General features: G+C 38.9%; 96 protein-coding genes and 2 pseudogenes (1 of these 98 only partly in view). 40 read left to right on the forward strand and 58 right to left on the reverse strand.

Annotated elements, in window-relative coordinates:
• From BM415_RS20225 to BM415_RS20320, 20 genes are all read left to right on the forward strand, one after another.
• Window positions 1-4,153, forward strand: partial view of a fibronectin type III domain-containing protein gene (locus BM415_RS20225; RefSeq protein ID WP_091160979.1) — the 3' portion only. 1,943 nt of this gene lie to the left of the window's left edge; 4,153 of the gene's 6,096 nt are visible here — the last part of the coding sequence; its start codon lies beyond the left edge, outside the window; its stop codon occupies window positions 4,151-4,153.
• Between the two features lie 222 nt (window positions 4,154-4,375).
• Window positions 4,376-5,896, forward strand: coding sequence for a DUF4365 domain-containing protein (locus BM415_RS20230; RefSeq protein WP_090727670.1), 1,521 nt, complete (start codon window positions 4,376-4,378; stop codon window positions 5,894-5,896).
• Between the two features lie 179 nt (window positions 5,897-6,075).
• Window positions 6,076-7,164, forward strand: a complete 1,089-nt coding sequence (locus BM415_RS20235; RefSeq protein WP_090727672.1) for a hypothetical protein — start codon at window positions 6,076-6,078, stop codon at window positions 7,162-7,164.
• A gap of 200 nt (window positions 7,165-7,364) precedes the next feature.
• Complete coding sequence (locus BM415_RS20240) at window positions 7,365-8,291, forward strand: DUF4238 domain-containing protein (protein WP_090727673.1); 927 nt, start codon at window positions 7,365-7,367, stop codon at window positions 8,289-8,291.
• 816 nt (window positions 8,292-9,107) lie between these two features.
• The gene (locus BM415_RS20245) at window positions 9,108-9,560 is read left to right on the forward strand and encodes a hypothetical protein (protein ID WP_090727675.1); all 453 of its coding nucleotides are present in this window, start codon (window positions 9,108-9,110) and stop codon (window positions 9,558-9,560) included.
• A gap of 76 nt (window positions 9,561-9,636) precedes the next feature.
• Window positions 9,637-10,239, forward strand: coding sequence for a helix-turn-helix transcriptional regulator (locus BM415_RS20250; protein WP_090727676.1), 603 nt, complete (start codon window positions 9,637-9,639; stop codon window positions 10,237-10,239).
• A 65-nt stretch (window positions 10,240-10,304) separates the two neighbouring features.
• The gene (locus BM415_RS20255) at window positions 10,305-11,231 is read left to right on the forward strand and encodes a tyrosine-type recombinase/integrase (protein WP_244533615.1); all 927 of its coding nucleotides are present in this window, start codon (window positions 10,305-10,307) and stop codon (window positions 11,229-11,231) included.
• 307 nt (window positions 11,232-11,538) lie between these two features.
• A complete protein-coding gene (locus tag BM415_RS20260; protein WP_139237039.1) occupies window positions 11,539-12,618 on the forward strand; it encodes a WxL protein peptidoglycan domain-containing protein in 1,080 nt (359 codons plus the stop codon).
• A gap of 14 nt (window positions 12,619-12,632) precedes the next feature.
• Window positions 12,633-13,283 (forward strand): hypothetical protein, encoded by a 651-nt coding sequence (locus tag BM415_RS20265; protein ID WP_090727679.1) that lies wholly within the window; start codon window positions 12,633-12,635, stop codon window positions 13,281-13,283.
• 595 nt (window positions 13,284-13,878) lie between these two features.
• The gene (locus BM415_RS20275) at window positions 13,879-15,294 is read left to right on the forward strand and encodes a fused MFS/spermidine synthase (protein WP_090727682.1); all 1,416 of its coding nucleotides are present in this window, start codon (window positions 13,879-13,881) and stop codon (window positions 15,292-15,294) included.
• Window positions 15,295-15,742: 448 nt separating this feature from the next.
• Window positions 15,743-15,988, forward strand: coding sequence for a hypothetical protein (locus tag BM415_RS20280; RefSeq protein WP_090727684.1), 246 nt, complete (start codon window positions 15,743-15,745; stop codon window positions 15,986-15,988).
• Between the two features lie 31 nt (window positions 15,989-16,019).
• Window positions 16,020-16,601, forward strand: a complete 582-nt coding sequence (locus tag BM415_RS20285; RefSeq protein WP_090727685.1) for a hypothetical protein — start codon at window positions 16,020-16,022, stop codon at window positions 16,599-16,601.
• A 170-nt stretch (window positions 16,602-16,771) separates the two neighbouring features.
• Window positions 16,772-17,224, forward strand: coding sequence for a hypothetical protein (locus BM415_RS20290; protein WP_090727687.1), 453 nt, complete (start codon window positions 16,772-16,774; stop codon window positions 17,222-17,224).
• 56 nt (window positions 17,225-17,280) lie between these two features.
• Window positions 17,281-17,745 (forward strand): GNAT family N-acetyltransferase, encoded by a 465-nt coding sequence (locus BM415_RS20295; protein ID WP_090727689.1) that lies wholly within the window; start codon window positions 17,281-17,283, stop codon window positions 17,743-17,745.
• A gap of 241 nt (window positions 17,746-17,986) precedes the next feature.
• Window positions 17,987-19,015, forward strand: a complete 1,029-nt coding sequence (locus BM415_RS20300) for a G5 domain-containing protein (protein ID WP_090727690.1) — start codon at window positions 17,987-17,989, stop codon at window positions 19,013-19,015.
• A gap of 308 nt (window positions 19,016-19,323) precedes the next feature.
• Window positions 19,324-19,527, forward strand: coding sequence for a hypothetical protein (locus BM415_RS20305; RefSeq protein WP_090727692.1), 204 nt, complete (start codon window positions 19,324-19,326; stop codon window positions 19,525-19,527).
• A gap of 39 nt (window positions 19,528-19,566) precedes the next feature.
• Window positions 19,567-20,100, forward strand: coding sequence for a hypothetical protein (locus BM415_RS20310; protein ID WP_090727693.1), 534 nt, complete (start codon window positions 19,567-19,569; stop codon window positions 20,098-20,100).
• On the forward strand, window positions 20,100-20,270 hold the full coding sequence (locus BM415_RS25240) for a hypothetical protein (protein ID WP_170862572.1): 171 nt from the start codon (window positions 20,100-20,102) through the stop codon (window positions 20,268-20,270). The genes BM415_RS20310 and BM415_RS25240 overlap by 1 nt, the downstream gene beginning before the upstream one ends.
• 204 nt (window positions 20,271-20,474) lie before the next feature.
• On the forward strand, window positions 20,475-20,699 hold the full coding sequence (locus BM415_RS20315; protein ID WP_090727695.1) for a hypothetical protein: 225 nt from the start codon (window positions 20,475-20,477) through the stop codon (window positions 20,697-20,699).
• Window positions 20,700-20,880: 181 nt separating this feature from the next.
• On the forward strand, window positions 20,881-21,102 hold the full coding sequence (locus BM415_RS20320) for a hypothetical protein (protein ID WP_090727696.1): 222 nt from the start codon (window positions 20,881-20,883) through the stop codon (window positions 21,100-21,102).
• Between the two features lie 139 nt (window positions 21,103-21,241).
• Here BM415_RS20320 and BM415_RS20325 read toward each other — a convergent pair whose 3' ends face one another.
• Window positions 21,242-21,439 carry a hypothetical protein gene (locus BM415_RS20325; protein ID WP_244533617.1) on the reverse strand — a complete coding sequence of 66 codons (198 nt, stop codon included), beginning with the start codon at window positions 21,437-21,439 and terminating at the stop codon, window positions 21,242-21,244.
• Window positions 21,440-21,916: 477 nt separating this feature from the next.
• Window positions 21,917-22,804, reverse strand: coding sequence for an ATP-dependent DNA ligase (locus tag BM415_RS20330; protein ID WP_090727698.1), 888 nt, complete (start codon window positions 22,802-22,804; stop codon window positions 21,917-21,919).
• A 248-nt stretch (window positions 22,805-23,052) separates the two neighbouring features.
• Here BM415_RS20330 and BM415_RS20335 point away from each other — a divergent pair, with 248 nt between their 5' ends.
• Both BM415_RS20335 and BM415_RS25245 read left to right on the forward strand, forming a co-directional pair.
• Window positions 23,053-23,394, forward strand: coding sequence for a YolD-like family protein (locus BM415_RS20335; protein ID WP_090727699.1), 342 nt, complete (start codon window positions 23,053-23,055; stop codon window positions 23,392-23,394).
• A 176-nt stretch (window positions 23,395-23,570) separates the two neighbouring features.
• A complete protein-coding gene (locus BM415_RS25245) occupies window positions 23,571-23,720 on the forward strand; it encodes a hypothetical protein (protein ID WP_170862573.1) in 150 nt (49 codons plus the stop codon).
• A 653-nt stretch (window positions 23,721-24,373) separates the two neighbouring features.
• Here the strand turns inward: BM415_RS25245 and BM415_RS20345 are convergent.
• Window positions 24,374-24,802, reverse strand: a complete 429-nt coding sequence (locus tag BM415_RS20345) for a hypothetical protein (RefSeq protein ID WP_090727703.1) — start codon at window positions 24,800-24,802, stop codon at window positions 24,374-24,376.
• A gap of 333 nt (window positions 24,803-25,135) precedes the next feature.
• On the opposite strand from BM415_RS20345, the gene BM415_RS20355 reads away from it, so the two are divergent.
• Both BM415_RS20355 and BM415_RS20360 read left to right on the forward strand, forming a co-directional pair.
• Window positions 25,136-25,789 carry a flagellar brake protein gene (locus BM415_RS20355; protein ID WP_090727706.1) on the forward strand — a complete coding sequence of 218 codons (654 nt, stop codon included), beginning with the start codon at window positions 25,136-25,138 and terminating at the stop codon, window positions 25,787-25,789.
• Between the two features lie 139 nt (window positions 25,790-25,928).
• Entirely contained in the window at window positions 25,929-26,114 is a 186-nt protein-coding gene (locus BM415_RS20360) for a hypothetical protein (protein ID WP_090727708.1), read from the forward strand.
• 321 nt (window positions 26,115-26,435) lie between these two features.
• Here the strand turns inward: BM415_RS20360 and BM415_RS20365 are convergent, their stop codons facing one another.
• On the reverse strand, window positions 26,436-27,701 hold the full coding sequence (locus BM415_RS20365; protein ID WP_090728282.1) for an IS110 family RNA-guided transposase: 1,266 nt from the start codon (window positions 27,699-27,701) through the stop codon (window positions 26,436-26,438).
• Between the two features lie 175 nt (window positions 27,702-27,876).
• On the opposite strand from BM415_RS20365, the pseudogene BM415_RS24830 reads away from it, so the two are divergent.
• From BM415_RS24830 to BM415_RS20380, 4 genes and pseudogenes are all read left to right on the forward strand, one after another.
• Window positions 27,877-27,999: pseudogene (locus BM415_RS24830) on the forward strand (6-phosphogluconate dehydrogenase (decarboxylating)); the annotation flags it as partial.
• A gap of 85 nt (window positions 28,000-28,084) precedes the next feature.
• Window positions 28,085-28,576 carry a hypothetical protein gene (locus tag BM415_RS20370; RefSeq protein WP_090727733.1) on the forward strand — a complete coding sequence of 164 codons (492 nt, stop codon included), beginning with the start codon at window positions 28,085-28,087 and terminating at the stop codon, window positions 28,574-28,576.
• 152 nt (window positions 28,577-28,728) lie between these two features.
• Window positions 28,729-29,893, forward strand: a pseudogene (locus tag BM415_RS20375) (iron-containing alcohol dehydrogenase).
• 868 nt (window positions 29,894-30,761) lie between these two features.
• On the forward strand, window positions 30,762-31,199 hold the full coding sequence (locus BM415_RS20380; protein WP_072526550.1) for an ATP-dependent DNA ligase: 438 nt from the start codon (window positions 30,762-30,764) through the stop codon (window positions 31,197-31,199).
• 138 nt (window positions 31,200-31,337) lie between these two features.
• Here the strand turns inward: BM415_RS20380 and BM415_RS20385 are convergent, their stop codons facing one another.
• The 5 genes from BM415_RS20385 to BM415_RS20405 all read right to left on the reverse strand — a co-directional run bounded on the left by BM415_RS20385 (window position 31,338) and on the right by BM415_RS20405 (window position 37,419).
• Window positions 31,338-32,675 carry a glucose-6-phosphate isomerase gene (locus BM415_RS20385; protein WP_031538331.1) on the reverse strand — a complete coding sequence of 446 codons (1,338 nt, stop codon included), beginning with the start codon at window positions 32,673-32,675 and terminating at the stop codon, window positions 31,338-31,340.
• Between the two features lie 240 nt (window positions 32,676-32,915).
• On the reverse strand, window positions 32,916-33,407 hold the full coding sequence (locus tag BM415_RS20390; RefSeq protein ID WP_031538332.1) for a hypothetical protein: 492 nt from the start codon (window positions 33,405-33,407) through the stop codon (window positions 32,916-32,918).
• Window positions 33,408-33,753: 346 nt separating this feature from the next.
• Entirely contained in the window at window positions 33,754-34,647 is an 894-nt protein-coding gene (gnd, locus tag BM415_RS20395; protein WP_031538333.1) for a phosphogluconate dehydrogenase (NAD(+)-dependent, decarboxylating), read from the reverse strand.
• Between the two features lie 198 nt (window positions 34,648-34,845).
• Window positions 34,846-36,318, reverse strand: coding sequence for a glucose-6-phosphate dehydrogenase (zwf, locus tag BM415_RS20400; protein WP_072526551.1), 1,473 nt, complete (start codon window positions 36,316-36,318; stop codon window positions 34,846-34,848).
• 735 nt (window positions 36,319-37,053) lie between these two features.
• Window positions 37,054-37,419: a winged helix-turn-helix transcriptional regulator gene (locus BM415_RS20405; protein ID WP_091160983.1), complete on the reverse strand. Its 366-nt coding sequence runs from the start codon at window positions 37,417-37,419 to the stop codon at window positions 37,054-37,056.
• Window positions 37,420-37,622: 203 nt separating this feature from the next.
• Between BM415_RS20405 and hxlA the strand changes: the two genes are divergently transcribed.
• The 4 genes from hxlA (at window position 37,623) to BM415_RS20430 (ending at window position 41,449) form a co-directional block, all read left to right on the forward strand.
• The gene (gene hxlA / locus BM415_RS20410) at window positions 37,623-38,255 is read left to right on the forward strand and encodes a 3-hexulose-6-phosphate synthase (RefSeq protein ID WP_031538336.1); all 633 of its coding nucleotides are present in this window, start codon (window positions 37,623-37,625) and stop codon (window positions 38,253-38,255) included.
• 8 nt (window positions 38,256-38,263) lie between these two features.
• Entirely contained in the window at window positions 38,264-38,821 is a 558-nt protein-coding gene (gene hxlB / locus BM415_RS20415; protein WP_031538337.1) for a 6-phospho-3-hexuloisomerase, read from the forward strand.
• A 358-nt stretch (window positions 38,822-39,179) separates the two neighbouring features.
• Window positions 39,180-40,166, forward strand: a complete 987-nt coding sequence (locus tag BM415_RS20420) for a Gfo/Idh/MocA family protein (RefSeq protein WP_072526549.1) — start codon at window positions 39,180-39,182, stop codon at window positions 40,164-40,166.
• Between the two features lie 506 nt (window positions 40,167-40,672).
• Window positions 40,673-41,449 carry a LytR/AlgR family response regulator transcription factor gene (locus tag BM415_RS20430; protein WP_079180142.1) on the forward strand — a complete coding sequence of 259 codons (777 nt, stop codon included), beginning with the start codon at window positions 40,673-40,675 and terminating at the stop codon, window positions 41,447-41,449.
• On the opposite strand, the gene BM415_RS20435 is transcribed toward BM415_RS20430, so the two are convergent.
• Together BM415_RS20435 and BM415_RS20440 are read right to left on the reverse strand one after the other, a co-directional pair.
• Complete coding sequence (locus BM415_RS20435) at window positions 41,446-41,856, reverse strand: hypothetical protein (protein ID WP_090727736.1); 411 nt, start codon at window positions 41,854-41,856, stop codon at window positions 41,446-41,448. The genes BM415_RS20430 and BM415_RS20435 overlap by 4 nt on opposite strands.
• Before the next feature lie 916 nt (window positions 41,857-42,772).
• Window positions 42,773-43,111, reverse strand: a complete 339-nt coding sequence (locus BM415_RS20440; RefSeq protein WP_090727739.1) for a hypothetical protein — start codon at window positions 43,109-43,111, stop codon at window positions 42,773-42,775.
• 545 nt (window positions 43,112-43,656) lie between these two features.
• Here BM415_RS20440 and BM415_RS20445 point away from each other — a divergent pair.
• The gene (locus BM415_RS20445; protein ID WP_170862574.1) at window positions 43,657-44,667 is read left to right on the forward strand and encodes an HD-GYP domain-containing protein; all 1,011 of its coding nucleotides are present in this window, start codon (window positions 43,657-43,659) and stop codon (window positions 44,665-44,667) included.
• A 21-nt stretch (window positions 44,668-44,688) separates the two neighbouring features.
• On the opposite strand, the gene BM415_RS25700 is transcribed toward BM415_RS20445, so the two are convergent.
• From BM415_RS25700 to BM415_RS20520, 16 genes are all read right to left on the reverse strand, one after another.
• The gene (locus BM415_RS25700) at window positions 44,689-45,372 is read right to left on the reverse strand and encodes a restriction endonuclease (RefSeq protein WP_244533619.1); all 684 of its coding nucleotides are present in this window, start codon (window positions 45,370-45,372) and stop codon (window positions 44,689-44,691) included.
• A 13-nt stretch (window positions 45,373-45,385) separates the two neighbouring features.
• Window positions 45,386-45,721, reverse strand: a complete 336-nt coding sequence (locus tag BM415_RS20455) for a hypothetical protein (RefSeq protein ID WP_090727743.1) — start codon at window positions 45,719-45,721, stop codon at window positions 45,386-45,388.
• 102 nt (window positions 45,722-45,823) lie between these two features.
• Window positions 45,824-49,732 carry a DNA topoisomerase 3 gene (locus BM415_RS20460; RefSeq protein WP_090727744.1) on the reverse strand — a complete coding sequence of 1,303 codons (3,909 nt, stop codon included), beginning with the start codon at window positions 49,730-49,732 and terminating at the stop codon, window positions 45,824-45,826.
• A 137-nt stretch (window positions 49,733-49,869) separates the two neighbouring features.
• Window positions 49,870-50,199 (reverse strand): hypothetical protein, encoded by a 330-nt coding sequence (locus BM415_RS20465; RefSeq protein WP_090727746.1) that lies wholly within the window; start codon window positions 50,197-50,199, stop codon window positions 49,870-49,872.
• Window positions 50,200-50,423: 224 nt separating this feature from the next.
• Window positions 50,424-51,026, reverse strand: a complete 603-nt coding sequence (locus BM415_RS20470) for a hypothetical protein (protein WP_090727748.1) — start codon at window positions 51,024-51,026, stop codon at window positions 50,424-50,426.
• Window positions 51,027-51,052: 26 nt separating this feature from the next.
• The gene (locus BM415_RS20475) at window positions 51,053-51,850 is read right to left on the reverse strand and encodes a helix-turn-helix transcriptional regulator (RefSeq protein ID WP_090727749.1); all 798 of its coding nucleotides are present in this window, start codon (window positions 51,848-51,850) and stop codon (window positions 51,053-51,055) included.
• 16 nt (window positions 51,851-51,866) lie between these two features.
• A complete protein-coding gene (locus tag BM415_RS20480) occupies window positions 51,867-52,322 on the reverse strand; it encodes a hypothetical protein (RefSeq protein WP_090727751.1) in 456 nt (151 codons plus the stop codon).
• Window positions 52,323-52,561: 239 nt separating this feature from the next.
• Complete coding sequence (locus BM415_RS25250; RefSeq protein WP_170862575.1) at window positions 52,562-52,735, reverse strand: hypothetical protein; 174 nt, start codon at window positions 52,733-52,735, stop codon at window positions 52,562-52,564.
• A gap of 353 nt (window positions 52,736-53,088) precedes the next feature.
• Window positions 53,089-54,168, reverse strand: coding sequence for a transcription termination factor NusA (nusA, locus tag BM415_RS20485; RefSeq protein ID WP_090727753.1), 1,080 nt, complete (start codon window positions 54,166-54,168; stop codon window positions 53,089-53,091).
• A 70-nt stretch (window positions 54,169-54,238) separates the two neighbouring features.
• Window positions 54,239-54,499, reverse strand: coding sequence for a hypothetical protein (locus BM415_RS20490; RefSeq protein WP_139237041.1), 261 nt, complete (start codon window positions 54,497-54,499; stop codon window positions 54,239-54,241).
• A gap of 1,615 nt (window positions 54,500-56,114) precedes the next feature.
• Entirely contained in the window at window positions 56,115-57,044 is a 930-nt protein-coding gene (locus BM415_RS20495; protein ID WP_090727757.1) for a hypothetical protein, read from the reverse strand.
• Window positions 57,037-58,905 carry an AAA family ATPase gene (locus BM415_RS20500; RefSeq protein ID WP_090727759.1) on the reverse strand — a complete coding sequence of 623 codons (1,869 nt, stop codon included), beginning with the start codon at window positions 58,903-58,905 and terminating at the stop codon, window positions 57,037-57,039. The genes BM415_RS20495 and BM415_RS20500 overlap by 8 nt, the downstream gene beginning before the upstream one ends.
• A gap of 866 nt (window positions 58,906-59,771) precedes the next feature.
• Window positions 59,772-60,116, reverse strand: coding sequence for a hypothetical protein (locus BM415_RS20505; protein WP_090727761.1), 345 nt, complete (start codon window positions 60,114-60,116; stop codon window positions 59,772-59,774).
• Window positions 60,117-60,335: 219 nt separating this feature from the next.
• Window positions 60,336-60,746, reverse strand: a complete 411-nt coding sequence (locus BM415_RS20510; RefSeq protein WP_090727763.1) for a hypothetical protein — start codon at window positions 60,744-60,746, stop codon at window positions 60,336-60,338.
• A 40-nt stretch (window positions 60,747-60,786) separates the two neighbouring features.
• Window positions 60,787-61,044 (reverse strand): hypothetical protein, encoded by a 258-nt coding sequence (locus BM415_RS20515; RefSeq protein ID WP_090727765.1) that lies wholly within the window; start codon window positions 61,042-61,044, stop codon window positions 60,787-60,789.
• Between the two features lie 191 nt (window positions 61,045-61,235).
• On the reverse strand, window positions 61,236-61,733 hold the full coding sequence (locus BM415_RS20520; RefSeq protein WP_090727766.1) for a hypothetical protein: 498 nt from the start codon (window positions 61,731-61,733) through the stop codon (window positions 61,236-61,238).
• A 483-nt stretch (window positions 61,734-62,216) separates the two neighbouring features.
• On the opposite strand from BM415_RS20520, the gene BM415_RS20525 reads away from it, so the two are divergent.
• Entirely contained in the window at window positions 62,217-62,819 is a 603-nt protein-coding gene (locus tag BM415_RS20525; protein WP_090727768.1) for a hypothetical protein, read from the forward strand.
• Between the two features lie 588 nt (window positions 62,820-63,407).
• Here BM415_RS20525 and BM415_RS20530 read toward each other — a convergent pair.
• Window positions 63,408-64,538, reverse strand: coding sequence for a replication initiator protein A (locus BM415_RS20530; RefSeq protein WP_090727770.1), 1,131 nt, complete (start codon window positions 64,536-64,538; stop codon window positions 63,408-63,410).
• Window positions 64,539-65,447: 909 nt separating this feature from the next.
• On the opposite strand from BM415_RS20530, the gene BM415_RS20535 reads away from it, so the two are divergent.
• On the forward strand, window positions 65,448-66,284 hold the full coding sequence (locus BM415_RS20535; protein ID WP_090727771.1) for a helix-turn-helix domain-containing protein: 837 nt from the start codon (window positions 65,448-65,450) through the stop codon (window positions 66,282-66,284).
• 598 nt (window positions 66,285-66,882) lie between these two features.
• Here BM415_RS20535 and BM415_RS20540 read toward each other — a convergent pair.
• From BM415_RS20540 to BM415_RS20590, 9 genes are all read right to left on the reverse strand, one after another.
• Complete coding sequence (locus BM415_RS20540; RefSeq protein WP_090727773.1) at window positions 66,883-67,080, reverse strand: hypothetical protein; 198 nt, start codon at window positions 67,078-67,080, stop codon at window positions 66,883-66,885.
• 356 nt (window positions 67,081-67,436) lie between these two features.
• Window positions 67,437-68,582 carry a GGDEF domain-containing protein gene (locus tag BM415_RS20545; protein WP_090727774.1) on the reverse strand — a complete coding sequence of 382 codons (1,146 nt, stop codon included), beginning with the start codon at window positions 68,580-68,582 and terminating at the stop codon, window positions 67,437-67,439.
• Window positions 68,583-69,295: 713 nt separating this feature from the next.
• A complete protein-coding gene (locus BM415_RS20555) occupies window positions 69,296-70,912 on the reverse strand; it encodes a stalk domain-containing protein (RefSeq protein WP_090727777.1) in 1,617 nt (538 codons plus the stop codon).
• 126 nt (window positions 70,913-71,038) lie between these two features.
• Entirely contained in the window at window positions 71,039-71,623 is a 585-nt protein-coding gene (locus BM415_RS20560) for a hypothetical protein (RefSeq protein WP_090727778.1), read from the reverse strand.
• Between the two features lie 253 nt (window positions 71,624-71,876).
• Window positions 71,877-72,470, reverse strand: a complete 594-nt coding sequence (locus tag BM415_RS20565; protein WP_090727780.1) for an NYN domain-containing protein — start codon at window positions 72,468-72,470, stop codon at window positions 71,877-71,879.
• Window positions 72,467-72,721, reverse strand: a complete 255-nt coding sequence (locus BM415_RS20570; protein ID WP_090727781.1) for a helix-turn-helix domain-containing protein — start codon at window positions 72,719-72,721, stop codon at window positions 72,467-72,469. Before BM415_RS20570 ends, BM415_RS20565 begins: the two co-directional genes overlap by 4 nt.
• Window positions 72,722-72,734: 13 nt before the next feature.
• Complete coding sequence (locus BM415_RS20575; protein WP_090727783.1) at window positions 72,735-73,931, reverse strand: hypothetical protein; 1,197 nt, start codon at window positions 73,929-73,931, stop codon at window positions 72,735-72,737.
• A 543-nt stretch (window positions 73,932-74,474) separates the two neighbouring features.
• Entirely contained in the window at window positions 74,475-74,735 is a 261-nt protein-coding gene (locus tag BM415_RS20585) for a hypothetical protein (RefSeq protein ID WP_090727786.1), read from the reverse strand.
• Window positions 74,736-74,835: 100 nt separating this feature from the next.
• Window positions 74,836-75,135 carry a hypothetical protein gene (locus BM415_RS20590; RefSeq protein WP_090727787.1) on the reverse strand — a complete coding sequence of 100 codons (300 nt, stop codon included), beginning with the start codon at window positions 75,133-75,135 and terminating at the stop codon, window positions 74,836-74,838.
• 423 nt (window positions 75,136-75,558) lie between these two features.
• Here BM415_RS20590 and BM415_RS20595 point away from each other — a divergent pair, with 423 nt between their 5' ends.
• Both BM415_RS20595 and BM415_RS20600 read left to right on the forward strand, forming a co-directional pair.
• The gene (locus BM415_RS20595) at window positions 75,559-76,674 is read left to right on the forward strand and encodes a hypothetical protein (protein ID WP_090727789.1); all 1,116 of its coding nucleotides are present in this window, start codon (window positions 75,559-75,561) and stop codon (window positions 76,672-76,674) included.
• 314 nt (window positions 76,675-76,988) lie between these two features.
• The gene (locus BM415_RS20600) at window positions 76,989-78,068 is read left to right on the forward strand and encodes a YHYH domain-containing protein (protein ID WP_090727790.1); all 1,080 of its coding nucleotides are present in this window, start codon (window positions 76,989-76,991) and stop codon (window positions 78,066-78,068) included.
• 349 nt (window positions 78,069-78,417) lie between these two features.
• On the opposite strand, the gene BM415_RS20605 is transcribed toward BM415_RS20600, so the two are convergent.
• The 19 genes from BM415_RS20605 to ltrA all read right to left on the reverse strand — a co-directional run bounded on the left by BM415_RS20605 (window position 78,418) and on the right by ltrA (window position 100,136).
• Window positions 78,418-78,672, reverse strand: a complete 255-nt coding sequence (locus BM415_RS20605; RefSeq protein ID WP_090727792.1) for a hypothetical protein — start codon at window positions 78,670-78,672, stop codon at window positions 78,418-78,420.
• Between the two features lie 584 nt (window positions 78,673-79,256).
• The gene (locus BM415_RS20615) at window positions 79,257-79,610 is read right to left on the reverse strand and encodes a DUF4257 domain-containing protein (protein WP_090727795.1); all 354 of its coding nucleotides are present in this window, start codon (window positions 79,608-79,610) and stop codon (window positions 79,257-79,259) included.
• A gap of 321 nt (window positions 79,611-79,931) precedes the next feature.
• Window positions 79,932-80,279 carry a hypothetical protein gene (locus BM415_RS20620; RefSeq protein ID WP_139237043.1) on the reverse strand — a complete coding sequence of 116 codons (348 nt, stop codon included), beginning with the start codon at window positions 80,277-80,279 and terminating at the stop codon, window positions 79,932-79,934.
• Between the two features lie 635 nt (window positions 80,280-80,914).
• Entirely contained in the window at window positions 80,915-81,358 is a 444-nt protein-coding gene (locus BM415_RS20630) for a hypothetical protein (protein WP_090727799.1), read from the reverse strand.
• A gap of 189 nt (window positions 81,359-81,547) precedes the next feature.
• Window positions 81,548-82,591 (reverse strand): hypothetical protein, encoded by a 1,044-nt coding sequence (locus BM415_RS20635; protein WP_090727801.1) that lies wholly within the window; start codon window positions 82,589-82,591, stop codon window positions 81,548-81,550.
• 196 nt (window positions 82,592-82,787) lie between these two features.
• Window positions 82,788-86,174, reverse strand: coding sequence for a DUF5704 domain-containing protein (locus BM415_RS20640; protein WP_244533621.1), 3,387 nt, complete (start codon window positions 86,172-86,174; stop codon window positions 82,788-82,790).
• Between the two features lie 20 nt (window positions 86,175-86,194).
• The gene (locus BM415_RS20645; protein ID WP_090727803.1) at window positions 86,195-87,460 is read right to left on the reverse strand and encodes an S-layer homology domain-containing protein; all 1,266 of its coding nucleotides are present in this window, start codon (window positions 87,458-87,460) and stop codon (window positions 86,195-86,197) included.
• A gap of 322 nt (window positions 87,461-87,782) precedes the next feature.
• Window positions 87,783-88,772, reverse strand: coding sequence for a hypothetical protein (locus BM415_RS20650; RefSeq protein ID WP_090727804.1), 990 nt, complete (start codon window positions 88,770-88,772; stop codon window positions 87,783-87,785).
• A complete protein-coding gene (locus BM415_RS20655; protein ID WP_244533623.1) occupies window positions 88,759-89,307 on the reverse strand; it encodes a hypothetical protein in 549 nt (182 codons plus the stop codon). The genes BM415_RS20650 and BM415_RS20655 overlap by 14 nt, the downstream gene beginning before the upstream one ends.
• A 16-nt stretch (window positions 89,308-89,323) precedes the next feature.
• The gene (locus BM415_RS20660) at window positions 89,324-89,710 is read right to left on the reverse strand and encodes a hypothetical protein (protein ID WP_090727806.1); all 387 of its coding nucleotides are present in this window, start codon (window positions 89,708-89,710) and stop codon (window positions 89,324-89,326) included.
• A 62-nt stretch (window positions 89,711-89,772) separates the two neighbouring features.
• Window positions 89,773-90,255 carry an ABC transporter permease gene (locus tag BM415_RS20665; protein WP_090727807.1) on the reverse strand — a complete coding sequence of 161 codons (483 nt, stop codon included), beginning with the start codon at window positions 90,253-90,255 and terminating at the stop codon, window positions 89,773-89,775.
• An 18-nt stretch (window positions 90,256-90,273) separates the two neighbouring features.
• Window positions 90,274-92,361, reverse strand: a complete 2,088-nt coding sequence (locus BM415_RS20670; RefSeq protein ID WP_090727809.1) for a hypothetical protein — start codon at window positions 92,359-92,361, stop codon at window positions 90,274-90,276.
• Window positions 92,343-94,274, reverse strand: a complete 1,932-nt coding sequence (locus BM415_RS20675; RefSeq protein ID WP_090727811.1) for an ATPase, T2SS/T4P/T4SS family — start codon at window positions 94,272-94,274, stop codon at window positions 92,343-92,345. The genes BM415_RS20670 and BM415_RS20675 overlap by 19 nt, the downstream gene beginning before the upstream one ends.
• Window positions 94,275-94,277: 3 nt before the next feature.
• Window positions 94,278-95,102 (reverse strand): hypothetical protein, encoded by an 825-nt coding sequence (locus BM415_RS20680; RefSeq protein WP_090727812.1) that lies wholly within the window; start codon window positions 95,100-95,102, stop codon window positions 94,278-94,280.
• Window positions 95,090-95,806, reverse strand: a complete 717-nt coding sequence (locus tag BM415_RS20685) for a hypothetical protein (protein ID WP_090727814.1) — start codon at window positions 95,804-95,806, stop codon at window positions 95,090-95,092. Before BM415_RS20685 ends, BM415_RS20680 begins: the two co-directional genes overlap by 13 nt.
• A gap of 14 nt (window positions 95,807-95,820) precedes the next feature.
• A complete protein-coding gene (locus tag BM415_RS20690; protein ID WP_090727816.1) occupies window positions 95,821-96,924 on the reverse strand; it encodes an SAF domain-containing protein in 1,104 nt (367 codons plus the stop codon).
• A gap of 17 nt (window positions 96,925-96,941) precedes the next feature.
• Window positions 96,942-98,414 carry a P-loop NTPase family protein gene (locus BM415_RS20695; protein ID WP_090727817.1) on the reverse strand — a complete coding sequence of 491 codons (1,473 nt, stop codon included), beginning with the start codon at window positions 98,412-98,414 and terminating at the stop codon, window positions 96,942-96,944.
• Window positions 98,404-98,622 carry a helix-turn-helix transcriptional regulator gene (locus tag BM415_RS20700; RefSeq protein WP_090727819.1) on the reverse strand — a complete coding sequence of 73 codons (219 nt, stop codon included), beginning with the start codon at window positions 98,620-98,622 and terminating at the stop codon, window positions 98,404-98,406. Before BM415_RS20700 ends, BM415_RS20695 begins: the two co-directional genes overlap by 11 nt.
• A gap of 113 nt (window positions 98,623-98,735) precedes the next feature.
• Window positions 98,736-100,136, reverse strand: a complete 1,401-nt coding sequence (gene ltrA, locus BM415_RS20705; RefSeq protein ID WP_047911907.1) for a group II intron reverse transcriptase/maturase — start codon at window positions 100,134-100,136, stop codon at window positions 98,736-98,738.
• 757 nt (window positions 100,137-100,893) lie between these two features.
• Here ltrA and BM415_RS20710 point away from each other — a divergent pair.
• Window positions 100,894-101,670 (forward strand): ParA family protein, encoded by a 777-nt coding sequence (locus tag BM415_RS20710; RefSeq protein WP_090727510.1) that lies wholly within the window; start codon window positions 100,894-100,896, stop codon window positions 101,668-101,670.
• Window positions 101,648-102,262 (forward strand): hypothetical protein, encoded by a 615-nt coding sequence (locus BM415_RS20715; protein ID WP_090727512.1) that lies wholly within the window; start codon window positions 101,648-101,650, stop codon window positions 102,260-102,262. Before BM415_RS20710 ends, BM415_RS20715 begins: the two co-directional genes overlap by 23 nt.
• 64 nt (window positions 102,263-102,326) lie before the next feature.
• On the opposite strand, the gene BM415_RS20720 is transcribed toward BM415_RS20715, so the two are convergent.
• Window positions 102,327-103,781, reverse strand: coding sequence for a hypothetical protein (locus BM415_RS20720; protein WP_090727513.1), 1,455 nt, complete (start codon window positions 103,779-103,781; stop codon window positions 102,327-102,329).
• Window positions 103,765-104,079 (reverse strand): hypothetical protein, encoded by a 315-nt coding sequence (locus BM415_RS20725; RefSeq protein ID WP_090727515.1) that lies wholly within the window; start codon window positions 104,077-104,079, stop codon window positions 103,765-103,767. Before BM415_RS20725 ends, BM415_RS20720 begins: the two co-directional genes overlap by 17 nt.
• Window positions 104,080-104,741: 662 nt before the next feature.
• On the opposite strand from BM415_RS20725, the gene BM415_RS20730 reads away from it, so the two are divergent.
• Complete coding sequence (locus tag BM415_RS20730; protein WP_090727516.1) at window positions 104,742-106,166, forward strand: replication-relaxation family protein; 1,425 nt, start codon at window positions 104,742-104,744, stop codon at window positions 106,164-106,166.
• Window positions 106,167-107,897 lie beyond the last annotated feature (1,731 nt).

Genomic DNA, 107,897 nt, shown 5'->3' on the forward strand with positions numbered 1-107,897 from the left:
AACGACCGAACGACTTCAGCTGCAGGAACAACCCGCAGCTCCTGACCTGCAGGCTTATGGCATTGGTGAAAACAGTGCCACATTGGAATGGGCTGTACCTGCCGCATCAACGTATACAGACGGGTATCGATATACGGTTCAGAACTTATCGACAGGCCAAAGTTGGGAAGTCGAGCATCCAGCCAACTCCTTCGTCGATTCGTCCTTAAGTGGCGGGAACACCTATCAATACCAAGTAGTTGTAACGAACCATGTCGGTCAAAGCGTAAGTAATCCTATTGAAATCACAACCTTGCCAGAAAAACCATCGAGTGTGCAGGTAAGCAAGGATGGACGAGCTGCAGATCGGGCCTTGGTGAATATATCTCCTGTCGATTCAGCATCCAGCTACCGGATTGTCGCCACAGAAACAGCGACACAGCAGGAAGCATTCAACCAGACCGTTACCGACACAGTATATCAGCCTATCAATAACTTGAGACCAGGAAGCACTTATGATATCGCCGTTTCCGCGATTAATGCGACGGGCGAAGGCGAAGCCACACATGTCGGATTCCTCACACTTCCCGATACGCCAGCGGGATTTAGCGGATTGGAGATTACAGAGCATACGATCTCCCTGCTATGGAATAGTGTGAACACCGCGACCTATTATGCTCTTGAAAGAGATGAGCAGCTGATCTATGGAGGGACAGAGCCATCTTACCTCGATACAGGTCTAGAGTCAGGTACATCTTACGATTACCGAGTCGCTGCGGAGAATGAAACCGGCTATGGGGAGTACGCCACAATAGACGATGTCATCACCTTGCCGGCAAGGGTAGAAGGCATCCGCAGCCTTGCTTCTACCACCTCAGACATTTCTTTCGAATGGGATGCAGTTCGAGGAGCAAACGGGTATCTCCTTACCATCAATGGAGGAGAGGAGATCCAATTACCTGCAGAGACCCAGCAGTTTACAGCTTCCGGTCTGGAATCTGGCAGCACCTATGAAATCCAAGTGACAGCGAGTAACCGAAGCGGATCCGGACAATCCAACTCTATTGTTCTCTCCACGCTGCCTGACGCGCCAGCAGAAGTGCTTGTCCAAGAAATAGGAGAACAAGAAGCGACAGTGTGGATACCAGAAGTGCAGGGAGCCACGAAGTATCTCCTGTCTGTCAACGGAAGAACCTATGAAACGTCAAGCGGCGAGATGGTCATCACGGGGCTTAGCGGCGGACAGAATTATCCCTTTACGGTAGCAGCCGGGAATATGGCCGGTTATGGGGCCGCAACAAGCGGAGAGTTCCTAACGCTGCCTTACATGCCGAATAACGTACAGGCTGAGTCTACCGATCATTCAATCGAGATGTCTTGGGATGCAGTGCCATCGGCTACATCATATGTAGTTTATGACAGCCATGGCCAAGAGATCGAAGAGACTCACCAAACAAGCATTACCATGAACGGTCTTTCGCCAGGTAGACCGTATGATTTCCAGATTGCTGCAGTAAATGGAAGCGGAACAGGTAAGAAGGCTGCTTATACTTACTGGACCATCCCTGGATCCGCTGAGGACATCAAGATTGAGGGCATCACCGAACAGGGAGCTGATATCTCTTTTGAGGCAGTGGAGGGAGCTACCTACTACAAAGTGAGCGTGAATGGAAAAGAATACATCAGGGAGACACCCGGTTTAGCCCTAATTGATTTAAAACCAGGAACGACTTATGAATGGGCAGTACAAGCCGGTAACACGGCGGGTGAAGGAAGAAGTACAACGGGATCCTTCTTAACCCTTCCTGGGAAAGTAGATAATCTGTCAGCAAGTGCTACGGAAGACGCCATTTCGATGAGATGGGATCCTGTGAAATCGGCAACGAGCTATAAGATTTATGATGCCGAGATGAATTTAATCGAAGAAGTAGAGAGTGTAGATTACACTCTAAACGAGCTTCAGCCGGGAACGGATTATACTTTCATCCTCGAGGCAATCAATGCATCGGGAACGGGCCAAATGAACAGTATCTCTTATGTGACGGTCCCATCGCAACCAGCTGGTGCTGCTGTTACAAACATCACAGAGGATGCTGCAGAGATACGCATTCCGACTGTAAGCGGCGCTGTTTTTTATGAAGTAGATTTCGAGGGTGAGCTGTATACCCTTCAGGAAGACATGCTTCAGCTTACTGCATTGGAGCCCGGTGTCACCTATCAATACAGCGTAGCAGCCGGTAATCAGGCAGGGAAGAGCAAGAGCTATGTCGGAGAATTCACCACGCTTCCGGATACCGTATTGAACTTGTCAGCGCAGCCGCTAGACAGCAAGCGAGTTCGTCTGGAGTGGAGTCCCGTGAAGTCTGCAGATTACTACCAGGTGTATAATGCGGAGGGTCGAGTAATCGAGACGGCAAGCGATCCAGCAATCATCATCGAGCAGCTGAATCCGGGAACTTCCTATGAGTTTAGTGTCGGTGCCGTGAATGGATCCGGCGAAGGGAAGAAGTCCACGGTCAGCTCACTGACCATTCCGGATAAAATCGCTGATCTTACCATCGGCGAGGTCACGGAGAGCGAGGCGTCTCTTTCCTTTGAATCCGTGACCGGGGCCACATACTATACTTTGAATGTAAATAACATCGAGTCTAGAATCGCTTCTGATCAGCAGGAAATTGAATTGAAACATTTGACTCCGGGAACGAAGTATAGCGTAGGCCTTGCTGCAGGTAACGAGTCAGGGCAAGGGGAGAAGAACGAAATCACCTTCTTCACCCTTCCAGAAAAGCCGGCAGGCGTCAGAATGGGAGCGGTAGCAGCCGAACAAGCAACGGTGATCTGGGATGAAGTTGAGTCCGCCACTCGATATCAAGTTGTAGATGGAAATGGAGATACCCTTACGGAAACGAAGGAAACCAGAGCAACATTGTCCGAACTGGAGCCAGGCCAACAATATGACCTGTTTGTACGAGCAGAGAATGCTTCCGGATATAGCCAGTTGACACCGATCTCATTCCGAACACAACCAGCGAAGGTGGATGTTGAGATTAACGTGGATGAAGTCACCACCAGCGGCGCGAAAATATCTTGGGATCCTGTACCTGGAGTAGACGGATACAAAGTCTATCTGGACGGAGAGTTGGTGGAGGAAACGAGTGAGCCTGCGTATGAGTTTACGGATGTTATGAGTGCTGCCAAAATCACTGGTTGGTCAATCGTCCCTTACAACGAGGTTGCAGAAGTCGGGACAGTGCTCGTACCTGATGTATATACGCTGCCTTCGGATGCATATGAAATCAAGGTGAATGCTTCAAAAGCACGTGAATTGACCTTCGACATTGAAACGGAGCTGAAGAACGAGATCTTTGTTCTCTCTTATCGAGGAAACGAAGTCTACCGAGGGCAAGAAACTCATGTTGTACTTGACGATTTAATGCACCAGACAACCTATTCATTTGAAGCTTGGTCGGAAAATGAAGCGGGAGATCAATCCGATGTTAAAACGGTCGTAGGAACCACTTTGGATCGTCCAGAGGCACCTGTCTCTCCGCCAAGTGTGAACCCGCCTCAAATTTTACCAGAGGAGAACGGCAGCGAAGAAGAGGAACCCATATCGCCACCTATGCTAGAATCTCCATTTGAGGATATCGACAACTCTTGGGCGAAGGACCAGATCCTTAAGCTGTATGAATTAGGTATTGTGAAAGGAACAGGAACCCAATTCGAGCCGGCTCGATTAATTACCCGGATTGAATTTGTATCGCTACTTGTAAGAGCGCTGCAGCTGGAGACCGATGAGACCATTGAATTGACGTTTCACGATACGAATGAGACCGAGTGGTATGCTGAGGAATTGAAAATTGCACTCGCTAATCAAGTGGTCAAAGGATTTAGTGAAACCGAGTTTAGACCGAAAGAGATGATCACGAGAGAACAAGCATCTAAAATGCTGGCCAATGCACTGTACGGACCGATGATACCGGAAGGGAAAGTTGAATTCACGGATGTAGAAGAAGTATCCAGTTGGGCAAGATCAGAGGTCATTGGTTTAGGCGTCAATCAATTAGTTCAGGGATACCCGGACGGTACCTTTAAACCAAAGGGGAAGTTAACGAGAGCTGAGAGTGCAGCAATGATTTATCGGATGTACGATACAGTGTTTGGTATTCGTTAGATAATAGAGTTATTGTTTATCTTGAAGCAAGGGTTCTACACACCCTTGCTTTTTTTAAGATATCCCCCGATGGACTCCTAGTGAAAGGCTCATTATTTCAAGTTATAACTTCTATAAAAGCTTGGAAAGTAAGTTGGAATTTTGATAGGTTATACGTTTTCTCATCTTTATTTCCGAAAAAAGTATATACTCTAAATAAATTAATAAATCTTGGAGGAACAAATGGCGAAGTATAGAAATAACAGCCAAAAAATCGGTGAATTAGGAGAAGACTTATTTAGAATTTATGCCCAGCGATCACTTAATTTAATACCAAATAAACTTGAACGTGACTATGGTATAGATTTCTCATGCCAGATTGGAAGTGAATCAACCAGTCATAAACAATCAATGCATGCTGAGTTTCTTCTGGTGAATGTGAAAAGTTCTGCTAACGACATTCCAAGTAGTAATCTTAATAAAGCAGATATGGAATTCACACTTAAATCTACACAGCCTCTTGTGTTTATTTTGGTTGATACTCTTAAAAATGAAATTTATCACCGTTTTTTTGATGAAAAGTTACTCCTTGAATTTCATGAACGTTTGTCAAAGAAAAAAAACTCTTTCCGATTGGATCCTTCGAAAATGAGCAATGATGTAGACCATTTCATTGAACAATTGTCTATTATAAAGAAAAGGTCATACCAGAATAAGCTTGATTTATTGAAGGTTCAATTAGAACTCCAAAAATTAATTGGAGATATGAAACTGAGCATTAGTCAGTCGGAAGAAGGTAGTGTTGCCATAGTTGAGGTGAACCAAGTAGAGGATCTGTTTGACAAAACTCATAAACTTTTTCCACGTGTACGAACTTCTTTTTTATCTGAAGATCTTAATAAGTTGTCTTTGCCACAAAGCACTTTCAAAAATATATTTCAACACACTGACGATATCGCTGACTCTTTATCTGTTATCGCTCCTTTAGTTTATGATGTGTGTCGTGTTACTTTAATGCGAAAAGGGAAAGAGATTGCTACTTGTCAGTTTGAAATAAGGGGGTTTGGAGATGAGACGGCTTACTATCATCCTAGCGGTTTAAGCTTATCTGTATCAAGAAGAAGAAAAGCTGAAGACAACCAGTTCCGTCACTATACAGAGGTTATTATTACTGAAAAAAATGCTGATAGTATGTTTAATTACCCTGAATTAATTAACTTCTTAGGGAAAATTCGGCCTGGAGATACTATAAATCAACTTTCGGTTTCTGAATCCTGGCCAATACTACTTTATCTCGGTGAAGTTGTTCGACATTTACCTAAAATCTATGACGCTCTTGCAGTAGAACCCTGTGTTCAACTGAATGCACTTGAAAATAAAGAAACATGGTTCTCGTATATGTTTGTTGCGAAACTGTTGTTTGATAAAAAATCCACGCTTCATTATAATCCTGAAACAGATAATTCAACGTTAAAAGTAATAAAAAACAAGATACATTGTCCCTTTATAATTTGTTTGCCTGAGGGACAATTTGTGCTAATAATGGAGTTTGATAGTGAATTATATAGAGAGGAGTCTGGTAGAATAGTTGGTATTAAATCAACACGTAATCCAATTGCTAAGTCATGTATAGCCATCGAAAGCATCGGTATATCTAACCCTATATTTCTACTAACAGAAGAAGTAGCGTTTATGTTTTCTGCAGATAAGCAGCAAGCTGAAATTATAGATAATCCTCTAGGTATACGAAGTATTGTATTGTAAGATTCAGCTACAATTAAGTGAACTTAAAGTTGGATGCTGCGAAACTAATCCAACATCTCTGATGCTAGTAATTACACGAGGGCTCCAGTAGAATAATGCAAGTTTTAGATGCAGAGATATAGGAGTAACCAGTAAATGGACAAGCTTGACTGATCTGAACGGGAAACGGAGCTGAAATTTTGGAAAACCAAATTAAATTAGAGTTCGTCACAGCTATTAATTATTTAGGGTTAGATGAGGATGATTGCCATGTTGTAATTGATGAAATAGAATACGGAACTTGGGAAGAATTCAATCAAGCTATATATGAATTTGAAAAGCCTCACTTTAAAAATGTTCGAGAAAAGCTTGGACTTGTTTTAGAACTGATTCAAAGCAGTGAACAGGTTCAGTATACATATCCTCCGAGAACAAAACACGAAATGAATGGCGGGATCAAGATAGCGACTCGTCGAGGAGCTCGACTTCATGAAATTGAATTATTTAATCTCTATTTTCGTTTTCGCTCTCATTTAGCAGGTGATGGAATTGCTCTCATGTATAAGTCACCTTCTTCTCAAAAGGAACGGATTATTCTTTTACCTGACAACACTGAACAAAGATATGAAACAGAGAAAAGATATTATTTGGATGAAGCTAGGGATCTGGTTTTTAAAGGGCACATGAAATCAGATGACCAAAATAATCTGATTGAAAATCTAAGGATGTTAAATCTCCATGAGCGTTGCGCCCAATCTCTAGAACACGAGTTTGGCCATGTTCTTAACGTTCGTGAGTTTGAATCATTGAATTTTAGACCTAATGATGAAGCACAAATTTACAAATGGTTTCTTGAGTCAGGATATATGTTTAATATTGATAAAAGGATTCCATTATTCGATAAAGATTCAGCAGCCGTAAAACTCCATATTTTAAAAGAGGCTCTCGTGGAGGATTACCGGATATCATTGAATATGTCTTCGGAACGTGGTAAATTTATATTACCAAATAAATTCTGTTTTTCGGGTGATTTTCAAAATCCAGACTTATTAGAAGAGGGAGTGGATCTTATGAAACGCATGTTGAATAATCAAATAACTTCTCAAACGCGTCGGCCCGCGTCCTCGTCGGATTTTGACTCAATCATTGCATATAAACAAGTCGTTGCACGGCGTAAAAAGCAGGATTGGGTGGCCGGATCCCAATCTTTGACAGAGGACATCATTCGGCGAGACTTGGAGGAACTTGAACAGTCAGCTATAAAACAGGCAGCAGTATCAAGAATATAGAAGTAAAAGCCATCCACAAGGATGGTTTTTTTGTTTTTGGATTCGACATACCTCATGAATATGAGTTGATGATGTTTTTTGATGACTATTATCTCAACAAAATGAAGTTGTAAGCTGGGATCATGGATATAAAGTTTTTGACTTGCTACCGGGAGCATTAAGCGATCGAGCAGAATATATACTTTGAAAAGGGTGGTCAAATGGGAGGGAAAAAAAGACGGCAGCATTATGTTTGGAGGCATTATTTGACTGCCTGGGAGAATGAAAATGGTAGACTTTATTGTTTACGGGACAATAAGATTTTCCCTGCCAGCGCTAGAGATGTTGCAAATATCCGCGATTTTTATCGCTTAAATGAACTTACTACATTCGATATTGAGTTAATAACGACTGTTTTCATAGAACATTTGGGGCCTCCTGAAGTTCAAAAAGTTAATAAAGATTGGATTATCTATTTCAATCGGATCTTCGAAATTAAAAGGACTTTAGAGCAGAAGAGGAAATCTTCCGAAGAAGTGAAGGCTCTATTTGACTTGGAGATCAATAATATTGAAGAAGAACTTCACAATAGAATTGAAGATACGGGAAAGCCGTATTTAGAGTCTCTCAGAAAAGGTGATGCATCGTTTTATCAAGACGAGCAGGGGAAGGCAGAGTTTAATGAATTCATCTGCACTCAATATTTTCGGACAAATGTGATAAAAGAATCATTCCTTAGAAGCATGAAATTTATTCCTGGGAACTGGTCTGATTTCGATCCGGAAAGGATTTGGAACGTTTTAAAATATGTATTCTCTACGAATTTAGGTCATCAGATGTCGCTCCCTAATAATAATTTTGTCTGCATAATTCTAAAAAATAACACACCTACTCCATTTATAACCGGAGATCAACCCGTGATCAATACAAAGGCGGATTACAATAATCTAGAACAGACTAACGAGTTGGAACTATATTATCCAGTATCAGCAAAAATAGCTCTGCTTTTATTGCAGAGCTCTAAGAAATGGGATGACTCAATCGATATTGAGGAAGGTGAAGTTCAAAGATATAACGATCTCATCTTTAAAGGTTCTAAAAAGCAGGTATATGCTAACGAAGTGGCAGTATTAAATTGCTTCAATTGAGCAGAAACCTAACAGTAACAGCTTTGTCTTAGACCATGAGGGAAATGGAACAAAGAGCAGAGAAAAATTTGAAACTTAACGTTTACAAACAGATTGAGAAAGAATGGCTTTGAGCAAGTTCCAGCTTGGATATATGTTTATCGTCCACCGCCTGAGTCCCTGCGACGTTAAAAGTAGCAGGGACAACAAGCCGTGAAGCTCTGGAGCAATCAACTCGACTTCGCCTAAACATTTTTATATCAAATTCTCCCTCCCTCATTTTAATTTAAACACATATATTTTTGTTCATAAAAATGAATATACAAATAAATATGAATATATTAAGTAAATTAATAAGTATAATAAACAATTATATGATCATTTTAATATTCATTAAACTATTCAGTTTTGATGAATCTAAATTTCTTACGGTCAACAGAAGAGTTAACATAATAAATTACTAGTAAACTCAAAAGTGAACTGTTTACAAAAAAGGAGACTAGGAGGGGGATTGGGGGGAATAAACACAGTTATAAGATTTATCAACGAAGAGAAAATTCAATAGATAAGATATAATTCTGAAGAAACATCTACTTTTATAAGAACATATGTGCTAAAATAAGTACGCCAAACCCAGATTTTGCGCACTTTCAAACTAAAACGATTTTTAGTTAGGAAGAAAGGTAGTTTCACATAAAAGAAAGTCGTTTTATTCCAGTATTTTTAAGATTAATAGAATAAATTAATAGACAAGAATAAGGTGTTCGAATTTTTCGAGATTACACGATAAAATTTAATGGCCGATAAATAAGGATGGATGCATTTGGAGGTAGAGTGATGGTTTTTGTGAAAAAGGTAATTGATGAAGCGTTAGATGACGACATTCATTTGATCGACCCGAATCTTGGAAAGTATAGGTTAGAACTTCAACCTATCTTAGAGACATCATTTACAAAGAAATGCTGTATTGTTTTGCTGGATAAAAAGATTTACTATAAATCGTTTCCTATACCGTTTACAGGCAGTAGGAAGGCTATTATTATCGAGGATGATGAACAAAAGCTTAGACAATTGATTCGTGATGAGTTTCCTGATCATGATTATGAGATAGAGTTTAGTAAACCAAGATATAAGGTATACCCAGAGTGTTTAGTTCATAGTATAGACGTCTTATCTGCAAATGAAATTAAATTTATGACTGAAAAACAGCTCGATCTTTGGCAACCTGTTATAGAAATAGCTGTATCAAAGTTCCGAGATTCCCTTAAGGGTAAGAAGAGAAAGAAATAGACTTGTATATTAAGAAGATTACATATTAGTCCTTTAAAGAGGGAATAAATTCTTAAAGAGGTGAATTTAGATTTTGATGGATAATAGTAAGGTATACGACAAGCAACATAGGTATCTTGGGAAAGGTATAAAGAAGCCCCGATTTCGTACTCCTACCAAAAATACTGTTAAAAATCGTATTCTCATGGCACTGCTCTATGGTACAAATACTAAAATTTCGGAGCTTGCTGAGGCAATAGGTGTTTCGAAGCGTACTGCACATTCTTGGGTGTATGAAAGAAATCCTGGCGAAGCCAATAGAAAGAAAATATCTGAATTTTTTGGTTTACCAGAAGATGTTTTGTTCTTTGAACACTGCGAGGAAATGCAGATTAAAATACCTTTTGAGACCAAACTACATCAAGGTTTCTTAGGTGATAAAATATTGAATGTAATACTGGCAGGTTTAATGGTAGTCCATAATATCAACCACCGAGATTTAGCTGAGTATTTAGGGTACAGTAGACCTCTTTTCCGTACTCACATTCATGAAGGAAGGATTCCACCAATCGAGATCATAGATAAGGTTTGTAAGTTTTTTAAGCTTCCGCCGCATATTATATACAATCCAGATTTGTTCTTGGAAACGAGATTTACGGCTAAGGAATTCCGTCCTTACTACTCTAAATCTAAACAATAAGATATAAGAATTTACTAACCGTAGCATGTAATAATTTCGAAAGGAAAATAGGGGGAGGTGAGGCGTTGGACTCGTCACGTAAATATGAATTGGAAGATGTATATGATGAACAAATTCGTGCTTTTTCTATATGGATGAAGCAATCGGGTTATACAGACGCGACACAGCGTGAATATATGAGGGAAGTTTATTCTTACTTTGATTCATTAAATGGAACTATCCTCGAAAAAGCAGGTAAGATCGATATAATAAACTTTCTTGTGAGTAAGCAAGAGTCTACAAGCGACCGAACCCGAAATCGATCACTTTCGGCAATTAGATCGTTCTACGTAGCGATGATAGACTTTGAGATGGCTTCTAGGAATCCTGCAATGGAAGTAAAAAAATCAAAGACTGAAAGGAACAAGAAGCCAGTTTACTTAGAGGAAGAAGAGTTAGTCGAAAGTCTTCAGTTTATAAAAGGCAGGTATCGCAATCGAAACATAGCCATATTCCTTCTCATGGGATACTGCGGCCTTCGCGTGGGAGAAGTTCATCGATTAAACCTTAAGGACTTTAAGCGTTCGAAGGCGACAATTGAGGTCTTTGGTAAGGGCCGTAAATGGAATGAGATACCTGTGCCTGAACTGCTAGTTGAATATCTAAGTAAGGTTGAGGAAGAACGGATTACACCATACAGCAAGAAGGAAGAAGCCTTTTTTGTCTCACAAAAGGGAAGGCGGTTATCGATCCGTCAGATTCAGAAGATCGCAAACCTAATGTTTACAGAATTTAAGAGCCAAAACCCAAAATTATCGGACATGAAGTTATCCTGCCATAAACTTCGGCACTCTTTCGCGACAATGCTCCTCAAAAACGGAGTAGATATTCGCGTCGTAAAGGAACTACTTGGACACTCCTCGATAGAAACGACAATGATCTATACACATGTAAACGATGAACAAAAGAAAAAGGCAATGGCTACTGTGAGCATTCCGCTTCATTCCCTATGAAATGTACTGTAACGAGGCGCTGCTGATAAATGTATAGCGAAGTTTAGATTATTTGATCATGGATGCATGATCAATAGTGTATCATGCATCAATATAAAAATTCCGATTAGGTATATTGACTTAGGATAAAAGTAGGTATATGATCATTTTAATTGAATATTCTATCGAGGAAGTACCTCGCGCTTACATTGGTAAGTGTGGGGTACTTTTTTGTTTTCTGATAAGGAAATATAAGCATGGCCCAACAATTTTAATGATTTCTTGAGCAAAATTTGGAAAGTCTATCAAAACAAATGAGGAGATCAGAATGATGAAGTTAAAGACTATTCGTATTCAAGTTCTATGTATGCTGTTATTCACTTTATTTGCTAATACTGCTTCTGCTACAGACTTTAAAGTATCAATGATAATAGCTGACAAGAATACAGAAACCTTAGCTGGTGGTTTTCACACAAAAATCACTCCAGGTTCGAAGCATACTTATACAGTCACAGTCACAAATCATAGCAAGGAAAATGAATCAGTATTTTATTTGTATCCTGCTGATGTTGTTCCAAAACTAAATGGTGGTAAAAATTTTAGAGATTATGGAGAGACAGTATCGGGTCCAGCTAAATGGATTAAGACAAAGCCAGAAAAGATAATTCTTCAGCCATTAGAAGCTAAGAATTTCTCATTCAACATTGAGTATCCTAAAGATTTGAGTTACGGCCAATATATTTCTTACATAGCATTACAAGAATATAAAGAACCTGAAGTAGTAAAAAGTAAATCTCAAGAAGTAACCTTCCAAACTGATGCTTTAACTAAAATCGGAATTCAGATTATTGGCGATTATAACTCAGATCAAGCGAATTCAAAATTCTCGTTCTCTGATTTTGAATATGAGTATTTAAGCAATGGTTTGTTAAGTGTATCACCACATGTTGAAAATGGTGGAAACATTCTTGGAAAGCCAGATATTGAAATGAAGTTAATTGATCTCGATACGAATCAAAATATTTATGAGAGTTCATTAAGTATGGATTCCGTATATGCTAACACGGAGGCAAAAACTGATTTTATCTTAAAAGACACTTTCCTTGAGCAAGGGAATTATAAAGCTGTATTAGTAGGAGAATGGGAAGATCAAAGGTTCTCAAGGGAATTTGAATTCACCTTAAACCAAGAAGAGGTCACCACATCTCAAAGAACACTTGCGGACAATAATATTATTAAGATAGTCACACAGAAAAATGATACTCAGGTAATATTATTGACTGCAATTTTAGGTTTTATTGTTATGTTACTTCTTATCATTCTTCTATTTAAGAAGTCAAAAAGAAAATCTGAGAGGGGTGATGAGTATGTAACTTCTAAAGAGACTCTAGAGGCGACTAAAAACTAAAGGAGAGAATGAAAATGTCAAAAACAAAGAAGTTTGGAGCATCATTACTCGGTCTGGCACTATTAGTGTCTGTTCCTTTATCTGCAGCAGCAGAGGAAGTTGGTCAATCGACTGAAAGCCAATTTAGCTTAGTAGGGGGACAACTCACATTTTCAGCGGATCCAATCATTTTCGCACCTAAGGTAATCAACAGTAATGAATGGAAAGGTGCAACGGTATCAAGTAAAATTTATCTTACTGATGACACGGGTCGAGGAGACGGATGGACACTTACGTTATCTGCAGAAGATTTTTACAGTCAGCCACTTACCGACCCTTCTTCAGGGGGCAATGGTACATATGTCTTGTCCTATCCAGCGTCTAGTGTTGAAGTAAGATCTGGAGAAGTCCTTGTGAGTATTGGGCAGGAAGTGGATCCTACACACGGACCGTTGTCTAGTTCCTTCCATTTGTCATCGACTCCACAAACTATTTTCAGTGCTCACCCTGGATTTGGTATGGGTGATTATGAAGTGATTCCAACATTTTGGATAAATACTCCGAAGACTGTAACCGTTAGTCAGCTTAACGGTGAAGGATCCTCTTACCAAGTTGGGGATACAATTGGTGCTGTGGCAACTACATACACTAGCAAGTTAACTTATACTCTGGCGAATGGAATTTAATTAATGTTAGCTGGTAGCCTGATTTTTATTATAGCGTGCCTTATAGCCGTTGTTCTAAGCAAATTTTCCGCCTATTTCAAAGATGACGGCTTTGTTGTCTTGTCTCAGATGACGATAATGGCTGGACTGGTTGCTAGTCTAATGATAATCTCCTAAACTATTAGCAAAAGATGCCTATTTCAGTGAGGCATCTTTTTTTATCTCTTTCCGATCGTATGCCTGAAAGCTCAGTCACAGGACCATTGTTCAAGAGCAGTAAGTGGAATAAGTATTGACCTATAGTGCTAGTATATATATACTAAACAATAATTAAATACTTTTGTAGGGAAGCACCCTTTTGGCGATAAAGCCATATTGGGTGCTTCCCTTTTTCTGTTTAACAGGGATTTTAAGGAGGCAAAGTTTTGAATCTATTCCGGAAGCAACGGTTAGGAATTCAAGTCGGATTACTGAATCATCAACACTTATCTATATTTGAGAAATTATGGTCTAAGTTATGGCATTTCCAAATGAACACTTTTTTGAATGAAGAACATCGATGTAGCAATTACAAGCAGACGGATTCAAATTGCTGTCTTAGAGAGGGGGAGCGGAGATGATTTTATATTATACACTCGCATTTGTGACCAGTTTTATTTACATGGGATTTGAGATCGCAGCTGTAAGAGTTCTTACTCCTTATTTTGGGAGTACTATGTTTACTTGGGGGGCCATTATTAGCACATTTCTTACCGGATCTACAATAGGGTACTGGTTTGGAGGAAAACATGCTGATAGATCTAATTCTCAGGTTATGGTCATTCTGTACCTTTCAATCGCGATGATTACTGTCGCAGCTGTTCCTATGGTGTCTCCAGTATTGAACTCACTTAATGAATTGCCTAATAATATTGGAGTGCTACTAGGTTGTTTGCTCCTTTTTCTTGTACCGAACGTTGCTTTGAGTGCTATCGTCCCTGCGATTACAAAGGAAGGGCTTAGCCTTTCGTTCAGTGGGGCTCAGATTGGTAAGTTCCATACGATATCCGCAGTAGGGAGTATCGCAGGTACTATACTCGTAACATTCTGGCTGTTGCCTGCGGCCTCGTTGGAGGTCATATTTGCCTCATTTACTGGTGGGCTTGTTATAGCTTTAATCCTTTATATAGGTTTGAAATTCAGAAGAAAAATGGTGTTTGTGTTACCTAGCTTTGCGTTTTGTCTTCTTCCCTTTCTTCAATTCGCAGAGAGTCATATTAATGCACCAGGTACACGATTAATCGCTGAAGAATCGAGTGCGTACCATAATGTATATATTGTTGAAAGCGAAGAAAGGAATGGTATTCCTGGGGAGTACCGCTACATGCAATTTGGTCCGAAGGGCTATCAAGGGGGCATTAATCTAGATAATCCAGATGAGGTATTATTCAAATATGCTCGTCACTTCCAAGAGGTTGGAGACAATTTAATTACAGATATGGAGCGAGTTTTTATCGTTGGTCACGGTGTAGGGACGACGGCTCGCCATTACGAGAAACTTGGCAAGGATGTGATTACAGCAGAGATCGACCCTGTTGTTGTTGATATGAGTAAGAAATACTTCTTGTACGAAGGAGATTCTGTTGAAGTTGGAGATGGTAGAAAGCTCCTGTCCAAACAGCTCGATCACTCCATTGATTATCTCGTGCTTGATGCATACAGCAACGATGTCGTGCCTTTCCATCTAACTACTAGGGAATTCTTTGACATCACAAGGCAAAAACTCAGTCATAATGGAGTGCTGGCTATGAATGTGATTGGGAAATTACGTGGAGATGAAGTCCTTGAAGCAATTCATTCCACGATCGCAAACCAATTTCCTTTCGTACGTGTGTACGCAAGCGCTGAAGATCAGGACAAGTTGCAAAACATCACAATACTCGCCAGCCATTCACTCATTGAACAGAAAGAATACAGCGAATATTTTGAGGTGAAACTAAATCCTGGAGAAATTATAACGGATTCAAGCACGAAGTTTAGCAGGTTGAATTAATTATTGTCAGCTGTATAGTCAAGAAATAGAATTCTGTTAAGCTGCCGGCGAGTACAAAACGATGTGAAATACTTTTTTGGTTACCTTAAATGGGTGGGGTCGAGCAAGAACGTGTCGATGATTAATCCTGCTTCTTTATTAAAGTAGACTTTCACTATCTATGCGAAGGATCGAAAGTCTGCTATAATTGATGTATACCTTTACTTTACTGTTGACCTTTTTTATAGTGGTGGCACGCGCCATACCACTTATTCTTATGAATTCAAATGCGCCCATGGGTGATTACTATGTCTAATGACATTTTATCCTTTGGTGCGCTTTTTAATGTCTAAATTACGCTTGACCAAAGCTGCTGATTCTAAAATCGCCAATGCGAGAATCAGAGGTTTTTGTCAGGCGTTATTTTTTTGCCTGAACAACCCAAATTTTTTATCAGGAGGAAAGTGTGATGATCATTGAAATGGAAAAAGAAATTACTGTGGAGTATGGTGGTATCACTAAATTCGACATGGAGGACTGTCATGCTCATTACTTCATCAATGAAGGGGAAGATGGGCAAAAGTCTGAGTTCAAAGTAGTTAAGGAAACTGGCATTGTAGAGAAGAGACCGCTCGGATCCGAGGATTGGGGTCTAACTTTCTTAGAATTTTATGACTTTAAGGCCGACCGCGAATCGTCCACAGAGTGGGTTTAATCAACGATAAACAACGAATGGAGAAATGCTTGTGAAAATCATTGAAATTGGTTACTTTTATAATTACTCAAATCCTATTGGAGACAGATGGGAAATTCGCCAAATAACTGAGGACCGACTTGCCTCTATTCAGAAGCTTGCTGCTGAAGGCAAGAATTACAAAGGTCTTCAAATCATAAAGGATTATGGTGAACAAGATACAACTTGGCTAGAAACGTGGGAAAAGATAGGTTCGCGTAATCGTTACATTCGGGCAGCAAGAGACCCGTTTTTCGATAAGAGGATGCTCACGGAATGTAAAACGTTGGATTATCTGATCCAAATGTTAGAGCATGGGAACTTCTGTGTCGGGCAAGGGTTTTACTATAAAGATCTTTGCTTCATCAACTGCGTAGGCGGAGGAGACGAGTGGAGAGCTATTCGTCGCGACAAGGCGTTTGAAACCATTTCATGCGGCGCGATTATTAGAAGGTACGGCAGAGAATATTTTAAGCGGAAGGTGACTACGTACTTGTCTGCACCAGATGAACTTGGTAATATGGAGTTTTTGGAGAGTAATATCAGTAATCAGTTATTTAGCATGGGAGAATTTGTAGAAGAACAAGTAACATGATTTCAATTACTATATACTTCTGAAATGCTTTATTTTGAAGGATTGAAAATATCAAACTGCTTATTCTTATGTGAATTAATAATTTGAATTTAGTAACGGAAATACCGGTCAAGAGATGAACTCAGTAAGAGTTCATCTCTTTTATTTAAATTACTAGGAGGTAAAAATTCATGACATTTGGTAATAACAAAGTGAAAATATCAGCCGTCACGTTGGAGTCTTACAAGGATGCCCTCAACGATTTAAATCCAGATACGGACTACCTATTCGTCGATACGATCCCTGAAGGGATAGAAGGAAAGAAATTCATTTATCGGCAGCAAATATTCACTGTTACTGGAGTGGACCTAGAGAGCAACGAAGAACCGTTGCTAGCTGCGATGTTACAGGGATTCGAAGATTATGAGAAAGATGTGGAATGTGGAAAACTGGAAAAAGGATATTACACATCAGATGGAACTCCGATAGACAATTTCCCAACAAATTTTATTAACCATACAGGTTGGAAATTCAACGCTTGTGAACGCTATGCGAAAAACGTTCCGGGTCTTGAAGAAGGTGCATTGATCGGTTTTTATTGGATTCCGCTCTCCGGTATCATGGATGAGCTCTATTCTCCTTAAAAGTCCCGCACTATAACCCCAGATAGTATATAGATCATAGGAGGGGCAGGAAGATAGTGAAGTATGAGTTTATACCTCTAAATGAGTTGAGGGAAATTGCAGGGGGATTGAATGAAGGAAAGAATTCAAACGGTAGTAGAGTTTACGAGGGCTTTCATTTTTTCTCTCCTATAGACTTTAACATGGCATCGATAATGGAATATTACTGTGTAATAGCCGTTGAAGGGATAGATGTCAGGGGAGTAATGCTGCTTTATCAAGATCCCCAACATCCTTTATCGTACAGTATATCGTATGTCGACGTTAGAAAAGACCACCAAAGGCAAGGTATCGCTAAGGGTCTTTATTTAACATTAAACGGTTTTCTTAGTCAAGATAATATCGTAATTGGGACAGATCTCACTGATAAAGGTAAGTCAGCTAAACTGGATAGACTTCGTAAAAAAACAATCACGACTTGCCTCTCATTCGATAGCTTCAATCAATATTTAGTGAATCTCCATTTCCTGAGAAAGGTGTGAATGTTGGGCTTATCAATTTAAAGGATATGCTGTTGGTGTTCCTTACCTTTTGGGTAAAGTTTGGCGAAGAGTTAAAAGTGCAAACTTACTGAAAGTATAATGTAGATTTCCTATTTGTTATTGCTACTTATTGTCTGCTCACTTATACTGAAATTAACCAAATAACATCGAACTGGAAGTACCAGGCTGCCCCAAAAGGGTTTGTCTGGTACTTTTTTGTTTTTTTAAGGAGGATATTTTGTTGTTATATGATAGGACCCGAAAAATTCTAATAGGATTAGCGATCGCGATTCCTGTATTCGCCAGTATCTCAGTCGTAATCGTCCTAAACTCAGGGGAAAGCAATGAACCTCAACGTGCTGCACTAGTAAAAAAACGTGTTGAAGTAATGGTGGATAGTCACAATATGACGGTTAATACTCATGCTGAAACTGTAGGGGAAGTTCTTAAGCAGCTTGATGTGAGCGTGGGAGAGCAGGATATTGTAGAACCTTCGACAATGACGAAACTCTCTGAAAAAGTCAAAATACGGGTGACACGAGTTTCCGAAAATGAGAATGAGGTAATTGAAGAAATCCCCTACGAAACAGTAACTTATAATGACCCGAATATGCTCATAGGAACGGAAGAAGTAATTCAAGAGGGAAAGCCAGGTAAACAAAAGGTACAACGCTTGCTACGGGTAGAAAACGGAGTCTCGGCTACAGAGAAAGTATTAAAACGCCAAGTAATCAATCCATATACGCCAAAGGTCGTTGCAGTAGGTACTGCAACTCCTGAACCTGTTGTTCCCATTTCAGATCCATTTGTGACCCAAAGTAAAGTTAGCGAAGATCCTCCATCCAATACACAAACAGTTAATGAAGATACTCCAACTGAAGATAATCACTCACATTCTGAAGAGCCAAAAGTCATTACGTTAGAAGCAGAGCCGGTAAATTATAAGTTTAAGCTGGATGATGTTGAGTTGACCGCATATACCGCTGGTTTTGAATCTACGGGTAAGAATCCAGGTGATCCTGCCTTCGGTATTACATCTTCAGGAACTACAGTTTCCGAAGGAAGAACTATTGCTGTCGATCCGACGATCATCCCGATGGGATGGTGGGTATACATCGAGGGTGTGGGATATCGGAAAGCAGAGGATACTGGTGGTGCTATAAAAGGAAATATCATAGATGTGTATATAGAGGAGCTGGAGAAAGCACAACAATTCGGACGAAAGTATGGACATACGGTATACGTTATTGGTCCCAAACAACCAAACTAGAGATTTTACTGACTGTATATGAAGTTCATTTATTGTCTGGATTATGCTGCAGTGATATAATACATAAATACCATTCCTTTTCTTTCCACGTACTCCCCAGCTTGGGCATAGGGAGCATTCTAATGATAATTTTTATTGCGTGTGGGATAGGTCTGTATTTTAATTCTTCTTGAGTAATTCAATTTATATCCTCATGGATATCAAAACACCATTTGACGCATGACTGTTGAGGTCATAGCACTTATGGTGTTTTTTACATCTGTAAATATTTGTTTAGAAATTAACGTTTCTCTAGGAGGGCAAAAAAGATGATTAATAAAAATGTTTTCTTTGATGTAGAGACAGAATTTGGTGTCCGAACAGAGGTTGCAAAGGTGAAAAGTGTTGAATTTACAAAAAGAGGGCCTGTTTTTACAGCAATCACTCCTTTAGGGAATACGGTACGCTTAACTAAGCGTGAAATCTCATGTGTCGGAAATAAAAAACAGCAGAGCACACAGCGCTGTACATAATCTATTTTATTTTTATGTTATAATACACAGGAGGAAAGTATGAATATCGATTGTGAAATTGACATCATTATTGACGAATTAACACCGTGTTTAATACACCGGGAGACTGGGGAAGAATATAAGACATTGATAGAGCCTTTGCTGAGTTCAGATCTTAAACATCTTACTAAACAGCAAGGCTGGATTAATTTCAATTGGACTAAGGAATACTCAGCACCGAATCGCAAGGTGGCAAAACTTATGGTTGTGGGTTCTGATCAGATCCAAGGACTTATCAGCTATGAGATTGCTCAAGGTTACATCGATGTAATGCTTGTCGAAAATGCCCCTTGGAATATCGGTTCAAGTAATCAACTGTTTATCGGCGTAGGTGCTCATTTATTCGCCTTCGCTTGTAAGATAAGCTTCGAGATGGGATTTGATGGTGTTATTGCTTTTACCTCGAAAACCAATTTGATTAAACACTATCAGGAGAAGCTGGGTGCAGTACGAATCGGTGGACATTTGATGACGATCGAGACGGAGGCAGCTAGAAAACTGGTTGATCAATACTTTGAGGAGGGATCTTGCTAATGACTAACGACAGCAAAGAAATAATAGATGCTTTCGAAAAACTTGCTGAAGCAGGCAAAGGTGTTCTTGCTATCCCGCCTTTGAATGAAAATGAGCGTCATGAACGCGATCGCTTAATGCAGGAATATCTGCGCCAGCGAAAAGCAGAATCACCTGTTCATCGGAAATGATTGTACTCTATTTGAGCAATAACCGTTAATCATGGAGTTGATGGATCATGGATTTTAAATGGCGATTACCGTTAATTCTGATAACATGATGAGATTCGTCTCCAAGTTAGAATTACCAAAAATTATTCGTTATGGAACAAGAGGTCTAGCAGTAGTCTGCTGGGCCTCTTTTATTTTTTATGAAATCGAAGGGGTGCAAAGATCTTGAAGTTAAACGACTGGGTTCTATTGAAAGCGATTTTTAACTCTCGCCTGCATGATGCAGTTATGGAGAAGAATGAGGAGGGCATTCACCAGCTGATAGATGAAGAATATTCCTATGAGAAGGATAATGGCTTTTTTGAAGTTGAGCCGCTCGAACTGGATAAGTTGCAAAAAGAGCACAACAAAAATATCTCCAATGAAGAGTTGATTATAAGGTTACTATAAACTTTAAGGAACTGAAAACCGTTCAATAAAAATAGAGTTAGAATCTTTTTATCATTAAGCTATGCTTGCACGTTTAACTTGTATATAGGCTTAGAGGGGAATTGGGGACATAGCAGACTATAAAGCCGCTCCAATTACGAGGTAATGAATTGAGTGAAAAATTAAATGAAGGAGAGCGAATATGAAGTTATTTAGCCAAATGAATGAAAACGACTCAGTGTCATTAAAATGGGAGGACAGGGTATTGAGGACTACTAAGAATCCCCAAAAGAGTGATGATGGTAAAACATACACAGCACTTGCGGTAGATGCAATAGATAATAAATACATTTTAGTATGGGCTGTTTCAGAGAACGGGGAATGTGACTTGTATAACCCGATTGGCGTTACATTTATAAAGTAGTAGTGTAATTAGAGGAAGCCATCTTAACCAGGTGGCTTCTTTTTTATATCCTATCACCAAGAAAGTAAAAGCCAAAATATATTGATACCTGGACTAAACTGGATGATCCTGCTCGCTCTATTGAATCCCGGGCATTTTATTATTTAGCATATTTAAAAGTAAAGCCCCCCTTGTAATAATACTGACCACGGATTTTTACTGAGGATTCCGTGATTTCTTCGATGACTCCGCTCCCTACGAGTTCATTCGAATTAAATACTACAATGGGCTCTTTATGTATCATAGCTGTATGTAATTGTATATCTGAAGACAGTTCTTTCATAAAACGATTGGCCATATAATTCTTTTCCTCCATTGTAATTGATTACATTATCCTATATCTCGTCTTACAGTTAAAATTTATTAGTAGTCTTCCTTTGTAATAAGACACAAATAGTTAACCCAAGTACGACTACTACTTCTTCTTTCCGTAGTCAATAGCACAGTCCCCCGATCAATTGATGAAAGTGGACCAATGTAATTATGGTAGACGAAATCAGCACATTAGTCAGAAAACACCTGCTGTTCATTATAATGAATTATGATGAAGAATAGCCTGAGCATCAAATTTAATGCCTGTGAAAATTACCACCTCTGACATTTCCCTTCTAATAATACAGAGGCGGTTACTGTTTAGAACTCCGATGTTACATCAAAGAAGGTATCGATCATACAATAGCAACAACTATAAATTTAACCAAAGGTATCGTTTAAAAATCGATGTAAAAAAGCTCAAGATATCCTTGCGCCAGTAAAGGATATCTTGAGCTTTTCTTTACACAGAAGTAATTGTGATAAATTCTTCGAACTTCGGTGATCGCAGCTTTCCATCTTTAGTGAAACACTGAAATTTGATTTTACAACCTAAAACTGGTTCGATGTATCTCCAGCCTTTGTGTTCATGCGTAACTAGTTGTTTAGAGACCTGATTAAACGCACGTATTGCTTTGCTGTTCGGTGGGAATTCCAATAGACCTACATATTTGCCATCTACGGTTAAACCCCAGCCAAAACCGCCTACAAGCCTTACTGAAGAAATCTGACAGGTAATGTACTGATAGGCCTTGACCTTAATCATATTTTTAGAGCGTGTATTTAGGTGAATTTGAGCGTCTGGGTGATATTGAACAATTCCTTCAAGTCCAAGCTCTTTAGCTTTCAAGAACAGTTCTTCTCCATCATTATATAAAGGGGTAATTGAGAGAGTTTCTGAATTATCTACTATATCTTCAAGCGCCTCTCTGCGCTGCATGAATGATGAATTCAGCATGGGTTTACCATCCAAAAAAAGTATATCCCATAATGGAAAGTGAGCTCGTAAAGTTTTTGCTATTTGTTTAACAGCTGATTCCTTTTTTGTATTAAATCTAGTCATCGCGTCATCCCACCACAATTTTGGAGGTTGATCTTTAGCCTGTGTTAAATCGAAGGCAATACACTCACCATCCAATATGGCCGTCTTTACGGGAAGTTTAATATTATTCAGTTCAGGAAATCTTGACGTAACCTCTGTTCCATGCCTTGTAAAAGCTCTCACCGCACCGTGGTTATAATGTATTAATATCCTAAAGCCATCCCATTTCAGGCTCGATTTAAAGTCTTTCTTTATTTGTGAAGGGAGCATCGGCTGAAGGAGCATTGGTTTTAATGGTTCATTTAACATAAGCTATCTCCTCCATAATGAACTTAACATGGAGAAGATATAAAAAGGTATATGGAACCGTTGGAACAGCTGAGAATTATGTGCAATACGTATACCAATTATTGTTGCAGGTGATATTCGAAAACTGGACATGTCCTGGAAAGTTAAGTGAAAGCCCCTTGTTTGCAAATTAACCCTGCTTCCCTAGAAAAAATAGTCACTGGAATAAGAACTAATGTTCTTATATAATTAGCTCTGAGGTGATCACGATGATAGGAAACAAACTTACACCAGGTAGTAACATGTTTTGGGAATCAAGCCGTATGATTATGCCGGAACATAAAGAAGCTTACGTTGAACATGTCCGTGAAAAAAGTAAGAAGGGCCGTGTTTATCTTGACGATCAAGAGAAAGAGATCGTCAGCAGAGCCCTGGCAGTATCTATCCAGCAGCGTTTGCCAATCAATGTTCAGTTGTACGATGAATTCGAGGACCGACGAGTAATTGGGGTTGTTGAGAAGGTAGATATCCGGCTCAAACGGTTCAAAGTTGATGGAGAATGGTTTGACATACAAGATGTGCTGCGAGTTGATATAGAAGGTTACGACTAATCGAATAAATGAAAAGTCTCATGTAGAAGAGAACTAGCTTAAAAAAGTTCTGCAGCAGCTTTATTGGAGCAACTTGTATCATACTTATTTCTTTATTTAGCTGCACTTTTACTGTTATCAAGAAGACTGGCCCCATTAGCGTTTTATCAATCATATTGAATAGGAGTTATGTGTAAATGAAAATTGAAGTCTATGAAAATGGCAGCAAAAGTAAACTTGTAGCTGTACTTGTAGAGGATAACGGCGACGAACGTGAGTTATTAAGAACCGAAAAAGGCAAGGATGATTCACCAAACCTGATAGACGATATGAAATTGTCACACTAAACAGTAACATTCAATTAGGGAACATAATGAACAGGATTGTGCATTGTGGAAGTGGATGAGTATTAAGTTGTAATGAGGTACATATGGGGAAGTTTATAACGCCTATAATGAGAAAATACGCACCGAGCAAATATGCCTGGTGCGCTTCTTTATGTCCATCGATTTGTTACGCCTCGAATCATGTCCACAATTATCAAGGATCCAAGATGGTCCTCAATCGACATTGTGTATTTCCGAATGGCTAAATCTATTGCTAGGAATAAATCATCATCAATTGAGATCTTTTAGAGGGCCCGTGGTGCTTCTTGTACAATGTCTATTCCTAATTTTTTATTCTCGTTTGGGGTTAATGGATAACTTCCAAGTCGGATGGTTTCAACATCACCAAGGCAAGCTAGGACAGTGAGATGGGAATCAAACTCCATACTGATAAAGTAGATAAAGTGTGGAAAAAGCCTGAAAATAGAGTAAACCCAGTCTCTGACTTCCCTGATCTCGTAGACTTCTTCCACGGTGTCGTCGTAACTCTCGACTGAATCAGTGTATTTCATCTCCACCACGCGTCTTTGTATACGAAGCATGACAGGATCCGTAATAGTTAATCACCTTCTTTCAACTGAACTGCAGGGCCAATACATTATGAAAATTAAGAACTATTTTTTACGATGTAAAGGTACCACGTTAGAAAGGTCTGCAGCAGACCTGTGCTCGATAGGTGTATGAATAGATGCCGTGGCCATATTATTATTTATCAATGGTTTTGTAGCTTGGGTTCTTGTAGATCGCCATTTAAAAAACGAAATGACAAACTTAGGTGCCGAGATCATCATTCCGATGAGCATCGCCCAAAGCATTGTAAAACCAAAAACCACCGGATATAGCCAGAACACGACTGCTGAAGTAAGATTGGAAAGTCGCGGAGCAGCGAACTTCCAACCATGATAGACTGAAAGAAATATGTATCCACCAAAAAGTGATAAACCGGTACTGTCCAAAGATGGCATTCTACTGAAAAAATCAGTAGAGAATACAAGTAAACCAGAAATAAAAGCTATCAAATTGCTGCTGAATTTATTATCCAAAGGATTCACCTCCTTATTTTATTGTGAGAAGTTAATTATAATTTTAAATGGGATATACCCGCCACATCTGGCGCACACAAAACACAATATTATCTGTCTTGAGTCAAGTTTTATAAGGAGTTACGACATCTTGCAGGAAAACATCAGTAACCATATGCGGTGTCGGTTGCATTCCGCTTTAATCTTGAATGGTGTCGTAGCATTTACCCTAGTTGGTCCTTGTGATAAAATTAAAGGAATTAAATACATAAAACGCGAAGCACGCGCAGCCCCTCTTGGGCTTGTCGTGCTTTTTTTGCGTTTACACAAATTAAGGAGGGATAATCAGGACGCATGAATGCTCTAGATACTTTATTTGTAAATCAGTATGTTGAAATTGAGGATAGAGAGGGAAATATGCTGGTTGCACAGATCCAGGATATTGACGAGATCTCGTTTAGGATTGGTTCCATTATTTCTAAACACAGAGTTTCGTTACCCGCGCTTGTTTTGCAGGAAGTGTTTGTCTCATATCGTGGAGAATCCGGAGACAGGTACCAATTTAAAACGAGAGTAATGACACAGCTAGAGAAATCTCCTGCTAAACTTCAACTAGCTATTCCAGGTGACAAGGATGTTCTTCATATCCAGCAAAGAGAATACTTTCGAGTGCCGGCAGCCGTAAAACTCATTTTGAGCTTGAATGAGGAGGATCTTTCCTTTGTTACAAAGGACATCAGCGGTGGAGGGGTGTCATTTCTCAGTAAAGAACCAAAGTTTAAAAAGAATCAGTCTGGAATACAAGGAAACTTGTATATTGCAAACGGGGAGGATGCATTTACAGTTCCTTTTGTTTCAAGAATTGTCTATGTGAAGCTCAATAATAGGAGTATGTTCCAAACCGCTATAGAATTCACAGAGATCCGAGAGTCACACAGGGAAAGGATCATTAAATTTTGTATGAAGGAGCAGCTCAAACTCCGAAACTTAGTTGATAGGACAAAGTAACTCGGTTGCTATGGACATAGAAAAAAAGTAGGTATATAATATTGATTAATTAAATATCGGAGCGAGGAAGCACCTCGCACTTAGTAGATCTAAGTGTGTTGTGCTTCCTTTTTTTATTATCGTTTAGGGGGAATATGGATTGAATAAGATTGATGCCATCATTGGATTATTAGAAATGGGAAAGGGATTGTATGATAAGGAGGATTCAGTACATTCTAAAGAACAATTTGGTTCAAATAATGATGCGATTATGATGATCGTTTCTGTCATCAGTCAACTCCCTCAATATAATTCGTTTTCCTCACTCAAGCTCATGAATTCGTAGGATTTCATCCCTTGTTTAATTCGAAGAAAGAGATGTTTGAGGAGCTGGTAGTCAGTTAAAGGAGAATTGGGCATGCAGAAATAAAGGGTGAGCATTAATCACCCAAATTATTCCATATTTGCACGTCTCCACTTCGCCTTAGTGATTCTCACTCCCATGTCTCAACGGGTCCAAGCCCTATCATTCCTTCGTCACATCTTAACCAAGGGGTGGAGGTCGGTCTTTCTAACGGAACGGGTCCGAGCCCTTTTGTTTAACGTCTCCCGATACTCCGTGCTTCTTGAAATCCTACGAATGCATGAACTGGTGAGGATGTATTGCTTATGCTGCTTGTGGCAATACCCTAATGGGTTCGTAAGCTGTATTGTTTTTTGCCAAAGCGACTAGCATCCGTGCTACTTTTCCACATAATTTCATAATGGATTTCATTTTCTTTAACTTCTTTTCTTCTACATTGTAGCGGTGTAGAGCTTGAATTTCGAGGTTAGTCATGACCATGCTCATCGTCATGAGATACAGAAAATGACGTAAGCGAGGCCGGCCCCGTTTGCTCAGTACCATCTTTCCTCGCCATTTCCCAGAACTAGCTTCGGCTAGATTCAAGCCGGCGTGACGTAACAGCGCATTACCATGTGAATAACCACTTAGATCCCCAGCCTCACCAAGAATACCCGCTAGGTTTGTGACATGGATGCCTCGGATTTCAAGCAGCTTCTGTGCGTAAGGAATATGTTCGAGAATAGTACGGAGCTCATGTTCAATCTGCTCAAGTTGACGCTGAGCCAAGTCATATTCTTCAAGCAGCTGACCCAGATGAAGCTTGTAAGAACGGAGTGCCTGAGTCGTGCCCACACTGGATTTTGCAAGGGAAATCAGCAGCTCAGCGCGTTTCACTCCAGCATGACGCTTCACATATTGCTTCCAGCCAAAAATAACTTGATCCGTAGTTAATTGACCAATCTCACTCGGTAACGGGAAGAGTCTGAGTGTGGCGATTGCACTGGTGCAGGTAAGGATCTTAAAGACCTGCCGCAACTCAGGAAAAACAATGTCTACCCAGCGATGAATCTGGTTGACGGCACTGTTAAGGCGTTTGGTAACGGTTTCTCGGTTAGCCATGAGAATACGTAGCTCTTCGTAAGTCTCGGAATGAAAACGAACAGGGGAATAGTACCCATTTTTAATCATGTCCGCGATAACAAGCGCATCTTTGTGATCGCTTTTAGAGGGTGTATTATCTCGGTTTTCCTTGTTCTTTTTGACAAGATGAGGATTTACTAGAACAGCCTCTATACCTTGGTCGGAGAGCCAGCGTGCTAGGTTGAACCAGTAGTGACCGGTGGGCTCCATGCCAACCAAGATTTTGTTCAGTTGGTGGGTTTGAAGTAAGGTCTCAATCCAACGTTTGAAAAGCTCGAAGCCGTCACGATGATTTCCAAATTGAAGCGGATTCCCTAGAGCAATCCCACGAAAGCTGACGGCCCTGGCTACATGGGTCTCTTGAGCGATATCTACGCCGACCACTAAATGATGAACGGTAATGTTTTCAATGAGTTGATTTTGTTTGTTTTGTGCTTTAAACTTCATGATAGAGCGACCTCCAGATGGGCTTTTTGAGGCAATGACCTCGTGCGTAACCCCATCATAACGAGGCGTTCTTTTTTATTCAAACTCCAAATATTCGTATTACAGGAATTCTAACGTATCACCAGTAAACTGAGAGTAGCACAAATCATTACTCGTGCAAGTTCTGAAAAAAGAACAAAGTACTACTCAAGTCATCGCCATGTCTCTTTTTATGCGGTACCGGTCTTTAGATAGGGATACCTTTACCGGTAAAGTCATAGCTATCCTTCGGAACGAGTTTGGTGGACATGCAGTGTAAAAAAGCAACTAGGCTAATTTGTGTGAATTCGGTAAATGTATCCGATATCATAACAATTTCCGGATGGTGAAAAGGGAGTGAAATCATGAATGTAATGGATGCAAAAATAATTAATACTCATTATGGATTGGAAACCTATTTAGACTTTGTGAAAAATCTTGACGTAAAAAAGCTTCATTATCCTACAGAGATAGACCCTTATTACGAAATAATTTTAGGGATAGAGTATTTTTTGCTAAGGGAAGAAAAATATTATGACAGTCAAAAGAATTATTTTCGCATTCGTATGAATTCTGAATTTAGTTCAATAATACTGAGAGAAACAAAAACGAAAAGCTTATTTGCTGTCAAAAACGAATACGAGAGAGACGCAACTAAGGAACTAGTTGGAGAATGGCTTATAAAAACAAATGCTTTCAAAGAAGTTATAAATGAACTGATTCAAAAAAAGAAAATGGAAAACGTTCAAACAGAGGAAGACATTCAAATAGTTTTAGGAACGACAAGGTTCTTGGAAAAATTACTTAAGATTAAAACAGAAGAGATATTAAGTGCCGTTGTAGAGAGGGATAACTGAGGTTTCTTAATAATAACTACCTTTTTAATAAAATACTATTGATAACGTTACATGGTTCCACTAATGTTTTAAAAAAATTGATAAGGGAAATTTACACTGAATGTTTTTTGAACGCTTGCCTACTTTAATGCAGAAAAGGAGAATTTACACACATGAACCGTTTTACTATTCCGAGGGATGTTTATTATGGAGAAGGATCTTTAGAAGTTTTGAAAACCCTTGAAGGGAAAAAGGCAACTATTGTTATCGGAGGCCAGTCCATTAAAAAATCAGGCTATCTTGATAAAATAGATGCTTATTTACGTGAATCTGGATTTGAAACACAGCTCATTGATGGTGTTGAAAATGACCCATCTGCAAAAACCGCTTTAGAGGGTGCAAAAAAGATGGAGGAATTCCAGCCGGATTGGATCATTTCCGCAGGCGGCGGTTCACCGATCGACGCAGCTAAATTAATGTGGATTTTTTATGAGAATCCGGAGCTCGCATTTGATAAAGTTAAAGCACCGAACCCACTACCGGCTTTACGGAAAAAAGCACGCTTTGCGGCGATTCCTACAACGAGTGGCACAGGTACTGACGTATCACCTTTTTCTGTTATCACGGATCATGAAACAGGAACGAAATATCCGGTATTTGGTTATGAGATCACGCCGGATATTGCCATTATCGATCCGGAGCTGACATATTCGATGCCGGCTGACATTGTCGCCTATACGGGAATGGACGCATTAACGCACGGAATCGAGGCCTACGTATCAACGATGCATAACGCATTTAGTGATCCGTTGGCGATACAATCGGTTAAAATGGCAGTGGATAATATTGAAAAATCAGTAGTTGGAGATAAAGCAGCGAGAGCAGAGATGCATTATGCCCAGGCTATTGCGGGAATGGCTTTCTCGAACGGGTTTTGGTATTGTACACAGCCTATCACATAAGAGTGGCGCGATTTTTAACATTCCGCACGGCCTTGCGAATGCTCTTTATTTGCCATACGTGATTGATTTTAATAAAAAGGCGGACGGTTCCCGGTTTGCTGATATCGCTAAGATGCTTGACCTTTCTGGAAACACAGAAGACGAGTTAATCGATTCCTTAACGGATTTGCTTCGCCGTTTAAATAAATCGCTAAACCTTCCGTTATCGCTGCAGGAATTCGGTGTAAATGAGAGTGAATTTGAAAAACAGCTGGATCGAATGGCAGCGGGAGCGATTGAAGATCCGTGTACATCATCCAATCCCCGGGAAGTATCTGTAGAAGAAATGAAAAAACTTTATATTGCTGCATTTAAAGGTGAAAAAGTAACTTTTTGATGGAATCAAAACGGAACTGCCCGGGCAGTTCCGTTTTTGTTCGTTTCAATCATTTTAAAACCTCTCTTAAATCTAAGCTTTATTAATCTTTCAGTAAGGTGTTTGGCTCTCATAACAAATCTTGCGTAAAAGTGTACTTATCTACAAGATATGCGAAGAGAAAATACACCAAAAAAGAAAAGACAAATTTAGTAAAAGGGCATTCACTTTTATTCACCGAACTTAACACATAAGTGAAAAACATACTTGGAAACCTTATTGAAACCCGTCGCACACCTTTAGAAAAGTGCTGCATTAAGCTTTTTATCAGGCACATATGCTGAAGCTTATCTTGAAAGGATGAGGAAAATCATGACTCAAACGGAGGATCAACGTGTTGAAAACCTATACTGTATAAAGGATGCACTGTTCTGTTTGTGGCACTTAAAAAATGCTGTTCGTGGCAGTATATTTTTTGAATACGCTGCGCTTTACATGGAGTGGCGGATGGGTTAGGCTAATTGCCCAGAAAAGCTTGTTGCTCTGGTCTTTTCAAAAAAATCTGTCCGCAGAGGCTCCATGTCAAGCGACAAAATCAGAATGAATAAATTTTATTAATAACGAATAAATATACTGCTATTTGGTACATCAGTTAAATGCCAAATACACTGTTCCTATCTACTGTCGAACAATAATTGAATAAGTAAGAAAGAGGCTCATGATTACCACCGAGATAATCATGAGCCTCTTATGTTTCTATGGCGCAAATTAATGCTTAAAAACTGCGCAAAATAAAATTAAAATTCACAATACTTTCATTTGTTCTCATAGAGTCTACCCAAAATAAACAAAAGAAGGGGATTGCAATATAAGACTACGTCTTATTAGTATGCAACTTTTTGTTGACAAAAAATGTTACGTACAGCATATAGAAGGCCACGGCAGCGAATACTTTGAGTTAATTAAGGAACAAGGACTTGAAGGCATTGTCTTAAAGAAAGCAGACTCTATCTATCGCCCTGGCACTCGCTCCGAAAATTGGCTCAAAGTCATTAATTATCAGTATGAAAATGTCCTGATTACCGGCTTACGTAAAAAGGAATTTGGCGTGCTGCTTTCCTTTGAAGATGGATCACCAGCTGGCTTAATGGAATTTATGAAACCCTCTGATCGGAAGAAATTGTATGCAGAATACAAAAAATTCATCCGGACAGAAACCGATGATTTTATTTATTTAGATCCTAAACTAAAAGGCATTGTAAAATATCGGAACCTAACGAAAAAAGGTTATTTACGCATCCCCTCATTCGAGAAATGGACCACTTGATAAAAAGCGCTGAAATTTTCCTACAGCGCTTTTTCTTTGAATTTTAACCTGCGCGAAAACCTTACTGAAAGTAAAAACACAACTTTTTATGGTTTTTGGTAACAATCTTTTTATTAATACAAAACCAATCAGATATAATTATTTTGATAAACGCTCCATGAGAGTAGCTTTTTCTGCTTCAAAACCAGGTTTGTCAAGTAAAGCAAACATATTCTTCTTGTATGCTTCGACTCCAGGCTGGTCAAATGGGTTAACTCCTAATAGATGGCCACTAATCCCACATGCCTTCTCAAAAAAGTAAACCATCTCACCGTAAGTGTATTCATTCATTTCATCCAGTTCAATCACGAGATTAGGTACTTCTCCATCTATATGGGCCATAAGGGTACCCTGAAATGCACTTTTGTTGACTTCATCCATCGTCTTACCTGCCAGGAAGTTTAATCCATCAATATTTTCTGGATCCTCCTGAATAGTCACTTCAATTCGAGGTTTCTTAATCTGTAAAACCGTTTCTAAAAGGTTTCGTCGACCTTCTTGTACATATTGCCCCATGGAATGCAAATCCGTTGAAAAATCAACGGAAGCAGGGAATAGCCCCTTTTGATCTTTTCCTTCACTTTCCCCAAACAGCTGCTTCCACCATTCCGATACGTAGTGAAGGGAGGGCTCATAGTTAACAAGCACTTCAATTGCTTTTCCCTTATTGTAGAGTACATTTCGGACCGCAGCATACTGATAGCTCTCATTTGTCAATAAATCAGGATTGTTGTATTTACGGGCTGCTGCTGCTGCCCCTTCCATCATATGATCAATATCAAGTCCTGCTACGGCAATTGGTAAGAGACCAACTGCTGTTAGCACAGAATACCTTCCACCAACATCATCCGGAATAACGAACGTTTCATATCCTTCTTCGTCCGCAAGCTTTTTTAATGCGCCTTTTTTCTGATCTGTAGTAGCAAAAATACGTTTTCTCGCCTCTTCTTTTCCGTATTTTTTCTCCATATAGTCACGGAAAATACGGAAAGCAAGGGCTGGCTCTGTCGTTGTTCCTGATTTAGAAATGACGTTAACAGAGATATCTTTCCCCTCTAATAGTTCAAATAAATGAGATATATAAGTAGAACTGATATTCTGACCGGCAAAATAAACATGTGTCTTATTGTTCATCTGGTTATGAAAGCTATGGGACAGAGATTCTATAGCCGATCTTGCCCCCAGGTACGAACCACCAATACCAATTACAACCATTGCGTCTGAATGTTTCTTGATTCTTTCAGCAGCTTGTTTAATTCTTTCAAATTCACTCTTATCATAGTTTAGTGGCAAATCGACCCAACCAAGATAATCAGAGCCGGGGCCTGTTTTTTCATGTAGCATTTTATGAGCCACTTTTACAAATTCACTTAGATTATCTACTTCACTCTTTTTCATAAATGCTAATGCATTGGAGTAATCAAACGAAATAGTCATACATTACTTCCCCTTTCAATCAAATTTAGCTTAGCTGCTTCAATCGGAGATCCTTCTCCGTAAAAAAGATCTCTCGGCATAGTAAAACGTTTCATGTTAGTGCATTCTCCTTTTCTACAGTATATAAGGGAAGTTTTTAAAAACACATTTAAACTCCCCCTTTTCAATTTTGAAAAATCCTTAGTGGGACCGTGTAATTATCAATAGCGTACATTAAAAGATAGTTAGTATTAAGAAAACTCAATGGTCCCTCTCTACATCGGCACTTAGTATGTCTTCTGTTTTGATTTCAAGTAATATTTCCAAGAATCTTATCGTTCCTAATACTTTTCGAGTGTCTCCCTCATTTTGAACATTCTCCATTTTCTTTTGTTGGATCAGTTCACTTATTACTTGCTTGAAAGCATTGGTTTTTATAAGCCATTCTCCAACCAGTAGCTTAGTTGAGTCTCTCTCGTGTTCGGTTTTGACAGCAAATAAACTTTCGGTATCTGTCTCTCTTAACGTGATTGAATTAAAATCTTCGCTCATTTGAATCCGAAAATAATTCCTTTCACTATCATAATATTTTCCGTCCCTTAGAAGAAAATACTCTATCCCTAATACTATTTCATAAAAGGGCTCATTATCTGATGGAGAATGGAGTTCTTTTACTTCGATATTCTTCACCATGTCTAAATAGGTTTCTAAACCATATTGTGTGTTAATGATTTTTGCATCCAATACGTTCATGATGTCACACCTCAATATTGTTTTATTTTTTTGGCTCTGTTAAACTTGTCTGTTGGCTCCAGGTGCTCGCTTTCCGCGGGCGAGCCGGGAGCCTCCTCGGCGCTGTGCGGCTGCGGGGTCTCCCTTGTCCTGTTTTTCCCACAGGACGTTGAATCATCATCCGTGAATAGGCACCGCACGAGAAAATGTGAATGCATTTTCGAGGAGTCTCGCTCCTTCCGCTTCAATCAACATAGTTAGCACTATCAACGACTTAAGTAAATCTACCAATTTTTGGGATATACCAAACTAAAAATCCAATGAATTTCCGGCTCATTTTAACGAAAGACATATACAGCAGATGACTTTATGATTTTTCCACAGCATGTCCGCCAAATTCATTACGAAGGGAAGCTACCACTTTACCTGTAAATGTATCATTGTCTAATGAACGGTAACGCATTAGTAAAGACATAGCGATAACAGGGGTAGCTGTTTGAAGATCCAAAGCGGTTTCAACTGTCCATTTCCCTTCCCCAGAAGAATGCATAATGCCCTTAATTTCATCTAATTTTGCATCTTTAGAAAATGCGCGTTCTGTCAATTCCATGAGCCATGAGCGGATGACAGAACCGTTATTCCACACCCGTGCCACTTTTTCATAGTCAAAATCGAAATCGCTTTTTTCCAGGACTTCGAATCCTTCACCAATGGCGGCCATCATTCCGTATTCTATTCCATTGTGGACCATTTTTAAGAAGTGGCCACTACCAGATTTCCCAGCATATAAATACCCATTATCTACAGCTGTATCTCTAAAAATCGGCTCGACAATGCTCCATGCTTCAGGATCTCCACCAATCATATAACAAGCACCATAGCGAGCACCTTCCATCCCCCCAGAAGTACCGGCATCCATAAAGCTCACTCCAACTTTCTTCAACTGTTCGTAACGACGAATGGATTCCTTATAATGCGAATTACCAGCTTCAATGACGATATCTCCTTCACTTAGAAATGGTGTGATTTCACTAATAACTGAATCAACGACGGAGTGTGGGACCATTATCCAAACAACTCGTGGCTTTTCTAATGATTGAACAAGATCTTGTAAACTGGATGCTCCTTCAACTCCGTATTTTTTAATTTCTTCAATAGTATTTGTATTTAGATCAAACGCCATTACACGGTGTTTATTGTCAATTAAGTTTTTTCCTAAGTTCATACCCATTTTCCCTAATCCAATTAATCCTACTTTCACTTGAGTTTCCTCCTTTAAATTACAAAAAATAGCCTGTATTATTATGCTACCCATTTGTTGTTCTTCATGGTCTCCTTATGGAACCATAAGGATTCAACAAATACTTTAAGTTCCTTGGGTAAATCGCGTAACAATTATCTGTCAAATCCAACCTCGGTTTGCTCTCTTCATACCAATAGCCTTCCAGGGAGGTGCGGATTAAACTCCCCCCCTAGTTTCCCACCATTTAAAACCATCCTCCTCCAATAATTGCGAAGCAGCTTGTGGCCCCATCGAACCGGCTTGATATAGGTGGAGTGGAAGGGCATTTTCCTCAAACGCCTCTAAAACGGGCTGTACCCATTTCCAAGATAATTCAACTTCGTCCCAATGAGCAAAGAAGGTAGAGTCCCCACGCAGAGCATCGAATATTAAGAGTTCATAAGCTTCTGGTATGTCTCTTGTACTTGCTGAGAAGTCAACAATTATCGGCTCCAAATTTCCATTTGTTAAATTTTTGCTATTTAATTGCATCGACACACCCTCATTTGGACTTACTTTGATAACTAATAGATTGGGTTCTGCAAATTGATTCTCGTTAGTATACACATTTTTCGTTGGATTCTTGAATTCAATCACAATCCGCGTCGACTTTTCCTTCATTCTTTTTCCTGTCCGGATATAAAATGGCACCCCATCCCAGAATGAACTATCAATCCATAAACGAGCAGCCACAAATGTATCGTTTGTGGAAGAAGCATTCACTCCAGGTTCTTCTAAATATCCGACTACAGGTTTACCCTTTATTTCCCCCGGTCCATATTGACCACGAACAACGTGGATACCTACAGTATCTTTCTGTACAGGCCGAAGAGAGTCCATAACTTTTCTTTTCACTGTACGGATATCGTTCGTGCTCATCTGTTTTGGCTGATGCATGGCCGTCATCATCAACAGCTGCATCATATGATTTTGGACCATATCACGAATAGCCCCTGCTTTTTCATAATAACTAGCTCTCTCTTCTACACCAACCGTTTCACTAGCCGTTATTTGCACATTGGCAATATACCGATTGTTCCATAGTGATTGCAGCACAGGGTTGGCAAATTCTAAAGCTTCAAGGTTTTGAACCATCGGTTTTCCAAGATAATGGTCAATCCTGAAAATTTCGTCTTCTTCAAAAGCTTTGCTTAGTTTTTCATTTAAATCTTGAGCAGATTTTAAATCACGCCCAAATGGTTTTTCGATCATTAATCGTTTCCATCCTTTTGTCGAGCCTAATCCACTCTCCTTGATGTTCAAAGCAATTACATCAAAGAATTCAGGAGCAACAGAAAGATAAAACATTCGATTCTCTTCAATACTCTGGTCTTTTTCATTTTGTTGAACGACTTCAACTAACTTCTTATACCCTTCAGCATTCGTGAAATCTAACTGGCAATAACGAAATGCCTTTACAAACTCTTGTTTTTCGGATTTATCATTTATCAAGTGTCTAGAAAAAGTGTATAGCGAGTCTGTTACATGGTTTTGAAAATCAACATCAGACATTTCGTCTATTCCTACACCAATGATCAAAAAAGAATCTGGTAATTTTTGATTCAAATATAAATTAAACAAGGCAGGGTAGATTTTTCGCTTAGCTAAATCCCCAGTTGCCCCAAATAAGACAAACGTCATAGAATCCACTTTTCATTCCTCCACTTTTTCAAAGCATTTTCAAATAGAAAAATGTCTGATTTTCTTCGTTTCCCCTACAAAACAACAAGGATTTTCGCTATTGCGTTATCCTACTTTTGGATGTAAGTTTCGTTTATTTCTCCCAGCTTGTCCGGTAATAATGATATCTCTTAATTGAGAATGTCCACATTTTGGACAGGTTTCATTATTTATGGTGATGATTAGACATCTTTCACAAACTTTTCGCTGCTTAGTTTTGAACCTTTCCATGCGGATCTCTCCTTTCGTAAAAAGCAACAACATGTATAAATTATTAAATGAAGTTTCACTTCATCTCACCATGCTTGTAGCAGTATTCCCTTAAGGTTTGGTAGTATTCTTTAAGCTCGCTATTACTTGAGCAAAATCAGTATATTACGTATGTTATACTTTTGAAAGTACGCACTTTATTAACATATAGATACATTTGTATAACATAGTGTTAAAAATAATACTATAAACTTGAATCCAATACCAAGAGTGAAAAGCCGAGGACAGCGATTATACAAGATTCGCTGCCCTTGGCTTTTTAGTAACTGATTCTTTTATTAAATGTTGTGTTTAAATGTTGTGTTTTTTCAACCTTTTAAATACGTAGAGATATAAAAAAACACGGACAGCATCTTTATTAAGATAGCTAACCGTGGTTTGTTAGTATATGAACTTTTTTACACTTTTTCGAACCCCTAGGAGAAACTCTTTTTTCTACTGAATAGACGATTTGTTTTCTGTTTCTTTTTCCAATACATTCTCAATATAATCTTTACCCCGGTCATACATAGCATCCAGAATAGGCATCAGACTTCTTCCATACTCAGTGAGTGAGTATTCAACTTTTGGTGGAACGACAGGATAGACTTCACGATGAACAATCAAATGGTCTTCAAGTTCGCGCAATTGATTAACAAGCATTCTTTGAGTGATACCCGGCATGAGGGCCTTTAGTTCACCAAAACGTTTGGTTCCTTCTTTTCCTAGATGCCACAATACCAACATTTTCCATTTTCCACCAATAATCGAAAGAGTCAATTCTTTTTCACAATTAAACACTTTTTCCCCAAGATTCGGCATTCATTTCACCTCCAACCCTTATTATGTCCAATAGTATACTTTTTGTTACTATATGATAAAAAAGTGCATACTTTTAATTTAGTAACATACCCAGTATACTGAGTATCATACCGTTAGTAAATAGCTATCAATTGGATACAATAACACTGTGCAAAAGAAAGCTATACGGCACAATATACTATTATATAAGGAGCGAGTAATAAATGAAATTACAATTAGCATTAGATCTTGTAGATATTCCAGGAGCCATTGAATTGGTGAAAGAAGTAGAAAATCATATAGATGTTGTAGAAATCGGCACGCCGGTTGTGATTAATGAAGGCCTTAAAGCAGTAAAGGAAGTGAAAGCTGCCTTCCCTAACTTAACTGTATTAGCTGACCTTAAAATCATGGATGCAGCTGGATATGAAGTTAGCCAAGCATCTGCAGCAGGCGCTGACATCATCACCATTCTTGGTACAGCTGAAGACGAGTCCATTAAAGGTGCTGTAGAAGAAGCAAAAAAACAAGGTAAACAAATCCTTGCTGATATGATCGCAGTTAAAGACATTGAAGGTCGTGCGAAAGAACTGGATGAACTAGGAGTAGATTATATCTGCGTTCACACAGGTTATGACCTTCAAGCTGTAGGAAAAAATTCTTTCGAAGACCTTGCAACCATTAAGAGCGTTGTAAAAAATGCGAAAACTGCTATTGCAGGCGGAATCAAATTAGAAACACTTCCAGATGTGATTAAAGTACAACCAGATCTTGTCATCGTAGGTGGCGGTATCACAAGCAAAGACGATAAAAAAGCAGTTGCAGCTAAAATGCAAGAATTAATTAAACAAGGTTAATTATAACTATGAAAACTACTCAATATTTAGCTGAAGTCGTTCAAGAATTAAGTCGGACAGTCGACTTAATCTCTGACGAAGAAGCAGAGAAGTTGGTTAATAAGATTCTGGAATCCAAAAAAATCTTTGTTGCAGGTGCGGGCAGATCTGGATTTATGGGCAAATCTTTCGTGATGAGAATGATGCACATGGGGATCGATGCTTATGTAGTCGGTGAAACTGTAACAGCAAATTTAGAAAAAGGTGATTTGTTGATCATCGGTTCAGGTTCAGGTGAAACGAAAACCTTGGTTTCAATCGCTGAAAAAGCAAAAAGTTTAGGTGGGACGGTCGCAGCTGTAACGATTTCCCCTGACTCCACGATTGGAAAATTAGCTGATATTATCATTAAATTGCCTGGATCACCGAAAGATCAATCTGAAAGTGAATATAAGACCATACAACCAATGGGGTCACTTTTTGAGCAAACGATGTTATTATTTTATGATGCATTGATCTTGCGTTTTATGGAAAAAAAAGGCTTAGACTCTACTAAAATGTACGGCAAACATGCCAATCTCGAATAGAGTACACTTTAAAAAATATGGAAACATCGTAAAGACCGCATTTATTTCTTTTATGAATTGCGGTCTTTACTGCATATTACAAATAACACAGTCCATACAGGAAAGAAAAAATAGCCTCTGATTCAGTCCCTTCTATGGCCGGATCAGAGATCATTATTGGGTGGGGCACAGCCAAGAATTTAGCCATCACTCACAGTATGAGCCCTATTTGGGTTATCACCAATATTTCACTGGTAGGCCCCATGTCTATATAAGTTTTTTTATGGGAAAATAAAATCCTATTGGCGATGAAAAACGCTTCATAAGTGTAGTAAACAAAACTCTTCGTTTTATAAAACAAAGGAATGAGGTTGAATAAATGGTTCGATTCGGCGTAATCGGTACTAATTGGATTACAGAAAGATTACTTGAAGCAGCAAATGATGTAGAAGATTTTAAACTAACTGCTGTTTATTCTCGCACGATTAGTAGAGCAGAAGAATTTGCAAGTAAATATGGAGTAACAAAAATATTTACAAACCTAAAAGAAATGGCAGTTAGTCAAGAAATTGACGCGGTGTACATTGCTACTCCCAATTCATATCACGCAGAACAAGCTATTTTATTTTTGCAAAATGGCAAACATGTGTTATGTGAAAAGCCACTGGCTGTTAATGCAACCGAAGTAGCGAGGATGATTCAAGCCGCAAAAGATCATAACGCCCTATTAATGGAAGCAATGAAATCAACATTACTTCCAAACTTCAAGGTCATTCAAGATAATTTACATAAAATTGGTCCTATCCGTAGATACTTTGCAAGCTATTGTCAGTATTCATCTCGTTATGATAAATACAAAGAAGGAATTGTCCTTAATGCCTTCAATCCAGAGTTTGCGAACGGTTCATTAATGGACCTTGGTGTCTATTGTTTGTATCCACTTATTACATTATTTGGTGAACCAAAAGAAGTGAAGGCAACTGGCATTATGCTTGATTCGGGTGTGGATGGTGAAGGTAGCGTCATCTTAAAATATGATGATAAAGATGCGATTGTGATGTATTCCAAAATAACGAACTCTTATTTACCAAGCGAAATTCAAGGCGAAAAAGGAAGTATCATGATTGATAAGATTCATACGGCTGAAAAAGTAGAAATTCACTACACTGACGGCACGGTTGAACAATTAACAGTCGACCAATCTCATCCAGCTATGTATTACGAAGTGAAAGAATTTATTGAATTAATCAACCGAGGAAAAACAGAGTCTGATACTAACTCATATAAAAATTCATACACCACGATACAAGTGTTGGATAAAGTGAGAGATGAAATAGGTCTTGTATATCAAAGTGATCATAAGTGAAAAAACACAAAAACCCCTACAGCGACTTGTATTATTCTCTTGAGAAATTACGAATCTGGCCTGTTTGTCGAAGAATAAAAGAAATCGTTTTAGAACTTACCTAAACTATTTTGCATCCATTCTTTTTTATAAGAGCATTATAGCATTTTCTACCCGGCTAACAAATTTTAAAGGACTTTTGCTTATTATGCAAAGGTTCAATGCTCATTTTTTAAGATGTGTTTCTTCTTTAATTTGTGATTTAGTTTAAGTATTCCTTAATAGGAGTAGCGACAATGACACTACCCCTATTAGGATCCTACCAACAACCGCACTTTTCTGACCCCACCCTACCCTACAGAGTAAAAAGGGTTGTAAATGTAAAAAAAATCCATGCTATGACCCTTTTTTACAAGTACCTCGGTCGTACCCCAATTCAAGGAGCTGGACTTTTGGTTAAATATCACAGGATGTTATAATGACGAGACAGAAAATAACCAAGTCTAAAAAGGTAAGGAGGGACATTAGTGGAACAACAAAGATATAAGGTTATCATTGCAGAAGACGATATGCATCAGCTGTCTTTGTTGAAAATGTATGCTATAGAGTTAGATTTAGTGATTATATCAACGGTTTCCTCCGGTGTGCGGCTGGTTGATGAAGTTAAATTGCATAGGCCTGATATTGTCCTATTAGATATCGGCCTTAAAAAGAAAGATGGAATATCCGCATTTAAGGAAATACTTGAGGCCGGCATACGTCCTCAAATAATTTTTGTTACTGGTTCGTTAAACCCTCAACATATACTTACCGGTTACGAATTTGAATCAGTGGATTACCTCACGAAGCCGATTAGGAAAGACCGATTTAAAAGAGCAATTATTAAAGCTAAGGAAGTAATTCATTCTCGAAAGCTCTTAAATGCGGTTGTTGAACTAGAGAACACGAATTGGATTATATTAAAGGCGAATTATCGCGATCATGAAATTGCGGAAAATCAGATTGTTTTTGTGGAGAAGGATAAGATGGCCCGGAACAGATGCATAGTTAACCTGAAGAGTGGAGAGCAGCTAGAAACAACCACTCAACTTAAAGAAATTAAGGAGATGTGCTCGAATCTTACTTACTCTCACAGGAGTTACTTGGTTAATCCACTTTACATCACATCAATCCAACCGGATGGGTTGCTTCAAAAGAGTTATATTATCTCTTTGGAACATACCAACAAAAAAGTTCCCCTGACTAAGAAGAATTATCTCGAAGCAAGTCATGTCTTTTCAAAAATCCGGACGCAGCATACCTAACGACGACGATGATTTACTTGTTGTCTAAACTTCATTTTTGCTTTGAAATTTCCTTTATTATTCATTTCATATGTAATGATGATGCTTCCATAGTCAATTGGTGTGAATGACGTAATTTGCTCTTCAATCATCATTAGAAAAGTAATTAAGTGGCTTCGCTTCATTCCACAACCGTGGGGTTGTTGGATTGGTGTTCCTAGCATTACTTCAATTTCGTGATAGTGGATGGCGAGTTCTCCATCCCTAACGAAAAATTCCATGGTTCCCTCCCGCTCCTTTGAAAGAAGGTTTGGAAAATAGTCCGAAATGATGCAGAGCTTTATTTGATCATATAAGTTCACATTATTTCTAGGAACGAAACCGTCGTTACCACCGTTTTCGTCATTTGCGTTTTTTGTTGTATCCATGGAACTAACACCTTTCGTTCAGTTAATCCTAAAGAACTAACCGTATTTATTTTATATGCGACAAATATACCAGTATATTGAACCCTCTGAAAGAGGATTTGATTGAAATGGTTGAATTTCTGTCTGAAATGACCAAGATTATCCAATGGATAAATATTCATGTTTTTGGTAAATTGTTTCTGGAGATGGCAGCTATCTTTGTTGATTTGTTGCAAAATAAGCGATTAATATAGAAACATTGAACCGCGATGTCGAAAGATATATGAAGACAAACGGGAGGGTAGTTACCTCCTTTCGTCTATAATTAGAGTAATTGAGAAAATCAAGTTCTAATTATGTGATTCAGACGCATGGCTAACTTTCTGTCCTCAAACAAAACTCTGATATTCGTTATACACCTTTTACCTTGAACTTTCTCTAGCCAGTAGATTACTTCATAGCGTCACATAGAACTGTCACGGATCTAAATGGGACGATATCATGGAAGTAAGGGCAGGCCTGCGAGCTTTTTGACACTATCATGCCTTCATCTAGCTTACGTTTACCATCCACCTGTCGCCAGACATCCTCCATTTACAAAATAAAGGAATTCGGTTTAGGGGATTCCTTATCAGATATACTAATCAGCGGTTTTCGTCCTTTATCTTTGTGGATGTGATAATAGCCAAGCTATCCCCCCTATAACACAAAAAACGCTTTTCCAAGTGGGAAAAGCGTTCTTCGCTTATTAAGTATTTGATTACGCTTATTATAGCTTAATACTTGGTATTTCGTAAATAATTTGCAATCTAATTTTCAGAAGTTAAAATTTCTTGAGTTGTCCAAAAAATGCTATCCCTCATTGCTGTATAAATCAAATATATAACTCTTAATCACAATAATCAGCTATTAAAGCACAAGCCATCCTCTTAAAGTTCTAAACTAGACTATGAAAAAAATCAACGAAGTACGGAATAACATTATATCCTATAAGAAGAACAATCAAGGTAGAAAGGAACTTAGTAAGTTTGCCCTTTTGGGTAGCATCAGTTATAGTGGCCATGCGGAATAAAACAACAATGAAACAACCTATGCTTGCAGTATAAAAAAACACGGGATGAAAGAAAGCTCCCAGTACATAATCCAATATAGACATTGATTGTATATCGGTCATAGAGACAAAGGTAGGTAATTGTCTTACTTCAAAGGCTTCCATACATAGTTTAACAAAAAGTATAATACACAACAGCTCAATTACTTTCTTTATATGTTTCATGCTGCTATCCTCCTAAATATGTACTGATCCTAATTTATCAATCTTTAATCGTTTTACACTCCATTCCCGGAATCCACCTAACAATCGTTTAGTGTATTTACGTACTCACCTCCTCTGGTCTGCACTTTTCAGTCGTCGCTAACTCAATTATTGGTGTAGAGAACCCAACTCATCATTATTAGCTTAAGATCAATGGATCTATACAACAATTTAATTCGTAACAACACTCACTTCTTTTATGTCGGCTCTTCACTCATATAATAGGATAGGCGAGAATATTGTAAGGGGGAGTTTGCCATAATTAAGTATAATACTTCTCAAGATATGTGTTAAGTTTACTAGGGGGATAATTCTAGAATATAGATTCTCAATCCTTGTGCCTTCTGCTATAATGTAAATTAATTAAATATTTATAAACGTGGAAGCACCACGGTAGGCCAACACAGCCTACTGTGGTGTTTTTTGGTTTAAGCACTAGTTTTTTACCGCTGTGAGCCGTTTTGTAGTGTGAGAGAATTTCATGAGAGGAGAAAATGAAGAATAACATGGCTATTCGAATCAAATTCGCAACCATATTTGGCTTAATGGCGACACTTGTTCTCCTAGTATCAAGATTTTTATTTCATAACTTAAGTGGTGACTTTATGGACGGTGCGTGGTTCATAAATGTTGCAGCTGAGATTACGTTGCTGATTTCATTCTTTATCGTGCTTACAATTATCAACTATCTTAGTGCCGGTCCTATTCTGAAGCCACTCTTAAATGTTATTGAGCATGTTGGGTCGTTCGCTAAAAATAAACTCGAATCAGAGATGAATAAAGATGAATTCGGTTTGTTGGAACTCAGTGTTGCGGGAATTGCAGAAACAATTCAAAAGCAGGATAATGAAATTCACAAAATCAACTTAGAACTCAGCCAGCGTAATGCGGACCTGGAATTGCTCATTACAGCAACGATCGCTTCATTGTCAAAGGCTGTAAACGCTCGAGACCCTTACACGGCATCTCACTCCGAAAATGTAAAACGATATGCAAGTGCTGTGGCCAAAAAGTTACAGTTGGACGCAGATCAAATATACAATATCGAAATAGGTGCATTGCTTCACGATATAGGAAAAATCGGTGTGCCGGAGAATGTGCTGATGAAAGCTGGAAAACTCACTGATGCTGAGTTCGATGCTATTAAGAAACATCCGGAGTACGGATTCCATATTGTCAGCGAAATTGCTGAACTAAAATGTCGTGGAGTAGACGAAATTGTGTTATATCACCATGAACGGGTTGACGGTAAGGGGTATCCTCGGGGATTAAAGGGAGATGCCATCCCCTTAAATGCAAAGATTATTTCCGTATGTGATGCTTTCGATGCCATGACAACAAGCCGATCATATAGGCCTGCACTTGATACTGAAACTGCAATTGTTCAACTCAAGAAGCATGCAGGAAAGCAATTTGACGACATGATTGTGTTAACCTTGATTGAGTGTCTTCAGGAAAACCCTGGATTGCTAAATAAAAATCAAACGAATGAAGAAAAAAGACTCGTGAGCCTCTAGGCCCAGCGAGTCTTTTACTTACTAATCCGTAACGGTACGGTTATGTTTATTCATATTGATCTTGGAAAGTTCACTGATCAAACGGTCCCTATCCCACAGCTGCACATTATTAACTCGAGCTAATTCCTTTGCTGGTTCAGTGTAGTATGAGTTGGTTACGACCCACGCATCAGTCGCCTGATAAAAGGCCTTGGAAGCAACTACTTCTTGTACAGCAGAGTTAGAGATTTTGTTTCGTACTCTCTTTGCTTGAACAACAACTCTTACTCCATCGATATTCAGGATGACATCAGCGCCTTGATCGCGGGACTTCTTCGTCTTTTTAGCAGAATAGCCAAGCAAACGAAAAAACAATACTAGGAATTCTTCAAACTGATCACCTGTCATCTGGTCAATGGCACGGATATCGGAACGTTTAATTCGTTGCATCTTCCGGTGATATGGAATTGCTTTGAATAACACAATTATGATAATAGTGAAGGCGACAACTAATAATCCCCAAGACTTAATCCAACTAAAGACGGTTTGGATCCAAAAAGCAGCAACTTCAAAATTTATGTTGATATGTTGTACTAAAGGCTGATTGTTAGAATTATCAGTATTCCGATTCATAACTGTAATGATTATCATGAGTGTAAATAATAGAATAACAATCTTAAACAGGTTGCTGAAGACTCGTTTGGCTTTGCGACGTATACGCCACATGGCTATCCCCCGATCAATTAACGTTTAACTTAGGTCTTTTATGCGAGTATAGTTTCGATAAATCCTTTTCCGTCATACCTAGATCTGATAGTGCTTGGTTAGCAGCAAAGACGTGGACCTTGCTATTGATAGTGGAATGGTAATAATTTGAGCTTACTTTGGAGCGCAGTCGCAGCGGTATGCTGTCGCTTAGAGCTGCTTTGCACATCAGATGCATCTCAGCGAGGAGCACCGCAGCTTCTGTTTGCGTTTCATTCAGCCAAAGAATATGCTCCCGGTCGATATCCATGTCGCATGTCTTGATTAAGTCATTGACGATTGGGTATTGTGAAAAATCAACACCACACATATGCAGTCACCTTCCCGAAATACGAATAGTTGTTAATACATACCCCCATTATGCTATGACCAGGGAATGTCTGCAAAAAACGGGAGCTGTTATTTTGAGAGATTATCGGCTTGCAGAGGCTGCTGATGTAGTGCTATTTGTAATGTGGTTTGTTACTCGTTCGATCTCCTCATCAGAGACATAAGCTGATACGAGACGTCTCTTAGCTCCATCCTTCGGAAGGTAGTACATATCCCCCTTACCGAGCAATGCTTCTGCACCAGGTGCGTCAAGGATAACCTGAGAGTCATGATGGTTTGCTACAGCAAATGAGATCCGTACCGGGAGATTTGCTTTAATAACCGGTGACAAAACAGTTTTAGATGGCCGTTGAGTTGCAATTACCATGTGAATGCCGGCAGCTCGTGCGAGTTGAGCAAGACGTTGGATACAATCCTCAACTTCAGGACCTGTCGTCATCATTAGATCTGCTAACTCATCAATTACTAGTACGATGTATGGCATACCAGGCGCATTAGGATCGTTCCGGGTTTTATCGTTGTACGAATGAATATTCCTGACACCGTAGTTCCTTAGAATTTCGTAGCGTTTCTCCATCTCAATGACAAGCTTCTTCAGTGCAATTCCTGCCCGTCTGACATCAGTTACGATAGGACCAAACAAATGAGGTATCGTCTCATAGACTGAAAGTTCCACCATTTTAGGATCAATGAACAGAAATTTGAGTTTATCTGGTGTCTGGCCATAGAGAAGGCTGACAATTAATTCGTTTAAGAACACGGATTTCCCTGAACCGGTAGCACCAGCTACAAGCAAATGTGGCATTTCCGCTAGGTCCGCATAAACAGGTTCTCCAGACATATCCATTCCCAGGGGAAAAGAAAGTGCCTTTTTCGATGCTAAAAATTCTTTGTTTTCAAGCAATGATCGAAGATTTACGGTATATGGTGTCTTACTCGGTATCTCGATGCCCACCACATTCTTACCGGGAATCGGAGCATCAATAATAATTGTTTCCGCTCGTAGCGCAAGTTGAAAATTCGCTTTATAACGCTTGAAGTTTGCTACGTTGAGACCTGGCTCAGGAGCAAGTTCATAACGTGTTGCCCGTGGTCCATATGTTGCCCTTAATACCTTGGAAGGAAGTTTAAGTGTAGCAGCCTCCTTCTCAATTTCGGTAAACTCCCTTTTCTGTTCTTGTTCAGAGGGTGGAGCAACGGTTGGTACTTTGAGTAAATACGTTGGCAGCTTCAGCACATCCAAACTTGGATATGTCCAGCACAATTTACCTTCTTTATCAAAAACAAGAACTGCATCAAATGTTGAATCAGGCTTATTCGGGTCTTTTGATTTTTGAATAAAGCCACGGATTAACCCGCTTGAACCTTTTTCGAGAAGACGTTTAATTATCTCTCTCTGGATCACCACTCCTTTGATCGTTTTACTGATTTTGAAATCACAGCGAGTATCCTCCCAGGCGCTACAGCCATATAGGACACCCTTATCAATGACCGGCCTTCCACATTTTTTACATGGTCCCAAGTCTTGCTCTGCTGCTATCTGACGTATTGGACGGTGATTTTCTTCCGGAACGTTCGGGCCAGCATACTCACTCCCCGGACCTTCAACTGGGCTGAGTTTCTTTTCCGATTCAGCATACGATTGACTAGAACGATGTGCCGTTGTAGTTTCTGTTGGTGCTTTTTTATCAGTAGTTAGGGTGGGTTTACTTAATGCCTTCTGGCCGGAATTAGCTCGGAATTGATCCATTGTCATTAAGACTTGTCTTGGCGTATTTCCGGCATAGGCTGAGATGATCCCTTCTCTTTCCATTTGATCGATTATACGGGCACAAAGTGTGTAATTCTGCCCCAATTTTTGCTGTAACATTGATACAGATGCTTGGCTTGACTCGATAACGAACTTAACGGCCGCATCAAACAGATCGTGATTAATCTTGTTATCGACTCCTACTTGGGCAGGATATTGATTTACCGGAGGGGAGACAGGTGTAGTGTTTGAGTTGTTCGATGGATTCGACAAGGCCGATTCTCCGTTAGTTTCTAAACGTCCGTTACCTGAAGAGTGTTCTGATTGTAGCGAACCTCCTTCTATACTCTTTTCAATTGTAGATATGGCAGGAGGTAATATTGGCACAACAGTTTTCAAATCCATCATTCTTACTGATTCACCAGCGTCCGTAACGAGTTTGGTTGCCAGCTTACGAGCTTGATCGATGAAACTTGTGTGAGTATAACGTCCGTCACCAATTTCACTCAATTTTTGCTCCCATTTTGCTGTTAAGACAGCAGACGAAAGAGCTGATAACCCGATCGCTTTAATCAGCGTACGTCCTTTTGTTGTAGGATACACGAGGTTCTTTCTAATTTCGATGTAACCCTGATCCTTCAGGCGTTTGATGATTCCCGCGCGCGTGGCTTCTGTTCCTAGTCCATGTGTTTTTCTCATAATACTTTCGAGCTCTTTATCTCCCAAAGTACTACCGGCGGATTTCATTAAAGGGATGAGATCACCTTGAGTAAGACGCTTAGGAGCTGATGTCCAGCCTTCTTTTGCTTCACAACTCGATGTAATGCCTTCTTCCCCTTTCCTTACATCTGGTATCATTGGGTCTGCTTCTTTCTTTTCGTCCGGATCTTCTATCTGCATTACCTTGTGCCAGCCCTCTCGGATCAAACGCTTTCCCTTGGTTGAGAAAGAAAATTGATCTCCGATGTATGTCAAAATAGTCGTGTGTTGAAAGATCGCCGTTTCATAATGCGCTGCAATAACAGATTTGACCACAAGATCATAAATAAGTCTTTCATTCTCGCTAAGGGAATTTAGCTCTGGTATCGTTTCAGTCGGGATAATAGCGTAGTGATCTGAAACCTTCGACGGGTCAACGTACCTTTTATTTCCAATGACCGATTGTATAGGTGTTGGAAACAAATGTGCATATGGACCAAGCTTGCTTATTTCATCTAAGAAGGTTGGGAATTGCTTAGCTTCTTCTTCTGTGATGTATTCGCTGTCGGTACGTGGATAGCTTTGATACCCTTCATCGTAAAGGCTCTGACAAGCAGCCAGCACCTCTTGTGGGCTTAATTTATAGAGTTTATTGGCAAGCGTTTGAAGTGCTGAAAGGCTGTAAAAATGAGGAGCCTTGATTTCCTTGTCTTCAACTACTATTTCTTCAATGCTTGCTGCTTTACCTGAGCACCAACTAGCCAATTTTTCTGCTTTAGTCCTATCTGTAAGACGATTATGATCACCGGCGAACCACCGACCAGTGTACTTCCGGCCGCCAAAATTAAACTCAGCAACAACTTCCCAAAACGGGGTAGAAACAAAGGTTTCTATTGCTTCTTCTCGTTCAACTATCAAAGCTAGTACCGGAGTTTGTACACGCCCAGTGGAGAACCCCTCCCCCTTTATTCCCTTCTCTCGAAGAAGGATCGAGTAGGCACGCGAGGTGTTCATACCAACAAGCCAGTCGGCACATGAGCGTGCGAATGCTTCGTAAAAGAGGTTTTTCTTTTCAGACTCTGGTAGCAGTTTCTGAAACGCAGCTGTGACAGCATCTTTTGTGAGAGAGGAAGTCCATAGCCGTTTAACAGGTTTTGTGCTTCCGCTAAGCTGATAAATCAGTGTAAAGATTGCCTCACCTTCACGTCCGGGGTCGCAAGCATTGATAATCTCAGTGAAACTCTTATTCTGAATTAGTTTTTTCAGGTGAGTAAATAGTCGTTCCTTTCCCTTAGCAGGCTTCAGTTTGAATTGTTCAGGAAGTATGGGGAGATGTTCCAACTTCCACTCTTTAAATTTTGGATCATAATCCTCCGGTTCCTTTAAAGAAACTAAATGTCCTGCTGCCCATGCAAAATAAGCTCCTTTAGGAAAAGTAGGACAGGGCAGAACTTCGATATAGCCGAACCCTTCAGCTTTTGTGGGGAATGGCGCGGCTAGGCGTTTAGCCTGGTCTTTTTTCTCTGCTATAATAAGTTTCATTTTGCCCTCCTATGTTAAAACAAAAAAAGCACACCACTCCCAATTGGGAGAAGCGTGCTTCGCTCTTAAGAGTATTTGATTACATCTATTATACCTGAAAACGGATAAATGGTCACCTTATGATAGTTAACAGATGATTAACCCTTCGGTTTGGTATACTCTGAATATAAATATTTAATCAACATGTACTCTTCTTCATTTATTATTGAAAGTTCATAGTAAAACTCTACTTCATCCATATTGATACTCGAAGGCACAGCTTCCCATTTATCTTTCTTTAGGGCAAACATGTAGTCATAGAGCAGCATGTATTGTATTTCTTTATGACGAAGTTCCTCTATTTTTATATCATATTCGCTATCGGTTAAGAGAATTCGCTGTTTACTACCAGGTAGATAATAAGTCTTCCCAGCTTCAAAATAAAAGATTTCATATGCTAATATCATGGGATGTGTTGGTGTTGTCATATTCATAGTCCTTCCGATTAGATTTATAGTGAGGATCCGTTAATTATGGCCAATTTCTATAACATGTTAACTGGCCAAAGTTTTTGTTTAGCTGGTTCAAGATGTCTAGCTGCAGCGTCACATATCACATTTCTTTACTACCTACCATATTGTACACTAAGTTAAGTGCCTAAACAGAAATAAAGCCGCGCAATTTGCGCGGCTTTAGAAGGTTCCTTAAACGATTAACTGCTTTTTGCCTTTTGATTAGCAAGGTGCTGCTCGTACTGGGTGTTGTCTAGTAGTGCCATACAGATGTCCATTAACTCTTCAGGATTATGTTTTAACTTCTTAGCATACAAAAATGTACTTTCCGTAACTTTACGGATCGCTGGGGTAACATCTGCACCATTCAATATGAGGTCTGAAGAGGCCGCAATGTACCTCTGCATCGCTTTGGGAACAGTAAGCGCTTCAGGTTTTACTAGACAAAGTACCATGTCGTGGATGTAGTTTTCATTCATATTGACTAGCATATAGAATAGATTCGGTTTGTTTCTAAACATACGCTCCACCCATGCTTTAATTTCCGGTACATGATACATATGGCGTGGCTCCTGCTCGTATCCCTTGAAAAGGAATATAAGAGAGTTCCTGCCCTTTTGTTTCTTCTTTTCTAATGTTTCTACAATTTTAAGATACTTTTGTACGTGCCCCTTAAGGATGTGTTCTTGGGAAACTGAAATACGGGTCACTTTCAGTTCTCTCTCAGATTTCTCTTCACTACTTAGCTTGAAGGGCACATCGTTTTTCCGGAAGAGTTCTAGGGTATAATTTAGTGCTTGCATGTTATACCTCCTTGCAATGTGACGTACTATTCAAGAGGAAACGCATTTGTCTTTTTATGATGTTCAGGAAATAACTTCAGTATGAAATGAGTATACTTCTGCAGCTGCCTGATAAAGTACATTGCAGACTCAGCTTCCTTTTCAATCGAGGTTACTCCTAGTTCTGTTATACGGTATACATAGGAATTACGGCGAGATGTAGTCCATTCTCCACAAATATAGCCTTGTTCAGTTTCCATTTCGCGTGCCAACTCGTAGAAGTACCCTTCAGCAGGCTGCCATTGGTATCTTTCTTTGAAGAGGCGGTATATGTTCTTTCCAGTTTCCTCTCTATGGTCTTTCTCTGATAAGGTTTTTAGTACCAAGAAACGAATCAGATGACGAACATTGATCAGTCGACTAAACATCTTTCTTTGTTCAGGGGAGAGCTGGTTAGGCTCTGAATTACCTATTCCAGTAATATGATATGCAAAGTGATCTGCCGTCTTTTTAAGATTCATAATTGAATTCATGCAAGAGTCACGAAGACTGTCAACTTTCTCTATACCGCTCTTAGTGACAGCGAAGTATTTTTTGTTGTTTTTCTTCTCGGAGCGAACTGTTTCAATCCAGCCAAAGGATTCCATTTGACTCACGACGCTATAAAAATATGAACGAGCTCGTCCGCGTTCAATGGTGGCCAACTCCTCACGGACAATCTCGAAAATATCTGCAGGCGAAGCGGAAGTGTTGCCCAGCTCTCGAAATACGAGCAAAAACATGACTTCCCGTTCGCTGAGACCGAAACGATCGGGTCCGAGCTGAATTTCATCCTTGGCAGGCATGATATCCCTCACTTTCTCATTCAGTTGTTGCTCTTGTGTAATCTGCTGGGACCATCATCTGGGCCTCTGAGCGAAGATGCATTGAAGTCTTACGTTGATGTAGATATCCTTTAACGGAACGTTGAACTACGATGAATGCGGCGAGATAGGAAATAATCCATACCCAACCGACAGCGATGTAATTCGGCAAATATAAAACGATAAGAATACCAAATGCGATGAATCCACCCTTTACTGCTGCGTTGATAAATAGACGTGTGTCATAATCGTCAACAATTACACCCTGGTTAATCATCTCTTGCATTCGGGCATTATACGTTTTCCACAAAACGTTGGACACAATAATTTGAAACAGGCCTACAGTAGCAATGATCCGGAAGAAATTGCTGATTATTCCGGTTTCCAAATGGTTTGCTGTAAAGAACAAAGTAATAATTACTAGGGTGATCCCCAGCCTGATTATTAACTGCAATGTCTTCATCCTCTCAATTCCCGGTTAAAACCTAAAGTTAGTGGTCTTTGCAATCGGCATTCATAACCGGAAGGTAATCAAAGGCATACTAATTGGACGAAGATAATTTCTTACGACAGAATGACGAAGAGCTTTTTACAATACTTAATAAGTACCTCATCAAACTGTCGAATATGGTAATCAAATTAGGATGCTTTCGTTATCCCGGAAGCGCCTTTTCTATTTTTAAGATTGTTTACTTAATGTTCTTCTGTTTCTTCCTTTGATACCATTTTCATTTTATCTGTATCTATATTTACAATTTGAGGTTTTGATGGTTTACGACCAAAAACAAGTAAAATCAAGATAGAAAACAATATAACAATGGAAATTACTAATATTATTCTACTTAGGATAACGTCAAATTCGTCCATTATCTTCCTTCTTTCTTGAGTCTTGTATAGATATCAAACGTAATGATCGGAATCTGCATAGATGCCTGGTAACTATCAAAGTCCAGCGGCTGAAAAAGATCCTTTATTTCGTGTGTGGGCTCTGTGAGCTAGTGTATACAACGTAGCATGCAGTTGCATATTTAGAACTTATTATACGCATTGAATTTCGTTATAAGTTTTTTCAAAATTTGCCGATTTCATTTTACCACTGAACTTGGCATTAGGCGAGGTGTTCTTAAGACACGCTACTACATCGACCCCTATTTAATACGATACTATCTTTTTTTCAAGAAGTCCGCTATGGCTTCCTCTGGATTACATTCTCTGATCATCTATTGTTGCAGAGTACGGGGACGATTGAACTGCTTGTATGCTTGATCTTCACTATATAAATCCATTTTATAACCCGTGAGTTTAGCAGCAAGCCTCGCGTTCTGTCCTTTAATTCCAATAGCCAGTGTAAGCTGATGGTCCGGAACGATGACACGAGCGATTGGCTCGTCCTCTTCTTCATCCTCAAATACTTTTACTTCAAGTGCGCTGGCTGGGGCGAGTGAATTAGCGATATACTCCTCAGGTGCCTCCGACCATTTGATGATGTCTACCTTCTCTCCACCCAGTTCGGCCATAATAGATTGAATGACCTGTCCTTTTATACCTACGCATGCTGCTACAGCATCCACTTCAGAACTGTCGGAAGTTACAGCGACTTTGGAACGTTGACCAGCCTCTCGTGCTATAGACTTAATAAGTACCTTACCCTCTTGAACTTCCGGAATCATTTTTTCAAACAGCTTCTTGAGATAACCAGGATGTGTACGGGTCAGATAGATTAACGTGCCTTTGGTCGAGGTTTCAACACTAGAAATATATGCTGTTACGCTATCTCCTAATTTATATCGTTCTTTAGGAAGCAACTCATTGAGTGGTAGTACAGCTTCGGTTCCTTCGAGGAGAATATATAGGTTCATGGAATCAAGGCCCTGCACCTTACCGGTAACGACCTCCTCTTCCTTACCGACATAGGCATCATAAACGATGCCACGCTCAGCTTCCTTTATGCGTTGCATAACGATAGCTTTAGCAGTTTGGGCTGCTAGTCGGCCAAATTCACGAGGCGTGACTTCTATTTCGATAAACTCATCGAGTTCAACTTCAGGGTGTGTCTTTCTTGCTTCATCAAAAAGGATTTCTAATCGTTCGTCAATGATATCCTCGACGACCATTTTGCGAGCAAGAACCTTCATCGCTCCGTTTTTTCGATCAATATCAACGCGGACGTTCATGGCGGTATTGAATTTCTTTTTATAACTAGATACTAAGGCTGCTTCGATAGCCTCAAGGAGCACCTCCTTAGGTATACCTTTATCCTTTTCGATTTCCGTAAGTGCCTTTACAAAATCTCTGTTCATATCAATTCTCCTTTTCATATCTGCAGATCTGCTAGAACTGCTCTCTATTACTATTTTTCGGTACTCATAGCTATTGTTTTGCATCAATTTGTGTCTCTGTTATCGTCTCAGGTTCTTTTAAGTAAAGGTGGAAAATCAATCTTGGATCGCGGTGCTCATCATATTGATCCGGAAGACGCCCAATATAAGATGTGTCAATAACTTCAAGCTTATAGACTTCATCCGCGTTGACTTCATCCCACAGAAGCCGCTTCTCAGGGTCACGTACTGCAACCTTTAACCGGTGATGACCAACACCGTAGGGCTCATAAGGCCATAACCAAACTCGCAACTTTCTTCCTACGTCCATGAACGATTCTATGTAATCCTCTGAAGTAACTTCTCCTGTACGCTTAGTGGTGGACGATGGCTTTACTCATCATCATTCTCGAAAGGTAAAGAGCCTCAAGAAAGAAACGAGTCAGCGAGAACTGTTGCAAGTACAGACGACTTTATAAACTTTAAATTGCTATTTCCCTTTTATTCGAGCCCAAAGATCCCCTTATTATTATTTTCGGCAATACCATGATTTTGACTGAGTACTTTCCATCAAATGACTTATAACGGAATAATAATTATTCAGTCTTATTACGATAATTGAGCATGTGTTTATAGATAGCAACTAATGATCTTCTGCTGAAGAGGAAGTAAACTTGTTCATTGCCTAATGTCTGATCAGTAGATGTTTGGCTTATGGACATACCGAGAGTGTACTAACGTGTAACTATCAATAGCAATCATTCTTCAAACTAGCATGAAACAAAACCGCCCCCCTTTTTGTATAGTTATGGACTGTAAACGCGGTAGGGAGGAGGGGAAACACCTCATAAAGACACATCCTGACAGCATTATCCCGTAAGCTCCTACCCTGGCCGGACTCAGTTGCCAGACACCTGTACACATTTACTTTCCATATATATCATTCTAACTCACAACTCGATCAAAGGACAATGACAACTATATCGCCTACATCTCAGGCTACTTACCTTTTCCTGCCCCTTTATACCCGATTTTCTACTCCTGGTCCTACTAAGTACGGATCTAGACTGCAGAATTTAAATCTGCAACTAAATACGAATCTAGTGTGCCTTTGTCTTGGTGGGGGTGGGGGCGCGCCGCGCGCCTGGGATCATATCTGAATCCAAAAAAAGCAGCAGATTTCTATAAACAGATCTAAAACCATGGTTGAAAGGCTGGAAATACAACAGGCAGGCCAAGTCGTCAAGCAAAAGTTTAGAGGGTATGAAGTAGAAGATGCGAGAAGGGGTAAAAGAGGTGTAGTCCTGTGAGCGAGTTGTAAGTTATAGGCTTATATATGGAATCAATAGATAAATCCATATGGAATAATTGTCGGCTAAAGAGGGGTTAGATTGGTCGGATATAAATGAGAATTAAAGAATTAGACCGCAAAAAACAGTCTATCCTGAGAGAGGACCAGGATAAATTTTCTGATTGGTTTAATGTCTTCAAAAAATAAAGTATTTTCTTAGTGCTTTGGTTAAGATAAGTCCCCCTGTTTAAGCACTGCATGCTACCCGCGTATGTTCTTTAATAGATAATTGGAAATGGAATATAATGAGGAGGACGTAGCCCAAGCGAAGGCGCGGGAGCGTACCGCTATGGGAGGCTCACCTTGGGCACTCGGTTTCCAAATAAACATTTTTCGGAACGTATGCAGGTTGGCACCTGCTTTTCGGAAGGATTTTCTCCTGCTTTATACATAATGAGTACATCCATAATTTCAAAACAGCCAATCTAAAAAAGGATCATTCTGCTCACCAGCAGAATGATCCTTTGAGTCTAATACTCAAATTTTTTTGACATATACAGCTTACTTGGCCATTAATGATCTTAATCAATCGATTATCCAAAAGTAGCATTTATTCATTTCAAGATATGAAGGAATATCAACTTAATACACTACTCTGACGGTATTTTTCAAGTTGTTCGTAGATGTCCTTTTTAAGCTTTGCTAAAGGCACAGATTTTAGTTTGTCTGTTAAACCAACATATTCACTAAATATCATATTCCACAACTGATCTTCATTGTCAAACAATTCCCTGAAATTCTCAATCATCAAGGTCCGACTTAATTCGTTATAATTTTTGAATGTATTTACCACTGAAAAAGCATCTTTATTATGATACTTAGTGTAACTATCTTGAAGACCTAACACGTCTATGTTCTTCTGGATGGAAGGATGATTGTCTAGCGATACCTTTACATGTTGCTCGTCATATATGTCTTCAATTTTGTTAAATGACACTTTGAATGTAATGAGGGGATCTAAATCAACTTCACCATATGGCGTCTGTTCAAGTTCAAATGAACTCTTTGTATGATTGCATCCGTAACAGGCGGGTACTAAATTAAAGAACGACATTGCAAGAAAGGGGTACGTTGCCTTGTCATGATAGTGATCAAGTTGTCCGGTACGCTTTAAATTTCGACCCTCAGGCTCTACGTTTGTTATATAGTTCCTGTTACAGAGTGGGCATACTTCAATCCCTAAGTTCTCCATAAGCTGTACTGCATTATACTTATTTTTAGCTTTACCGATGTATCCACTCGCTTTTGAAAATTTCATCTTATACATGTCATGAAGTTCCATAATATACCCAGGATATTTATCTAATTTGCATTTATTCATAATAACACGCAAATCTTTCGGTTTCGCTGTGATAACGTGCTTCAATGTATAATTTACATCAAAGCTTTTGAACCACTTATTAAGAGTTGAGGGCATACGTGTGTTTTTCTTTCTTAATTCCTGGACAACCGCATCGTAATGCTTCAGTGCAAGAGCGTCCTGTGACACTTCGTATATATTAATCATGTCTATCCTCTCCTAGATTATGTACTCTATCTCCCAACAACTCAAGCATTCGGCCAGCAATAATCGGTTCACCGACAAGCTGAATAATAGAACGAAGATAATCAATTTCCTCTCTGAGATTGCCGGACGAATCTTTAGATTCTTCACCTGTTTCATTGCGAAGCAACCTCAACCGTGAAATTGCATCGTTAACCTTTTGTAAGGCAAATTCACCAATGTTTGCTCGCATAAAAAAACCATTTGCAAGCAAATCATTGATATTAGCAGCTAGAGTGTGAAATTCTGTCGTTCCATCTCTAACTTTCGTCCCCCTCTCACTATGCTCGAGTAAAGAGACGCAATAGTTAGGTAAGTCAGACAATATGAACGGAGAATGGGATGTCAACAAGATCTGCACTCTCCGCTCAGGACCATAAACTACAGATAAAAATCGTATTAATGTATCGATAAATCGACGTTGCCATTCAGGATGGAAGTATAACTCTCCCTCGTCAATTAGTAGCAGTATATGTTTCGTTAACTTGACGTTACTGCCAAATACTTCTCCATCGTCCCTTGAATACAATCTAGAGAAAACGTTTAAAAATGCTCGTTCTCCCGAGCTGAGTTGCTGCCATTCGAAATCAAAGTAAGGAAAGGAACGGTAGGAGCGTCGATACGCTTGTACAAAAGCGTACGAGGGACTCTTCAATAACGTCTCTTGCATAATCGGTAATTTAAGATTAGGTTGTTCGGGTATGTTAGGCGATTTTGATACGAAAATAGAGTACTCATAGACATAATCGACCATATCGAGTAAATTCGTGAGCCACATTTGAATCATGGCGTCGTCAAAACGCCCAAGCGTAAATTCAAATAATTTTTTAACATAATCAGAGAACGCCTCATTATCGCTACGTACATTTATAAGAGATAGAATCGGATCATCTTTCTCTAATAATCTTAGGTTGGAGAATACAGTGACCTCTTTCAAGAAAGAGTACACCATTGCTCGATAAGTTATTAAGAGGAATACTCTCCTTCTCAATAAGGGCTTCTTGTTATATCTTCTTTCAGAGGTTATTTCATCAATTTTATTATTCACATAATCATTAAGATCATGGTAATAATCTGCGTGTTGCCCAAGGCTGCCAAAATCGCCCGTGTCGATGTTCCGGATTTTGACCAAGAGATTACCAGGAAGACGGAAAGGTAGTTCCTGCTCCGGAAAACGAATCGGATAATCATAGACGAAAAATACCTGACGGCTCAAATCCTCGTCTCGATGCACATCGATTGGACTCTGCTTAGAATCCCCGTGTTTGTAATCCAATCGTCTCAGGTGATCTCCTTTGATGAGATAGTTTGTCGAAAGATTGTAATAGTTATTGGCTGTCGTCTCTAGAGCATGATCGAAAATATTTGAAAAGTAGATGACCGAACTATCCGGCAGCTTCTGATGGGTATTTTGATCGTGATATATCTTTAGGGGGTGAAGTAAACCCTGATCCTCTACGGCCTCTAACTTGATATTCGATATATCATATAAAACAATCGTCTCACCTTTTTCATTCCGAAGTACCACCAATGCTTGTTTAATATTCATGCCCATAGCACGAACGAGATATTGTTTGATATAGTTTAGAAGAGTCGTCTTACCTGCACCGTTACTGCCAATCAGTGCTGTAATATTTGTTACGACGGCTGCCTCACCCTCGGGTGCCATACGATCATGGAAAAAACCCTTCACATAGTCGGGGTTTCTACTAACGGATAACACCCCGCTCTTTCGTTCAAAATTGAAACGAAGATCTCCGCACAATTGAAATCCTTGTTGATGGAATGGTCCATAAGCATTAAACCAAATATATAAGATTTCCATAAGTTCCCCTTTCTTGATCTTTTACTGTCCGCTTTATCATTTCTTCAATACATCAATTACTCAATATTATTGTTTCTGATTTATTTAACTTTCCTGCCTCCTTATGTCAAAGGTACATGTAACAAAATGTTTATATGCGCATACTTAAGCTGCTCAAGCTCTTCTCTAATTGCGTTGGCGGCGACGTTGCGCTTGTTTCTTCTTATCCTGACTCTTCTTCACCGTATAACCCGCAACAGAAATGGGGATCACCACATCGTAACTTACCCCTTCGCACGCGAAAGTTCCTGTTATTGAAGCTACTTAAAAAACTTCGTATCGGCTTCATGCAACTTCCCGTAGAAGACGCAAAGCAATAAATTGAAATCCGCCGGATTAAATTTCTTGATTCAACTGTCCGAGGAAAATTCCGACGTTCCATATCCGGACAAATCAACCAAGTAGAGTCCTCGTATTTAAATTCTTGGGCAAAGTAGTACTATTAACCTATAAGGTCATTGTAATGCGCAAAGGAAGATTACACCAGCTAACAGACTAAGCTAACGGAAAACTTTAGTTGAACAAAGACAGCGGCAGTCTAAGACTTTATTTTCAGTCTTGGTCTCCGCCGCTGTTGTCTAATACTTATATTTCGAAACCTGACGATTTTTCAAAGCATAAACCGCGTCAAATCAATCCCTTCAGTCTACTACATTATTTTCTCCGTACATTTAACATGATCAAAAAGTCACCCAAAGGTGACTTTTTGGTGACTTTCTCTTAATGATAGTCTGTTTTCACAAAAAAGCGTTAGCATGAGCTACGACCTTCGTCTGCTACACACTACGCTCTAGCAACGGGTACTTCCACTTAATACTTAATACTCATTAAATATGTTTCCTCCACCCATTTATATCTGCCCAAAAACGAAGGAGTTCAAGATTAACTGAGGCTCGAAACGATAGAGCAGGTTCAAAATCAAGGTTGGTTCGGTTGGCAATCCGATAGAGTGTCCTACTGTATTGTTCAAATGATCTGATTGTCGCTGGACCATCGATTACTAAAAGCAGTTCCTCCAGGTAGATAGTATTGTTTAAGCATTTTTCATGTTCATTGATATACCGGGCAAGACCGTTGATCTGTGACTGATCAAATTGAGAGTCTTTTCGCATCCGGATAATGTGACTTAAATGTGCTTGAGAATCATCACTATCAATTTGGGTTTGGTACATCGCGATCGTGCCCCTTTCCTTTGTAGTAATGAATCCGCTAAAGAAATAAAAACACGCGCAGACGATCTACGTGGCTCACAATGATGCTTATGCAACAAGCATGCTTGAGGTATACGTAGCATCTAAATCTGGCGTGTGCCTTATCCTCTTCTCACTCCATCATGTTACTTTCTACATATGAGTAGTTATACTCGTGGGTCGCCTTCTTTGTTCGACTAGCTAAATAATCTTTGTTATATGTAAATTTTGATTAAACTCTACTGTGACAACTTCTCCTTCAGAGAGCTGTAGCTGTTCCCATACCTGCTGATCTGCGGTAAGTTCCATCCCTTCCAGAAGAACGTAATAACGCTCTTCCGTATAGTCCGTCCATGTTATTGGTATAGTCATACTCCCGACTATCATCATGTTATAATTGCTGCTTTTCTTACCTTCCAACTTATAAGTCTTATTGATAATACCTGTCTTTTCAAACGTCTCATCTGTTTGAGACTCATAATTAGTGGGACTCGTTAAGACCAGAGATGTTTTCATCATTTCCGCTTTTGAATTAATTGTTATGAGGATGAAAACCAATAAGGATAAGATGAAAACTGATAGAACGGCTATCAAACTAAATAAACGCTTCATGAAGTAACCCCTTAATCCATTAAAGATGTTTATAAATAATTTACTCCTCATTTTCATCTTTCCAAGCTCTGACGGTTACTTTTCTATTCCCTTTAATGTAGACTTCCTCTATTACTCCATTTGTTTCTTCTCTTGATACCAGTTCCATATCATTTGTATCTATTACCTGTACACTCTGCCGGTTATGACTCAAAGCTTTACGAATACTCTCAGTTATTATCGATAAAATCATTAAAAAACATATGAACCATAAACCTATTGCAACTATATCTCCAAGTTCTGATATATAAGTCTCCATTCAACATTCCCCCTTAGTAAATGTCTGGTGTCAGTATCATCGACGACAATATGACTTCTGCCACTTAGGTAAATAACGCTAACCTCCGGCAATGTCCAATCAACATTATAAGTATAGCAATAAACTTTCAATAATGTCGGATTCCCGGAGTCTAAATTTCAAAGTATAATCTACTGAATATTTTTGTAAAACTACATCTTTTTTAAAAGATAGCCACGATTAAAAACTTGGTTTAGATGAGTTAAATATTTACTTTCTAATTTTTGGTTTCCAATAATACATGATCTAATTTCTTTCATTGTCTGCAGATTTTCAATAAAAAGGTTGTAGTCGTCACGCATACCTCTTTCTATAAAAGTATCGGCAGCTTGCTGAAGGAATGTAATCTCTTGATCGATATTCTCCATAAAGAACTCGCGATGTTCACTTATAACATCATTAGTGATAGGATAATATTTTCGAATCTTCTTTATGGCCATTAAGTTGTTAATTATCTGAGGGATAATATAAAAGACTAGTATGAATGAAAACCCCGAAATAATGATTTCCATAGGAGATAACGACCTAAGTCTAAACCACTGCCCCACTTGATCTATTCCATTCCCCACCAATAATGATCCTGGGAATATAATAATTGCCCTGAACAAATTTTTGATATTCTTCTCTATGTAGCGTAAATTGTTCACCATCTTGACCTCCGTTAGTAAATTAAACCTCTTATAGAGTCACCCAAGGGTCATTCAATAGTGACCTTATTAAATTCACTTGTATCAAATGGATGTTTTCTGTCACAAAAAACGCATCTAATCCAGAGAAGGAGTAGATGCGTACTTCGCATTTCGTGTATTCGATTACGTAAATCCTATCATTTTTTGCTTGTTCCTTCAATACATAAACTCGTTTTGTTTAGTACATAATTTGATTAGTTCGCTTTCCTCTTAAGGCTGCCTACGATTCCAAGTTCCCGCTTCGCCTGCTTCATGATTCGTGCTAATTCCTTCGCCTCGGACTTTGTAATCTCTTTATTCCTCTTATTCATGCTATTCCACCCTTTCCCGTTTTTCATTCTATCTTCAATCTTGCCAATCTTTTTGACTTTTAAACATGAGGCATATCTACTAATCGCAGACATAGAATGATAGAAAATCTAAGTCCGCTGGAGGTTGCCACTGATGAAGAAATATAGCCTAATTAGATCAGAGTTAGATAGTTTGCAAAGCCGTAGCAACATAAAAGGAATTCTAAGTACTATACTCACGCTCCCTTCACGATCAACTGCTGTGTTCATGAAGATTGATTTACCTGAGTACGAAGTGTTGCGTGCACAGGTCTTTTTAGAGGATATAGCTGATAAACTCGAAGATGATGCGGCACTAAGTATTGTCGATCTCATTGCTCTGCTTTTAAAAGATTTCCTTCATGTCACGACCACGACTAAGATGGAGGATCTGAAAACCTCATTATTGGAAATGAAGAAGAAGTACCTCTCTAAAACAGAAACTATAGAAGAATTAGTTGAACTTTCCCCTGGCCGCTCTTCTCTTCAATTGAAAGAGAAGCCACGTAGGGTTAAATATTATACTCTTGAACTCACGGTGCCACGTAAAACAGCTTTAAGACTAGAAATTGTTTTATATGATCTCGAACAAATGTTTAAATCGTTCAAAATTGGAATGGACGAGCTAGTTGCTATTGTATTTCTTGAATTCGTACATCATCTTAAGATCGGAAAACAAAAAGATATGATTAAACGATTTATTCAATGCTTTGGATAAACATATCCAACTCCATCATAGACAACGAGAAAAACTCTATGTATCGGGGGCGAATATACATTTCATCATACTAGTGTACTCCTCTTACCTCAGGGTCAGTGTGGTGTCATAATTAGTGAGAATAATTTCTAAATTAATGAGATGAAAATTATCGAGTACTGAATTATTATGCTTTGATTCGTATGAACAATTGCCCATGCATAGCTGCTCTATTTTTCCAATACTTCTGTTTGTTCAATGTATCTTATTTTATTTACAAGCGTCACTTGTCTTCTGGCTAGTGCTACCGTTGCTTTATTCAAACGGTAAGCATTTTTTGTTTGATTAAACGGTAAGAGGTCCTCAGAATGAAGTATATACGGCTATACATTCCGCGAATAATTATACAATTATACATCTAGCCTTTGGCGGATAATCTCATCAATAGTGAAAATCAGGCCAGTACAGCAACGTTTAAGGGAAGATCATTCTCACTAATTCTGAATACGGCCCTTGATAAATCGAGATTTTTAACCAATGTTTTCTCACTATTTCTAACACTACACACGTTTTTTTAGTATCGGGGGCGAATATACAAATAAACGCTCCCTATATAGGGAGCGACAGTTGTTGAACACCTGCTTGGTTTGCCATACTGGTGGAGTTCAGTAATAAATTGGTTGGTGTTACTTCAAGGTACGAAGTCCCTGTTTCATCTTCATGAATAGTAAATTCCTCAAGAAGAGAAATCTCTACCATGTTCTTACAAGCATCCTCAACAGCTTTTTTCTTGTAGACTGGACGTGTCGCCTTGGAACCCATGAGGTTTGATATTTCTTCCAGAGGCCAACGTGTAATCCCTTGTCCAACCTGCGCCGGAAGGAAAAGATACAAGTTCTGCGCAGTGTCTGTTTTAAGATCTTCTAAGATGGCTAGACTAAGATATGCAATAGCTCCGGATTGCAGCGAGCGATAGATCATATCCGAGAACATAATTTTGAATGTGCTGTGCCGGTCTTTACGTCCAATAGCTTGGAGAATATTGATACGATCTAAGGAATCAATAATCCCCTTCTCGTAGTAGTAGCAAAACTCGAATTTACTGTCCTGTAGTACCTCAAGGGACTGCCAAATTTCATTATACGTCTTACCACCTGTATCACGATTCATTGCTTTGGCCAACGAGTATATTGTAAATTCAAACTCTTTCTGCTTTCCGCTTTCCTCCCAGAGTTTGTGAATACCGATTAATACCTTTGCATCCTGCAATGTTAATTCTTTGTTGGCTGGATGATAGATACGCGTACGACGATTGTCTCGAACTAAAGTGTCACCATCTTCTGCTGCAGATAAGGCTTTTTGCCGCTTAGTAGAAATTGAGGAAATTGCACCTTCAGCAAATATATGGCCATATGGGTGTGAAGGCTTGTTGTAGTAGGTTGCTCTTCTAATTTCTTGAGATTTGTTCCAAATGATCTGCTTGATTTGGTGTTTAAATATTTCTTTGTTAATGGCATCTGCCTCTTCTTGTGTGTTCGTTTGTTGAAGGAGTAGTTTAGTTAACTCGAGTTCTTTCTGACCTTCATCCCGAATGTGTCTTTGAGCTTCTTCTTTTGATTTACTCTTTAGTTGATCTGCAGCTTTTATAATTAAGTCCTGGACTTTTGGGTCTTCTTTCGGGAGCTCAAGCACTACTATCTTAGAGACCCACTGATCGATATTTACTTTTCGACGTGGCATGGTAACAGCTCCTTTATTGTCAGGATATTCTGTACATATATTCAGTATATTTATACTTACTGCTTTAGAATAACACAGATCCGAATGATCTGATAAGATTCGAGTACCAATTGTATATCCGCCCCCGATACTATGTAGACTTAATACCGTTAATACGTATATTCAACCCCGATACTTAAAATATCTGTATTCTTATGATGTATATTCGCCCCCGATACCTTTTAGGAAAATTAAAAAGCACCACATGATTAACAATGTTGGTGCCCCATTGGACTACTTATATTCGAGTAATGTATATTCAGCCCCGATACTTTGAATCTCCAGCTAGAGTGATGTCAACGAACATATCAATACCTTTAAAAAATCGATTGTTCGTTTTCCCCCGTTGATATGTATATTCGCCCCCGATACCCTGCGAAATCTAAGAAAATATACCAAAAAAAATTTTCCGAACATTCAACCCCGTTAGAATGTATATTCGCCCCCGATATACTGTCTATTCAAACCCGATAATTTGTTTATTCGTCCCCGATAAATCTAAGATGTATATTCGCCCCCGATACCTTGACGCGAAAAATATCAAAAAATACAATGACGGTAGGCTAGATTAGAAGTATATGCCATGAGTAATATAAAAATACCTAGATAAGAAAAAAAGCCCCCGAAGTGGGGGCCGGGCCTTTAGGCCGATCGAATAAAAAAACCGCACACCGCTGAGTCGAGCCGCTAACTCAAATTCAGCAATGCTATTCCGCAGGATACTGTTTCCGCAAAAAAACAGTATGCCTGGGGCCGTGTTAAGGTCGCCCAAAAACAACTTTAACTTAGCCGGTGCCCTTCTATTATACGAGACAGTTCCAGTAAATTCAAGGGTTTCCGGCGTGAAAAACTCTATTAGGAGGCTTCTTCATGCCAAAAAGCATCAATCACTCTAACCAATTTTTGTTTGATGGTATTAAATCCATCCTTAATAACTCGGATCTTAAAACATATGAAAAAATAATTATGATTGTAATCAAGATGCATCAAGAGGAATACGGTGATGTATTTCCCGATTACGACACCATCGCTGCTGCAGGTGGGATGTCTAAACGTAAAGCACAGTACGTGGTTAAGGATCTCCAAGCACGTAACATGATTGAAAAGTTTAGTCGTTTCAAAGAAGTTGCAGATGGAACTCGTAAACAAACATCTAATCGTTACACAATCGTTGATGAACAGGTTGCTAAATCAAAAAATGATTCTGATGCACAGCATGCACAAAAAGCACAAGATGCACCTATAACGAATTCTCCATGTGCACAAGATGCACCCTATAATTCAGGTTTTGAGAATCAAGAATCTTTAGATCTTTATCCTTCTACTGATTTAAAAGATGAAGAAGAATATATAACGCGCGAGCGTGAGAAACAATCTAAAACTTATGCATGTTATGCACAAGTCTTTAACGAAATGATTAAAGACCACGGGACGGGGATATTAAGCTTTAAACAAGAAGAGTTTCTGGAAACCTGTAAAGTATACAACCTTCCTGTTAGATTGGTAAGTGAACTTTATCCTCAAATCAAAAAGGAGATTCAAAAGTTTCATTACGAAGCAATCCACCGCACCTTTGATAAGTTTATTACTTATTTGGTAAAGAGGAAAATTGCTAATCCGATCGCTTGGTTTGTTTCAACCTTTCGTAATGAAAATCTAAAAGTTCTAACAGAATTAGGGATCCGATTCGGAAAGATAGTTTCATAAATCTACAAATCAAAATGCTCAATAGATGTATACATCTTTGCAAGAAGACTCATTAAATTTGATTCGAGGAGAATAATTTATTCTTTTAAGAAGATAGAGGGGCTCTTTCTAGCAAAAACAAACCTAGCTCCAAGTACAATGAATGAACTGCTGATGCTTTATCATTATTTTTTGTATCAGTCAGCTTGTTTCATTAAGGCTTGAGCTTACATTTTCAATTCAGTTGTTCTGTGAGATTGCTCAACATGCCCTTCTGTTTGGAAAATATGGACAAAGGTACTTGATTGGATTGATTACAGGGGACTCTTGGTCTTATTAAGAGAACCAAAATTAATCTGAAATGTATCTTGTGGGCTAATAGCATTTTCTTTTACTATTGAAAAAGGCTATGGAACAAGCGAGCATGTATTTTCTACATATTCTTTTGTTTATGGTCTTAAGTATAATTTAATGTTTCATATGCACTATTCACCTTTTTCTGATGAGTGTATATAAGGGGAACCAGCTTCTGTATTTCAGCTTATCCCTAAATTTCTCCGGATTGGTTCTAAAAACAATCAAAAAACGCCCCTTAATAAGGAGCGTCGTTAGTGTATGATTAATGAATATAAGGTGTACTGTGATCAGATTCAATGAAATACGGTACCAAATTGATGGGATTGTCCCAATCCCCGATTTTAAATCCGATTGACAGTGTCTCTTGTGTTTGATTTGAAGTCGTTTGAGGCTTAAATGAAAGACCCACAACCTTAAAGACTCCATGCGCTTCTTTTAAAAACCGTTTAGGTGCTTTCATAATAGTTGGTCCCTTCTTACTCTGAATAAGTTTTTATCGCAATATTGATATTTTCCGTTTAATCTATAAGGGCCTTTAAATACCTATATAAAAAAAGTAGTGAGTCACATTGACTATAAACAACATTTTATTCCACATAAACAAAAAAGACAAGGCTTTGTAAGCTTTGTCTCTTCATAAAGTTTAATGTAATTATAATAATATGTTAAATTATCTGTCCTCTCTTCAAGCCACAATACTCACATTCTTCACCGTTAGACACGATCTTTGTGAAGTCCTCGCTGAAGCAATAAGCTTCACTCCAGGTATGTTCACAAAACTCTTTGTCGTTACGGAAATCTACATTTTGATCGTATTTATGCATTTGAAACAACCTTTAGTGCCTCTGGTTTAATCAGAGCCTGGCTTCCTCCTCCATACTCCATTACTTTGTTCTTTCCAGTTTGTTTAGCATTGTACATCGCTTCATCTGCTTGCTTTATTAACACTTCAGGTGGTAATCCACTTTCAAATATCTTGTAACCGATACTTGCAGTTACCATCGATTCTTGCTCAATACGTCTCCTCATTCTTTCGGTTAGTTCAACCATGTCTACATCCTCATTGAGAATTAACATCACCATTTCTTCTCCACCATAACGACCTGCGATTCCAAGGCCATCAACTTCTTCCATTAAAATGGTGGCCACTTCCTTCAGAACCCCATCCCCAACCTTATGCCCTTTTGTATCATTCAATTTCTTAAAATTGTCGATATCGGTGAAAATAATATGTACGGGTATATTTTGATCTACACATTTCGTAATGTATTTCATAAAATAGCGGCGGTTGAATAAACCAGTTAATGGATCTGTGATTGCGGATACGTAAGAGCTTTGCATTATGACAAGTGAATGATCCATTAAAGTTGCAAATAGAACTACGTATGCAGCAGGTGCTAAAAGAGAATAGATCAGGTTCATCCCCCCTGAAATTGCAGGAATCAGATCGGCCAATAAGGAACATAATAATGCAAATACAAAAATGCCAGTAGATAACCAAACACTTTTTCCTCGACTTATTCTTTTTCCAAAAAGGATGGTAATGCCCAATACAGAGATAGCGCTTAAGGCACTTCCTGCCCAAATGGAGAAAGTTCCCGTAAAGAAACATACAGCTGCAGGTAAGAAAAATAATATGTAAGTTTTAATGTCTGCCTTGTTGTGAATTCGATAAAATCCAAATAGAATCACTAATAAACTCGAATTGGATACTGCATTTATAGCTTTAACAAGCCATGAGAGTTCGGTACTTGTGACTGCAGCTATTAAAAGTAAAATAAAGCTTACTACATTAAAAATCATATATCCAAATGATATTTTGGAGAGCATCGCATATGATTTCTTTTTTCGTTTTGCATGTAACTGCAGAGATAATAACCACATTAAGACGCTTATTGGAATAATGAGTGCTACTCTTACAAATTCTCCATTAACTCCATTAAATAAATCTAGTAATGACATAATCAACCACTCCTTTTCATTGATAAAAATTATTGAACCAGTCACGGTGCATTTGCATCGGATTCTTTATATATTGCATCCAGGCATGCTTGCTGTCTCGCTTGAATTTTTCTTTCATCTCCAGGAATAGCGTTATTAAAACCGGCCCCCATAAAACTGAACCGCTCAGAAGGAAATAAAACATTCCTTTTGCTGAATTCAACACGTAGTACCAACCGTTGTAACTCTCATCTAGATTCTTCGCTTTTGCCCAACAAAAGAAAAATAGGTAAAAAAGAAATCCAGTCGATATATATGCAATGGGGAGGATGATTTGTAATCGAAATATAAACACTAAGACTAGTCCCAATGCCAACCAAAGATATCTGTATCTCTTGCGCATAATGAACCCCTTTGCAATCAAAGTTACTAAATATTTATTGAACTAGAATAAGTGACACTTATGGTGTGATTATTGTTTCATTAGTTAGTGGCAATATTCTTAATAACTTATCCTAAATTTCCCCTCTCACTATGAAATAAGAATAAAAAAAGCGAACGCCTATTAAATGGGCGTTCGCGTGCTTCGCGTTTCTGGTTATTCAGTTAAGTATTATTATACAACATTAGTGCCTCGTGCTCAATGAAAACCCTAATCATCATTTACATATATTCGTAAAATGATTGCTTTATCCATTAGAACCACTCGGAGTCAAACCGAGAATCTTAAAAATCTAGTTTAATAATTTTGCAGCCTCTAGTGCTTGTTCTGCTTTTTTTATGCTTTCGCTGGTTTGCTCGATCGCCGCATTGATCTTGTTAATATTCATTGCATCTTTCCAGCCGCTGAGGAGCGATGTTAAGTTGCCTATTAACTGTGATCCTCCTTCTGTAACCGTAGCAATTAATTCCGGATCTGATATAACGCCTTTCACGTTTGCTACATAGGACTTTAACTTCTCTGCTAGCTGTTTGTCAGCCAGTGTTGCCGATAGTTGTTCTACAATTTCTGAATTCTCCACGGCAACTGCCATATGTCTAAAATACTCCTTTAATGAATCATGAACACGGGCTGTCTTTTCAACCAATAAAATGGTGTCGCCTAATGTAAGTGAGGAGCTAGAATCAGTTTGATCAAAATTGATTCCAAAATCGAGTAAGGATAACTCTTGATCGATTTCTTCTAGTTGGAGTGCCCTACTAGTAATTTTTGCTGCAGATGAGAGTGTTAAGGGCTCATCAATATCTGAGATTTCATCTTTAAGGATCAAACCTGCCTCGATCGCATAGTCGATTGTTTTTTGGACCTTTTCATTTTGGCTAAGATCATAGAAAGACTTAGTTAGGAAAATCGCTTTAGCTTCTGGGAATAGAGCGATTATCAAAAATTTAAGCAGTTGCTCCTCGGTAACAACTTCTTTTGGATCAAACTCCCCATCGATAAAACCGTATTCAGAAGCCTTTTCCTTAAGATAGTTAATATTTGTTTGTGTGTTATTTTCAGATTCCTTTGAAGGCTTTGACCACAATCCTCTTGCTGAGGACTTAGCTTCTGCTTCTAGATGAGAGAATAAATCTTTCCATTTAGAATTTGGTTCAATTGTTAACTCTCGAGCATATCCACCGGCTACTAGATCCGCATTATACATCAACCCATTCTCTAAGAACACGTATGCCAGTGTCCGCCCATATGGATCATCTGACTTATCTTCAGCAATAAATACTGTTTGTTGGCTAAGACTTTTTTTCGTATAATTCGAAGCCTCAGGACCCCAGTACTCTACTGCGCTACCCTCCTTGACCGTCTCGGGAGTATCTACTCCGATTAGTCTTATAACATCTTTCTGGCCTTTTTTAGGACCATCCTTATAAATGCCCTCAAATGTATCTCCATCCCGTATGTGCTCGACTTTAAACTCTTGAAGTTTAGCAGAATTAATTATAACGGTGTTAGGTTCTTTAATCCAACCTACGTTAGTGCCTAATGACTCACTTACGAAACGAAGCGGTACGTATGTAGTACTATTTAAAATTGTTGGCTCGACAGAAACATTAAAAACATCTCCATTTTTCAATACTTCCTTTTTCCCGATGGTTAGCTTGATCGTTATATTTCCTTTTGTTGCTGTCACCGAGCTTGAATTGCTGTCCCATTTCACTTGGGCACCCAACTCCTCAAATATTGCTCGCATTGGTACCATCGTGCTTCCCTTAATCAACTGAGGATCTTGATCAAACTCCATGTTTTTTCCATCGAGATATACAGATATACCTTCGGCAGCTCTTGAGTTCGAAGGACTGGCTAAAAGCGTTATGACCGTAATCGCGCATATTGCTGTTTTCTTCAACAAAATAATTACCCCCTAACAACAAATAAGCGCACAATCTCCATAGGAGATGTGCGCGTGCTTCGTCGCTTAATGTTATTCAATTACATTAATTATACGAACTGTATTTATTCCCGGCAACCCTTTATATTAGATAATCTCACAGTGTAGTCCAGCCTCAATTGCTCGCTTCTGAGTTTCATGATCTAGAGTAACAAAGATAATGGAAATTAAGTCTGTTCTTTCTGCATACAAATATGCGCCAATAGCTCGATCACTAATATTGGCCAGGTCTAATCCGATTTTCTCAACGTAGGAGACGTTAGTACCAATTTGCATGAAAGCATGGCTAAATTCAATTTGTGAGTCATACTGGTAAATTCCAACTACCTTATTCTTCTTTTGAGCAGCAAAAACTTCTTCTGTAATGAGAATTGAGCCAGGAGTGTCCACTTGAAAAAGTTGCGGATATTTTGTAAGGACCCCGATATCGAGAGCAACTACATACCCCTTATTGAGGTAGTACTCCAAAATTTCATCTCCAGAAGTATGGAGCTCATGAAGCTGATTTCCACCAAAAAATGAATCGGAGCTAACATCAGCTTTCGTATAAGTAGCTTCCTTGATTCGTCTTTCACGGGCCAAACTGATACGGTATTCAATGTATACGTATAACATAATGCAGCAGAAAATCGCGCCGAAAATCTGTAATATAAGTATCTCAAAGTTCCCCATCGCTCTCACTCTTTCCAACGGTGATATAATGGCTCATTATATCATGAGGATTGCCGTCTAGCATTTTTGGAGCAGTAACAAATAGAAACCAATATACTAACCTTTCTCGGTTTTCTCATTAAGCTAATAAGTTTGAACAGTATATCGTATTCAGATCAACTTCAATCTTCTGCAGGCTTATGCTGCAATGATAACCCTTTCGTAATAAAAGGAAAGTTTGGATGTACTTTTTGAGCGAGAGATTTACACATGTTTAGTTGCTAACTTTCCAGGTTGTCTTTGAAGGAATAACTGTTTTTTTGTCCATGTCTTGAATTATCGATTCAAGATTGATAATGACATCAACGGAGTTCTTTAGATGAAAAGCTGATTTATTCTTACCCAGAACTGCAAACACTGTTGATCCATTCTTTTGCGCTCTTTCAATGGCAGGCACAAAATCTGCGTCTCCTGAAAAAACTACTATGTATTCATATTTATACACGGATAACTCGTATATATCTAGTGCCATCAATACATCTAACTGCTTCTCCTTTAGAGAACCATCATCCTGAAAGTAGCACTCCCCTCTTAATACGTTTATTCCATCATATTGTAATGCCTCGAAAAACTTGTATCTGCTATTGTACTTGGCATCCTCAACATGGCCTTTAGGGGGCAGGGTCCCATAAAAGTTGAAATCAGTTACCATCTTCTGTCCATAGTTACTCTTTAGATATTGCTCGATCGACTGATAAAACTTTTTCCATGATCGAAATCCGCCCACCCCTACATCATGTAACTGATGCATAGCATTACTTTCATCAATCAATATAGCGCTTTTAAGTCGTTTCCCCACAGGCCTCATGTTGTTAACCCCGCCATTTTTTTGTTCTTTGATACCATAAGTAAATGTCGCAGAGACAAACCTAAGACCGTTGACAATCGAAGAAGATAATCCTCGTTAGGAAAACGAATATCTCTTTCCCAGGCAGAGATTGTAGTTTTATCCACATCTAACTTTAGAGCTAATTGAGCTTGCGAGTATTTCAGTTTCAACCTGCTTTCTCTTATATCTAAGCCAATAGTCGTTATTTTTTCATTCGATTTATTAGACATAATGTGATTCCTTTCATGATTCGTATAAGTTTAGTTGAAGATTGGGAATTATCTCATGTAACTTCTTTTTTAGCCCATAGAAATTGTCCTCAATATCTTCTTTAAGTACTTTCATGTAGTGGTAATCAGTTCGATTGATAAAGTAGTCGCCCCGTGGTTCCGACTTATTACTGATAAAATCTTTCTGTGACACAACGTAATCGATAACGATTGTTTTATTTCGGATAAAAAGTACCCAATCTGGTTTTAATAAAAGGTCTTCATGGTAGAAATACTGTTTAGTCATTGCATGATCAGGTACGACATGCTTGATGTTACATAAATAAAAGAAGTCATCTACAATCTTTTTATCTTGTGAATCTAACCAATCACCGTCGAGACTTGTATAGCGTCCAAAATCAAAATCATCTTTACTGCTTACAAATGAAATAACTTCACGTTTTGTATCAGATAACTTAAGTTTTGCATAAACAACAATGGTATTCCCTTTTATAAAATCAGTAACATCTAAATTTTGCTGATCGAGAACATACTTCATGATAATTATTTTGTGATTAATGTAGGAGCCATCTGATGACTTCTCACCGCGTAGAGTAACTTCAACGTTTCGCTTAATTGTTTCTTTAGAGGAAAGTATTGTACCAACTATAAATCGCTTCCTCGATGTCAGCTTGCCTTTTGTATGCATATCTATTATTTGTTTGTAGCTAGGCACCAGCTCTTCTGCCTTAATCTTTTGGGCCGTTCCTCCTTCTGCGACAATAAATCGGAATTGGAGGACCTTATCGTACTCATTCTTGAGGAACATTGCATGAAGGTCATGGATGAATTTATATAAGGAATTTCCCTTAGATGATCTCATCAAGTCGAGGCTGGTTAGAAAGGAATCAGAAGCTATAGATTGGAGTGTCTTTTCATTAGACTGTTTTGCCGACTCAATATTAAGTGTAAAAACTGGGTTCTCATTGTTTTTACGATTCATTTGGACTACCTCGGAGCTTGATTCAACAATCTTCTCAATTTCATTCCCAAAATACTTACATGTGTGAGTTTTGCGATCGACAACTCTAAAGTGTGGTTTTCGATTTCCAGTTGATACATACGCCATTTTTCCTTCGCAAAAACGACAAGTGACTTCTCCATGTTTAGCTTCTCTGTAATACTCAGCTGAAATTTGTTTTTTTTCATAACCATATCTTGCCCACTGCATAAGTTAATGCCCCCTACATAAATATTTATGAAGTAGTCTGCGCATCAGTTGCATATAAAAATAAAAAGCACCCCAATACGTCTTTCGACATAAAGAGGTGCTTCCTCACATTCACGTTATTTGATTAATAAACATTATATCATATTTCCAAATTTAGATTAAGGTTTTTTTCCAAGACTAGTTGCTCTTTGAACCGAGTACATTATGTCCTTTTGGGAAAGTTTATTTATTGAGGAAGCTTTATATCCATAGGAATGTACTAACTGTACATTGATAAAGTATCGGTTGAATTTTGAATACACTACCCTATTATCTATTAATAAAAGATGCATGAGCTGTCCTCTTGTTTCAACGGACCATTTATCATAAATGAAAAGAAATACCACGTATGATAAGGAAAATAACAATATTAGACTTATCATTAGGGGGATTTTGATCTCCCAGGTTCGTGTAGCTGCGGAGAAAAATTGGATTGAATTATGTATTGTCCAGATCCCCGAAATAACTGTGAAAATGAATAATATAGCAAGAGAAAGACGTTCTTTATGAAACAGCTTTATTAAGTGCACGAAGATCATCCTCCGAAAACCCTAGCTTTCTTTCAGCAGCATCAAAAGCCAAAGAATTTAGGTGATAGTGAATTATGTTATCGAGCTCTCTGATCTCCCGTTTTGCCTGTTGTTTTTGTTCCACGTTACCGTAATTGATTAATCCAAGCAGAGCCACGTATTTCTTCATCATAACTGCAGCATCAATCGGCTCAAGTCCATGTGTTGTTGGTTCCATAGTGAAGTTATTCAACATTTATATCACTCCATAAGAGAATATTGTTCTGTTATACTTTATAGCGATCAAAGTGATTAATCAAATTTACAAGCAGTTATCCTGCTAAGTGCTTTAAATATCACCGTTCGCTAGTTAAATTGGTGAAGATCTCCTCGATCTCCGCCTTTCTTACAACGTTATTTGTGATATGATATTCTTCAAATAGCTTGGCATATAAATTTAATTTGTTTATCTCTCGCTCTTCGTTTTTAGTTAACTCAACATGGTTGTATTGCTTGCTACTTTCCATCAAAGTCTTATACTTTTCCTCAAGTTCGCTTCTAGTCACAATGTCATTTGAATTGTAATATTGCCAAATAATTTGCCCCATTAGCTTCTTAATCCGGAGAAGTTCTGAGCCAGATAAGTGAGATCCCATACAGAATACCTCCTTTTAAGAAGTATCATATCATAGTCGAGCATTTGCTTCAGTTATTTCTCTCCTGCAAAATAAGAGCTCTGTCTACGACAGATCAGCAAATCTTCTTTTTAATAGCCAGATTTACAGTTACGAAGTGTGGTTTATGGAGCATAAGAATGGCACCGGTATATTAGATCATCCATCGTCTGCCGCCCACCAACCAACCACATATGGATTATACATTATCCCGTGCGGGATTTTTATCAAGCTGTTTGCAAAAATAAAGTATTTGACTGAAAAATAAAGTCATCCGTTAAGCTAACGAGCAGGCTGCATTAATCATTAGATTTTCTCGGAGTAGAAGATTTCAATGGTAAAGGATATGAAGCATAATCTGTCGAATTTATTTGGGTTAGCCGCTATAGAAAGGAAGAATATGGAGTGATAGATAAAGAATATTACCTAAAGTTAAGTAAGGATGCACAGAAAAACTATGCTTTCTATAAGGAGGAAGCTGAGGCTGCTGCTGTTAGACGGGAATTTACTTCTAACAAGCGATATGATATTACTCCTTTTTGGTACGGTCGTGAAAGTACAGTTCCAGGGGAAGTTTCAGAAGTTGAAACCGACATATATTATGAGTTTGATAGCCAAAACAGACCCCTTATCTCAGCGAATGATGAATTAATTGATGGTTATACATACTCCGTTTATGAAGAAAACCGAATCACTACAAGATTGTACTTAACTGGAGAACTTTATTCAATTAAAGAATATTTAATAAAAGATGGATTCATTAATCGGTGCGTAGAATACTCTCCTCGATTTGATAAGTTGCAATATGAAGACTACATATATGAGGGTGGAAACTTAGTTCAAGTTTATCAGCCTGTTTACGAAAATAGTCCTTATTATTCTTCTCTTGTTCGAACTTATCTTGAATATGATAAGAAAGGTGAGCTTACACGAGTATTAGACGGTGATAAGGGAGTTATTTTTGTAAGAATGTCTACTGATGAGGCGGCACTACTACGGGAAGAAGTTAAAGAAGAGTTAAAATTAGCATTAATAGAAGTAGTTGATGCTGTATGTAAGGGGTTAGTAGATATACGTTGTTGTTTCTTGGCCATTTACTTGCATGATGAAGCTCATGGTGTGTACTCACCCATTTTTCATCCAGGATTGCAACATATCAGAGATGAGCAGATAGAAAACAATAAGGATTTTTGGACGATCTGGGCTTCGGGAGAGCATCCGGTGAATTATCAACAAGAAATTTCAGATCAAGAATTAATCACGAAGCTTAGAACACTTATTATGTATTGGCATAATACAGATACCTGGTGGGAAGAAGGTATGAAATTATGGCATGAGGTCACCTATGCTATAAATGCGACTGTTTGGTCCAAGTACCCATTACTCTCCGAATTACTCTCCGAGGATTTTGTTTTATTTGTCGATTGGGAAGGACTGGATGTTACAAAAGGAGAGCTTGAAAAGAGTATTCCACTGTCGAAAAGGAAAATGCTCAAATCTAAGGGATTATTACCAGTATAGAAACGATCACGGTATTCAATGTCCTCTCCGGCTATTTAATTATTGGGTGAATATAGGTACTATGTGATCCTATCTTCTTATGGATTAAATGGTTGTGTGGTAGAGAAGCAACTAGACATTATGGAGAAGCAGTAGAGTCTTAGGTTAGAAAAACTTGGAACAGTTTGTCCGTTGGTAGCTGCTCCATTCATTTTTCAAATTAATTAACGGGCAGTATAGTGAATATGGATGGGGCTGGAGCATTCTAGTTTCTCTAATGGAACAAACTTCATTAATAGTTACTACTGAGAGTAAAATTACTGGAGGAAACTTACTTGAAAAAAGCATCCCTGTTGCTTATGGTCATGATATTATTCTTTCTTTCGTATACTGCTGATGCACACCCAGGCAGAACAGATAGCTCTGGTGGACACACTTGTCGAACGAATTGCGGCAAGTGGGGGTTATCCACTGGAGAATACCACTACCATAACGGTGGCGGTTTATCATCTTCAGATGACGACGTGTCTTCAGACGAAGTTTCGGACGATAACGTTTCTTCAGAAAGGACTCAGGCGCAGCTTGAAGAACATTATGATGAGCTTGTTCAAGAAGGACATTATCTTGGATATAAACATGGTTACAACGAACTTTCGTTTTTAGACTTTCATCCAGATCAATTCGGGCAGTTATCTACGGCCGAATATAGCTGGTATAAAGCGGGATATGAAAAAGGCTATGAAGAAGGAAAAGCAATAAGAATAGAAGAGCTCAAGAAGAGTTCAAAGAAAGAGGGATATAAGTATGGATTAAGTAATGAAGAAATTTGGATTCCCGATCTTTATTTAGGTATTAAGTCGGTTAAAGAAGCATATGAGATAGGATTTCAGGAGGGGCGAGCTGAAGCGGTGGAGAAAATTGAACGAGCCTCTGAAGAGAAGGGGTACAAATCAGGTTATAATTTAATTCCATTCGCAATCCCAGAAGATCTGCCTAAAGTATTTGTAGATTCTTTCAAAAAAGGTTATACGAATGGTTACGAAGATAAAAAAGAAGCCGCCTTTCAAGAAGGTTACACCACTCATTTTAAACTAGTAGAATACAACCCTAATACATACTCAGATTATCCAGATATACAGCAAGCCTATAAAGAAGGCTTCGATTCGAACACTGAGGCGGATAATTATCGAAAAATTGCTTTTGAGACAGGAAGCCAAAATAAAGCCCTTTTTCTGCCAGATGAAATTCGTGGAGATGAAGATATTGTTGAATTATTTAATACTTACTACCAAAAAGGTAAAGATGAATGGAACAAAAAAATCAAGCTTTCCTTTAGCTTGATTATTCTTGCAGCCTTAACATTAATTATAAGTGGGTATTTTTTTTATCGAAGAAGAAAAAACTCTTCCTTATGAACTCATAGGGGAGTACAAGAAGAGATCAGTTTTAGCAACGGGTTACAGACCCAGGGAAACGTTCGAGCTGCCCCGGCTACTGACAAATACTCCACGGAATAAAAGTGGTAACCAGTAAAAACAGGATGACCTCATAATACGACGGGAAACGTTAGTTCAACAAAGACAGCGGCAGTCAAAAGACTTTATTTTCAGTCTTGGTCTGCCGTTGCTTCATTTTATTAGTCAGTCTAATACTTGTTTATCGAAGAGAGACGATTTTTCAAAGCATAAACCGCGTCAAATCATTACCTTCAGTCTACTACTTTATTTTCTCCGTACACAAGTCATGTACAATAATTTCTGGGTATTAGAAATCGCTTCTTTCTGATGCTAGAAGGAATACAGAATCCATCGTGTATGTATATCCGAATTGCTCCTGGTTGTCTTTCTTAGCGATATTCACCGGTTTTACAGAAGAGTACCAGTAAATATCTCTTCCTTTCTTCCTCTGCTCCAGTATTTTCTGTTCTATCCAGCTTATATCGAAGGTAGGCTCGATTACATTGAAAACCTTTCTGCCACGGTCGCTAATTATGAAACTCAATACCTCACGCTTTTGCATATATACTACCTCACTTATATGGTGTAAAGCCCTAGATGGCTTCCAGTGACAATATAAGGTTGTTAGGCTACTTTTTAACACGTTCATGTAATTAAATTTAAAATATATATTTGACACTTACAGTCTAACACACACAGAAATTGCCGAAATCATCGAAAGATTATAAAGAAATCTATTTTGAGTGTTAGAGATAAGCAAAAAAACCCGAACACATAGTGTTCAGGCTTTTTCGATTCTTTTCAATTAGCTACCGTCTCAAGTGTCAAGGTATGTAGTGCTCGATTAAACCCCGTTTTCCTTCTACGATCAGACTTTTCAGTATGGGTTTTCCGTTTTTTCGAAAACCTAGCAACCACTCGAATCTGGCTCACTTCCGTTTCCAATTCCTTCTTAAGTTCAAAAAGTTGAGTAAGTTTTTCCTCATATTCTGCTTTCTTTACAGTATCGATTGATTTCTCTCGTAGGTAATAGATCTTGTGTATGAGTTCCACTATTTCGCTTAAAGTTTGGTTCGAATCCTCCATAGTTTACACCTCGGCTACTTTTTATGGTTTTAGAGCTTCAATCTAAACAACTTCAGTGAGCTAAAGTTTATCTTTTCCATCTTTGATACCGATGAGTTTCTGATATTCTTCATCAATAGTTTTAGCCTCGACATCAGAAACTTTGGACAGAGCATTTTTAGCTAGGTAGGTAAGCCCATTGAAGCCTGCAAGTACTGATGTGCCGATAATCTTAGCATATCCAACTGGCTCAAAGAACGAAAATGCAGCCAAAGCCGCAGCCCCACCAATTACAAAGTCACCAAACAAACCAGGAATAAAGAATCGTTTTTTCCCTACCTTCTTGATGTAAGGCAGTAATACCCCACCTTCCAACTTCGATGCAACGAAAAGATTAGTTAATCCTCCGACTACAAACGCGATTAATAATTCCACAGAAATCCCTCCTTCTAAATTAGAGTTAATTAAAAAAACCACCTTATGAAGTATTAAGAAAACACTCAACCGGTGGGAGGCATTTAGCTATTACTCAACAAAAAAAGGTCAGAACAACCCCGATTCTAAGTCAAAGACACAAGAAAACTAGTCTTGGTCAATTAATCCAAATGGATTATTAGAATGCGGATAGTCGCCTGACCTTCCGTAAGTTAGAGAAAATGATAAATGGTATATCAGTATTATAGATGAGTTAAACTTATTTTTCCATAGAAAAAAAGCCACGACGGATCATCCCCGTGGCTTCTATGTAATTTATTCTTAGGAGACCAATACTTGAAATGGTATTTTTTCATCTGATCTCATATTAGGTAGCTTTGTCTCAAGCGCTTCCTCAATAGCTGCAGATAATTTCATATTGGATGTGATGCTGCCGCATTTGGAGCATTTATGCTTCGGAACCGATTCAACTACAACCCGCATACTGCTTTCGCACTCAGAGAGAATGAATTCTTCATTGCGATTAACCGAGATCATTTCCTTTACATCGTGACAAGAAGTGCAATACGCTTTATAGTCAGGTACGGATCTTTTATCGCTTAATATTAGTCCTTTAATGTATTCCTGAGTATCACCGTTGGTATACATTGCTGCTTTAATCTTCAACATAATCAGTTCCTCCTCAGTTAAGTTCAGAGAACTTAACGAGTCCGAATTGAGAGCCATCTGGATTCCCCCTCGCGGATTTCGCTAAGTCCATTATACATGGATCGACGATCATTGGATAATTCAGTTATATACATAATTTAACGTAGAATTTCGATCACAAAAGCAAATCTGATTTTCATAGGTATCATCCCACTTAAATTTACGAGAAGCGGGGTCCATTACGGTAATTATGGTCCAATCTAGAAGATTGCTTTTGTGGGTCGCGACAATGAGATGTATCGGCCGCTCATAATCAACAGATGTCTTGAAACTGTACTTTAGTACAAAACGGTATTCACCAAAAACTTTGTTATAGGAAGAACTAATCATTTTTCCTTTAAGAAACGCTTGGATCAATTGCGTTCTTGAATACATTCTAAAGTTTTCCCGTTCTGCCGAGTGGGAATTTTCAATCATACTAAGCCTGGTTCCTTTATTGCTCTGAGCGGCTTTAATAATTTCGATATTCTGAGAATAAAATCGTTCTTGAATGTTACTTCTTCGTACCATTTCATTTCTACACTTTTCAGGGTTTTTACATGAAAACAATTAATTCGCCTCCCATATTTTTTTCATTAAAAAACCGCAGCGACTTATCAGCTACGGAGGTAATTAGGTCTTCTATTCAATTTCATAGAGAACTCTTTGATAGTCATCTTTTTGTAACCTTGCTTGGTAACCTTTAGCCAAACTCTGATTTGTTCAGGTAGGTTTTTTAATACTTTAGCAATCGTTACCTCCACCTGAGCTTTGGATCCGTTAAGTGCTATGATCGGAATTTCAAGAGGGAACGCATTTATATATGAATTAAATTGAATAAATGCGTATATCCTGTCCTCTGAGTATGTAAATACGTTCATTACTTCTGCCCAAGATATTTGATGATCTGATGCTACCTTTTTGATGAGCATATCCGCAAGACAGAACGCTCTAAAATGGAGAACTCCTTCATGAACGGTCGGAATTTGAAATGAAAGTTCGGCCAACTCACTACTCACTCCCATTGCTGCACATAATTCATTAAAGAATGTTTGTTTCATATAACTCCTCCTTATAATAAAAAAACCCTTAAGGAGGCTATGGTCTGGTAGAAGACAGACTTAGGCACCTTAAGGGTGAATTATTGATTAGAAAGTCCCATATCGCATGACGTGGGATAAAAAAATAGAATGTTCAAAGGTATGAAATTATTATATCACAGTTACTACGAATTACGGAATAAGGTGCTTTTAAGCCATTTCGAAATCTTCCCAGATCTCAGGTGCCTTATGACCAACCCGAATCGTTATACGTGCATCTTCAATTTCCCCTGCAGTATCATCCATCCATAGTCCAATATTATTGTTGCCCTGCTCCCACTCTTCAAGCAGCTTTGAGTCAATGGAACTCCGGATGTTATCGTTAGTAAAATCTACGTCCGAATCATGAGTTTGTAAAAGAAGTTTATAACGAAAATTCAATTCCGGAGCTGGATACAGCATTTCTGAGGACAGCACGAGGGTAGTTGTAGTTACAAGGGAAACATATCTAAGTATGTTTAATGCTTGAAATACAATCTTTTCTACCATCGGATCAATCCCGTGCCGTAACAAGTCTTTAGGTAATTCAACTACCAAAAGCATCTGCTGCTGAGCATCAGTTTGACATGTAAATGACCAAAAAGACCAAGCAGCTGTGAGGAAGTCCAGAGCTTGTTCGTAGATATTGTTATCCGTGTTAATATAAAACTTATATCCTTGATCGTTAACTTGTATCCATGTGATTTGGGAGAGACTGTTTAAGGAAGCAACTAATCCTTCCTTATGTGGCGTTTCTTCGCTAAGACCTTCTATTGCTCTCCTATAACCCTTTAATGGTCCCTCAATATGAGGTCTAAAGCTAATTGGAGGGAGGAGATCTCCTCGCGGAATATCCAGTATCTTCGCCTGCAGATTAAAGTAAGAGGACGAAAAAAAATGACGGTTATCAATAAAAACTTGGCGATCATCGAAGTGCTCGGGAGGGTCAGAGAATTCTTCTACCCAAGGGATCGTATTCAGTACAGTAGACTTCCCAAACTCTGGCTTTTCTGTCGAGATCATATAAACACAATCCTGATCTCTTCTGCTCAGCAACTCAGTTATCTCAGAAACAATCCTGCGACGTGGTGAACGTTCCTGGTCACCAATAATAGCAAGTTGAGCGTGCTCATACATCCACCATCCCCAAGCCATTTCTCCATCTCCGTGATAGTAATTCCCCAGGATAATGGGTTTCTGTATATCTTTCTTCATTTATTCTCCTCCTTAATAAAAAAAAGCACAGCCGTCCCATAAATTTATCAGGATCGGCGGTGCTTCCGCTTTTGATTATATTCGATTAATTCAATTATATAGCATTTGGAAATCATAAACAACGAGTATTCTATTCAAGAAAAAAAGAAGAAAAGGAGCCCTAGTTTGGGCCCCTCCTCACTCATTCTTTGATGAATCAGTGCGTACCATATGGTCTATAATCATCATAAGATGACTTGTTGGCATCATAGAATACTACATCACCATCTTGCAGCAAGAATTGGACGCCATATGGATCTGTAATTACATGGTCACGAGTTCCATCTGCTCCGTCAAATCCTTCCATATCCCACCATTGGTTGTTTAAAGGACCGTGAATGTATTGAAGGTGAGGATTATCTAGGTTTGCATTAGGTATCGTCTCAATGTTGAAGTTGACTGTGATATAACCGTTCTTCAAGAAAATAGGTGATTTATCATTCAAGCGGTTGCTTCGTCCATATGCAGCTAGATCTGTACCTTTCGGCACAGCATACACAGCAGCTGGCAGGCTGTATTCCCCATACCATTTCTGTTCAGAAGCATTGACTCTGGCTGGTGTTGCATTTGCATTGCTAGGTCGCTCAAAGGTGTTAATGAAGGTCCGAAGTGGAGAAGGTAGAATTTGCACATCGTATCCTCCAACGTATGTTGGTTCTGTCGACCGCTTCACGAATGAGTTAATGTATTGATCTCTTGTCATCGTCCAACCTGAGTTAAGATCATAGATAGAACCTGCTGTACTAATGATGTCGGTGTAAGGTACATTGCGCAGACGGGTATTCATAGTAATTTCCCTCCGCTCGACATCTTCTGTCGAACCTATCTTTATGAACTTTTGGTTTTGAGAATGATAATATAAATCAACTTCAACACGATTAGCCGGTGTTAATGGGTTATTATCTTGGAAGTAGAACTTCGGAGTGATTCTTACCGCGTCCTTATCTCCAAACAAATTCCCTTTAGTCTTCATTTCAAATTTGAAATGATACCCCGACTTTACTGCGACACTCTTGTAGTTTGCAAGAGGATGGCTTCCTCGTCTGATTGGTAACTGATACGGAAATACTGAACCATTCGGAGCTGCATCAATCCCGTATGGACCAACCGAATAGGATGTACCCTTTGGAATACTACTTCCCTTCCCAGTCCGAAACACTGTTTCCCAGTTCGGGTCAGCAATATCAGTGATTTTGAAGTCGTAAATTCGTCCTATAACCTCTACTGGAACTGTGTCTGTCGCAACGTGATTGGCCAGATTTAAGTTCGCATCTTGCTCCGTAGTAAATCCAGTGTTCGGAGAGTTTTCAGCAAAGGAGCGATAATAAACAGTGTAGTTCCCTTCATCTACCCATTTCGGTAAATAGAACGTGGTTTCGATTTGAGTAACCGGTATTTCAATCCAAGTATTGGCTGGATAAAAACTGTTCCTGTCTGCTGAATATACGTCAAACTCAAATCGGACTTGCTTCAATTTAATGTACTTCGCGTAGTCCCTATTCCCGTATCCTGGAATGTTTCGATGTTGGCCACTTGTAGGAATGCTTACCGTAAAAGGTCTATCCAAAATAAAAGCCCTTCTAGAGTAATTCGGAATCGTCTTTTGGTTATGAGCAGCATCGTCAGAAGCATTGGCATACACCACAGTAGGAGTATGAACCGTTACACTATTGATACCACTGATTGCAAAATCGGTATTCGAACCACCGTTCACATTACCAGGCAGAAGGTTATAATAGATTCTTCCTGAACTTGGGATATTGCTTCGGTTTAAGAATGTACTGCTTATCATGTTATTAGGCTTATATAGCACATTCTGTCCAATTGTTGACGGACTAGGAATATTTGAAGGTGTAGGTCCATCCTTTGTAGCTTCAGCATCATTCATGATCGTAGAACCATTGAAAACGACTTTATCATTTTTGACTTTAGCTTCTGGAGTGTCACCTTCCGCCATTCCTTTTAGTAATTCTGTGTCATCAGGTACTTCTGGTGGAGAGTTTAGTCCCCCCTTTAAAACTGGTGGAGTGTAACTTATACTCGCTCCTTTTCCAGGAGTTACATGAGATTCAACAGATGGATCATGCTGGGATACTAGTGACGGGGAAGTATACCCGCTAGGATTCATTGTGACTTTCCCACTAGGCAATGCATCATTTGACATGTCCGCTCTCGATATCTCGTATACTTCCAAATTGTTGATCTGCCAGTAAGAATAGTTACGTGTAAAGGTAAACGAGTAAGGTTTATCCGCCGTGTCTGTTTTAGGTTCAGGTGGTCCTGGCGTACATTCTCCTTCTTCACCTTCTGGAGGACAAACTTCCTCTCCAGGAACAGTCCATTCAAGAGCGTAAGTTACATCAACATTGCACTCGTAAGTAATAGTCCCAGACATTTTAGCCCACACATGCTTGAACAAATAATTATCAGCAAATGCATTGGTATAAAGAGATTCAGATGTTGGAATACCCTGTAATACATCAAACTTCTCTGATCCTCTACTATCTGCTCTGATTACACCATTGGTATTTGGATTCATATCAGACATGCTTGTGGTTGAAACTTGAGATGGAGTACCTAGTGTGTATGTACAAGCGCCGCCGCCACCTGGTTCTCCACCCCCACCACCAGTTTCCTCGCCTACAGTAACCGTAGTGGTTGTTGTTAATCGGTATCCGTCCTTTTCCCAAAGGACTTTAATAGTTGTTGTTCCTTTACTTTGAGCTGTAACGAGTCCATTACTATTTACTCTTGCAACACCTGGGTTAGATGACTCCCAAGTGGTTGTCCCGTTTCCTGCAGATATAGTAGTTTCACTACCAAAATTACCATCACCATTTTTAGTTTTCACTTTGGCGGTCAATTGTTTGGTTTGTCCAGTAGACAATTGACCGCCATCGGTTAGGCTTATTTCTTTGGTTACTTCTGCTCTACCTCTCCAATAAAGGTCAGTGTAAATATTATACACAGCATTAAATTTATCCCCGTTATATGGACCATAACTTTGAGGCTCTATTGCTCCGCCGATTTGTGCTGTGAATTTTACTCGCTTACCGGTAAAGGAATCCACACTTACTAAGATTGGTAGTCCTGGTGTGTAATAGTTATCGTTGTCCATATAAATTGGATTCTGAGTACTTTCAACAAGTTCAGTTGATAAAACCCTTTCACCATTCTTATCCTTCCATTCGGATGGGATATAATATGGTGAGCTTAAATCAAGATCAACACATACCAAAGATGAGACAGGTTTATTTGTGAGAGAGTTATTGGTCAATAATTGCCCATTACACGACCCATCAACTCGCCACTGCAAATTATCCTGTTGCCATATATAAACCCCAATATTGGTATCCGCCACACCTTCAGCAGGTATGACTTTCTTTTGAGTCTTTGCTGGTGAAGAAGGCTCAAAATACGGAGCCTCTAATGCTGGTTTTTGACCAGGTCCTCCACCCGCAGTTACTGAATTTATAGGGATAAATATTAAGAAAAGTAAGCTTATTGTGATGAGTTGTTTTATAAAATTATTACGGTAACTCAATGACAATCATCCTTATTTATTTATTTTGGGATGACATCAAACACGGTGCCATCTTCTGAAACAAGACTAACTCCCGTTCTTAGTGATTTATCAAAATGCAACAAACCAGTTCCCCAGTAGATTGGAGTCTTTACAGTAAATTCTCCGCGCGATGTTGTAATTTTACTAGTAACAGGTATTTGATATTCTTTAGACGATTGAGAATTAGGTGAAATTGCAGCAATAAAACTAGGAGAACTCATTAAATTTCCTGCTTGTACTTGTGTCATAGAAGCACTGGTAATACTCAAATTAAATTCGGCAAATGAGTAATAAGATCCGCGCAGTGGTTTATCTCCTTCATCCAAGAAAACTGAATAATATATGCTTCTTTCTTCACCTTTAACATATGGATTAACGAGAATCCAATTTTTAATTTTTACTGTTGCATAGTTTCTCTTTGTTACCAATTCTTTGTTTCGGATTTTCGAGAAATCATCAGTTACTTTACTATAATCGTAATTTGTAGGGAACTTTTCCTCCGGAGTTTTCACATATTTGGGAACAATGGTTTTTATGTTAGTTCCTGTTAGTCCAATTTCCCTTAGTTCATTTAAAGCCTGTAGATCACTAGGATCTTTCTTAGCAACATTGGTATAGCGAGTAAGTAAGACTGCCACTTCAGCACGAGTTGTAGTTTTACTTACACCAAAGCTCTTATCGCTACCCACACTCATTAATCCCGTCCCCATAGTCACGGCCACTGCATTTTTTTGTGCAGCTGGCATTTTACCCTCAAAATATTCTTTCGCTGGTATTACCGTATTAGTAACATCAGACAATGCTTGCTTAAAGTCGGGATGAACGGCAGCAAGTCCTTGTGCAAGCCATGTAGCCATCTCTCCACGCGTAAGGGCCGCATTTGCATTTAGTTTATTACCATATTTAGAAACACTAATGAAACCTTTCTGTACTGCTGCGCTGACAGCACTCTTAGCCCAAGTAGGAACATCACTAAAGGTTTTACCAGAAGCTACTGTAGGCTGCCCTTCAATACGACTTAGGATTACAGCCATTTCCGTCTTTGTAATAGGTGAACTCGGTTTAAACGAACCATCTGTGTAGCCTTTCATATATCCGTTTTTTACAGCAGATGCGATCGCTGATGCAGCCCAATGAGTGGACGGGACATCTTTAAATTTCAAACTACTAGTGATAGAACTAGCTTCGGCAAGCGGTTGAGTAATTGTAAAACTCCCCGTTAATAGTGTTAATGCGGCAATAGTAGATAAAACAACTTTTTTCATTTGTTTCTCCTTTCGAGACGATGGTTTTATAGAGAAATTAACCCTTATCTCTATAATAAGCTGAATTGTTAAGGTGCACGAATTTTACACCACATAAAATAATATCGGTATAAATCATTAAATATGGTAACCAGCTCCTTATATGAAATACAAAAAAAGCACGCTAATTGCCTAAGGGCAAGAAGCGTGCTTCGCTTATATTTGATCCAAATGGATCATATTCAGTTTATTTATACAATAATATTAAATGATAGGATAAATGCTGTCAAACTATAATTAAGGTTACTATCGTAGAACTCAATTGCTTCGATAAAACTTGTTATTATTGCCTATTCCCGACAGTACAATCTAGGGGTATATAACCGTTGGATGCAGCTTCTTTTTCTGATCCAAAGACTTCTGAAGTAGTAAAATCAGAAGTACACGAATTTGCGGAATAATAGTACTTTCTGCCGTTAGCAATAATGCCGTGATATACTGGTGTTTTAACAAGCCGACTTCCACCTAACGCATAGTTATTATAGTAATCCTGCCCCATAGGAATACCTTGTACAAAAGATAGTACTCCAACATCGTTAATGGTATTATTCCACTCTTCTTGGCTAATAAGTGGGAGTGTGAAAGTGTAAGCTACACCATATTTTTTCGCAAAGTTGTTGTATTGATTAATGTAATATTCAAGGTCATTCTGTATTGCCTTTACAATTGTAGATCTTCTCACCTGTTCAAACGTATTTGCATCATTTAATAATGATATTTCAGCTAATGATGATATCTCTCCTCTGAAACCTTCAAACCATTGTTGATCGGAATTACGGTTTACTGTGACAAAATCATCAAGTGTAAACGAAAAAGAGTTTCCATACTGATCTGCATGTGCATACGGCTTCTTTGGACTCCATACATGCTTGAGTTCGGTTTGACCATCTGCATTGGTGTACTCGTCCATATAATACACATAGTATCCATCATATCCAACTATCGCGATAACAGGTACATAAGATTGGATAACTCCTTGTCCAACTGGATCATTAAATACTCCAAAGTTTACATACATTGTATTGAAGAAGGTTTGTACAGCTTCCTCTTTATTAATCCGAACTCGCTTTTGGAATTCGTACTGAGCTTCTTGACCTTGGCTAGCATTTGTCATTAATGCTTTTGCCGCATCCTGTGTTGCTGTATCGATTGCATGATTATATCGAAGCTCAAGAATAGTGTTTTTTCGGTTATGCTCAACGTTCATATTATTAATAATGAAAAATGGAAGCAGAATCACGGTGAAGATAATTGTAAATTTAATAGTCTTCATTTAACACCATCCCCCCATAAGGGATGACAATCTTGCTGTTTGGAGAATTAATTGTATTTGTCAGAATGTCATTTATAAGGGTGGCAGCAGTTCGGTTAGTATTCTTCACAGTTACATTAAAGAAATCGCCAGCTGCCAACTTGTATACGCGGTTAGGATGATCAATTCCATCAGTTGATGTTCTCGGGAAGAGTTTCTCGTTTATTTGAGCATTGTAAAATCCTTCGTAGTTTACGTTGTAGCCACCGAGAAATTCCCCGGCATCGCTGTATATGGGGTCATAGCGTTTGTGTAAGTGTTCCATTTGAATATCATATGTGTTACCTGTTAGAGTTAATTGATCTGAGAATTGGTTGTACATTGTTGGAGTGATAAAACCCTTATCTCTTACTGAATCGACGAATTGAGTTACTGAATTGAGTACAACGATCTCTGAGATATCATCTTGCTTGTTTAATGAATTAGAAATGGGCCATATGAACATAAGCGCTAATGCAAGTATCAAGCCGAAGACTTTCTCGAAATAATTCCACACGATCTACATCCCCTTTTTAATTAAACCGTAACAAGGTCAATATTCCTTTTGAATCTCGAACGTAAGTAGGAGTATAGTTTTTAGCAATATTGATACCCGAAACATTAACGGTGCTAGTATCCAATGTTTTGGGATATAGAACGCCATCAACTACTATATCAACCCCAATATCTTTTATTTTGTAAATCGACTGACGAACTTCAGCCCCAGTCACTATGTATTCTGTTGGAACCTTAAGAGTGGTAGTAATACTGCGATCGGATTGTTCAGTCATTGTGTATGTCATTTCGTTTGTATCAGCAACTGTTTTGAAAAGATAGTATGAAATAGATAAGGCAGCTACAAAAATGAATGAAGCGAACGCAAGATATATTGCGGATCTTGTATTCTCACCAAGTCCCATAATGATCACCCTTGTATTTAACTAGGGATGGCTAATTGAGCCCATCCCCTAGCTATTTTGAATTAGTTTTGTGTGAAGATGAGACCACGAATCACATTGCTGTTATCTTTGATAATTTCCGCTTTAAACTTACCAGACGGATTAATATAATCATTGCTCGATTCGTTTGCAGCATTAGTCAGGGTACCCGTTGTATTATTTGACGTGATAGAACCATATCCTGTGCTTCCTACAGGCACAGTTGTGTTTACAGTTTTAAAGTACCAAGATCCAGTTGGGTTCTTACCAGTGATGACTTGAACACCAAACTCGCCCTTATCTTGGAACTTACGGAGTGCGTTTACAACTTGGCTACCTGATACGGTCGTGCCATCATAGACTGTGAAAGAGGTTTGTGCTAATTCCGTTTGGATTTCAGAGAAACTTGTTTGAGCTGTTTTCGTTGCATCTTGAGCGGAAGTAAACATTAACACTGCGGTCGTTATTAAAGCAATAGCCAAGAAAAGTCCTGCTGCCATTAATAATGCTTTTTGTGCATTACTCATTTTTGATATTCCCCTTTATTATAAGTTTTGTAATTGTTCGGAGTAGATTCTCATTTGTGAATAGCTCATGTACATAAGTGGTATTACAAGATAAAGAAAGATGACAGTGTATAGAGGGGCGAATCCGAGCAATCTGCCCCAACTTGCCTTTTCTTCAATAGTTCTTTCGTAATCCTGTTTTCTTTGTTCAAAATAATAAGCTCGCTCTGTTTCAAGATCATCAAAGGCTTGCTTAATAGGGACACGGGAGACAGCCAATTGTAATTTCTCAATGGTCCTTACTAATGGAGTAAATGGAGCATCCATCTTTAATTTTTCGAGCGCCTCTTCAGCTCCACTTTCATAGTTAAGTACGCATGTATGTAACGGAGCTTTGAAAATAGAAGCAAACCGTGCCATCCACTCAAGTATAATCTCCACTGAGACGCGATCGATTTCGCTTAACATTGCTATAATGGTATGGAATTGATCCACTTCATTCTGCATATCCATTGCCCTTATACGTTTTTGGAAAATCAGAATCCAATATGGTATGTGGTATCCTACGTAACCCAACACTAAGCAAACTAGCACTTCCCACCACTTGAGATATTCAGAATTGATTTGATCAATCTTTGCAATTATTCTTTGCGTTGTATTGTTGAGCAAGGTATCGTTGGTGGCAACTTCTTCGTTCTGCTTGACCAATTGAACAACTTCGTTGTGCAAATCATCCTTTTTCACCCCCTTCAATTGATTAATGATATTGCTATCAAAATCAGTGGTGGATTGAGCAACTTGCAACTCTTCTGCGGTCATCCGACCGAACAATGAATCATTTCTAGTTGGGGCCTCCATCACGTTTTTGACCGTAATTGTGTGCATCATTGTAAAAGATATCAAGAGTCCTATTGATAGACCAACGGATAACATTAATCTATGCAGATAATGCCACTCCATAGGAATACCGGCATTAGCATCTTTTAAAAGCTTACTTATTTTATAGTGAGCAGCAGTTCGCTTAGCTGGTTCTAAGCGATCAACAAGCCAATCGACTCCAGGTATTCGAAATGCGAATTTCTCCCATGGGTGCTTTCTTACTTTGGCAACATATGTGCCTTCTTGCTGATCCTGCATTTTTTTTAGCAAGATATACGAGAGTAAGATAACAGCAAATATCACTATTTGGATAAGGAAACCAGCTTTACCTGAATAGAATTCTTCCATTGCGGGGAAGTAATTCGATGCCCAAATCTCAATTGGTTTAGTAAATATAATTGGTGTAATCGCTACAGCAGTAAGTCCTTTAAATAAATAGTTCAGTTTAGTCCTTTTCAAAATTTCCAAGTTAATTTCGCTTGTAAGTTTATTGAGGTTGTCCAGAAACAACGATCCATCTTTCACGACCTTATCACCGAACTCTTTAACCAGAAAGCTCATACCAGCGAATCCTTTGAGAAACCGATTCGGCGCCTTCTCGTAATAAGCAGCCAGGCTTTCTTCTGGTTTGTCTGATACTAGGACTTCATAAATTTTCTTTGCATGAAGAGACGCTTCATAGGACGATGTTTCTGATGCTTCATGTAGAGCCTCTTCGATCATTCCATGCTGATGATAATGGTGACGTACGTCCTTAAGTAAATCTCGAAGCTGAATTAGTAATCGATCCTCCACCCTATGAACAAATGTATCGATTAACATACCATTTATAACGATTGCAGCTAGTAGCAGCATGAAAACAAATGTTAAATCATGATTCATTAGTAAAAGTACTATTACAAAGGTGGCCATGATCCCTAGCGTATAGAAGACAATTTTCATTGTCTCGCGTCGCATAGTCAGCTCATCATATGAATGAATTGCTTGAAGTCTCCTGCGTATCTTTTGGATGTAAGACCGTAGTAACGGGACCTTGTTATATGCCATATACGAGTCTAAGAGGAGCTGATTAACTCGTTGCTTCCATTTAGACTTCCCCGTTCCAGTAAGTTGCTTAAAATTTGAATAGATTTCTTCAGTTCCGTTTCTCTGTAACTTTCGAGATACAATTTTATAGATTACATAGAGGACCACACCGAGGAACATCGATACTACGGAAATAATAACGGCTAGCTTCTCTGTATCCATGCTTCCTCACCCCCATTAATATTGGATGACCAGTGTTCGTCGATAAATTGTTTGAACTCCATTTGATCTACGTCAGACATATGTGCCAGCATTTCAGATTTGTTTCTTTCAGAAATTGGATTGACAGCGATATATCCACCAGTACGATATTCGATTATATTTCTTTCAGTAAATACTCTTCTATCCGTTTTTCTTCGGAAGTACTCCGTAGCGGTTTCCATAAAGGCTCCAACTTTCTCTTCTAAACCCTCAAGTTCTCGAAAATCAGTAGGATAATCATCCTGATAATCGAGTGGTATACATTCCGTGATTCGTTCTATGTAACGAAAACCGTTTGGATCGCGCTTAAGGTGAATATCAAAGTTTAGTACACTTACAACTTGCTCCTCAGCTATTTTTTCATCAGTAAATATATTCGTTTTCAGCAAGGAGTTGCGAATTGAAAATACCAGGTTTTTAAATGTCTTGGCATGATGAGTGAAGAGACTGAATAAGCTGGCTACTTGTGCTGTCTGAATCATATAAGCAGCTACAGGATCTGTTGCAAGCTCACCGAGTATATTTACGTCCCCATCAGTTTTCTTAGATAGATCAAGACCTGCTTGTCCGGATATGGTTTCAGTTTCTCGAAAAGTGAGAATGTTGCGATCTCCGTATATTTTCCGAAGATGAAGTTCAAAAGCTGTTTCTTGAACACGAAGTCTGTATGTCGCATCGATATATTTAATCATTGCCATGAGAAGCGTAGTTTTCCCTGCACCTTGTGGTCCAGTGATGGCCATAACCCGAGCTCCTTTAACAAGAAACTTGATGGCATCAGAAACCAGCTCACGACCTACGATTGTTTCAGGTATCAATTGATCAAGAGTCGCATTGGCTATATCGAATTTCCTTACAAAGAAGGCCCATGATTCAGAAAATCCAGGACGTACAACTACCACACGAGACCCATCTTTCATATCGTTGACTTTAAAACCATTTGAATCAGACAGTTGTCCAGGGTTGTTATATCTATATATGTTCTGACATACGCGCTTCAATTCAGACTCAGTTCCAAATGTGAGGTAAGCTAAGTGAATCGGCTTCCCTTTATAGAAGACCCAGATGCTATCGTGACTATATTTGGTTGTCTTCTTTTTCAGCTGGCCTGAGACGAATGAGAGATCATAATCGTCTAGATCTACTTGATCTATGGGAACACCCGATACCCCGCCGGATACCCCATCAATCTTCATGTCTCTGATTTCGTCAATTACACTTAAACCTTTATATTGCTCATAGATACGCTGAACGATAATCTGGAGTTTGTCCTCAAAAGAAAGAGGCTTGATCTCCTTTTGGTACACCTCGTGAATCTCGCTGTCAGTAATGATATAAGAAGAAACTGTTCCTCCCTCAATCACGTTTTTCAATTCTGCGAGACCGTGTGCTTCAAAAAGAGCGCCTAGTGCGTTAGAGCCATGTTTCTTTTTATAAAGATGTAGAAGTATATCGTGCTTATCTTTAGAAGTTAGTAATTTTTTATTATCGAATGGTATGACCCTATTGATGTTCTCATCGTTTAACCCATAAGTTTTCAGTAGTAAGTCGAATATGGTGTTTTTTACATAATTTTTATCTTGGAGATCGCCATAAGGACTATTTTTTAAAGCTTTCTGCAGCTGTAACCTTTGATTCATACGACGAGTATATTCCTCTTCAGATAAACCTAGATCGTCGATGTTACTTGTTGTCATTTCATTAAGGCAAGTTTTTACGTACTCGATCAATCCCTCGAATGTATACTTCTTATCCAGTTTATGTGGGTCTTTGCGAGGGTTGCGATTATCCGTTAGTTTAAAGAAAATGAGAACCCCAACAAGGAACAACATGATCAGGATGAGTGATATATTAAGCAGCGCTCCTGCACTCATGAATCATGCCCCCTTTTCACTAAAAATCTTCGTATCAAGACCGACCGCATCAAGTATCCCTTTCGAGAATCTACGAACTTCGCTCATAAAATAATAATTATCGTGAGAGTTCGTGATATTCTTATTTCTCAGAAAGAATTCAATAACTGTCTTATCGTTCAAAGAATCCATAAAACCAGTGCAGTGAGGAACAGTAAAAATAGGAACCTTCGGTTTAAACATACGGCTGATATTTGATAGTGAATATTTCGAATGTCGATCATATTGTCCAAGTACAATTACATATGTCTTATCTTCCAAGAATGGTGGAGGACTATTAAAGAACTCCTCCAGTACGGCTCTGTTCTGATTTAAACTAACAACCACAAGATCTGATGGCTCCAAGACCACGTTTGAGAACTTATTCTTAATGCCGCTATTGACATCTACTAAAGTGAGATTGTAATAGTTCTTCGCAGCATCTAAAATTGTTTGGATTACATCAAGGACAGAATTAAACATCTCTTCGTTAGGTTTGGATGTACCTCGTAGTAGTTCCAAGCGATCCTTTAGAATGGTATCCGTATAATCCTTTACAGCTGTCGGAGCAAGTTTATCGCTCTTCGCTAATAGCTCGAGAGCGTCGATGCCCTTCCGCGTGTATTCTATATTTTCCGAACTTTTTTTGTCTTTTAGAAACGTCGACTCAAGAGAAGACATTTCCCATTGAGTATGGCAAATGAGTGTACGAGTTACGTATTCGATACCTAGTATGCTCGACGCCGCAATCATATTTGCTGAGTTACCTGTTTGACCGTGGCGGCCGCTCCAAAATGCTATTTGCCCCATCCGTATGACCTCCTTATAACTTGTTTCATGACAGCTTTCATTTCCCGTGTCTCCATATCTGAGAGCGCCTCGCTTAAGTCCTCGAGAGCTCTTTTGTAGTGACGCGATAATTTGCGAATGTTGATCTTTCCTTCGTGTTGATTATTGACTTTAATAGAATAATCAATCTCATCGAAGTAAAGTTCTATTACTTCTTCAGCCCATTTGATTGGCAATGGTCCTAATACAGTCTCTAAATATTCTGACGCTAGATCGGACTCAATGCCATTAACGACGATTTTTGTGAATTGTATTTGTTGCTCATCCTTTTCTGTTTCCTCATATAGGGTTTGAAGGGACCTTATCGTCTTATCGAGGGACATCTTTTCACTAGATGTTGCAATGTATTTATGATCGAAACGTTGGAAGTCGTTCCACTCAAGAAATTTATTACCGCTGAAGTGTAGGATAATTGATTCATATTGATGATGTTCTACCAAATATTCATCCAACTCTTTTATATCTTCAAACCCTACGGCAACATCAAATTCTTCAAACTCAACTACCTTGATGTTCTCATTGGGTAGTGGAGTACCGTACCGGATGTATCTTTCTTCAGTGCCGTCAACAAGAAGCACTTTTTTTCCTGAAACCGTTAATATTTTACTCGCATATTGCAGCAGATCGCTTATATCCGTGGAACCAATGAATAATGCATTCTTCATAGGAGGCTTCCTTTCTATTTAACTAGCGGTTGTTCAAAAACATCTTGTTGTTTCTGAATATCATCAGCAGATTGGTCATTTTGCGAATCGTTCGGCTGTACTATTTGATCCTCTTGAATTCCTGAACTTGTCGGTTGTGATTCAGGTGTCACTAACGGAGTACTTGTGTCTACAGGAGTACCATCTGATCCGACACCGCCTCGCGCTTCGGAAAGCGCCTGGTTATTTTGCTCATTTGTTATTCGGTTATTTGCCACTTCTTGTTGGAGAATCAAGCTTCCATTCTGAATTTTCATCCGATCAACTTCAGATATTTGTGAGAGATTGTTCTCGAGCGTATTTCTTGCAACTTTACCTAGCTGTTCTGTTGCCTTTTCTAACACGTTTGGATTAGATTGTATTAGGTCGATTACCTTCGCGTTTGCAGGATAATTCGGGATTGCTTTGTCTTGCAAAAACGGATCGACATAGGTGATTGCGTAGAGCTTTGCTCCCTGTAGGTAAGCATCTACGATAGCACTGGACATAACCAACAGTTCTGACTCATTAATGTCGTACCAGACAGTCGTACCAGACAAGTCTTCGACCTTTTTCTTAGAAAGCACTACGAAGTCTTCACCAGTAGGGAATGATATCCGTACATCGACGTACTGTCCTTTCTGGAGTTTCGTTGGGAGAATCATGACATTATATTCATGGAAACGAAGATCAGCTGGTGTAGGACCTTCATTAAACACCATGGAACTAATAATCGGTGTATTTTCACCAACATCAATCTTTACAACTTTACCTACAAGATCATCAGGGTTTTGAATCATATTGGCTGGAGCATCTTTTTCTGAGATTTGCACAGTTTTTAGATTTTTCTCCGTAAGTTTCACACCGGCTTTCAACTCTCCCGAAGAGACAACAACGCTTTTCTTAACGGCAAGTTCCTGCTGTAAAAGTTGTTCCGTTTCTTGCAATTTCTGCTCGTATTCAGACCTGATCTGTTTCTTTTCCTCTGCTTGCTGTTTATATACGAATACAGCCCCTCCAGAAAAAATGACACCCATAATGACTGCTCCTGCTACGCCAGCTGCTAACAGGTTTTTCGTACGTTGCCTGATTACTGACACGTCTTACACACCTCTTCCTATAAAGTGAAATACATCGATACTCCTGCAAATACAAGTATCCCGAGAATTGCAATGCTGATTTTGATTATCTTACGTTTTTTTGTTACTCGACCTTCAAATAGTTCATCGAAACATTCCCCCGTGTTATCCTGCTCCATAAAGGGATCTGGATGATAAGGGATGGCTCGAACTGAAAATTCTTTGATTTCGCCCTGGATATCGTCTATTGTTTGTTTTTCTACGAAGGGAATAAGGAATTTCCATCTATGTTGAATATCAGCGCGATTTAAAGTTATAAATTTTTTCAATGTGTGCTGCTTCCATTCACTCCCCGACCCTACAAGTAGCTGCACTCCCGCACGATGAAACTCTTCAATATAGTTAGAGTTTTCATAGAGACCAAGATCCAAAACAATATGTGTATGTTCTGATGTTAATTGTGAAGCCATGTCTATCTCATCGTCGTTCTTGACAAAGGTAACTCCGTTAATTTGGAATTCGTCAGATCGATTCAAATCTACGTTTTTACCTTCGTAGGATTTCTCGATATAGACATATTCGCTGTTGCCACTACATTCGATTAACTTTACTTGATACCCCTGCGATGCAAAGTAATTAGCAATAAGAATCGCTGTATGCGTCGTCCCTACTCCTCTATCAATTCCTGCTACAGCAATTATCTGTTTGCCTATGATACGATCTCGGACAATCACCTTTGGTTTCACAGGAGGTAAAGTCCAGAGGAATTCTTCTTCTTCGAGATCTTCCTCTAATATGTCAGGCAATTGTAAGTTTTCCGTACCCTTTTGCTTCCCATACTCCAAAGAATTAACAGTTGTTGTTGGAGAACTCTCGTCGGTGATTGTTTGAGAATCACTATTAATAGTAGGAATACGTTTTTCTTTAGGTACTGCCTTTGCTTCTTGTTTTTCATGCATGCTTTCTTTAGCAGAATTAACATTAATTGTGATGGACTGACCGCCGTTTACAAATCTCCTCCAGGGGATATCTTTGTCGAACTCACGAAATTTCTTTACTTCGTTGTAAAGCATGGGATGATCAATACAACGAATCAACTGTTTGACATTTAAAGACTCCGACTTTTGCGCAGACTTTGCGAATATGTTGTAGATGCCCATCGATACTAACTCAGCTAATAATGGATGACCCTGTGTTTCATCTGACAGGAAGATGATAGAGGTCTCACTAAAGTCATCTCTTATTTTCTCGATTACGTCTGCTAAAAACTCAAGCCGCTTATCTTTTCCTTTCTTAGCCATTGAACTGTTAATGACCAATCCATCTAGCTTAAAATCAGGTTGGTTTTTGAAAGAATGAAGGTCTTCAATAAGATGCTCTATGATGACATATACTCCGAGAACATTTATCCCTTCAATCTCAAAATGTTTCTTTAAACCTTCACCAAGGTCTGGTTTAGGAGTCGCAATGATAACATTGCGTTTTCGTTCACGCTCTGTTTCATGCTCCATTCATTGCATCCCCTTTCTGGTTCGTCCAGATGGAAGTACCCAGAACTCTTTCTATATCCTCAATCTCCTTGTCAGTCGGCAACTCTAACTGATTTTCCAAACGACTTATTCTTACCTGATAAGAACCGACCTTCTCTGCAAGTTCTTCTTGAGTTAGGTTTTTTCTGTTCCGGTATGTTCTCATAAGTTCTCCTGGTGTTAAATCCATTGCCTCTACTCACCCCTTTCTAGAGGGTTTATGAACAATCGAGTAGGAGGCTACCCATTAATTGAGTAGCCGACCTCTCACACCACCGTACGTACCGTTCGGTATACGGCGGTTCAACCGCTTAAGTGCAAGTTACGTAAATGCTCGTACTGAGCAGGGAAGTCATAATACCCTGCTTGTGCGAGCCTTTTGTTTGTTATGGAACGAGACAACACCGGGCTTCCGGCGATGCGCCAGTATCCCAGTCGTGAGTTTGCCCATTGGTAGGCCTGCCACTCCGGTATTCCCAGTTTTCGCAGGTTTTGCGCCTTTGTTCTTGGCTTCTTCCATTGTTTCCAGATGTACATACGGAATCGTCTTCTCAACCATTCGTTCCATCTCTGCAGAGTCCGTTTCATGTCCGCTACGTAGAAGTAACCTATCCAGCCGCGAATATAGACCTTCACCTGCTCCATCACTTGACGGACATTCTTGCCCTGGCTGCGTTTCGTGAGTTCCTTCAGTTTCTTCTTTGCTTTCGCAAGAGATTGTCCATGGGCGCGGATGTGTACTCGGTCCCTGCTCTTTCCCAGAGCAAAACCAAGGAATTTAAAATGCTTTCGGGCCACGATGCTTACGACTTTGCTTTTCCGTCGATTTATCTGAAGTTTCATTCGCTTCTCTAGATACTTCTGGCAGGACTCCAACAGCCGCGTTGCTGCACGTTTGCTTTTCGCCAGCACTACAATGTCATCTGCGTAGCGGATCACATTCACTTCTCGGCTTTTCATCTCTTGGTCGAACTCATTCAAATAGATATTCGCCAGCAGCGGCGATAGCGGGCCACCTTGAGGTGATCCTTCTTCCGTTTCGCGCCGCACTCCGTGCTCCATGACCCCGCTTTTGAGATACTTCTTGATCAGATCAGTTACCCGCTTGTCCTGGATTTGTTTGCGCAAAAGATTCATAAGCAGCTCATGGTTCAGCGTGTCAAAATATTTGGATAGATCGATTTCTACTGCGTAGTCGTATCCCTGCTCCGCATACTCTTTTACTTTGCGAATGGCTTGCTGCGCACTCCGCCCAGGGCGGTAGCCATAGCTTCCTTCCGCGAATAACGGTTCGAACAGGGGTTGTAGCTGCTGCGATATCGCTTGCTGAATCACGCGGTCTATTACCGTAGGGATACCGAGCTTCCGCACTCCACTTCCATCTGGTTTCGGGATTTCTTTACGCCGTACCGGGTTTGGTTTGTAGCTTCCGTCCCGGATACTTTCCAAAAGCCCCTCTCTGTGTTCCCGTAACCACGGTAGTGCCTCCTCGACTGTCATTCCATCGATTCCCGGTGCTCCGTGATTACGTTTGACCCGCTTGTAGGCCTTGTTCAGGTTATCCCTGTTTAGTATCCTCTCAAGCATGTCCGTTGCACCGCCTCTTTCTCTACGTTCCCGAGTGCCGGCACTCCGCGCTCCCGCATACTCTTCGCATTCCATGCTATCCCTTTGCAGGCAGCCCTTTCGGTATTCTGCTTTCATCGTGCCGATGCTCCTTCCAGTCTATACTCGAGGCTTACGATTGTTCGGCCCTTCCCGAAAAAAAAAAACTTCTCGGTACTATGGCCTCTGCTGACTTCTCACAGCAAGCTTTACTCCGTCTTTTCGGATTTTTTTTTTTTCCTACCGGACGTCTGTGAGACCTCCCCGGGTAAGAGCGATAGCCTTCCCCTCATCCATCTGCCACATTTACATGCCGGGATTCGGGCAGTATTGGACTTCGCTTTGATTAGCAAGCTCGTCCGTCCCGTCATGCCTTGTATGTGATTCCTGTTCGTCAGACCGAGGGTTTGCCTCCGGCTTCCTTCAGATTCCGCCTCGCGGCGGACACCCTTGCCTTTGGCTAACAGTTCCTACTGCCAAGCCTGTAGCGGACTTTCACCGCCGAGCTATCGCCCATGCCGGGCGCACTAAAAAAAGCACGCTAAATGCCTTTTGGCATTAAGCGTGCTTCGCTTTTCGAGATCCGCTAGGATCATATTCGGTTTATTTATACAAACAATAATAGTTGATTGATTTGAAGGTGTCAACAGGTCATGAATAATTAAACTGACTAATAATAAACTGAATACTTTTTTATTCATTTATTTACACATATATCTATTCTATTTACTAATTATGTTTATATTTAAATCTGTGTGACTATTTGTATTCTTGTTTATATTCAATAACGTATTGACTCTGCTCCAACATTATTTCAAAATAGAAGTTAAGTATATTTATACAAGCGGAGGTTTATATGGGAACAACGATATCGATAGGCGTGCAAAAAGGCGGAGTCGGTAAGAGTTCTACGACTTGTATTACCAGTTATCTACTCGCTGAAAGAGGATATAAGGTATTAACAGTTGATTTTGACTCACAAGGTAATACCACTCAGATTCTTTCTGGTAAAGATATATATCAATTTGAGGAACAAACTGTACTAGACGCCATAGTAGAGAGAGATCCTGAAAAATATATAGTTAATGTACGTGAAAATCTCGACCTGCTTCCTGCAGATGATATTCTATCAACTTTAGGTAACAGAATGAATGAAATGAAAAGACACGTTCATTCCTCTTTACAAGAAACACTGGAAATCGTTAAAGATCGATATGATTTTATTGTTATTGATCAGCCACCAAACTTAGGTGATTTATCAGTTTCGGCATTAGTGGCGAGTGATTATGTTGTTGTAATGTTACAATCGGAGCCTCTCTGTTTTAAAGCTGTTCCTCGTTACCTTCAACTTGTCGAATTGATAAAAACAAAGATAAGTCCTCAGCTGAACTTGGCAGGCATTTTACCAAGTATGAGTGATACACGTACAAAGATAGATACTTCTATTATTGATCAAGCAAGAGAGGATTACGGCAACTGGATGTTTGAGACCGTTATTAAAAGAAGAAATCGTATAAAAGAATTTTCTATACTAGGTATTCAAAACAGTACAAGAGAAGATCGTGATGCGTTAGAGCAATATCAATTATATTTAGAGGAGCTGTTGACACGTGTCGAAAAGGGAGCTATTTAAAGGTTTGTTGAATGATGACATTAAAGATACAGGCTCTTCGCAAAAAATGAGAATTCTCAACGATCATCTTCTCCCAGGCTCTGAAATTACAAAGGAAGAAGTTAAAATCGATAACAAAGTAGAAAATTTAACAACTACTCCAGTCGAAGAACCCGAAGGTGTTATGTCAGCATTGCCTCAAACAGATCAACTATCAGAAAATGATATAAGAGAGAGTGAGGCAGCTATCGTTGATGAAAAGAAAAATTCTTCTTTGTCAGTGGATTCGACATTCTCTAGCAGCACAGATATAGATAAACCTAACATTAATGAAGCAAGAATTACTAATCCTTCAAGTAACACTCAATTTACTGATGAAAAGCAGTCTGCTTCTGCATCTGGAATTAACAACATTCTCTCTACACTCGCCAATACAAATGATTTAACTGTAGAAGAAACGCATACACGTAGGACTTATTTGATAGATAATAAATTGCTAAAGGAACTCGATAAAATTTCAAAAGGTAAGAAAAAAGGCTTCGCTACTAAAGTTATAAATTCCGGCTTGCGCATTGTGCTTGAGTTGATGAAAGAAAATAAACATCACTTATAGAAACTGGTACTTCGCATAGATAAAAACGACGTCAGTAATTACCGGCGTCGTTTTTTTGTTTATACTATTTTTTTATCTTTGCCCAGGGGTTAGCTGGTGTAGCCTGTCCTCCACCTGAACCGAATTTTTTCTTCGGTTGTTCTTCAGTCACTGCAACCTCTTCTGATGCCGAAGCAGCATCTTCATTTGTTTTCCGACTGAAGACTGAGCCTCCCATTCCAGCAGCACCAGAACCACCAAAACGATTTCCGTTGCGTTTTTGATATGGGTTAAAGGACGATTGCTTCACGGATTCCATGGCTCCAGAGATATTTACTTCAATTTCCTTACTCTTTACTTGTTTTTGTTTTTCTAATATAGCATCGTATTCTTTTGTCATTTCTACAATTCGATTAGGCATAATCATTCCAGAAAACATTGTATAGACCACTGCATAATTGTCGTGCCAGATAGGATCACCGTATTTCCCTTGAGCGGTTCCAGAAAATTCATTAATTACTTGCTTAATTGTTTGTTCTGTTTTTACGTCTTTGAAAATTTCTGCACCAGAAGGCCGTAATACGAATCCGCCGTACATGGTTGCAGTATCATAATTGTGGTCACAAGCAAAGTATCCACGACTAATACTATTCTTCATTTTTGTTTTAAGATCTTGAACATCGTAAGGAGCTTCAATACTGGCTTTGTGGATACTAAGAAATCCACCTGACAACTGAATGAGCTTTACAAAGTCTGAAGGATCGTAAGTCACGTTATCTGATCCGAAATTCGCTGGAATAACGTTTGCTTCATGAATTGTGCTGATAATTGCGTCGTTTCCTTGATCTTTCCAAGAAATAAGTGCATCAGTGTTAATACGATGCTCTTTCTTACTCGAAAAATCAGTATACAATTTTTTGTTATCTGTGATGATAAAGCTTCCAATTGGCTTCTCTTCACCTGGTCCGAAAAGGTCATCTTGTAATTTCTTGAATTCATTGAGTTCAGACATAAGAAGAATTGCATTGGACATTTCTGTAGGATCATCGATTGGAACTGAAAGCAATAGAGTAATTGGTACTGGGAAGAACTGCTCCTTAATAAGTCCGAGAACTAAAGAGATGAATCCAGTACCAAAACCTCCTCCCGCACCTGCGCAAATGATAAGGTGATCTATGTTCTCGAATTTACGTTCCATAGCTTGTACAAGTTGATCGCGAAGCTTTACCGCTCCAGGATTAATTTCTGGATCGAATGTCTCAACAACCAGTGATGGTGTTCTCGCTGCTCCTTTAAATCCTTCAAAATGAACTCGATCTTCTTCAGGAATGTTCTTGAGGTGGATCATATCTGTTTTTGAAAAATTGATTGCTAAGCTTGGATAGATTTGTGTTCCATCCGCATAAGTATACCCAGCGAAAATATCTGCATCTTTATTTCCTTTTTGTCCTGCACCGATTACTCCGAAACGAAGTGATACATCGGTAATCAAACCACTTTCATTCATATAATTAAGAACTTTACTATTCGAGAGTCCCATTTTGACTTTCCTCCTGTAATTGATTATTGGCATATTCACTAAAGGCAACTCCATCCGCTGACAGATAATATTGATGTTGCTTCCTACTATATCTGTAGGATATCAACCCTGCAAAGAGCAAAGCATCAATAGCTGCTACAATCGGATTTTTGGAATACTCTGAACTCAGCTTTTCAATAATATCTTTCTTAGCTATGTAGCTATTTTCAGTTATAACCATTAATACGTGAATATGTTGTTGAGTTAGCCTTGAATAGAATGCCTGATAGTGTTCATCTGAGTAAAATCGAGATGACACCACACCACCCCCTTACAGAAATTTTAGGTCACCTCTCAGTCACCTTTGGGTGACCTTTGGGTTACCTTAAGCATATATGGTATCTATGCAGATAGCAAATTATAGAATATATATTACATCAATCCCCATTTATTCATAGATAATTCTATATGCAAGTTCCTCTTCGCTGTGTAGTTGCTGCATTCTTACGTTTTCATATCTTGAGATTATTATAATTATCTGTTCTATTATTCACCGAGAAAAAGATAGGGTGAACTCTGGGTGATATTAAGCTCACCTCTAGGTAACTCAAAAATATAATACTGGATATAAGCAAGATAATTGATCCAAATGCACAGTCTGGAATTTGATTTTATTATGTAATTCCATCAAATCTATTCCTAAAATTTATTTCTTCATAAATCGTCTCTATTTTGGCGACATTGTTGGTGACAACTATGATGATAAACCAGGTGATGCCATCACTAAGAAAATCACTTATGTTGTCACTAGATTTGTCACCAGTCTATAACTTCACAAAAGGTCGACAGAAGCATTGTAGATAAAGGTTTTATTTGCTAACCTCTAGTTACTTGATTTTGGTGACAAGAAATAACCGTACGGAAAGGTAAGTAAATACATGCCATAATCAAGAGAAAGTTCGAAAGGAGTTGTCACTAGATTTGGACATTCGAAAGATCCATAAATTAAGTCCTACAAAGAGTCATATTATTGAACGTTTATTCATTTACAGAAGCCTTACTGCATACCAACTATATTTTTTGCTTGATTCATCGGACATCCCATTAACATATCCCCATTTCACGTGGGACCAACTAAGAGTTCCTCGTTTAAGAAGTATATGGAATAGATTAGCGGAGCTGCAGAAAAGTGGTCTTGTGGTGGTTGCGGGTAAGCATCCAGAGAACGATCAAAGAATCTTTTCTCTTTCGGAAGACGGTCTATCAATTGCATACCACCTTCTTGATATTCCACAGATTGAGGGATATCATCGAACAGGCTGGGACAAAGAGCATGGTTATTTCCCTTACAACCTTTACCGGCCTCCGAAAGAAAGGCTATTAAAACATCATATGCTTGGTGTTGATTTCAACGTTCTCATGGAATTGCTTGCAATTAAGCATAACTTCTCCTTTGACTTTATTGATAATCGGTATTCTTCTGTTGGTTATACGACAATAGATGATGGCGAAAAAAAACAGGTTGAAAAAATTTTCCGTCCAGACGGAGAGTTCATTATCAGGTCTAAGGATGGGCAGAAAAAGTTTCACTCATGGGTAGAGTTCGATATGGGTACTGAGAAAGGTAGTTTTTTATTTGAGAAATTCTCGAGATATCAACAATTTTTAAATTACATCGCTCAGGGTATTGATAGAAAATCCCTAGCCTCCTCTATACCGGATTCTATATTTTTCATTACAACAGCCAGACAAAGTATCTGGTCGCGTTGGCAAAACATATTTCGGAATTATATGAATGCAATCGGCCCTTGGTCTACTTACTTAAATCTCTATGTAGGCAATATGGAAACTTTAGAACCATTAGTCTTATCTCACATTAACTCAAATGAATTGTATAGGAAGCAACTTAATTCAAACCTCAGACCTTTACTTGACGATTCTCGATTCACCGGTCAACCGAAACCATCTAAGGTACTAGTTAATTCTAATACGGTTTCCAGCTTTTGTTTTTTGTATGAGAATGAGATGAAGGAAATTGGCTGGGAGCCATTTTTTACAGTGACACAGTCAGATTCCCAATCGCATCAGATCTATCTCTATCTCAAATATGACGAGTATGAGACCGGTGGGATTTCTAAGGCATTAGATTTCGCAAAGAAATATCGCTCAATAGAATCTATGAAAAGAATAAATGCTAAAGAGGTCATACCGGTCCTCTTTTACTCAGAGAAAAAACCACGTTCTCTTGAATTTATGGGCTGCGAAGAGAAAGAGGCGTTTGAAGAGGTTTTTGAGCGTTTCTTATGGCACGATATTTCTTTAAACAAATGGTTTGATAAATCTGGCGTTGAACTTGATCTTCGTCGTGTTAATCCTCTTAACTACTTTACAATGGCCCGAATATAATATCTGTCTTTATTCGTGAAACTTCATCACGAAATGACCATCTACTTAAATAATTTTCAATGTAAAAATCCAGCGTATTGAAGGAAAATTAAATTTAGATAATTTGCAGTGAAAGTTGATTCTTCAGTTACAGAGGAGGGGTCCCGGTATTAATGCGGTGAGAGCAGCTGAAACGGCTATAGAAGCCTGGAGAAAATTTAACGACTCAACAAAAAAGGTAGTCCTTCGTCGCAGAGAAGTGATTGAGGATTATAAAAGAAATATGGATGTACTGATTGAGGTGAAAAAAAGTAGCTTAGGAAATATCGAGAAGAAGGGTCCTTAGTCTCCTTCTTTTCTCGCACCTATCTCGTGGTTTCGCACTTGCGATTCCAAAAGGCGAGTAACTTGAAAACAAAGTTTTCTGCCCTATCCTTTCCCCAGTTGGAAATTGGAAGGGCATTATTTATGATTTCCGACATTCTCCATGCCGCCTATGTTTTTGCCCACTTTTTGTATATTGCCGATCTGGGAAACATAGTCTGAAAGATAGGATATCTGCCGGTACTTTTAGGTATCTTTCATAAAGACTTGAGAGTTCTTCTCCGTGGACCGATGAATAGAATATCCGCTATTTTCAGTGGGAGGGTATTGGTAAGTATCCAGCAATCTCACCAGGTATCTTTTTAGTCCTCGAAACTTCTCTCCTACATCAATATGGTTGGGGTACTCCTTGCTTGTATGTTCCTCATAAAGCTATGTAACCTCCTGGTGCACCACTATACTGCACAAAGCAATTTTGTGTCGAATTACTTTCTGTATGAACTGTCATTCCACTCTGAGATCTAGATCCGCCTTTTTCTTCAAGATTTTTTTTAACTAAGCTATATCTTGAAAAAAGTCCTGCATTGGATAAATCGTAGTTCCTGCACTGTCCCTTCTCTACACCTCCTCATCCATTACCTGGGCACATAAATAGAGAATCAAATCTAATTTATATGGGGTTGCAGACATAGTTTTGTACCCAGAAGTATAAACATAAAAATATTACTGTATATATTACTGAATATATTACTGAATATATATGTATGCATTTAACAATCTCAAAACAATTCACTGCTTCTCTATATAGAAACCCTTTATGGACGAGCAACCAAAAATATTTACGATAGTAACATTAATATGTTACTGAATATACAACTGAATATTAATATATTTTTATGAATTTTTCGAATTAAACAAAGCTTTACTCTAACGAGATTCCTTTATGGGAGATGCAGGCAGTTATAGTCGCTTTACTCAGAAGCATAACTAGAAATTTAAATATGTTACTGAATATATTACTGAATATAAGTGTATGCATTTAACAATTTCAGAGCTATTCACTGCTTCCCTATATAGAAGCTATGGACGCAGCACGAAAGTAGTTTCCCTAGAAGCATTAATTATAAAATTAAACATGTTACTGAATATTCAACTGAATATAAATATATGTTTTATGAATATTTCGAAATTAAATAAAGCTTTACTCTAACGAGATTTCTTTATGGGAGATGCAGACAGATATAGTCGTTTTACTCAGAAGCATAACTGAAAATGATTATGTTACTGAATATATAGCGGAATATAAATATATGTACTAAGTATACTCAAGACATAATCAGAGCTTACTATGAGGAGATCCATAGGAATTCTCAGTTGTAGTTGTTGCACCAGAACCAATAGGACACAAGATAAGCATATTACTGAATA

Origin of the sequence: Paenibacillus sp. 453mf (assembly GCF_900116105.1) — a bacterium.
Lineage (GTDB): Bacteria > Bacillota > Bacilli > Paenibacillales > Paenibacillaceae > Paenibacillus > Paenibacillus provencensis.

Coding starts and splice junctions, on each gene's coding strand:
- BM415_RS20700 (WP_090727819.1), bottom strand. CDS start 98,622: ATGGATTTAACACCAGGAGAACTTATGAGAACATACCGGAACAGAAAA.
- BM415_RS20290 (WP_090727687.1), top strand. CDS start 16,772: ATGACATTTGGTAATAACAAAGTGAAAATATCAGCCGTCACGTTGGAG.
- BM415_RS20695 (WP_090727817.1), bottom strand. CDS start 98,414: ATGGAGCATGAAACAGAGCGTGAACGAAAACGCAATGTTATCATTGCG.
- hxlA (WP_031538336.1), top strand. CDS start 37,623: ATGAAATTACAATTAGCATTAGATCTTGTAGATATTCCAGGAGCCATT.
- BM415_RS20620 (WP_139237043.1), bottom strand. CDS start 80,279: ATGTTGAAGATTAAAGCAGCAATGTATACCAACGGTGATACTCAGGAA.
- BM415_RS20335 (WP_090727699.1), top strand. CDS start 23,053: ATGATAGGAAACAAACTTACACCAGGTAGTAACATGTTTTGGGAATCA.
- BM415_RS20585 (WP_090727786.1), bottom strand. CDS start 74,735: ATGTTGAATAACTTCACTATGGAACCAACAACACATGGACTTGAGCCG.
- ltrA (WP_047911907.1), bottom strand. CDS start 100,136: ATGAAAGCAGAATACCGAAAGGGCTGCCTGCAAAGGGATAGCATGGAA.
- BM415_RS20250 (WP_090727676.1), top strand. CDS start 9,637: ATGGATAATAGTAAGGTATACGACAAGCAACATAGGTATCTTGGGAAA.
- BM415_RS20630 (WP_090727799.1), bottom strand. CDS start 81,358: ATGAAACAAACATTCTTTAATGAATTATGTGCAGCAATGGGAGTGAGT.
- BM415_RS20380 (WP_072526550.1), top strand. CDS start 30,762: ATGCAACTTTTTGTTGACAAAAAATGTTACGTACAGCATATAGAAGGC.
- BM415_RS20525 (WP_090727768.1), top strand. CDS start 62,217: ATGAAGAAATATAGCCTAATTAGATCAGAGTTAGATAGTTTGCAAAGC.
- BM415_RS25240 (WP_170862572.1), top strand. CDS start 20,100: ATGACTAACGACAGCAAAGAAATAATAGATGCTTTCGAAAAACTTGCT.
- BM415_RS20310 (WP_090727693.1), top strand. CDS start 19,567: ATGAATATCGATTGTGAAATTGACATCATTATTGACGAATTAACACCG.
- BM415_RS20390 (WP_031538332.1), bottom strand. CDS start 33,407: ATGAACGTATTGGATGCAAAAATCATTAACACACAATATGGTTTAGAA.
- BM415_RS20465 (WP_090727746.1), bottom strand. CDS start 50,199: ATGACAACACCAACACATCCCATGATATTAGCATATGAAATCTTTTAT.
- BM415_RS20565 (WP_090727780.1), bottom strand. CDS start 72,470: ATGAGGCCTGTGGGGAAACGACTTAAAAGCGCTATATTGATTGATGAA.
- BM415_RS20500 (WP_090727759.1), bottom strand. CDS start 58,905: ATGGAAATCTTATATATTTGGTTTAATGCTTATGGACCATTCCATCAA.
- BM415_RS20470 (WP_090727748.1), bottom strand. CDS start 51,026: ATGCAAGCACTAAATTATACCCTAGAACTCTTCCGGAAAAACGATGTG.
- BM415_RS20710 (WP_090727510.1), top strand. CDS start 100,894: ATGGGAACAACGATATCGATAGGCGTGCAAAAAGGCGGAGTCGGTAAG.
- BM415_RS20520 (WP_090727766.1), bottom strand. CDS start 61,733: ATGGTGAACAATTTACGCTACATAGAGAAGAATATCAAAAATTTGTTC.
- BM415_RS20260 (WP_139237039.1), top strand. CDS start 11,539: ATGATGAAGTTAAAGACTATTCGTATTCAAGTTCTATGTATGCTGTTA.
- BM415_RS20240 (WP_090727673.1), top strand. CDS start 7,365: ATGGGAGGGAAAAAAAGACGGCAGCATTATGTTTGGAGGCATTATTTG.
- BM415_RS20505 (WP_090727761.1), bottom strand. CDS start 60,116: ATGTACCAAACCCAAATTGATAGTGATGATTCTCAAGCACATTTAAGT.
- BM415_RS20325 (WP_244533617.1), bottom strand. CDS start 21,439: ATGGCCAATCGTTTTATGAAAGAACTGTCTTCAGATATACAATTACAT.
- BM415_RS20575 (WP_090727783.1), bottom strand. CDS start 73,931: ATGCAGTGGGCAAGATATGGTTATGAAAAAAAACAAATTTCAGCTGAG.
- BM415_RS20230 (WP_090727670.1), top strand. CDS start 4,376: ATGGCGAAGTATAGAAATAACAGCCAAAAAATCGGTGAATTAGGAGAA.
- nusA (WP_090727753.1), bottom strand. CDS start 54,168: ATGAACAGAGATTTTGTAAAGGCACTTACGGAAATCGAAAAGGATAAA.
- BM415_RS20475 (WP_090727749.1), bottom strand. CDS start 51,850: ATGCCTGCCAAGGATGAAATTCAGCTCGGACCCGATCGTTTCGGTCTC.
- BM415_RS20515 (WP_090727765.1), bottom strand. CDS start 61,044: ATGGAGACTTATATATCAGAACTTGGAGATATAGTTGCAATAGGTTTA.
- BM415_RS20680 (WP_090727812.1), bottom strand. CDS start 95,102: ATGGGGCAAATAGCATTTTGGAGCGGCCGCCACGGTCAAACAGGTAAC.
- BM415_RS20570 (WP_090727781.1), bottom strand. CDS start 72,721: ATGTCTAATAAATCGAATGAAAAAATAACGACTATTGGCTTAGATATA.
- BM415_RS20355 (WP_090727706.1), top strand. CDS start 25,136: ATGAATGCTCTAGATACTTTATTTGTAAATCAGTATGTTGAAATTGAG.
- BM415_RS20635 (WP_090727801.1), bottom strand. CDS start 82,591: ATGAAGAAAGATATACAGAAACCCATTATCCTGGGGAATTACTATCAC.
- BM415_RS20420 (WP_072526549.1), top strand. CDS start 39,180: ATGGTTCGATTCGGCGTAATCGGTACTAATTGGATTACAGAAAGATTA.
- BM415_RS20605 (WP_090727792.1), bottom strand. CDS start 78,672: ATGCAAAAGCGTGAGGTATTGAGTTTCATAATTAGCGACCGTGGCAGA.
- BM415_RS20265 (WP_090727679.1), top strand. CDS start 12,633: ATGTCAAAAACAAAGAAGTTTGGAGCATCATTACTCGGTCTGGCACTA.
- BM415_RS20330 (WP_090727698.1), bottom strand. CDS start 22,804: ATGTTAAATGAACCATTAAAACCAATGCTCCTTCAGCCGATGCTCCCT.
- BM415_RS20685 (WP_090727814.1), bottom strand. CDS start 95,806: ATGAAGAATGCATTATTCATTGGTTCCACGGATATAAGCGATCTGCTG.
- BM415_RS20405 (WP_091160983.1), bottom strand. CDS start 37,419: ATGCCGAATCTTGGGGAAAAAGTGTTTAATTGTGAAAAAGAATTGACT.
- BM415_RS20440 (WP_090727739.1), bottom strand. CDS start 43,111: ATGAAACATATAAAGAAAGTAATTGAGCTGTTGTGTATTATACTTTTT.
- BM415_RS25700 (WP_244533619.1), bottom strand. CDS start 45,372: ATGTGGCGTATACGTCGCAAAGCCAAACGAGTCTTCAGCAACCTGTTT.
- BM415_RS20370 (WP_090727733.1), top strand. CDS start 28,085: ATGAATGTAATGGATGCAAAAATAATTAATACTCATTATGGATTGGAA.
- BM415_RS20460 (WP_090727744.1), bottom strand. CDS start 49,732: ATGAAACTTATTATAGCAGAGAAAAAAGACCAGGCTAAACGCCTAGCC.
- BM415_RS20645 (WP_090727803.1), bottom strand. CDS start 87,460: ATGAAAAAAGTTGTTTTATCTACTATTGCCGCATTAACACTATTAACG.
- BM415_RS25245 (WP_170862573.1), top strand. CDS start 23,571: ATGAAAATTGAAGTCTATGAAAATGGCAGCAAAAGTAAACTTGTAGCT.
- BM415_RS25250 (WP_170862575.1), bottom strand. CDS start 52,735: ATGGACGAATTTGACGTTATCCTAAGTAGAATAATATTAGTAATTTCC.
- BM415_RS20455 (WP_090727743.1), bottom strand. CDS start 45,721: ATGTGTGGTGTTGATTTTTCACAATACCCAATCGTCAATGACTTAATC.
- BM415_RS20320 (WP_090727696.1), top strand. CDS start 20,881: ATGAAGTTATTTAGCCAAATGAATGAAAACGACTCAGTGTCATTAAAA.
- BM415_RS20280 (WP_090727684.1), top strand. CDS start 15,743: ATGATCATTGAAATGGAAAAAGAAATTACTGTGGAGTATGGTGGTATC.
- BM415_RS20675 (WP_090727811.1), bottom strand. CDS start 94,274: ATGAGTGCAGGAGCGCTGCTTAATATATCACTCATCCTGATCATGTTG.
- BM415_RS20665 (WP_090727807.1), bottom strand. CDS start 90,255: ATGAGTAATGCACAAAAAGCATTATTAATGGCAGCAGGACTTTTCTTG.
- BM415_RS20540 (WP_090727773.1), bottom strand. CDS start 67,080: ATGAAAGCACCTAAACGGTTTTTAAAAGAAGCGCATGGAGTCTTTAAG.
- BM415_RS20670 (WP_090727809.1), bottom strand. CDS start 92,361: ATGGATACAGAGAAGCTAGCCGTTATTATTTCCGTAGTATCGATGTTC.
- BM415_RS20245 (WP_090727675.1), top strand. CDS start 9,108: ATGGTTTTTGTGAAAAAGGTAATTGATGAAGCGTTAGATGACGACATT.
- BM415_RS20435 (WP_090727736.1), bottom strand. CDS start 41,856: ATGGATACAACAAAAAACGCAAATGACGAAAACGGTGGTAACGACGGT.
- BM415_RS20650 (WP_090727804.1), bottom strand. CDS start 88,772: ATGAAGACTATTAAATTTACAATTATCTTCACCGTGATTCTGCTTCCA.
- BM415_RS20590 (WP_090727787.1), bottom strand. CDS start 75,135: ATGGGATCTCACTTATCTGGCTCAGAACTTCTCCGGATTAAGAAGCTA.
- BM415_RS20545 (WP_090727774.1), bottom strand. CDS start 68,582: ATGTCATTACTAGATTTATTTAATGGAGTTAATGGAGAATTTGTAAGA.
- BM415_RS20560 (WP_090727778.1), bottom strand. CDS start 71,623: ATGGGGAACTTTGAGATACTTATATTACAGATTTTCGGCGCGATTTTC.
- BM415_RS20305 (WP_090727692.1), top strand. CDS start 19,324: ATGATTAATAAAAATGTTTTCTTTGATGTAGAGACAGAATTTGGTGTC.
- BM415_RS20530 (WP_090727770.1), bottom strand. CDS start 64,538: ATGCCACGTCGAAAAGTAAATATCGATCAGTGGGTCTCTAAGATAGTA.
- BM415_RS20660 (WP_090727806.1), bottom strand. CDS start 89,710: ATGGGACTTGGTGAGAATACAAGATCCGCAATATATCTTGCGTTCGCT.
- BM415_RS20445 (WP_170862574.1), top strand. CDS start 43,657: ATGGCTATTCGAATCAAATTCGCAACCATATTTGGCTTAATGGCGACA.
- BM415_RS20385 (WP_031538331.1), bottom strand. CDS start 32,675: ATGACTATTTCGTTTGATTACTCCAATGCATTAGCATTTATGAAAAAG.
- BM415_RS20275 (WP_090727682.1), top strand. CDS start 13,879: ATGATTTTATATTATACACTCGCATTTGTGACCAGTTTTATTTACATG.
- BM415_RS20365 (WP_090728282.1), bottom strand. CDS start 27,701: ATGAAGTTTAAAGCACAAAACAAACAAAATCAACTCATTGAAAACATT.
- BM415_RS20720 (WP_090727513.1), bottom strand. CDS start 103,781: ATGGGACTCTCGAATAGTAAAGTTCTTAATTATATGAATGAAAGTGGT.
- BM415_RS20495 (WP_090727757.1), bottom strand. CDS start 57,044: ATGATTAATATATACGAAGTGTCACAGGACGCTCTTGCACTGAAGCAT.
- BM415_RS20510 (WP_090727763.1), bottom strand. CDS start 60,746: ATGAAGCGTTTATTTAGTTTGATAGCCGTTCTATCAGTTTTCATCTTA.
- BM415_RS20535 (WP_090727771.1), top strand. CDS start 65,448: ATGCCAAAAAGCATCAATCACTCTAACCAATTTTTGTTTGATGGTATT.
- hxlB (WP_031538337.1), top strand. CDS start 38,264: ATGAAAACTACTCAATATTTAGCTGAAGTCGTTCAAGAATTAAGTCGG.